A 107,646-nucleotide genomic window follows, 5' to 3' on the forward strand; every position below is an offset into this window, starting at 1 on the left:
TATGCGGGCGCGGGTCTCGGGCAACGTGTCGGTGATGCGGACCGCGTGCCCGTGGAGCGCCAGCACCAGGGCGATGCCGTGCCCCATCAGGCCTCCGCCGACGATTGCGATCTCGGTCATGGGGGGCCTTCTCTGCGGGATGTCGGTTCGAAGGACGGAGCGCTGCTCACATGATCGATGGCGCTGAAGGCTTGGCGGTCCAGGCCTGCCACGCGCCCTCCCTCCCCCGCAAAGGGGGGAGGGAGACGCGTTTGCGACGGCGCGTTCAGGGGCTTGGGCGCATGAGCTTCCATGCGGCCCTCACACCGTCGCGATCGGCGTCGTCGGTGAGCCGACCGCCCCGGGCAGGCGCAGGGGCGGCGCCGTCAGCAGGAAGCGGCTCCGGCCCCGCGCGCGCAGCCAGTCGGCGAGCGGCGTCAGGTGCCACAGCTCGCCGAGATTGACCCCGAGCTTGAACAGGCAATGCTCGTGCAGCGGCAGCGTCGCGCAGCAGGCGGGGCCGGGCCCGGCCGGATAGGCCTCGACGGCGTAGTTGTCGGCAATCAGCGCGCAGAGGCCGGTGCGGGTGATCCAGTCGAGGAGCCGCGGGTCCCGCCCGTCGAGCCCGGCGCAGAGGTTGTGGACCAGCTTCGGATCGGGCGCGCCGCCCATGGCGATCAGCCGCTCGGCGAAGCCCGTGTGCAGGCAGACCATGTCGCCCGGCTCCACCACGACGCCGTCGGCCTCCAGGATCCGCGCGAGCTGCTCGTAGCCGACCTTCACCTTCGCGTCGCCGAGATGGGCGCGCAGATCGATCATCATGGCGCGGCCCTGCATGCCGGTCTCGGCCAGCCGCTCGATCCCGAGATGCTTCGCCCGGGAGGGCTGATCGGCGGCCGCGGCGGTCTCCGGCCCGACGATGTCCCGGCCGCCGCGGAAGCCGTTGTAGAAGGTCGGGCCCGTGCCCGTGCCGTCCGCGTCGAACAGCGACCCGACATGGGCGAGCGAATCCCACTGCGTCGAGTATTGCAGATGGATCAGCGCCCGGTCGTCGCAGATCACGTCGGTGGCGCCGTCGACCTCCTCGCAGACCGGGAAGTTCATGTTCGGCCGGCCGTTGGCCCGCCGGGTCGGGGTGATCTGCGGCGGGTGGCGGCGCGGGTTCAGGACGTTGCCGCCGGGCAGATCGAGCGGCAGGCTGAGGCAGAAGGTGAGGCCCTCGCGCACCTCGGCGACGCCCTGGAGCACCTTCTCGGGCGTCAGCAAATTCAGGCGGCCGCGCTCGTCGTCGGGGCCGAAATCGCCCCAGGTCGAGCCCTCCGGCCGCCGCGTCCAGCGCAGGCTCATGGGGTGGGCACCCGGCCTGGCCGGGCGCCGCGGCCCGGACTGGTTCCGGGCCCGAAAGCGCGTGCGTTCCTCACCTGTCGTGCGCCCTTCTTCGAGGCCATCGAGCCCGCTTCAGCGAGTCCCGACGCGAGCCTATGCTGAGGCCGCCGGACCCGAAAGCCCGCGGCCCGAACGACTCGCCGGAAACGTCACCCGCCCCGCGCCGCCCGCCCCTTGTGATCCGTCGAGCCCCGGCTACAGTCGGTCCCAAGCCCGCGAATAAAAAATTCGGGCGTTCAATTTGAGGAAACGCCGATGACCGAGACCGCGCGTGCCGTCGTCCGGCCCGCTCAGATCCGGCGCGTGCTGCCTGCTTTGCTGGCGGCGGGCTCGATGCTCGCAGGGCCGGCGCGGGCCGCCGAGTCGATCAAGATCGGCGTGATCGCCGAGGCGCAGTCGGTGGCCGGGGCCTCGATCCCGCAGGCGGTGCAGCTCGCCGCCGACGAGATCAACGCCAAGGGTGGGATCGACGGCCGACAGATCCAGGTCGTCACCTACGATGACAAGTCCTCCGCCTCCGACGCGGTGCGCGCGTTCCAGCGGGCCGTGTCCGAGGACAAGGTCAATCTCGTCATCGCCAGCTACATCTCGGAGGTCGTGCTGGCCCTGATGCCCTGGGCGGCCCGGCTCAAGACGCCGATGATCACGCCCGGCGCGGCCTCGAACGAGATCAGCGTGAACGTCCACAAGGACTACGCGCGCAACAAGTACACCTTCCACGGCTACCTGACCTCGCACGCCTTGGCGCAGGCGGTCTGTGATTCCGCCAAGGATGTGCTGGTCGATAAGCTCAAGGCCAAGACCGCCGCGATCATGAGCGAGGACGCGGCCTGGACCCGCCCGCTCGACGCCGCCTACGAGGAATGCCTGCCGAGATCCGGGTTGAAGGTGGTGGAGCATGTTCGCTTCTCGCCGGACACGGGCGACTTCACGCCGATCTACAACAAGATCGAGGCGGCCAAGCCCGACCTGATCGTCACCGGCATCGCCCATGTCGGCGTGCAGCCGACCGTGCAGTGGCAGAACCAGCAGGTGCCGATCGCCATGACGGGGATCAGCGGCCAGGCGACCTCCTCGACCTTCTGGGCCAACACCAACGGCGGCACGCAGGGCGTGCTGTTCGACAGCGTGGCGCTGCCGGGCGTGGCGCTCACCGAGAAGACGATTCCCTTCTCGGAGGCCTTCACCAAGCGCTTCGGCGGGGCGCCGTCCTACGCGGGCTTCATGGCGTATGACGCCGTCCACTACACCGCCGAGGCGATCAAGCGGGCGGGCTCCACGGAGGCCGACAAGCTCGTCGAGGCCCTGGAGCAGACCGACTATGTCGGCACGGTCGGGCACCTGAAGTTCTACGGCAAGGACGAGCCGTTCACCCACTCGATCCAGTACGGCCCGGGCCTGATGACCAGCGTGCTCGGCCAGTGGCAGAACGGCAAGCAGGTGTCGATCTGGCCGGCGGCGACGGCCAACGGGACCCTGGTCCTGCCGCCCGCCGTCAAGCCGGCGGTCCAGTAAGTCGGGCGGGGAGAGCGCTGTGATCGGCCTCCAGATCCTCGTCGACGGCTTCGCGATCTCGGCCCTCTACGCGCTCGGCGCGATGGGCTTCACCCTGATCTTCGGGGTCTCGGGCGTCCTCAACCTGACCCACGGCGCCCTGATGGTGATGGCCGCGGTGGCGGCCTGGGCGGCCTCGGCTCTGTTCGGGCTCGGCTCCTACGCGGGGGCGGCGATCGGCGTGCTGTGCGGGCTGGCCGGTGCCCTCGTCACCTACTTCGCGGTCGTGGCGCCGATCGAGCGGAGCAAGGCGATCCCGCGGGAAGAAAAAGAGATCTTCGTGCTGACCGGCACGCTGCTCTGGGGGATCATGATCCAGGAGCTGGTCGCCTACTTCTTCACCGACAATCCGAAGACCGTGCTGCCGCTCATCGAGGGCGTGGTCGAGATCGCGGGCGTCCGTACGCCGAAGAACGAGCTGTTCACCGCGCTGATCTGCTGGGTGGTGATCGGCCTGCTCTGGCTGTTCGTGAACCGGGCGCGGGCCGGCAAGGTCCTGCTCGCCGCCTCCATGAACCCGCGGGGCGTCACCCTGCTCGGCCACGACATGGGCAAGATCTACGTGGCGGTCTGGGCGATCTACGGTCTGCTCGCCGGCATCGCCGGAGTGTTGCTCGGAATGTTTCTGGGGGTGTCCTCGTATTCGGTCGGGCCGCTCACCGCGAGCGCCTTCTCGATCGTGGTGCTGGGGGGGCTGGGGAGCGTCACCGGCTCGCTGATCGCCGCCTACGTGGTCGGGTATCTTGAGACCGCCACCGCCTACCTGATCTCGCCCGCCTACCGGGTGATCCCGGCGCTGCTGTTGCTGGTGGCCGTGATGTACCTGCGCCCGCAGGGTCTGCTGGGGCGGCGGTGATGGTTTGTCTGGGATTTTCCGATCGAAGCAAGCCGATCCCGCGCGATCTCCACGGCATCCCCTCCCCCCTCTGCGGGGGAGGGTGGCCCCCGCGTCAGCGGGGGTCGGGAAAGGGGAACCCGGCTTCAGGAAACGGCGCGCCCTTCACGCGACACGGAGCTTTATTCTGCGCCGTCGCTCCCCTCTTGCGGGACTACGTCCCGGCCCGACCCCCTTCGGGGGCCACCCTCCCCCGCAGAGGGGGGAGGGATCAGCGCGGAGCCCTTGTATCCCGATGAAGCTCCTCACCACCCCCGGCTTCTGGATCGCGATCCTCGCCGTCGCGCTCGCCGCCACCCTCCCCTGGTATGTCTCCGGCTACATCCTCGGCCTCCTGACCATCGCCTATTATTTCGGCGTGTTCTCCATGGCCTGGGACCTGCTCTTCGGTTTCGCCGGCGAGGTGAATTTCGGCCCGACCTTCCTGATCGGGCTCGGGGCCTACGGGGCCGGCATCCTCAACAACCGCTACGAACTGCCGATCCCCTACTGCCTCGCGGTCGGGACGGTGCTCGCCGTGGTCGGCGGCCTCGCCCTGGCGCTGCCGGCGCTGAAGGTGCGCGGGCCGTATTTCGGATTGATCACCCTGGTGGCGGTGCTGCTCCTGCAGAACATGATCGTGGTGTTCTCCGATCTCACCGGCGGCGAGATCGGCCTGACCGTGCCCGACGTCATCTCGATCGACGCCGACACCAATTACTGGCTGGCGCTCGGCTTCATGGCGGTCTCGGGGCTCATCCTCACCGTCATCGCGCGCTCGCCCGTGGGCCTGATCCTCCAGGCCGCCGGTCAGGACCCGGTGGTGACCGGGGCGCTCGGCTTCAACGTCGCCAAGCACAAGCTCGCGGCCTTCGCGGTCAGCGCCGCCTTCTCGGGCCTCGCGGGCGGGCTGGTGGTCTTCTACATGGGCACCGCCTCGGTCGGCACGCTGATCAACACGTCGGTCGGCGTGCAGGTGATCATCGCGGCGGTGCTCGGCGGCCGGCGCACCATCGTGGGCGCGGCTGTGGGCGCCGTGTTCCTGATCGCGGCCGGCGAGCTGCTGCGCCCGCTCGGTGGCCTCTCGACCTTCGTGGTCTCGGCGGTGGCGCTGCTGGTGATCCTGTTCGTACCCTCGGGGCTGCTCGGCCTCGGATCGCTCCGGAGAGCTCGATGACCGTCGCCGTCGCGCCCCCGCTGGCCGTGTCCCCCGTCCTGGCCGAGCCCTGCCTCAGCGTGCGCGGCCTGACCAAGCGCTACGGCGGCCTCGTCGCCGTCAAGAATATCGACCTCGACCTGCGGCCCGGCGAGATCCTGGGCCTGATCGGCCCGAACGGCTCGGGCAAGTCCACCGTGATGAAGCTGATCATGGGGCTGGAGCGCCCGAGCGCCGGCTCGATCCGCCTCGACGGCGCCGAGATCGGCGGGATGCCGGCCCACCGGGTGGCGCGTTCCGGGATCGGCCTCGTGTTCCAGCATGCCCGGCCGCTCCAGCGGCAGACCGTGCTGGAGAATATCAGCCTCGCGCTCCTGCCCGACAGCCTGATCCGGCTGGCGGCCGACCCCCATGTGGCGCGCCGTGCCAAGGAGATTGCCGAGCGCGTCGGCCTTGGCGCGGTCATCGACCGGCGGCCCGGGACCCTGCCCTTCGCGGATCTGCGCCGGCTGGAGCTCGCCAAGGCCATCGCCCGCGACCCCCGGGTGGTGCTGGTCGACGAGCCCTTCGCCGGGCTGACCGGCGGCGAGGTCGCGGCCTTCTCCGAGCTGATCCGGGGCTTTCGCGACGAGGGCAAGGCCGTGCTCCTCGTCGACCACAACGTGAAGAGCGTCGCGGCCCTCGTGGACCGGGTGTTCGCCATGTATCTCGGCGAGCGCATCGCCGAGGGCTCGGCCGAATCCGTGATGGCCGACCCGACCGTGCGCCGGGTCTATCTGGGCGGCAGCATTGAGACGGCGGCCCGGCCGGAAGCGGCGTTCAAGCCGGATTCACTGCTGACCGTCGAGGGCGTCGACGTGCTCTACGGCAAGGCGCAGGCCCTGCGCTCCGCCTCGATCCACGTCCACGAGGGCGAATTCGTCTCGGTGGTCGGCCTGAACGGGGCCGGCAAGACCACGCTGTTCAACGCCATCTCGGGCCTCGTGCCGCATGGGGGCACGATCCGGTTCGGCGGCCAGGACCTCGCCCGGATGAAGCCCGCTGCCATCGCACGCGCCGGCATCGTCCAGGTGCCGGAGACCCGCGAACTGTTCGGCGACCTCAGCGTGCGCGAGAACCTCGATCTCGGCGGCCAGCATTTCCCGAAGGCCGAGAGCGCCAAGCAGCGCGACTGGCTCTACGAGCTGTTCCCGATCCTCAAGGCCCGCGAGGGCCAGACCGCCCGCACGCTCTCGGGCGGCGAGCAGCAGATGCTGACCATCGCCCGGGCGCTGATGATGCGCCCGCGCCTGCTGATCCTCGACGAGCCGACGCTGGGTCTCGCCCCGGTGATCCTGGAATTGCTCTCGAAGGCGCTGGAGAAGCTGCGTCAGACCACGCCGATCACGGTGCTGCTCGGCGAGCAGAACGTCACCTTCGCGCTTCCGCATGCCGACCGGGTCTACGTGCTGGAGCAGGCCCGGATCGTCTGGGAGGGCCCGCCGCAGCGTTTCGCCAGCGAGATGGGGGCGAAGTATCTGTGAGGGGAGCCAGTCACACGCGCGGCTCTCCCTCCCCCGCAGAGGGGGAGGGAGATGCGCGGATCCCGGTGCGCGAATGAATCAGAGAACTCCTAGGGAGCGGACACCGTGGATTTCACCCTCTCCCAGTCCCAGACACACTGGCTGACCCGCGTCCGCGCCTTCATCGCCGATGTGATCCTGCCGGCCGCCGCCGCGGTGGCGGCGGAGCGTTCCGAGAGCCGCGAACCCTCCCCGACGATGGAGCGGTTGAAGGACAAGGCGCGGGCCGAGGGCCTGTGGAACCTGTTCCTCCCGCCCGCCCCCGAGCACGACACCGACGCGTATCGCGGCGCCGGCCTGACCAACCTAGACTATGCCCTGTGCGCCGAGGCAATGGGCCGGGTCGGGATCGCCTCGGAGGTGTTCAACTGCGCGGCGCCCGACACCGGCAACATGGAGGTGCTGCACCGTTACGGCAGCCCCGCCCAGAAGGACCGGTGGCTGAAGCCCCTGATGGCGGGGGAGATCCGCTCGGCCTTCCTGATGACCGAGCCGGAGGTCGCCTCCTCGGACGCCACCAACATCGCGACGTCGATCCGCCGCGATGGCGACCAGTACGTCGTCGACGGCCGCAAATGGTGGTCCACCGGCGTCGGCGATCCGCGCTGCAAGATCGCGATCCTGATGGGCAAGACCGACCCGGAGGCGCCCCGCCACCGCCAGCAATCGCAGATCCTGGTGCCCATGGACACGCCGGGCGTGCGCGTCGCGCGCCTGCTGCCGGTCTTCGGCTACGAGGACGCCCCCAAGGGCCATGGCGAGGTGGTGCTGGAGAACGTCCGGGTGCCGGCCGAGAACCTGATCCTCGGCGAGGGGCGCGGTTTCGAGATCGCGCAAGGGCGCCTGGGTCCGGGCCGCATCCACCATTGCATGCGCACCATCGGGGCGGCCGAGGTGGCGCTGGAGGCCATGGCCCACCGGCTGGTCTCGCGGGTCGCCTTCGGCAAGCGGATCTCTGAGCAATCGGTCTGGGAGCAGCGGGTCGCCGAGGCGCGGATCGACATCGAGATGACCCGCCTCCTCTGCCTGAAGGCCGCCGACATGATGGACAAGGTCGGCGCCAAGGGCGCCAAGCTCGAGATCGCCATGATCAAGGTCGCGGCGCCCCGGGTGGCGCTGAAGGTGATCGACGACGCGATCCAGGCCCATGGCGGGGCCGGCGTCTCGGAGGATTTCGGGCTCGCCAAGATGTACGCCCACATCCGCACCCTGCGGCTCGCCGACGGGCCCGACGAGGTCCACAACCGCTCGATCGCCCGGCTGGAATTCGGGCGCTACACCAATGCCCGGCCAGAAGCCCCGGAGGCGGAGCGGGCATGAGCGAGGCCGATGTCTTCTCCGGCGTGAAGCCGATCGAGCCGCGCCACCGGATCGACGAGGCGAAGCTCGCCGCCTGGATGGACGTGCATGTCCGCGGCTTTGCCGGCCCGCTCACCGTGCGGCAGTTCCGCGGCGGCCAGTCGAACCCGACCTACCGGCTCGACACGCCCGCCCAGGCCTATGTGCTGCGCCGAAAACCCTTCGGCCCGCTTCTGCCCTCCGCGCACGCCGTGGAGCGCGAGTTCCGTGTGATCGGCGCCCTCTACGGCGAGGGCTTTCCGGTGCCGCGCCCCTTCGCGCTGTGCGAGGACCCGGAGATCATCGGCGCGGCCTTCTACGTGATGGAGGCGGTCGACGGCGCCGTACACTGGGACGGTGCCCTGCCGGGCCTCGATCCCCACGCCCGCCACCGGCACTACGCCGGCATGATCGCCACGCTGGCGCGCCTCCACGCCATCGACCCGGAGGCAGCCGGGCTGTCCGATTACGGCCGGCCCGGCAACTACTTCGCCCGGCAGGTCGACCGCTGGACCCGCCAGTACCGCGCCGCCGAGGACGGGCGGCTGGAGGATGTCGAGCGACTGATCGCGTGGCTGCCCAAGACGGTGCCCGAGCAGCAGGGCGCCTGCGTGGTCCACGGCGATTACCGCCTCGACAACCTGATCTTTTCCCGGGACGGCGGCGTCAGCGCGGTGCTCGACTGGGAATTGTCGACGCTCGGCGATCCGCTGGCCGATTTCAGCTACCTGCTGATGCAGTGGGAGCTGCCGGCCGACGGGCGCAGCGGCCTCGGCGGCCTCGACCTGCCGGCTCTGGGCATCCCCACCCGGGACGAGGCGGCGGCGCTCTACTGCCGGGCGGCGGATCGGACAAACCTGCCCGATCTCGACTGGTACTTCGCCTACAACCTGTTCCGGCTGGTCGGCATCCTGCAGGGCGTGGCGGCCCGCGCCAAGGCCGGCAACGCCGCCAGCGAACACGCCTCCGCGATGGCGGCGCGGGTGCCGAAGCTCGCTGCCGCGGCCTGGGGCTTCGCCGAGCGGGCGGGGGCGTGAGCATGTCCCTGTTCGACCTGACCGGCAAGGTCGCCCTCATCACCGGCTCGTCCCGGGGCATCGGGCGGGCCATCGCCCTGCGGATGGCCGAGCATGGCGCCCGGGTGGTGATCTCGTCGCGCAAGCGCGAGGCTTGTGACGCGGTGGTCGCCGAGATCGAGGCCGCCCACGGCGCTGGCCGGGCGGTGGCGATCCCCGCCAGCATCTCGGTGAAGGCCGAGCTGGAACATCTCGTCGCCGAGACCGAGAAGCGGCTGGGTCCGGTGGACGTGCTGGTCGGCAACGCCGCCAGCAATCCCTATTACGGACCGCTCGCCGACATCACCGACGCGCAGTTCCGAAAGATCCTCGAGAACAACGTCCTGTCGAACCACTGGCTGATCCAGATGGTCGCCCCCGGCATGGTAGCGCGGCGGGACGGGGCGATCATCCTCGTCTCCTCGATCGGGGCGCTGAAGGGCTCGCCGGTGATCGGCGGCTACAACGTCTCGAAGGCCGCCGATCTCCAGCTCGCCCGCAACTACGCGGTGGAATACGGCCCCGCCAATGTCCGGGTGAACTGCCTGTGCCCGGGGCTGATCCGCACCGATTTCGCCCGGGCCCTGTGGGAGGATCCCGCCATGCTGGCCGCCACCACCGACGCCGCGCCCCTGCGCCGGATCGGCGAGCCGGACGAGATCGCCGGTGCGGCCGTATTCCTGGCTTCTGCGGCCGGCCGGTTCGTTACCGGCCAGGCGCTCGTGATCGACGGCGGCGTGACCATCGCGCGATGAGCCCCGATCCCCGCATCCCCGCCGGTTGGCCGGCCCTGCCGTTTCACGATGCCGAGGCGCGGCTCACCGCCCCGGGGGCGCCCTTCGCGATCGCCACGGTGCCGATCCGGGGCGTGCCGACCCGGATCTGGGAGAAGGCTCCGCCGACGCTGGGCGACCTGTTCCGGATCGCCCGGGGGCACGGTGACAAGACCTTCCTGGTCTACCGCGACGAGCGCGTGACCTTCACGGGCTTCGCCCGCGCCTCCACTGCCCTGGCGCAGGCGCTGGTGGCGTGCGGCGTGCGCAAGGGCGACCGGGTCGCCATCGCGATGCGCAACCTGCCCGAATGGCCGGTCGCCTATTTCGGTGCGCTGCTCGCGGGGGCGATCGCGACGCCGCTCAACGCGTGGTGGACCGGGCCCGAACTCGCCTACGGGCTGCAGCATTCCGGGGCGCGGGTGCTGATCGCCGACGGCGAGCGCTTCGCCCGGTTGGCGCCGCACCTGGCAGAGTGCCCAGCCTTAGAGCGGGTCTTCACAACCCGGATGGAGCCCGATCCTCGGGGGACGCCGCTCGCCGACATCCTCAGCCCGGTGGCGGACTGGGGCGCCATCCCCGATCTTCACCTGCCGGACGTCGCCCTCGGCCCGGAGGACGACGCGACCCTGTTCTACACTTCGGGCACCACGGGCAAGCCGAAAGGAGCCGTCGGCACCCACCGGGCGGCCGCCACGACCGTGATGGCCTATCCCTACTCGGCCTCGCGCAGCGCCCTCCGCCGGGGCGAGAGCCCGCCGAAGCCCGACCCAGCCGCGCCGCAGCGGGTGGCGCTGCTGGTCATCCCGCTGTTCCACGTCACCGGCTGCCACGCGAGCCTCGGGGCGGCGCTCTATGGCGGCCACCGGCTGGTGATGATGCATCGCTGGGACGCGCACGCGGCCCTCGACCTGATCGAGCAGGAGGGCTGCACCAGCGCGGGCGGCGTGCCGACCATCGCGTGGCAGCTCGCCACCACGGCCCGGGAGGCCGGGCGGACGCTGCCGAGCCTCGATGCCATCACGTATGGCGGCGCGCCCGCCGCCGGCGATCTCGTGCGGGTTCTGGGCGATGTCCTGCCGAAGGTTGTCCCCGGGACCGGCTGGGGCATGACCGAGACTTCCGCGACCTTCACCCACCACCAGGCCGAGGATTATTGGGCGCATCCCGATTCCTGCGGGCCGCCGCTCCCGGTCTGCGAGGTGCGGATCCGCGATCCCCTGGGGCAGGACCTTCCGCCGGGCCGCGTCGGCGAACTCTGCGTGAAGGGGCCGAACATCGTCCGCGGCTACTGGAACGACCCGGAGGCCACCAGCGAAGTCCTGTCCGAGGGCTGGCTGCGCACCGGCGATCTCGCCCGGGTGGACGACGAGGGCTTCCTGACCATCGTCGACCGGATCAAGGACATGCTGATCCGCGGCGGCGAGAACATCTATTGCTGCGAGGTCGAGAACGTCCTCTACGAACATCCGGATGTAATCGACGCGGTCGTGCTGCCCGTGCCGCATCCGACACTGGGCGAGGAGCCCGGCGCCATCGTGGCGCTGGAACAGGGCGCCGAGACCAGCCCGGAGGCGATCCGCGCCTTCGCGGCGGAACGGCTGGCGGCCTTCAAGGTGCCGGTGCGGATCGTGATCTGGGACGGGCTCCTGCCCCGCAACCCCGCGGGGAAGATTTTACGCGCCGCGCTGCGGACGGTGTTCGCGTCGTCGCCCGGTCAGAACGGCTCGCCGTCGTCCGGCCGGTAGACGCGCAGCGTCCGGCCATCGGGGAACTGAACCGTCCGCCGACGCACCACGAGGTAGCCGGCGGCCGCGGCGCTGTGCAGGCTGTCGAGGCGCTCGTCGGCATAGCCGGGGCCGTAGCCCGGGCCATAGCCATAGGGCCGGTAGCGGGCATAGCCCTCCTGCGGCGGCACCAGGGCGACGGCCCGTGGGCCGACGATCACCCGGGGCGGTGCCGCGGCGACGCGTGCCCTGCGGACCGAGGCCGCGAGACGCTCGGGCGCCGCGCGCCGCGCCGCAATCCGGGCCGGCGCGCTTCGCGTGGCTGTGGTCCGGGCCGGCACATGGCGCGCGGCCGTCTTGCGCTTCGCGGGCGCGGGCCGGGCCTCTGCGGCGACGGCGGCGGGTGTCGATGCTGTCGGCGCCGCGGCCGGAGCGGGCGCCGCCGCCTTCCGGTCCGAGGCCGGCGCGTCGGCGGCGGGCTTGTGGGTCGGTGGGTCGGTCCAGGTCGTGCCCGCGGCGGGCTCGGCGGTGGCGGCGCCGACGCCGATCAGCAGGATGAGGGCGGCAAGGCTCGTGCGTGCACCCTGCGGCATGGTGCGCTCCTGGATTCGCGGCGCATCGGGCGGGCCCGCGGCGGTCAAACACTAGTCCGAACTGCGCAGAAAGGGAATTCCGGCGTACCGATTCTACGGGGACCGACGCGACCAGATCGACACCTCTGACGCACCGATCCCGCAGCGCGGAACCCGGGGCGTCCCGCGTGGTTGCCCCGCCATGTCCACCCCCGCCGATGCGTCATCCGGATCCCCGCCCGGCCTGAGGGTGAGTGTCGATCTCAACCTGTGCCAGGCCTATGCCCAGTGCTGCTATGCGGCGCCGCAGCATTTCCGCATCGAGGGGCACGAGGCCCTGTTCTACGATCCGGCGCCCGCCGCGCAGCATCGGGACGATATCGAGCGGGCCCGCGTCGCCTGCCCGGTCCAGGCGATCCGCGTCGAGGATTCGGGGCGGGGCGCCTGATGGCGGCTTCCGAGCGTGCGGTCGTGGTCGGCGCCGGCCTCGCGGGCCTGCGCGGCGCCGAGGCCCTGCGGGAGGCGGGGTTTTCCGGGTCTCTGACGATCGTCGGCGGCGAACCTCACCTCCCCTACGACCGTCCGCCCCTGTCCAAGCACGTCCTGGCCGGCGCGATCCCCGCGCATGCCACCACGCTGCCGCACGGCCTCGAGGCCGATGTGCACTGGCAGCTCGGCACCCCGGCCGCCGGCCTCGACCGGCGGGCCGGCACGGTGAGGCTGGCTGACGGACGCACCCTTCCCTACAACCGCCTGCTGATCGCCACCGGGACCCGCGCCCGCCCCTGGCCGAACCCGCATGAGGGGCGCCTGTCCGGCGTCTTCACCCTGCGTGGGCGGGACGACGCCGCCGCCCTGCGGCAGGCACTGGAGGCCGGCCCCCGGCGCGTCCTGGTGATCGGCGGCGGCTTCATCGGCTGCGAGGTCGCGAGCCTGTGCCGGAGCCTCGGCCTGCCCGTGACCCTGGTGGAGCCGGGGCCGACCCTGCTGGCCCGGGTCCTCGGCAGCAGGATCGGGGCGTTCATCGGGGCGATCCACGAGGGACGCGGGGTCGATCTGCGCTGCGGCAGCGAGGTCGAGTGGCTGGAGGGCGAAGGCGGCCGGCTGGTCCGCGCACATTGCACCGACGGCAGCCGCATCGAGGCCGACGTCGCGGTCATCGCGCTGGGTGCCGTGCGCAACACCGAATGGCTCGACGGGGCCGGCCTGTCGGCGGATCCGGGCGGGGTCGATTGCGATGGCGCCGGCTACGTCCTCGATGCGGAGGGCCACGCCGACCCGCGGATCGCGGCGGCCGGCGATGTGGCGCGCTTCCCGCACCCGCTCTACGACGGACGCCGTGTCGCCCTGGAGCACTGGAGCCACGCCGTGGCGCAGGCCGTCCATGCCGGACGCCTGCTCGCTGGCGCGCCCCCCGACGCGGCCTACGGCGCCCTGCCGACCTTCTGGTCGACGCAAGGCAATCTCGTGGTGAAATCCGCCGGCCTGACCGAGGGCGCCGACGCGGTGGCGATCACGCAGGGCAATCCGGCGTCGGGCCGCTTCATCGCCCTCTACGGCCGGGCCGGGCGTTGTATCGCGGCCGTCTCGGTGGATTCCGCCCGGTGGCTGCCCGCCCATGCCGAGCTGGTCGCCACCGGTGCGCCCTTCCCGCCGGAGGGGGCCGCGACCGACCGGCCGAAGGGTGTCGAGCTCTTCGAGCCGGGCTTTTCCTGAGGTCACCCCCATGCCCGATTCCAGCCTCCTCGATCAGGTCAAGGACTTCGCCAACCGGCCGAATCCCTATCCGATCTACGCCAAGCTGCGGCAGAACCCGGTCTCGCGCCAGGATGACGGCACCGAGGCGGGCACCTGGGTGGCGTCGACCCACGGCACGATCGCGCGCCTGCTGCAGGACCCGCGGATCAGTTCCGAGACTCTCCCCCCGGCCGACCGGCCGCGCACCGGCAACCCGCTCACCGACCTGATCGTGAAGCCGCTCAAGGATTGGATGATGGACCGGCACCGGGTCTTCATCTTCCGCGATCCGCCGGACCACGACGCCCTGCGCTCGGCCGTGATGCACCAGTTCAGCCAGGAGCGCGTGCAGGCGATGCGCGCCCGCTCCGACAAGCTGGTGGCCGATCTGCTCGACGAGAAGCGCGACGCCCGGGAGATCGACGCGGTCGACGACCTCGCCTACCCGCTGCCCGTGACGGTGATCTGCGAGTTGTTCGGCGTGCCCCGGGAGGACGAGCCGAAATTCCACGGCTGGGCGACGCAGCTCGCCACCGCGCTGGAGCCCGACAGCCTGTTCGATCCCGAGATCCGCGCCAAGAACAGCCGGACCTTCGACGCGATCGGCGGCTACATGGGCGACCTGATCAAGGAGAAGCGTAGGCATCCGCAGGACGACATGCTTTCGGGGCTCGCCAACCACGCCACCCCGGCGGGGGTGAAGATGGGCGATTACGACCTGATCGCCACCTCGATCCTGATGCTGGTGGCCGGCCACGAGACCACCGTGAACCTGATCACCAACGGCCTGCTGACCCTGCTGCGCCATCCCGACGAGCTGGAGCGGCTGCGCCAGGACCCGATGCGGGCCCCGCGGCTGATCGAGGAATTGCTGCGGTACGAGCCGCCGGTGCAGTTCCGGACCCGCCGGACGCTCGCGGCGATCGACATCGCGGGGGTGACGATCCCCGAGGGCGCCGATCTCGTGCTGCTGCTCGCCGCCGGCAACCGGGACGAATCCGTGTTCCCGGACCCGGACCGGTTCGATCCGGACCGGACTGGCACCCGCCATCTCGGCTTCGGTGGCAGCCTGCATTACTGCGTCGGCGCACCGCTCGCCCGGTTCGAGGCCGAGGCGGCACTCACCGCCCTCGCCCGCCGGCTGAAGGCGCCGCGCCTGATCGCGGATCCACCGCCTTACCGGCAGGGCGCCGCCTTGCGCGGTCCGGAGAACCTGCGGGTGGCGATCGACGGGATCGCGTGAGGGTCGCGCAGCCGGATCGGGCTCAGGCTTGGCTCAGACCGTGATCTCCACCGGCGTCCCGTCCGGCATGGCGACGATGGCCTCGTAGAAGCCGTCGCCGGTCCGGCGGGGCGGCGACACGAGGCATCCCCCCGCCGCACAGCGCTCGGCCAACGCGTCCACCGCTGCGATGCAGCCCAGCGAGACGGCCACGTGCCCCCAGCCGACGCGCTCCGGTGCCGCCGCGTCCTCGACCCAGGGGCCGGTCATCAGCTCGATATGGGCGCCCGGTCCGGGCAGCGTCACGAACCGCGACACGAAGCCCGCGCGGCGCCGGCTGTGGTACTCCGCGCCGACCTCCGCCCCGAAATAGTCCCGCCAGAACGCGGCGGCCGCGTCGAGGTCCCGCGTCCACAAGGCCACATGGGCGAAGCGCATCGATCGATCTCTCAGGGGACGGGGCCTATCCGCCCCGTCCAGGGCCAGGCTGATTCGAAGCGTCTCCGGTCCGACTCGCGCTGTCCACCACTCCTGGGTTGAGGCCCCTCAGGCGGCCCTGACGGCGGCCAGGAAGGTCGAGACCTCCCGGCCGAGGCTCTCCGAGTAGCGCGCCAGTTCCTGGGCGGCGCTCAGCACCTGCCCGGAGGCCGCTCCGGTCTCGCCCGCGGCCTGGTGCACCTCGGCGATGTCTTCGCTCACCGCCTGAGTGCCCTGCGCGGCCTGCGAGACGTTCCGGACGATTTCGCTGGTCGCCGCGCCCTGCTCCTCCATGGCGGCGGCCACGCTCAGCGCGACCATGCGCATCTCGTCGATCGTGGCGCCGATCGCCCGCATGGAGTCGACCGCGTGCCGGGTCTCGCCCTGGATCGCGGCGATCTGGCTGGCGATCGTCTCGGTCGCCCTGGCGGTCTGGCTGGCCAGCGCCTTCACCTCGCCCGCCACCACGGCAAAACCCTTGCCGGCCTCGCCGGCCCGGGCCGCCTCGATGGTCGCGTTGAGGGCGAGCAGGTTGGTCTGGCCGGCGATTCCCGCGATCAGACCCATCACGGTGCTGATCTGTTCGGTCCCCTGAGCCAGGACCTGCATGAGTTCGTTCGTCCGGGCAACGTCGGTGCTGGCCCGGTCGGCCATCAATGAGGACTGGGCGACCCGGGCCGCGATCTCCTGGATCGAGGCCGACATCTCCTCGCTGGCGGCCGCCACGGTCTGGACGTTGCTCGAGGTCTGCTCCGAGGCCGCGCTCACGCGCACCGACTGCTCGGTGGTGTGGGCGGCGGTGCGGGTCATCTCCCGGGCGGTGGCCTCCATCTCCACCGCGGCCGAGCCCAGGCCCTGCGTGAGCGCGCTCACCTGCGCGTCGAACCGGGCGGTGACCGCGTCCAGCACCTGCGCGCGGCGCATCTTGGCCTCGTTCTCCGCCACCGCGGCGGCGTCGGCCGCGCGCTTGGCGATCAGCGCGTCCTTGAACACCTGTACGGCGCGGGCCATCGCGCCCACCTCGTCGCCGCGCTGCTGGTCCGCGACCGGGGCGGCGAGATCGCCCTCCGCAAGGCCGCGCATGGCGGCGGTCAGGCGCAGGATCGGGCGCGACAGGCCGTTGCCGATGAGCAGGAGCACCACCACCACCGGCAGGGCGAGGCCGGCGGACCAGAGCGCGATCGTGGTCGCGCGGGCGCGCACGTCCGCGTAGACGTCGTCGCGGTAGAGGCCGGTGGCGACGATCCAGCCCCAGGGCTTGAACATCTGCACGCTCGCGACCTTCTCGACCGGCTCGGCCCCGCCGGGCCGCGGCTTCATGTAATTCACGATGCCCGACCCGTCGCGCGTGGCGGTCTCGATCATCTCGGCGAAGTAGCGCTTGCCGCCGGGGATGTCGGTCTGATCGAGCACCGGCTTGCCGACGTTCTTGGCGTTGAAGGCGTTGGCGATCAGTTTTCCGTCGGAGGAGAGGACGAAGAAGTAATCCTCCTTGCCGAAGCGCAGGGCGCTGATCGCCGTCAGCGCGGCCTGCTGGGCCGCCTCGGTGGGCATCTGGCCCGACTTCGCCAGCGCCTCGTAATGGACGACGAGGCTCTGGGCCACCTCGGAGAGACGGCGCGTCATCAGCTCACGGTCCTCGAGCGCCGAGGACCGGATGTCGAGGAAGCTCAGGGCGCTGAGCGCGCCCATGGCCACGACGACCAAGGCCATCACCGCCGCGAGCTTGTGGCGCAGCTTGAGGTTCGCGAGGCGCTGCCAGGGCGCGATGCGGCCGGCGGAATGCGGGTCTGTCTGCGTGGAGATCATCCGGGCACCGAAACGAGGACGGCGATGGCCGTCGAAACGCCCGCATCGTATCGGACCAGGGCTGCCGATGCGCTGAGCCAGGCCAGGTTCGGTTAATCGGGTTAGTAAATAGCAAACATTCGTGCTGGATCGATGCGGCTCTGGAGGGTGAAGCGCCGCGACGATCGATCGATCAGGTTGCGCTCCACGTACTCCGGGTCATCCAGGTTCCTAATCCAAATCAAATACGCGACGTGTAGGCATCGTGTGCTTGTCGTCCGCCCGCGCTGCGTGCCATGTCCTGTGTCATTCAGTACGGTGTTCAGTCCTCCACCCGGTAATCGATCGGCTTGAAGCTGCCGTTGTTCGATTGCAGGGCCGAGCAGGCGGTCAGCCCGATGATCAGGTCGGTCTCGGCCACGAACACGATTCGGTCTCCGGACCGGCTGAGCGGCGGCGCCACGGTCAGCGCTCCGGTCGCGCCGTCGATCGGCACGTTCATGAAGCAGTTGAACGCCACCGGGATTGCGTCCGGCGCGATGCCGTAGGGCGCGAGCGCCGCCGCGAGGTTGCCGAAGCAGCCGCGATGCGGGTCGGTGTCGCCGTAAATGATCCGGAAGGTGTCGGCCGAGCACGGGGTCAACAGGAAGTCGTGCCGTCCCACCGTGTCCTCGACGATGCGCAGGAGCACGTTCGAGCGGTTCGAGTAGAGCGGGTCGCCGGTGGTGAGATAGATCCGGCTGGCATAGTCGAGGGTCCGCCCGGACGAGATCACCTCCCCCGTGTCGTGGCGGTTATAGGCCACGAGGTCGGCCACCTGCTCGCCGCTCGGATCGATCACCGAGAGGCGCTGGCCCCGGTCCAGGGTGAAGGCGACGCCCGAGCGCGGCGCGATCCGCTGCACCGCCGCCTGATCCATGCTGGCTCCGCTCACGCCGTGATCTCCCGCCCGTTCATCTTCGCGCCAAGCGCCCGGCTTACGCCCCGGTTCCCGGCAGGGACCGGTCCGGGGGCAGGGCCAGCGGATGCCAAGCCGTGTCGGGCTGTGCCGCATCGGGCTTCTGCTCCGGACGGGCCTGGAGCGGGCAGCGCCAGTCGGGCCCGACCACGCGGCCGCTGTACTGCCGGGCCTCCGAGGTCTCGCCGTGGCGCGCCAGCATCGGGTTCAGGCTTCCAGCCAGGGCTTCGTCGCGCTCCAGGATCGAGGCGCGCAACTTCTCATAGCGGCCCTCCGCGCGCAGGCGCTCGAACTGCGCGTGCAGGTTGAAGACCAGCACCGGCGACGAGAAGCGTCGCGCCGGGCGGCTCGCATTCGGGTGGAGACCGACCACGAAGAACGCCTCGCCGCCGAAGCTCAGGGAGAAATGCGGGTTGTCGGGATCATCCGCGACGCGGGCGTCGTGTGGCTGGCCGAGCCACGCATCCTTGTCGGTGAGCGATTGCGCCCGGGCCCAGAGGTTCCGCTCGAACTCCTCCTCGGAGAGTTCGCCGGGCCCCTCGAACACCACGGCGAAGCTCTGGAACAGGTCCGGGTTCAGCCGGTAGCGCGCCACGAAGGCGAGCAAGGCGGGATAGATCCGCATGTCGTCCCAGCCGGAGGCGATGTCCCGGGCCACCACGATCGTCATCCGGCCGCGCGACAGCGCCGACTTGGCGCCGACGCAGGGAAAGGACGGGTTGCGGATGAAATCGCGAAAGGCCTCGGCACGGGGGTGCTCTCGGTCGTCGCGGGGAAATTGCATGCGGTCCGTGCCCGTGTTGTGCGCACGCCCGCCTCACGCGGAGGCAGCTTCAGTGCGGGACTCGGGCAACTCGGTCGTTCAGGTCGTGTTCCAACCTGCGACAGGTCGTCCACAGATTAGGATGAATCGGACGACGTTGCCGCAAGCATTAATCGCGGTCGGGAAAGTTTTTCGCCGGATCGGCAAAATCGAACATACCTATGTTAAGCCAATGGACAACATATGTTGTTCCGTGCGGTGCTTCGGTGTGGTGCGCAGCCGGTCCGTCCCACTGGCGCGCCGTGTCGGAATGCGAGCCTTCAGCCGCGGCCTGAAATCCGCATCGCGCGGCGCTCCGCCGCCGCATCCCCAAACGCCGTGAACAGCGCCCGGTTGATCGGGTTGATGGCGGGGTCGTGCTCGGCGTGCCATTGCACCCCGAGGGCGAAGCCCGCCGCGTCGCGGATCCGGATCGCCTCGATCGTCTCGTCTTCGGCCACGCCCTCGATCACCACCCGTGCGCCGGGCTCGAGGATGCCCTGCCCGTGCAGGGAGTTCACCCGGATCGTCTCGCGCTCCAACAACCGCGCGAAGGCGCCGCCGGGCGTCAGACTGACCTCGTGGCGGTCGGCGAAGACCACCTCCAGATCCGGGTGGATCTCGCCATTCTCCAGGCGCGGCATCCGGTGGTTGAGGCGGCCGGGGATGTTGCGGATCTCGGGATGCAGGCTGCCGCCGAAGGCGACGTTCATCTCCTGGAAGCCGCGGCAGATGCCGAACACCGGCACGCCGCGGGCCACGCAGGCCTCGATCAGCGGCAGCGCCACGGCATCGCGGGCCTCGTCGTAGGGCTCGTGCGCCGCGCAGGGCTCGGCCCCGAACCGGGTCGGGTGGACGTTGGCCCGGCCGCCCGTGAGCAGGATGCCGTCCACCGTGTCGAGGAGATCGCCGAGATCGGTCATCGCCGGGGCGGCGGCGAACATCAGCGGCAGGGCGCCCGCCACATCGGCCAGCGCGCGCATGTTGTTCTCGCCGACGATCTGCGCCGGGAACCGGTTGTCGATCAGACGCGCATTGCCGATGACGCCGATTACGGGTCTCGCCATCGTTCCGGCTGCTCCTCACTTCGTATCCAGCGGGCTATGGGCCGCGGCAGGCTCTACGGCTCAGGCAAGGCCGGCGCCAGTCCCGCGTTGCTGCCCGGAGTACTCCTTCGGGGCCCGTTATGCGTGTGCCTCAGAGCGTGCGATCAATCCGGCCCTGTGCGGCGACGAAGAGCGGCCGGATGGCAGACCGGATGCGGTTCATGAACCCGGGACCGAATGCACCGCGCGGCGCTTGATTGGGATCGACGTGAAACGATCGCTCCGCCTCGTCGTAATTGTACTCGCTGACCGTGATCCACCCACGCTTCAGCGTGGAGAGGCCGGCCCGGCGCAGTTCGAGCATCGGGATTTCGAGTGCGGTCTGCTCCGGGTTCGGCGGCGTCCCCGAGATGGCGAGGAGAACCAAGTGCGTGAGGTCCTGAGCCGGATCGGACACGGCAATGGCGAGGCAGACGGGACGGTCCTTCTCGGCATTGTCCCGGCCGGCCGCGTGCTGCCAGCGCCATAGGTACGGGTAGGTGATGACCGACCCCGAGGGAAAGGGGCAGACCACCCTCAGTCCTGCGGGTGCTCGGCCGATTGGCGATCCAGCTCGGCGACGATCAGAGCCGAGAGATCGGGCGGGGTTTCGCCGGCGGCATAGGCCCGACGCGGATCGCCCTGTGTCGTGAGGCGTCGATACGTGTCGGCCGACAGCACGACCAGGGACGGCCGGCCATGCTTGGTCAGGGTCAGGGGCGCTTGACGGGCCTCGTCATGGTAGCGCCCGAAGTGGCGGATGAACTCGGCAGTGGTGACGGAGCGGTCGGCCATGGTCTGAGCGTCCTGATTGATCTGAATTATACAGAAAATCGGCCGCGAGGTCATCCGCCGGGCTGCAACGCTCACGGAGGTTCAGAGGGCGCCTGCGCCCAAATCACAGGACTCCGAGCGTCCGCGCCTCCGCACAAAACACCTCCGCCACCTTCTCCGGCGCCTCCTCGTGGGCGAGGTGGCCGAGGCCGCGGATCAGCGCCACCCGGGCGTCGGGCAGGCGGTCGCGTACCCCGAAGGCGGTGTCGGGCCGGATCGCCCGGTCGTCGCCGCCGACGATCAGCAGGGTGCGGGTCTTCAGGTCCGGCAGGGCCCGGTGCAGGCTCTCGAGGTCCCAGTTCGCCATCATGCCCAGCGCCCCGCGGACATGGCCGGACCGGGCGAACAGCCGCCGGTAGAGCTCGACCCCCTGCGGATCGAGGCGCGAGCCGGTCCCCTCGATCAGCCGCTTGGCCGCCGAGCGGTCCGCCGTCCAGGCGAAGATCTTCGGGGTGAACGGATTGAGGAACAGCAGCCGCGCCATGCTGGGAAACAGCAGGCTCGCCGCCCCCGGCAGCGGCGCCAGGGCGCCGTTGAAGGCCGCGAGCAGCCGGGGCGCGATGGCGCCGTCGAGGCACATCCGCGCCAGCACGGCCGCACCCGCGGAATGGCCGGCCGCGATCACCGGCGGCCGGCCGAGCGCCGCTACCAGCCCCGCCACCGCCCGCGCCATCCCGGGCAGCGACAGGTCGGCATCAGGCAGCGGGTCCGTGAAGCCATGGCCCGGCAGGTCCGGGGCGATCACGTAGAAATCCTCGGCGAGCAGGGGCGCCAGACCGCGCCAGGAATGGGTGGCCGCCCCGGTCCCGTGCAGCAGCAGCAGGGTGGGCGCCTCGGGCCGGCCGAATTCCTGGACGTGCCAGCGCAGGCCCGCCGCCTCGACGAAGCGGCTGGCCGTCCGGTGCGGCCAGTCCCGGCCCTCGACCTCCCAGTCGGGACGATGCGCATCGAAGGGATTCAGCACGCTCACGTCTCCCGCACCGCATCAAACCACGCCGCGCTCTGACAGCGGCGTGCGCTATCGTGCAGCCGCGGAAGTATTTCGTAAACCATTGAAATTGCATGCAGTCGCCGCATGCCACCGCTGACCGGAACGCGTTTGTTGCGCTGCGGTAGAGCGCGCATAGTCTGGTCACACAAGAACAAAAGACATCCCCCAACTGCGGAGCAGGCCATGATCCTCTTCACCTCCTCGACCCAGAACATCGCGGCCCCGGCCTCCGGCGGCTGGAACCTCCGCGCCATCGTGCGCGACATGCTGAACGCGTGGCTCGCCCACCACCAGCGCGTGGCCGATATCGGCGGCGCCGGTCACCTCTGAGATCACCGGCTGCGGCGCTCAGAGCGCCGCCCGCACCGCCGCGCTGAGCTGTCCGGCTTCGATGCGCGGCAATTTCAGATAGCGGGCGCCCATCGCGTCCGCGACCGCCCGGCTCTCCTCGCCCCGGCTTCCGGTGTCGACCACGAGGGCCGGCAGATTGGCCGCCCGCAGGGCCCGGGCCGCCTGCAGTGCCTCCGCGCCGGCCCGGGCACGGCCGCCCTCCCCCGAGCGCGCGACATTGGCCCGCCCGTCGGTGAGCAGCACGATCGCCGGGCGGCTCCCGCTCCGGCGCACGCCCAGAGCCACCGCGACCGCCGCGTCGATGCCCGCGGCCAGCGGCGTTCCGCCCCCGCCGGGCAGCCCCGAGAGGCCGCGCTTGGCCCGGGTCAGCGAGCGGGTCGGCGGCAGGACCAGCTCTGCGCCGGTCCCGCGGAACGCCACCAGCGCCACCCGGTCGCGCCGCACATAGGCCTCCGTCAGCAGCAGTTCGACCGCGCCCTTGGCCTCGGCCAAGCGCTCCAGGGCGGCCGAGCCCGAGGCATCGACGCAGAACACCGTGGTGGTCTCGGTCCGCTGCCGCAGGATCCGGATCCGCAGGTCGTCGCGCCGGACCACGATGCGGCGCGTCTCCCCCCGCGCCTCGCCCTCGGCCCGGCGGACGGCCTGCCAGGGCGCCGCCGCCCGGAGGGTGCCGAGCAGATCGAGGCGCCCCCGCCGCGGATCGCCCCGCCGGCTGCCGACCGGCCTGCCGGTCCGGGACGCGGCCGCCTGACCGACCCGGCCCGCCTTCGCGGCGGCGAGCGGGTGTCGACCGGCCAGCAACTGATCGAGCAGGTTCGGCGGGATGGCGGCCCGCACCGCCTCCAGCACGACGTCGTCCGGCGTGTCCGCAGCGGCGGGTTCGACCGCATCGTCCGGCGGGGGCTCCGCGCGCGGCTCCTCCGGTGGCGCTTCGCTCTCCGGGGCCGGCAGGCGCGTGGCGCGGGGCGCCAGGACGAGGCGCGCGGCCGTGACGATGTCTTGCTGGCCGATCGGCCTGTCTCCCGCGAGCCTGCGCGCCACGCGCGCCGCCAGGATCGGGCCGCGCAGCGACGCGACGCCGAAGGCCTCGGCCAGCGCGCACAGGTCGCCGACCGGATCGAGGGCCTCGGGGCCGGGCTCCGGATTCGGGGTATCGGTCTGTAGGGCCGCAAGCCCGATCCCGCTCAGGTCGATCCGGAAGGCGAGGCGGTCGGCCAGGGGCTCGGCGACGGTTTCGTCGCCCTCGCCCTCGTCGAGCAGGATCAGGCCGAACCGGGCGGGCCGGTCCGAGGCCGTCCCGGTGTCGAGGGCGGCCGCGAGGCGCGACGCCGTGCCGGGCGGCAGGCGCTCGGCCATCGGCACCACGACGATCCCGCCATCGGCCTCCGCCAGCAGACCGGCCCGCGCGACCGGGCGGCCCGCCGCCAGGGTCGCGGCGAGGTCGAGCCCGCCGAGCAGGGCATCGTCGCCGATGCCGGGCGGCAGGCGGCGCCAGGGTGTTCCGGCGGGGAGCGCGGCGCGCACGGCATCGAGCCAGCCCTCGCGGACCGGGCCGGGGACCGCGCGCAGGATCGCGCCGCCGAAGGCGGCCGGGTTTGCGGCGAGCAGACGGGCGGCGCAGTGGGCATCGGCCCAAGGATCGGGCGCTGTCCCTCCCCCCTCTGCGGGGAAGGGAGAGGCAGCGCACCCATCACGAAAACACCTCCGCCAGCGCCCGCTCCACCCGGGCGGTAGACCCGGATTCATCGAGCGGGTTGCGCCGCAGCCGGTGGCGCAGGGCGGCTGGGGCGATGCGGCGGAGGTGATCGTCCGTGACCGTCTCGGCACCGTCGAGGGCGGCCAGCGCACGGGCGGTGCGCATCAGGGTCAGCTCGCCGCGCAATCCATCCGTCCCCAGCGCGAGGCAGAGCCGCGCCGTGCGCTCCAGGGCGGCATCCGGCACGGTCACGGACGGCAGGCGCTCCCGCGCCAGCAGAATTTTTTTCTGAATTTTCCGCTCTTCGCCTGCATGGGCCGTGCAGAACCCCGCCGGGTCGCGCTCGTAGGCGTCGCGGGCGCGCACCACCGAAACGCGGGTCGGGATGTCCTTCGGGGTCACGACCTCGCAGGCCAGCCCGAACCGGTCGAGGAGCTGCGGGCGCAACTCGCCCTCCTCCGGGTTGCCGGACCCGACCAGCACGAACCGCGCCGGGTGACGCAGGGACAGGCCCTCGCGCTCGACGGTGTTGATGCCGGAGGCCGCCACGTCGAGCAGAAGATCCACGAGGTGATCCTCAAGGAGGTTCACCTCGTCAATATACAAAAAACCGCGGTTGGCCCGGGCGAGCAGCCCCGGCTCGAACGCCTTCACGCCGGCGCCGAGCGCCCGCTCCAGATCGAGGGTGCCGACCACCCGGTCCTCGGTGGCGCCGAGCGGCAGGTCCACGACGGGGACCGGTTTTTTTTCTGATTTCTTTCGTGCGCCCGGGCTGCCCGCGCAGTGGGGGCAGGACTCCGCCGGGCTGTCGGGGTCGCAGTTATAGGGGCAGCCGACCACCGCCCGCATCGGCGGCAGCAGGGCGGCGAGCGCCCGGATCGCCGTGGACTTGCCGGTGCCGCGGTCGCCGAAGACCAGCACGCCACCGATGGACGGATCGACCGCCGCAATCAGCAGCGCTTGGCGCATCTCGTCCTGGCCGACGATGGCCGAGAAGGGGAAGGTGGGCACGGGGGGACTCGATGCTGCGGGGGACATCCAACCCACCCCCCTCATCCTGGGGTGCTGCAGCGCAGCGGAGGCCTCGAAGGAGACCTCCAGCGATCGCGCGGCCGGCTGGAGGGCTCCTTCGAGGCCCGCTGGCGCGGGCACCTCAGGATGAGGGCGCGGGTGGGAGAAGGAAACCCCTACTCCGCCGCCTTCTGGCGCAGCCCGATCCGCCCCCAGATCGTGGAGAGCGCCTCGACCAGCCGGGCGATGTCGGCATCCGTGTGCAGCGGCGACGGGGTGATCCGCAGGCGCTCGGTGCCGCGGGCGACCGTCGGGTAGTTGATCGGCTGCACGTAGATGCCGAACTCGTCGAGCAGGGTGTCGGAGATCCCCTTGCACAGCACGGGATCGCAGACCATCACCGGCACGATGTGGCTGTCGTTGGGCATGGTCGGGATGTCGGCGGCTTCCAGGGCCTGCCGGACCTTCGCGACACGCTCCTGATGCCGGGCGCGCTCGTCGCCGCTCGTCTTCAGGTGGCGGATCGATGCCGCCGCGCCCGCCGCCACCGCGGGGGGCAGCGAGGTGGTGAAGATGAAGCCCGAGGCGAAGCTGCGCACGAAGTCGCAGAGCTTCTCGGACGCCGTGATGTAGCCGCCATGGACCGCGAACGCCTTGCCGAGCGTGCCCTCGATCACGTCGAGCCGGTGGGCGACCCCGTCCCGCTCCGAGATGCCGCCGCCGCGGGCGCCGTAGAGGCCGACCGCGTGGACCTCGTCCAGATAGGTGAGCGCCCCGTGGGCCTCGGCCACGTCGCAGATCTCCGCGATGGGGGCGATATCGCCGTCCATCGAGTAGACCGACTCGAAGGCCACCAGCTTCGGCCGGGCCGGATCGACCAGGGCGAGCTTGCGGTTCAGATCCTCGGCGTCGTTGTGGCGGAAGATGTGGCGCTCGGCGCGGGAGAACCGGATGCCCTCGATCATCGAGGCGTGGTTCTCGGAATCGGAGAAGACCGCGCAGTTCGGCAGGCGCGACGCCAGGGTGCCCAGAGCCGCCCAGTTCGACACGTAGCCGGAGGTGAACAGCAGGGCCGCCTCCTTGCCGTGGAGATCGGCGAGTTCCTGCTCGAGGAGCACGTGGTAGTGGTTGGTGCCCGAGATGTTGCGGGTGCCGCCGGCGCCGGCGCCGCAGCGGTCGATCGCCTCGTGCATCGCCCCGGTGACGGAGGGGTGCTGGCCCATCCCGAGATAATCGTTGGAGCACCAGACCGTCACGGGCCGGGTGCCGCCGGTGTGGTGATGGGTGGCGTGCGGGAAGTTGCCGGCGTGGCGCTCGAGATCGGTGAAGACCCGGTAGCGGCCCTCGCGGTGGAGACCGGCGATCTCAGCCCCGAAGAACGTGTCGTAGTCCATGTCGCCTCTCCCCGAATTCCCGCTGCGGGTTGATCCCGCCTGTGGCACCGGATTTCGCACCAGACCAGTTCCAGATTGGTGGACGTGCGACGCCCGGCCGTGATCTCCGAGGGCGTCATTCCCTAGGTCGGAACGACGCTCCCTGTTCTTTGTCTCCGCATCATCCTGTTCCGAAAGCCGGAGGCCACCTTTCGGGACGATGCGCGGTGCTACACCCGGTCCCGCGGACGGACCGTCTCCTCCGACGCCCGCGTCGGCAGGCTCCAGCGCCACAGCTCCGCCGAGGGCAGCGGCAGCATCAGGAACCAGTGTTCCAGGGTGGCGAGCGCGGTGAGCGTCGCCAGCACGGTGAAGCCGATGAGTTCATGCTCCAGAAGGTCGGCGCCGAGTGCCGCGCGGCCGAGGAGCGCCGCCGCGATGGTCCCGAGGCTCACCGAGACCGGGAACAGCAGGTTCATCGGCTTTCGCGACAGGTAGCAGGCGAGGTAGCCGAGATGCTCCGGCAGGAACTCGGCGTGGAGGTTGCGCACGCCGAGGAACAGGTTGAGCCGCGCCGAGAGGTTCATCACCACGAGCGTGCCGTAGGTCCACAGGGCGAAGCGGTTGGGGCTGCCCCAGACCAGAGCCAGGATCGCGAGACCGCCGATCACGATGGCGAATTCGTGCCAGAGGCTGGTGGCGAGCGCTGCCAGGAACCGGTCGAACCCCCGCACGCCCGGCGCGCAGGCGACCGGCCGCGGGCCCGACAGGAAGCCCATATAGTAACTCATCTCCTGCCAGCCCCAGATCGCCAGGGCTGCCGTGAAGGCCGTGTAGGCGCCCGTCGCGCTCGTATCCGCGGCGCTGGAGCGGATCGCCACCAGGGCTGCCGCGAGCAGCAGGGTCGCCCCGGCCATGCTCCACGGATGCGTCCGCCGCGGGGCGTGATCGAGTAGCAGGATCAGCCCGGTGGAGAACCACCAGAGCAGAACCGCGTAGAGCACCGGGGCGGCGTAGGTCCCCATCCTACCAGACCGGCTGGAGGCGGATATCGGCCGGCAGGGCGTTGGCCTTGACGGGCAGGAGATACAGCCGGACGAAGGTCGCGGCCGCGCGCAGCACCTGCACGCCGTGCTGCACCTTGCCGAAGAGCCCGCCCCGGGCCTTCGCGTCGGCGATCGCCCGGGAGCAGGCGAGCAGCCGGTCGAGACCCGCCTTGAACTTCGGATTGTCGAGGTCGAGTTCCAGCGGGAAGGTCTGGCGGGAGATCTCCGAGGTGATCCGGAAGACCTTGAAGTCGTAGTCGCTCGGATCGACGCCCAGAGCCTTGTGGAAGGCCGGCCGGTGATGGTCGCGCACATACATCGTGGCGAACACGGCGAGCAGGAAGAACCGGATCCAGTAGCGGTTGATGCCGCTGGTCAGCTTCGGATTCGCCCGCATCAGGAGCGCGAAGGCCTCGCCGTGGCGGAACTCGTCGTTGCACCACAGCTCGAACCACTTGAAGATCGGGTGGATGCGCCGCTCCGGATGCCGCTCCAGCTCGCGGAAGATCGTGATGTAGCGGGCGTAGCCGATCTTCTCCGATAGATAAGTCGCGTAGAAGATGAACTTCGGCCGGAAGAACGTGTATTTCTTGGACTTGGTGAGGAAGCCCAGATCCACGCCGATGCCGAAATCCTTGAGCGTGTCGTTGATGAAGCCGGCGTGGCGGGCCTCGTCCCGGCTCATGAAGCCGAACAGCTCCTTGATGTCCTTGTTCTTGGCGCGCTTGCGCATCTCGGCGTAGAGCACGCAGCCCGAGAACTCGGCGGTGATCGACGACACCAAGAAGTCCAAGAACTCCTTCCGCAGTTCGGGCTCCATCTGCGACAGGTCGCAGTCGAACTCCTCGTTGCGAGTGAAGTGGCGCTTGTTCGGGTCGGCGCGCAATTCGGCGATGAGCACGTCCCAGTCACGCCGCACCGGCTCGACGTTCGTGCGGTCGAGCTCGACGAAATCGGTCGTATAGAACCGGGGCGACAGGAAGGTCGTCTCCTGGGCCGCCTTGGTCGATTCGTTGACCGGCGACTTCGGGATCGGCTGGCCGGTGGGGGGCGCGACGGGAGCGTTCACAGCTTCCTCCTTTCGGAGAAGCTGACCTCGTAGAGTTCGGTCAGCTCGAGATGGGCGATGAGCTTGGTCCAGACCCGCTCCAGCGGGCCGGCCCGGGTGATGGTGGCGGTGCGGCGCACGCTGAGGCGCTCGCCGTAGGGCACCGCGGTCGGCGCATCATGGACTTGGACCTCGTCGCCGGGCTCGATCTCGAAGCCGGCATCGAGAGTCACATGCGCGTGCAGGCTCTCGGGGGTCTGCTCGATCTCGACCGTGCAGGGCACGGTGACGGTGCGGCTGCCGAACAGGCCCATCACCGGGTCTCCGTGGCGGGCGAGCCCGGCGCGCCCGGCGCGGGCATCAGCCGGGCGAAGGCCCCGGCATTGGTCGGCCCGAAGGCTTCGAGCGGCACCCGGCGGCCGGTGGCCTCGTCGGCGAGCGCCAAACGGCCGTCGTCGAAGCGGGTCAGGCTGAAGGGCTTTTCCGGCCCGAGACCGTCGCGCTGCCGGGCCTGGGCGAGGCCCCGCAACGTCCCGCGCAGGAAGCCGTCCTCGCCGGGGCGGATCCAGGCGAGGATCTTCTGGTCGGCGACGTTGCGCAGGGCGATCGAGCCGTCGACCTGATCCTCGGCGTGGAATTCGACCTGCGCCACCGGCTTGGCGGGCGGCAGGGCGACGAGGCCGACCCCCTCGCTGCGACCGATCAGGACCGCCAGCATGGTGAAGCCCATCAGCGCCCCGGCGCCGATCATCAGCAGCGCCGGCGCCGGTCCCGCGGCAACCCGAACCGGTGATCGGCCGGCGTTCTCCGCCCGCTCGCCCATCGTCCCCTCCCTACTCGGCCGCGACGAGGCGGCCGGCATTTTCGTTCGCCTGACCCATACGGGCCACCCGCACCGGCGGCGCGGCGCCGTCGGCATGGGCCGCCAGCGCCTGCGCCAGCAGGGCCGCCGCCCCATCGGCATCCGGCACGGAGCGCAGCATGGGCTCAGTCCGCGACAGATGCCAGGGCCGGGCGTGCGGCCAGAGCTGAAGGTAGGCGATCCGCAGGCCCGGCCGCAACCGCAGCGGGACGTCTCCGGTGCCATCCGTGAAGGCGCGCAACGCCGCAGTGTCGATCTGGGCGAACGGCAGGTTGTGGGTCACCTGCAGGGCGATGCCGGCCTGCAGCACGACCCGGCGATTGGTGATCGTGTAGAGCGTCGTCCGGTGGGTCAGCCACGCGAGCAGCCAGAGCAGGGCCATCCCGCCCGCGCCGATCACCAGGGTCGGCAGCACCACCTTCAGCGCCCCCGTGGCTGAGCCCGCCGCCAGGCCGAAGGCCAGGCCGGAGAGTCCGAACCACGCGATCACCAAGCGGGCGTGGAACACCCGCACCAGCAGACCCGTGGTGGTGGGCGCGCCCTGCCACAGGATCCGCTCACCCGCCGGCAGCGGGCCGGGCAGTCCCCGCAGGGTGCCCTCGGGAATGAAGTCGCCGCTCATATCAGGGGCTCCGCCCGGGCCGGCGTGGCGTAGAGCGTGCCGGCGCCGAAGTAGGACATGACCCGCTCCTCCTCCAGGAAGGTGACGCTGTCGGGGTCGCGGGTCTCGGGGATGTCGGCGAACTGGCTGGCGAGCAGCGCCTCGATCTTCACCGTCTTGGTGAAGCCGCCGGCCCGGCAGAACGTCACCGGCATCAGGCGGCGGCCGCCCGTGGGCAGCTCGACCTCGTAGTAGCGCAGCAGCGACTCGCCGCGGTCGACCCAGACGTCGCAGACGACGCCCGCCACCGCGTTGTCGGTGCCGAACACGGTCATGCCGATCGGGTTCGGGCCGTCCTCGTGGACGACGAAGTTGGTCGCCACCCGCAGGGGCACGATCCGGATCTCGTTGTCCCAGGTCCGGTCGTGAACGTCGTGCCGGAGCACCCAGGAGCCGGGGCCGACGCCGGCCTGGAGCGAGGACTCGGTCCGCTCGTAGGGTGCGCCCGGCCAGGGCTCGACCTTGCGGGCCGGGATGCCGGTCTCGATGTCGCCGCTGCCATGCACCGCCTGGGGGGCGTAGGTGGTCTCGCCGCCGGGCAGGTGGAACGCCTTGGAGCGGGGGATCAGGAACGGATCGACCGACTTGCGGCGCCCGACCGCCTCGTTCTCCAGGGGGTAGCCCTCGCGCCGGTCCTCCCGGCGCAGCCAGAACACCAGGCCGGCGAAGAAGAGGAAGAACGCGTAGAGCACGACCTGGGCGACGTCGACGTAACCTGTAAGTGCGCCGGTTGGCATGGCTGACCTCCCCCGTGTCTCAGGCTGTCCGGCCGGCGAGAGTGCCGGTCATCCGATCGCGTGTCTGCGCACGCGCGTCCTCACGCACCAGCGGCCCGAGCGCGAGGAGCGCGGCGAACAGCAGGGCGATCTCGATGTGGTAGACGATGAGGTAGCCGATGGCGGGCTCGTTCATGCCCTCGCCGAGCACCCCCGACTGGGCGATGGCGCCGCCGACATCGCGCACGAGGCCGCTGGCCGCGATCGACAGGCCCGCCGCGGTCGCCTGCACGGCGCCCCAGGCGCCGAGCGCCAGTCCGGTATCCTCGGGGCCGGCCCGGTTCATCGAGGCGGTGAGCGTGCCGTGGGCGAACAGGCCGCCGCCGAGGCCGATCAGGCTGACGCCCGCGGCGAACAGATCGGCCGAGGCCAAGGGCGCCGCGAACACCACCGCCGAGAAGGCCAGGATGCCGATCCCGACGCCCACTGCCGACACCCGGAACGGGTCGCCGCCCCGGCCGAGCCAGCGGGCCGCGATCAGCAGGCCGAGGCCGCCGCCTGCGGCCAGCAGCGCGGTCAGCGCCGTGGTCGCCCCCACGGAGAGGTGCAGGATCTGGCCGCCATAGGGTTCCAGCAGGATGTCCTGCATGGAGAAGCCCGCCGTGCCGAGGCCGATCGCCACGAGGCGGCGCCGGGCGGTGCCCTCCCCCGCATAGGCCCGCCAGGAGGCGCGGAAGTCGCGCTGCGGCGCGTCCCGGTTCCGGGTGGTGTCGCGGGGCTCCTGCTTCCACAGCGCGAAGCCGTTGAGGATGATGGTGACGAGCGCCGCGCCCTGGATCACCTGGATCAGGCGCACCGCGGAGAAATGCGCCAGGAACAGCCCGAACAGCACCGCGCTCGCCATCATGCCGAACAGGAGCGCGGCGCAGAGCAGCGCCACGACCTTCGGGCGGGCATGCGCGGGGGCGAGGTCGGTGGCGAGCGCGAGGCCCACCGTCTGGGTGGTGTGGAGGCCGGCGCCGACCAGCAGGAAGGCGAGCGCCGCCGCGAGGTCGCCGACCCAGAGCGGTCCGGTCGTGTCGCCCGACAGGATCAGAAGGGCGAAGGGCATGATCGCCAGCCCGCCGAACTGCAGCAGCGTGCCGAACCAGATATAGGGGACCCGCCGCCAGCCCAGGACCGAGCGGTGCGTGTCCGACCGGAAGCCGACCAGCGCCCGCAACGGGGCGAAGACCAGCGGCAGCGCCAGCATCATGGCGACGATCCAGGCCGGGACGCCGAGCTCGACGATCATCACCCGGTTCAGGGTGCCGATCAGCAGCACCGCCGCCATGCCGACCGTGACCTGGAACAGGGCTAGGCGCAGCAGCCGGCCCAGCGGCAGCTCGACCGTGGCGGCATCCGCGAACGGCAGGATCGCCGGGCCGAGGCGCATCAGGGCCGCGGTGAGTTTTTGCGAGGCGCTGCTCATGGGCGCACCCCGGGCGCCGCGTGGCTCCCTCCCCCCTGTGCGGGGGTCGGGAGCGTACGCGTCAGCGCGATCGCGTTCGACAGGTAGAAGCCGCTGTTGATCCGGTGCGACCGCGCCCAGGCGAAGCCGTCGAGGGCGCGTTCCGAAGAAATCCGCCGCCGCAGCCCACGCTCGGTCACCGGCACGATGGCCGGCGAGCGGTCGCCCCGCGGAAAGAACTGTCCGGCCGCGTGCATCACGGTCAGCAGCGCCGTACGCGGCGCCACGGTGAACAGGATCGAGCCGTCCGTGCGCGCGCCCAAAGCCGCCAGCGCCCGGGCGATGTCGGCGGCGCGGTAATGGATCAGCGAATCCATCGCCACCACGTGGTCGAACCGGCCGAGACCGGGATCGAGCATGTCGCCGACGCGGAACTCGATGCGCCCCGCGCCGGACATTTCCGGCAGGCGCTCCTGAGCCAGCCCGATCAGCGTGGGCGAGACGTCGATGGCCACCACCTCGGCGCCGCGCCGTGCCGCCTCGACGCTCAGCGCCCCGGTGCCGCAGCCGGCATCGAGCAGGCGCAGGCCGGTCATGTCGGCGGGCAGCCAGGCGAGCAGTGTCGCCCGCATGGCGTCGCGCCCGGCCCGCACCGTGGCGCGAATCCGGCTCACCGGGGCGTCCGAGGTCAGGCGCGACCACGCATCGACCGCGGTGCGGTCGAAATAGGTGGTCAGTTCACCCCGGCGGGCATCGTAGCTGGCGCTGGCCATCAGTCGAACCCCAAACTCAATCGAAACCGAGGAACTCGAACAGGTCGCGGTCCTTCATGGGGATCGCCTCGCAGGGTTCGCCCCCGGCCCAGAGGATCTCGGCGAGCCGCATGTACTCGGCGGTCACCGCGTCGAGTTCCGGGGAGGATTCCATCTCGAACAGGGTCGACTTCTTCAGCCGCGAGCGGCGGACGATATCGAGGTCGGGGAAGTGGGCGAGCCGCTTCAGGCCGACCGCGTCGTTGAACCGGTCGATCTCGTCGGTCTTGGCCGAGCGGTTGGCGATGACACCGCCGAGCCGCACCGGATAGTTCTTCGCCTTGGCGTGGATCGCCGCCACGATCCGGTTCATCGCGAAGATCGAGTCGAAGTCGTTGGCGGTGACGATCAGCGCCCGGTCGGCGTGCTGGAGCGGCGAGGCGAAGCCGCCGCAGACCACGTCGCCCAGCACGTCGAACACCACGACGTCGGTGTCTTCCAGGAGGTGGTGCTCCTTCAGGAGCTTCACGGTCTGGCCGACCACGTAGCCGCCGCAGCCGGTGCCGGCGGGCGGGCCGCCGGCCTCGACGCACATCACGCCGTTATAGCCCTCGACCACGAAATCCTCGACGCGCAGCTCCTCCGAGTGGAAGTTCACCGCCTCGAGCGCGTCGATCACCGTGGGGGCGAGGCGCTTGGTCAGCGTGAAGGTCGAGTCGTGCTTCGGATCGCAGCCGATCTGCAGCACCCGCTTGCCGAGCTTCGAGAACGCCACCGACAGGTTCGACGAGGTGGTCGACTTGCCGATCCCGCCCTTGCCGTAGACCGCGAACACCTTGGCGGTGTCGATCTTCAGGTCCGGATCGAGTTCGACCTGAACGCTCCCCTCTTCTTTCCGGGCGATGACGGGATTGCGGATCGCGATGTTCATGCGGCCACTCCTGTGGTGACGCCTTCCAGACGGTCTTCCAGTTCCTCCTCGGCCCGGTCGAGGGCGTCGCGCATCTCTGCATCGGGGGTCCAGAAGCCGCGGCGGTGCGCCTCGATCAGCCTTTGGGCGACCTTGGCGGAGGCGGTGGGGTTCAAGGCGGCCATGCGCTCGCGCATGTCCTTGTCGAGGACGTAGGTCTCGGTGATCCGCTGGTAGATCCAGGGCTGGACCGCGTTGGCGGTGGCCGACCAGCCGACCGTGTTGGTGAGGTGCGTCTCGATCTGGCGGACGCCCTCGTAGCCGTGGCCGAGCAGGCTTTCGTACCATTTCGGGTTGAGCATCCGGGTGCGCGTCTCAAGCGCCACCTGCTCCTCCAGGGAGCGGACGCGCCCCTCCCCGCGGGTCTGGTCGCTGATGTAGATCGGCACCGACTCGCCCTTGGCCCGGGCCACCGCCCGGCCCATGCCGCCGAGCCCGTCGAAGTAATGGTCGACGGAGGTGACGCCGACCTCGACCGAGTCGAGGTTCTGGTAGGCCATGTCGACGGAGGCGAGCACCGCCTGCATCAGGGCGCGCTGCGGCGCCGGGCGGCCGTTGCGGCCATACGCGAAGCTCTTGCGGCGCGAGAAGGTCTCGCAGAGTTCCGCGTCGTCGTCCCAATTGCCCGAATCGACCAGGTGGTTGACGTTGGCCCCGTAGGCGCCCTCGGCGTTGGAGAAGACGCGGAGCGCCGCGGTCTCCAGATCGCAGCCGTGCTCGGCCTGGATCGCCAGGGCGTGCTTGCGGACGTAGTTTTTCTCGAGGGGCTCGTCGGCAGTGGCGGCCAGGAAGGACGCTTCCGCCAGGAGCTTGGTCTGAAGCGGTAGCAGGTCCCGGAAGATGCCCGAGAGGGTGACCACCGCGTCGATGCGGGGGCGGCCGAGGGTTTCCAGCGGGATCAGCTCCGCGCCGCTCAAGCGGCCGTAGCCGTCGAAGCGGGGCTTCGCGCCGATCAGCGCCAGCGCCTGAGCGATCGGGCCGCCCTCGCTCTTGAGGTTGTCGGTGCCCCACAGGACCAGGGCGACGCTCTCCGGGCAGGGTTTTCCGTCCGCCGCGAAGCGTTCGAGGATGCGGGCCACCTGCCGGGCGCCGTCGGCCACCGCGAAGGCGGAGGGCAGGCGGTAGGGGTCGAACCCGTGGATGTTGCGGCCGGTCGGCAAGATCGCGGGGTTGCGCAGCAGGTCGCCGCCCGCCACCGGCGACACGAAGCGTCCGTCCAGCGCCCGCAGCAGGGCCGGAACCTCGTGGTCGCGGGCCAGCAGCCGGTCGGTCTCAGCGAGGCTCGCGAACGCGGCCCGGGTCTCGGCATCCGCCGGCAGCCCGGAGGCCGCGATGACCGCCTCGATCCCTGCGCCGGAGACCAGCGCGGCGATCCCGGCCCGCTCCGGCACCAGGCCGTGCGAGGCCTCCGCCAAAGCAAGCAGCATGTCGATCCGCTCTTCCGCCGGCATGCCGTCGCCGACCACGTGCAGCCCGTGCGGGATCAGGGTCTGTTCCAGCTCCTGCACGGCCGACCAGAGGTCGCCGACCCGGGCGCCGAGGTCGCCGGTCCAGGCCGGCGTGGCGGCCACGAGATCGAGGGCCGCGCCCTGCTCCTGGATCAGGCCGGCCAGGGTGCCGCGCTCGGCCATCGCGGCGATGTCGAGGCCGCGCCAGCGCTCGATCGAGCTCTTGAGGTCGATCAACCCACGATAGAGCCCGGCCGCCGCGAGGCTCGGGGTCAGGTAGGACACCAGCGTCGCGGCCGAGCGGCGCTTGGCCAGCGTCCCCTCGGAGGGGTTGTTGGCGGCGTAGAGATAGACGTTGGGCAGGGCCCCGATCAGCCGCTCCGGCCAGCAGGCCTCGGACAGGCCGGTCTGCTTGCCGGGCATGAATTCGAGCGCCCCGTGCGTGCCGAAATGCAGCACCGCGTCGGCGGCAAAATCCTCGCGCAGGTAGCGGTAGAAGGCCGAGAACGCGTGGGTCGGCGCGAAGCCGCGCTCGAACAGGAGCCGCATCGGGTCGCCCTCGTAGCCGAAGGCGGGCTGGACCCCGACGAAGACGTTGCCGAACTGGGCGCCGAGCACGAACAGGTCGGCGCCGTTGGTCTGGTGGCGGCCGGGCGCCGGGCCCCACTGGGCCTCGATCTCGGCGAGGTAGGTCTCGCGGCGCAGGTGGTCCTCGGCCGGGATGCGGGCGTGGACGTTGGCCTGGGTGCCATAGCGCTTGGCATTGCCCTCCAGGATCGCCGTGCGCAGGGCATCGACGCTCTCGGGCACCTCCACGGCGTAGCCGTCGGCCGCCAGACCCTTCAGGGTGTTGAGCAGCGAGGCGTAGACCGACAGGAACGCGGCCGTGCCGGTGGCGCCGGCATTGGGCGGGAAGTTGAACAGCACCACGGCGAGCTTGCGCGCGGCCTTCGGGGTCCGGCGCAGCGACACCATGTGCGCGACCCGCTCGGCGAGGCGCGCGGCCCGCTCCGGGTGAACCCGCATGTCCCGGGCGTTGTCGCTGCCCGAGGCCGAGGAGCGGCCGCCGAACACCATCGGGGCGGTGGCGCCGTCGAGTTCGGGGATCGCGACCATCATGGTCGCCTCGACCGGCGACAGGCCGCGGTCGCCCGATTCCCACTGCTCCAGGGTCTGGAATTCCAGCGCCTGGGCGGCGAGGTAGGGCACGTCGAGCTGGGTCAGCATCGCCTCGGCGGCGGCGGCGTCGTTGTAGGCGGGGCCGCCGATCAGCGAGAAGCCGGTGAGCGAAACCAGCGCGTCGATGCCGGTACGCCCGTCCTTCATGAAGAAGGAATCCACGGCCGGGCGGTTGTCGAGGCCGCTGGCGAAGGCCGGCACCACGTCGAGGCCCTGGGCCTCCAGCGCCGCGATGACGCCGTCGTAATGGGCGGTGTTGCCGGCCAGCACGTAGCTGCGCATCACCAGCAGTCCGACGCGGCCCCTTGTGCCGGCTTGGCGCGGGAGGCGCGCCAGGTCGGCGCCGATCCGGCCCGGCAGGCGCGGATGGTAGAGGCCGGTCTCGGGATAATCGAGGGGCGCCGGCGCCGCCGGGCCCTCGCGCCACGCCGCCCGCTCGCCCGCCGCGTAGCGATGGACCAGGAAGCGCACCAGGGCGGAGACGTTCTCGTCCGAGCCGGCGAGCCAGTATTGCAGGGTCAGGAAATAGGCGCGCACGTCCTGGGCCGAGCCCGGGATGAAGCGCAGGATCTTCGGCAGCTTGCGCACCAGGGCCATCTGCCGGCCGGCATTGCCCTGCTGGCCCGGCTTGCCGCGCAGCTTCTTCAGGAAGTCGAGGGCGCTGCGCTTGTTGCCGCTCATGTCGAAGCGGCCGAGCTTCGTGGTCTTCACGACGTCGCCGGCCGAGAGGCAGCCGACCATCGCGTCGCAGGCGTCGCGCCGCGCCGCCAGTGCCGGTAGGATCGCCCGGACATGCTCGTCCATGAACAGCATGGCCGAGAGCACGATGTCGGCGCTGGCGATATCGGCCCGGCAATCGTCGAGGGCGGCGGGGTTGTTGTCCCACTCGGCCGCCGCGTGGAAGCCCAGGACCAGCCCCGGCATCTCGGTGCGGAGCCGCAGACGCGCCCGCTCGACCGCGCTCGCAAGGTGATTGTCGAGGGTGACGATCACGACGCGGATCGGCGGCCGGCGCTGAGACGCGCCTGCCTTGGCCGGGCCGGCACCGGGGCCGGCGGAGTGCGCTCTAGCGGCCATAATGCGCCTTGGCGTCGTAGAGGGTTTCAAGGGTGATGAGCGGCAATTGCCGCTCACGGGCGAATCGCTCCGTGTTGGTGCGCGCCTTGCCGCGCACGAAGAACGGGATCTTTTTCAGCTCTTTCTCGGCCTCGGGCGCCCAGGGGGCGACCGCCACCGAGACCGGATGGTCGAGATGGATCGGCGCCGGTGCAGCTTCAGGCGCAGGCGCAGGCGCAGGCGCGGCCTGGGGGGGCGGCGCGGCGACCGGCGTGCCGCCGAGATGCGAGGGGCCGACGCCGTCGTGGAATTCCGGATCCTCCCGGAACATGCCCAGCAGGTGCTCTTCCAGGCCCATCATCAGCGGGTGGACCAGGGTGTCGAACAGGACGTTGGCGCCCTCGAACCCCATCTGCGGGGCGTAGCGGGCCGGGAAGTCCTGGACGTGGATCGGCGCGGAGATCACCGCGCAGGGGATGCCGAGCCGCTTGGCGACGTGGCGCTCCATCTGCGTGCCGAGCACCAGTTCGGGCGCGGCCGCGCGGATCGCCGCTTCGACATCGAGGTAATCGTCGGTGATCAGCGCCTCGAGACCGAGTTCGGCCGCCTCGGCGCGGACCTCCCGGGCGAATTCGCGGCTGTAGGTGCCGAGCCCGACGACCTTGAAGCCGAGTTCCCGGGCGGCGATCCGGGCGAGGCCGATCGCGTGCGTGGCGTCCCCGAACACGAAGACGCGCTTACCGGTCAGGTAGGTCGAATCGACCGAGCGGCTGTACCAGGGCAGGCGCGAGCCGGGGCCATCCAGAACCGGCGCCGGATCGAGGCCGGCCAGCGCCGCCACCTCCTCGACGAACCGGCGCGTGCCGCCGACGCCGATCGGCACGACTTGCGTGAACGGCTGCCCAAAGCTCTTCTTCAGGTACTCCGCGGCGGAGCGCGCGGTCTCGGGATAGAGCACGACGTTGAAGTCGGCGTCCTTGAGCCGGCCGAGATCGGCGGGCGCGGCGCCGAGCGGCGCGACCACATTCACGTCGATCCCGAGCGAATCGAGCAGTCGGCGGATCTCGATCAGGTCGTCCCGGTGGCGGAACCCGAGCGCCGTGGGTCCCAGGATGTTGCAGAGCGGGCGCCGCCCAGGCTCGCGCGCGGCGCCCGCACCGGGAGCTCCGGCGAGCGCCCGGACCAGCCGATAGAACGTCTCCGACGCGCCCCAGTTTTCCTTCTTCTGGTAGGCCGGCAGCTCCAGGGGAATCACCGGGATCGGCAGGTTCAGCGCCTTGGCGAGCCCGCCCGGATCGTCCTGGATCAGCTCGGCGGTGCAGGAGGCGCCGACGATCATCGCCTGCGGCTGGAACCGCGCATAGGCGGCGGCCACCGAGGTCTTGAACAGCTCGGCGGTGTCGCGGCCGAGATCCTGTGCCCGGAAGGTCGTGTAGGTGACGGGCGGGCGGGCATCGCGCCGCTCGATCATGGTGAACAGCAGGTCGGCGTAGGTGTCGCCCTGCGGCGCGTGCAGCACGTAGTGCAGGCCGGTCATCGCCGTGGCGATGCGCATCGCACCGATATGGGGCGGGCCTTCGTAGGTCCAGAGGGTCAGCTGCATGGCGCTACACCTCCAGCAGGGCGCGGCGCCGGAGCGGGCGCGCGAACAATTCGGCGAGGTCGCCGGCCTGCTCGTAGCCCTGCACGGGCGTGAACAGCAGCTCGATCGACCACTTGGTCGACAGCCCCTCGGCCTCCAGCGGGTTGGCGAGGCCGAGACCACAGACCGTGAGGTCCGGCCGGGCCGCGCGGCAGCGGTCCATCTGGTCGTCGAGGCTCTGGCCTTCCGTCACCCGTGTGCCGGCGGGGAGCCACTCGATCTCGGCGGCCAGATGCCCCCGGTGCAGGTAGGGGGTCCCGACCTCCACGAGTTCCGCGCCGAGTTCCCGGGCCAGAAAGCGGGCGAGCGGCACTTCAAGCTGCGAATCGGGGAAGAAGAACACCCGCTTGCCGCCGAGTTCTCCGCGCAGCGGCGCCAGCGCGGTCTCGGCCCGGGCGCGGCCCGGCGCGGTCGCGGCCTCGAAGGTGTCGTCGGAGATTCCGAACGCCTCGGCGGCGGCCCGGAGCCACCCGGTGGTGCCCTCGGCGCCGAGCGGGAACGGCGCGGGAAGCCGGCGGGCGCCGCGCTCCTCGAGGGCGCGGGCGGTGTCGGCCAGGAACGGCTGGGCCAGCAGATAGCGGGTACCACGGCCGACCGCCGGCATCGCGCCGGCCCGGCGGGCGGGCAGGAACCGGACATCGGCGATGCCCATCGCGGCGAAGATCCGAAGGAACTGGTCCTCGACCACGTCGGCCAGGGCGCCGACCACGAGGAGCGACGGCGCGGCCGTGTCGCTCTCGCGAGGCAGATCCGGCACGAGGGCGGCGAGGCAGGCATCCTCACCCTGCGTAAACGTCGTCTCGATGCCGGAACCGGAATAGTTCAGCACCCGCACGGGGTTCAGGCGTCCCGACAGGCGCTGGGCGGCCCGGGACAGGTCGAGCTTGATCACCTCGGACGGGCAGGAGCCCACGAGGAACAGCAGCTTGATGTCCGGCCGGCGCTCGATCAGCCGGGTCACGACCCGGTCGAGTTCCTCGTTGGCGTCGGCGATGCCGGCGAGGTCGCGCTCGTCGATGATCGCGGTGGCGAATCGCGGCTCGGCGAAGATCATCACCCCGGCGGCCGACTGGATCAGGTGCGCGCAGGTGCGCGACCCGACCACGAGGAAGAACGCGTCCTGGATCTTCCGGTGCAGCCAGACGATGCCGGTGAGCCCGCAGAACACCGCGCGCTGGCCGTGCTCCTGATGCAGGTCGATGCCGCCGCAGGCGGTCGGGGGCGGGACCGGCGCGTTCACGACAGCGCCTCCGAGAGGTGCTGCGGCTGGCGGCCGGGATTGCCCTGCAGCCGGGCGGCCCGCAGCTTCAGCACGAACTGGCCGGCATTGATCACGTAGGTGGCGTAGGCGGCGAGCGCCAGAATCAGCAGCGCTTGCCCCCCGAGGGCGCCCGTGGCGAGCGCGGCGAGGTAGGCCGTGTGGAGCGCCAGCACCAGCATGCTGACCACGTCCTCCCAGAAGAAGGCCGGCGCGAACAGGAAGCGGCCGAACACGGCCTTCTCCCAGATCGAGCCGGTGATCATGATCGCGTAGAGCGCCAGGGTCTTCACCACGACCGAGATCTCGGCGGCCGCGATGGTCTCGCCGGTCGCCAGCGCGCGCAGCACCAGCACGAGGCTCGCCAGGAAGATCACGAATTGGAGGGGTGCCAGCACGCCCTGCACCAGGGTCCAGGGGGATGCGTCGCGCCGGTGCCGCTCGGCAGGCGTGTAGAGCGGTCGTGCCGGTCGGGCCTCGGGACCCATGCATCCGCTCCCCTGATCTCGGCGGTGCCTAGGGCTCCGTCGTTGTCAGAGGCTAGGGCGGGGCCCCCCAAAGTGTCAAGTGCGCTTGACGTTCGCCGAGCATGACATAGGCCGGCGACGTTTTTCTTGGTCTTAGATCATTGCCAAGTTCGTCAAGATGCGTATCGTTTGGACGCACGGCGACGCGCCGGTGACTTGGCCTATCGAGTTCCGCGCTAGACAAAGACGAAGAATAGACGGGCGAGTAACCCCGCACCCGAAGACGCGAGCGGAGCTGCCGGTTCCTCGAGCCGGGGCCGTTTCAGGGAGGGTGCCGATGGGACACTGGAGGCATTTCGGCGAGCGTTTGGAACTGGGACCGATCGCGGCCGGCTGCGGCACGGTCAGCGACGCTTCGCCGGTCTTCCGCGATAAGCCCCGCGTGCGGCCTGATTCGCCACGGTCGCGGCCGGATGCCCTCACCCGGGTGATCGAGGGCGAGATCCTCCCCCGGCTGATGCTGGCCCACCGGCCGAGCGCCGGCCGCCGCCCGCCGGCCGACCGGGCGGTGACGCCGCAGGAAATCGCCGCCTTCAGTGCCCTCCTCCTTGGTCCCGGCCCGGTGGATCTCGATGCCGAGATCGCGGTCCTGCGGGATGGCGGCCTGCCGCTGGCGCGTCTGCTCCTCGATCTGCTCGCCCCGGCGGCCCGGCATCTCGGCGCCCTGTGGGAGGAGGATGCCTGCGATTTCCTGGCCGTGACCGAGGGCCTCGGGCGGCTGCAGGCGATCAGCCGGCACCTCTGCCTGGAACTCGAGATCGAATCGGCTCCGATCGGCGGCCGCAGCGTGCTGCTCCTGCCCTGCCCCGGCGAGACTCACCGATTCGGTCTGTCGATCGTCGCGAGCTTCTTCCGGGAGGCCGGCTGGTACGTGACCACGGCGGTGCCGGCGCCCGGCCTCGATCCCCTCGCCCTTCTGGCGACCGACTGGTTCGAGGTGGTCGGCCTGTCGCTCTCCTCCGACGTGCTCCTGCCCGTCCTGGCGGCCACGGTGGCCGAGGTGCGGCGCGCCTCGCGGAACCCGGGGGTGCGCGTGCTGGTCGGGGGCCCCTATTTCACGCGCCACGGCGGTGAGGCCGGCCTCGTGGGGGCCGACGCCTGCGCGCTCGATGGGTGTTCGGCGCCTGCCGCCGCGGAAGCTTTGCTGGACAGGCAGGCATTGGCCTGTTGAAAGGGTTTTCATCCACTCCATCACATAACGGTGAACGTGACGCTTCAGCCGCACCTCATCTCCTCGGGATCACCCGCGGTGCTGGACCAGGTCGCCGGCCACCTCGACGGCGAGGCGGTCGGGCGCATCGTCGCGGCATCCTCCGATGTCTCGCTCGTGATCGACGCCGAGGGCGTGATTCGCGACGCGTCGATCGGGACTGATCTCGAGGCAGAGAATATCCCTGGCTGGCTGGGCCGGCGCTGGGTCGACACCGTGACGGTCGAGAGCCGGCCCAAGGTCGACGCCCTGCTGCGCGACGCCCGGCCCGACGGCATCACCCGCTGGCGCCAGATCAATCACCCCTCCCCCAGCGGCATCGACCTGCCGATCCGCTACGCCTCGATCCGCCCGGCCGAGGGCGGCCCGATCCTGGTGCTCGGGCGCGACATGCGGGCGGTGGCCGGCCTCCAGCGCCGCCTGATGGAGACCCAGCAGGCGCTGGAGCGGGATTACGAGCGTCTGCGCGCGGTCGAGACCCGCTACCGGCTCCTGTTCCAGATCTCCGGTGAGCCGGTGCTGGTGGTCGATGCCGGGACAAGGCGGGTCGCCGAGGCGAACCCGTCCGCCGCGCGGCTGCTCGGTCGCCCGGCCAAGCGCGTCGCCGGCCAGGACGTGGTCGAACTGTTCGATGCCAGCAGCACGAGGGCCCTGGAGGCGCAGTTCGCCGCCCTGCGGGCGACCGGGCAGGCCGGGGAGATCCGGGCCGCCCTGCCGCACGGGCGCGGCGAGGTCTCGGTCTCGGTCTCGCTGTTCCGGGGTGAGGGCGGTGCCAGTGCCCTGATGCGGCTCGTGGCCGATCCGGCAGCCGCCGAGGCCGGCTCCGGTCAGGAGGTGCCGACCCAGGCGGTGATCGAGGCGATGCCCGAGGGCTTCGTGGTCACCGACCCGAGCCGGCGGATTCTGACCGCCAATGCCGCCTTCCTGGAACTGACCCAGCTCGCCACCGAGGGGCAGGTTCGCGGACGCACCGTGGATCATTGGCTCGGCCGCGACGAGACCGAGGCGCAGGCCCTGTTCGCGACCCTGGGCGATCACGGCGTGGTGCGGCGCTTCGCGACGGTCATCCGCGGCGCCTATGGCGGCCTGGAGGATGTGGAGGTCGCGGCCGTTTCGGTGGCGGGCGCCCGCCCCTGCCTGGGCTTCGCGATCCGCCCGGCCCCGCGCCGGATCCCCGAAGGGCGATTCGGCGGTGGGCGGGAGGTGCCGCGCTCGGTGGAGCAGATGGCCGAGCTGGTCGGCCGGGTCTCGATGAAGACGCTGGTGCGCGAGACCACGGACCTGATCGAGAAGCTCTGCATCGAGGCGGCCCTGCGCATCACCCGGGACAACCGGGCTTCGGCCGCGGAGATGCTGGGCCTCAGCCGGCAGGGCCTCTACGCCAAGATGCGCCGCTACGGCGTCGGGGATCTCGACGGGCCTGTCGAGGCGGACTGATCTGGGCCGACACGTTTTCGCGATGACGCGGCACTACGCCGGATCGGGCCGGAACACGGTTCGGAGCGTCCGCGGCCGTGCTCCGAGGCTGAGTCATTGCTGCCTAAGCGGGGATGAACCGCGTTCCCGGGGCGGATTGCGTGCCTCGGGTGCACACGCGCCGGTCCAATGTCGCAGCGTGTATTATCACCCTACGGATGTATTCACCCGACAAACGCCCCGCACATTTCGCCGTCAAATGTAAATCTGGCTTGACACTTTGGCGCGCCCCGGTAGCCTCCCGTCATGAGCGCTACGCCCGCCCCGAGCGCAGTCATCGAGCTGCTGAAGCCGCTGACGTGGTTCGCACCGATGTGGGCGTTCGCCTGCGGGGTGATCTCGTCCGGCCAGCCGGCCAGCGGCCAATGGCCGGTGATCGCCGCCGGGGTGCTGCTCGCCGGGCCTTTGGTCTGCGCGACCAGCCAGGCCACGAACGACTGGTTCGACCGCCATGTCGATGCGATCAACGAACCGAACCGGCCGATTCCCTCCGGTCGGATCCCGGGCCGCTGGGGGCTCTACCTCGCAGTGGCCTGGACCGGGCTGTCGCTGGTGGTGGCCGCCGCGCTCGGGCCCTGGATCCTCGGGGCCGCTCTGTTCGGGCTGGTGCTCGCTTGGATCTACTCGGCGCCGCCCGTCCGGCTCAAGCGCAACGGCTGGTGGGGCAACGCCGCGGTGGCGCTCTGCTATGAGGGGCTGCCCTGGTTCACCGGCGCCGCCGTGATGGCCGCCGCCCTGCCGGACCGGCGGGTTCTGCTGGTGGCACTCCTCTACGCAGCCGGCGCCCACGGCATCATGACGCTCAACGATTTCAAGTCGGTCGAGGGCGACCGGCGCATGGGCCTGCTGTCGCTGCCGGTGCAGATGGGCACCGAGCGGGCCGCCCGCTTCGCCTGCCTGGTCATGGCCCTGCCGCAGGTCGCCGTCATCGCGCTGCTCGTCGGCTGGGAGCGGTACTGGCATGCCGGCCTCGTGGCGGCGCTGCTCGCCGGCCAGCTCGCCCTGATGGTCCGGTTCCTCGACAATCCCCGGGAGCGGGCGATCTGGTACAACGGCACAGGTACCACCCTCTACGTCCTCGGCATGCTGGTCGCCGCCTTCGCGCTGCGCCCGCTGGTGGGAGGGGCGTGATGGGCACTTCGGATCGGATCGCGCCTGAGGCGACCCTCGGCTGGCCCCAGATCGTCCGCCTCGGCCTCGTCCAGACCGCGCTCGGCAGTGTCGTCGTGCTGATGACCGCCACGCTCAACCGGGTGATGGTGGTGGAACTGGCCCTGCCCGCCTTCGTGCCCGGTCTGCTGGTCGCCCTGCACTACGCCGTGCAGGTACTGCGCCCGCGCTGGGGCTACGGTTCCGACCGCAGCGGCCGGCGCACCCCCTGGATCGTGGGCGGCATGGCCGCCCTCTGCCTCGGCGGGTTCGGGGCCGCCTGCGGAACCGCGCTGGCGGCCGACCACCTCGCCTTGGGGCTGGCGCTCGCCGCCCTCTCGTTCCTGTGCGTCGGGATGGGGGTCGGCGCCGCCGGAACCTCGCTCCTCGTCCTGCTGTCGGGGGGGGTCGCGCCGGCCCGGCGGGGGGCGGCCGCCACCATCGTCTGGGTGATGATGATCGTCGGCTTCGCCCTCACGGCGCCGCTGGCCGGCCATTTCCTCGATCCGTTCTCCGGCCTGCGGCTTGTCGCCGTGTCGGGCGCGGTCTCGCTCATCGCCTTCTGCGTCGCCGCCCTGGCGGTCGCCGGTGTCGAGCGCCGCCTGCCGCTTCGTGCGCCGGATCCCGCGGAGGCGCGCCGGCCGTTCTTCGCCGTGCTCGCCCAGGTGCTGGCCGATCCGGTGGCCCGGACCTTCACGATCTTCGTCTTCGTCTCGATGCTGGCCTACAGCGCCCAGGAGTTGATCTTGGAGCCCTATGCCGGGCTCGTCTTCGCCATGAGCCCCGGCGCCACCACCAAGCTCGCCGGACTCCAGCATGGCGGCGTGCTCGCCGGGATGCTGCTGGTGGCGGGGGTGACGCTCGCTGCGCGTGGCACCCCCCTCGCCTCCTTGAGGCTCTGGATCGCGCTGGGTTGCGCCGGCTCGGCCGCCGCCCTGTTCGCCCTGGCGAGCGGCGCGGCTTCGGGGGCGGATTTCCCCCTGCGCGAGACGGTGTTCGCCCTCGGCGTCGGCAACGGCGCCTACGCGGTCGCCGCGATCGGCTCGATGATGGCGCTGGCCGGCCGCGGCGACGCGCGGGAGCGCGGCACCCGGATGGGCGTCTGGGGCGCCGCGCAGGGCGTCGCTTTCGGGGCCGGCGGTTTTCTCGGTGCGGTCTCGGTCGATGCGGTGCGGCTCGTCACGGCCGAGCCGGTCCAGGCCTACGCGGCGGTGTTCGCCGCGGAAGGATTGCTGTTCCTCGTCGCTGTCGTCCTGGCGGTGCGGCTCGAATCCACTCCGGCACCGGGCGCGGTTTCGCTCGATCCTGCCTTCAGCGCGCGGTGAGGCCATGGCACAGTTGGATGATGGCGGCCATCTTTCCCCTCCCCCCTTTGCGGGGGAGGGTACCCTGCGCAGCAGGGGGGGAGAGGGGCAGCGCGACGCTGCGGGTTTCAACTCGCGGAGTGACTTTTCCGGCACCGGCGCTCCCCTCTCCCGACCCGGCCTGACGGCCGGCCCACCCTCCCCCGCAGAGGGGGGAGGGAGAAGCGGCGGTGGTGACGCGGCCTACGACGTCGTCGTGGTCGGCGGCGGCCCGGCCGGAGCCACGGCGGCGACCGATCTCGCCCGGGCCGGCCATACGGTGCTGCTCCTCGACAAGCCCGGACGGATCAAGCCCTGCGGCGGCGCGATCCCGCCCCGGCTGATCCGCGACTTCGCGATCCCCGATTCGCTGCTCGTCGCGAAGATCCGCGCCGCCCGCATGGTGGCGCCGAGCGGCAAGGCCGTCGACATGCCGGTCGGCGAGGGCTTCGTCGGCATGGTCGACCGCGAGCAGTTCGATCCCTGGCTGCGCGCCCGCGCGGAACAGGCCGGCGCCGCGTTGCGCGAGGCCGCCTACGAGAAGATCACCCGGTCGGACGATGGGTCGACCCGCGTTCATTTCAGCACCGGCGCCGGCGAGTCCCTCGCCCGCCACACCGTCCGGGCGCGGCTCGTCATCGGGGCAGACGGGGCCTGCTCGCCGGTCGGTCGGGCCGAGGTTCCGGGCCACGCCAAGATGCGGCAGGTCTTCGCCTATCACGAGATCCTCCGGGTGCCGGAGGCCGGCGCCCCCGGGGCCGCTTCCGTCGATGCCGCCCGCTGCGACGTCTACTATCAGGGCCGCCACTCGCCCGACTTCTACAGCTGGATCTTTCCGCACGGGGACAGGCTGAGCATCGGCACCGGCAGCGCCAAGAAGGGTTTTTCCCTGCGCTCCTCGATCCGGGCCCTGCGCGTGGCAACCAACCTCGATGGCGCCGAGACGATCCGCCGGGAGGGCGCGCCCCTGCCGCTCAAGCCCCTGAAGCGTTGGGACAACGGCCGTGACGTGCTGCTGGCGGGCGATGCCGCCGGCGTGGTCGCGCCCGCCTCCGGCGAGGGGATCTACTACGCCATGCTGGGCGGCCGGCTTTCGGCCGATGCCGCCGCTGCCTTCCTCAAGACCGGCGACGCCAAGGCCCTCGCGGGCGCGCGCAAGGCTTTCATGAAGCTGCACGGGCGCGTGTTCTGGATCCTCGGGATGATGCAGTGGGTCTGGTACCGCAGCGACGGCCTGCGCGAGCGCTTCGTCTCGATCTGCCGGGACAAGGATGTCCAGCAGCTCACCTGGGACAGCTACATGAACAAGGAGCTGGTCCGGGCCAAGCCCGCCGCCCATGCGCGGATCTTCTTCAAGGACCTCGCGCATCTGTTCCGCTGGGTCTCGCCATGACGGTTTTGGGACTCGACGCCGGCTGGGGGCCGGCTGCCGTCGCGGCCGTCGCCGCAATACTGGTGGCGCTCGCCGGCGGCCTCGCGACCCGGACGGATGCGTGGTACCGGCGCCTGCGGGTCCCGGCCTGGAAGCCGCCGGACTGGGCCTTCGGGCCGGTCTGGACCGTGATCTTCCTGCTCACCACCATCGCCGCCGTGATGGTCTGGAACGCCGATCCCGACCCGGTCGCCCGGGGCGTGTTGCTCGCCGCCTACGCGGTGAACGGGCTGCTCAACATCGCCTGGAGCGTGCTGTTCTTCCGGTTCCGCCGGCCGGACTGGGCGCTCGCCGAGGTCGCGGCCCTGTGGCTGTCCATCGCCGTTCTGGTTCTGGTCACCGGCCGGATCTCGGTCGCGGCTGGGCTCATGAACCTGCCGTATCTCGCCTGGGTCAGCGTCGCCGCCTGCCTGAACCTGCGGATCGTGCGCCTCAACGCACCCTTCGGCCACGCTGCGTAATGGAGGTGTTGCTGGCCTCTTGGTTCGCGTCTGGCCGGATCATCGACGGCATCCTGCTGCTCGTCGGGGCCGAGGCGCTCCTCCTCGTGTGGCTCAGCCGCCGGGGTGGGCCGCCGCTGCCGTCGTTGCTGGCCAATCTCGCCTCCGGGGCCGCCCTGATGCTGGCCCTGCGGTCGGCCCTGGTGGGAGCCGGCTGGATCGTGGTCGCCGGGTGGATGCTCGCCGGGCTTTTGGCTCACCTCGCCGATCTCGGCCTGCGCTTCCGGGCGCCCACGGCACAACGCCGCAGTCCGGGTCACACGCCGGCCTAGGCCGGAACAACGCAGCAAACGGCCGCGTTCACGCGCGTCACCTGCTTGTAAGAACTCTAAAGTCCGCCCGGGAGAGGATGCCATGAAGCGCACGAATGCCCTCTCCCCCGGCTGGGCTTCCGCCCCGATCCTGGCGGGCCTGATTCTCGCGACGCCCGCTCTGGCGCAGGACGGGTCGTCCGACCCGGTCGAGCGCGGCAAGTACCTCGTCACCATGGGCGATTGCGCCGCCTGCCACACGGCGCCTGGCGGCAAGTATCTCGCCGGCAATTACGCGCTGAACATGCCCTTCGGCGTGCTCATGACGCCGAACCTGACCCCCGACAAGGATACCGGGCTCGGCAACTGGAGCTACGACGACTTCGAGAAGGCCTTCCGGCACGGCTACAGCAAGAATGTCGGCTACCTCTACCCGGCCTTCCCGTTCGGCTGGTTCACCAAGGTCACCGACGACGACACCAAGGCGATCTGGGCCTATCTGCAATCGGTCCCGGCGGTGAACGAGAAGCGCCAGGACAGCCAGATCCCGTTCCCGTTCAACGTCCGCACCGCTCTGGTGACGTGGCGGACGGCCTTCTTCACCGAGGAGCGCTTCAAGCCCGATCCGAATGCCAGCGCCGAGGTCAACCGCGGCGGCTATCTCGTCGAGGGGCTCGGCCACTGCGCGATGTGCCACAACGAGAACAAGCTCGTCGGCAATTCGAGCTTTGCGGGCCGGTTCGGCGGCGGCGTGATCGACGGCTGGTACGCTCCCAACATCACGCCGGACGGCCACCAGGGCATCGGCGCCTGGACCGACGAGCAGGTGGTGACCTACCTCAAGACCGGTACCGCCCCGGGCGACCGGCCGGGCGTCGCCGCCGGCCCGATGCGCCAGACCATCATGGAATCCCTCTCCAAGGTGAAGGAGGAGGATCTGAAGGCCATGGTGGCTTATCTGCGCACCGTGCCCGCCAAGCAGACCTACAAGCCCAAGGACCTCGCGGCGTTCGACACGGCCGGGGCGCCGGGCGCTTCGACCTATCTGACCTACTGCTCCTCCTGCCACCAGCCCGACGGCAAGGGCCTTCAGGGCGCGGTGCCGGCGCTGGCCGGCAACACCTCGGTGATGTCGGACGGCCCCGAGACGGTGCTGCGGGTGATCTATGGCGGCCTCGCCGCCCAGAGCGGCCTCGCCCCGATGGTGGCGATCGGCCAGCAGATGACCGATGTCGAAGTGCGGAACGTCACCGACTACATCCGCAATTCCTGGGGCAACAAGGCCCCGGTCGTGACCGGCGAGAAGGCCTCCGAGGCGCGCGCCGCCACCCGGACCATGCTGTCCGGCACGGCGCCCTGCGCGGAGATCGAGCAGGATCAGCTGAAGTCCGCCTTCGACCAGATCGGTGTGCAGAACACCCTCAAGGGCCTGAAGCAGCAGGACTTCGTGCCGACGCTGGTCCGACTGGTGCCACAGATCAAGGGTGCGGCGGCGGGGGCCAACGACGATGACGTGGTCAACGCCCTGACGACGGCGTTCTGCAAGGTCGGGCGCGACGATCCGCAGTACGCCAACCCGAGCTGGCCGGCGGTGATCGGCACCTTCGCCAACGTCGCCTACAGCCAGGTGAAGAACCCGGAGAAGCAGGCTGTGAACGTGCCGGCCGCCACCACGCCGCCGACCAGCAAGCCGTGAGGCCGAATTCGGCGCCGGTCAGGTCTGTGTGACCTGGCCGATGCTGGCCACGGGCCTAACCGCGACCGGCAGGCTCTGCGTCATGACCAGGGCGAGTCGGACCGCGTCCCGGACGGCTTCGTGCTTCAGCATCGAGACCGGTGGGGCGCTGGGGCCGTCGGCGTTCATCAGGCTCGGCAACCCGCTCTCGCACATCCATCCCAGAAGGTTTTCGATCCGAGCCTCGACGGTCAGGTCCGCATCGACCTCGGCGTCGAGGAGACCACGGCGCTCGAGCTCGCCGTTGACCTATCCGCGAGCCGCAGGAAATGCTGGCCGATATCCTCCAGGGTCGTCGCCAACTGGAACGGGAGATACGGCGAGCCACAGAGCTCATCGACCATGCCGCTGTAGATCGGAAGTGCCGCCTCTCGATAGGTGCGAAGGAACAGCACGGTATGCGCGGGAGATGAGGGCATCGGTTCTGCCTTTTGCGTGCGGGGAATCGGTTATTAGGAGACCAGACCAGTTCTTTCAGCCGGCGTGTCGTTCAGGGTGGCCTGTGGAACGCCAGCCGCGAGCCGGGCCAAGCCGCGAAGGCCGCATCGGCCGCCTCCAGGGTGCGGGCTGTGATCCGGGCGTAGACCGGCACGAGGAGGGCACCGGCGTACAGCGTCGGCAAAGCCAGCGTTTCGACGTCCCAGCCGGTGTCGAGCAGCCGTCCGACGAGTGCGGGGTGGGTCTGGACGAGAAGGCCTTCGAGATCGAGCGCCTCGGCGACGCGGGCGACGGCGCCCATGAAGGCGTTCGAGAAGGCGTTCGCTGCGCCGTGCTCCCGCTTCCGGGGCAGGACCGATTGGCGCGTCCACTCGTAGATCCGGTGCCCCGTTGGGGCTTTCGCGCCCTGCATGAGCTCGGGATAGAGGTGGGACAGCAGGTGGGGCCGCGTCGTCGGCAGGAGGCGCGCATACGATACGATATGGCCTTCGTCCCTGCCGACGACGTGGATACTACCGGGACCGTCGAACTGATCGCGTTCCCGATTGTCCGGCCTGCGGCACGCCTCCCATCCCAGTGTCTCGACGAAATATGAATGACGAAATCTATAAATATGATCCAATGCTGAAGGATAGTTCCGTTCGATATCCCCATGAACCATCGAGAACATCGTTTTTCTCCGTGTAGACACACGAATAATTTGCCTGGCAACTCGTTGCTCGGATATGGGAAACATTACCGACCCCAACGCTACGTGAATTTAAGCGATTATTTTCCTTCTTATGGCCTCGACGACACAATGTGTGCGGCCGACCGCGTGTAATTTGGTGCAGGCGTTGGCGAGGTGATGTTCGACAGTTCTTCTTGATATGGATAGAATAACAGAGACGTCCCAGGCTGTTTTTCCGGCAGCCGACCATTTCAGGCATTCCACTTCGCGGGCCGTCAGGTCACCCCGCGTCCGCGCATCCGGCTCGACCTGCGCGTGGCGATGCATGATCGCCTTCGCCGTGGAGACAGCGTAGATCGCGATCATGTGCAGGGCGGCCTGCTCGTCCGTCGAGAGTTCGAGACGCGCGCCGCCGAAGCTGATGCAGGCCTCGCTGCCGTCGTGCTGATGGAAGGGGACGCAGAAGCCCTCGCGCAGCCCGAACACGCGTGCTTCGTCCATGACGACGCGGCCCTCGGTCTGGCCGGTGGCCGCCTCATGCCAGAAGAGGGATCGATAACGCCCTTCAGGTGCCTCAGAACGGGATCGACGTGGATGAAGCCTCGGGCTTGGTAACGCTGCTCCCACTCGCGAGGCCAACCTGAGAGCACAGTGCAATCAGGAAGGATTTGCCTCTGTGATCGTGGTAGAAACCCAACTACGAATGCGTCGTATCCGAATGTCGTTTTATGAAAACTGAGCTCTTTTTGGATATCACCCAAGTATTGTGATTGGCGTATCTTGTCGAGAATGTCGAACGTGGTTTGACGAAGGCTCGTCATTGGCGCATGATTTCATAGTTTGAATCGCAAGTATGTCTGATTTGATACATATCGGGCGGATTGATGGCATTCATAGAAATGTAGGGGAGATATTTCCAAAAAAAATCAAATTCTTTAGACGGAGAATCGATATGTCTACGGATCGATTGACCTTAAGTTTACTTCAGAAGATCGCGGCGGCGAACGGGACTGATATCGATGCTTTCCTCGGGCCCCGTCGAAGGCCGGATTGGGACGGCACTGCGCAGCGCCGCGGCATCTATGAGCGCGTCGCGATGCTGCTTCGCGTCGTCCGGGCCTATCGGGCTCTTCCGGGCTTCGAGAGTCGCCGTCGCGCCCTCTGGATGATGGAGGCGATGGCAGCGCGTGCGAAGGGTATGCATGGCGAAAGCCCGTAATTGCGGGCAGCGGCCACTGCCCTTCACCGCGGAGGGCGCTCCGTCCAGCGGCTGCAGCGGCCCCGGGAGCAGAAAGCGCTTTCCCCGAAGTGTTCCTGGAACGGACACGATCGCGCTTCGTTTGAGCGTGACTCCCTCAGGACCCCAACCCGGAGTGCCCGTGTCCAGTCTGATTCGCATCCTGCTCGCCATCTTCATCCCGCCGGTTGCGGTCCTCGTCACCAACGGCTTCGGGCTGCAATTCCTGCTGAATATCGTGCTCTGGATCCTCGGCTGGCTTCCGGGCACCATCCACGCCCTGTGGTTGATGAATCGCGACCGGCCGCTGCTCTGAAACGACAAGGGCCGAGGCAGCGGTGCTTAGGCTGGCGGCGTACGGCGCAGAGCGCTTGGCCTCGTCGATCTGAGGCGAATCGCGATCGAACTGTTCGTAGACGTAACACCGTCGCGGCGGACATCGCGGATGTCCGGCCCGGGAGCACCTGATGCCGACCGAACGCGTCACGATCCGAATGCGCGACGGCGATTGCCGATCGCACATCGTCACGCCGGACGGCGTAGGCCCGTGGCCGGCGGTGATCCTCTACATGGATGCCGGCGGCATCCGCCCGGCGATGCGCGACATGGCCGAGCAACTCGCCGCGGCCGGCAGCGTCGTCCTGCTGCCGGATCTCTTCTACCGCTACGGTCCGTACGGCCCGTTCGTGCCCAAGGAGGTGTTCAAGGGCGACTTCCGCGCCATCCTCGGCCCGTTGATGGCAACGACCGGGAACGACAAGGCCGCAGCGGATACGGAGGCCTTCCTCGCCTACCTCGACACGCGCAGCGACATCACGGGCCGCGGGATCGGTGCGGTCGGCTTCTGCATGGGAGGCGGCATGGCGCTGGCTTCGGCCGGAACCTACCCCGACCGGTTCGCGGCCGTCGCGAGCTTTCACGGCGGCAATCTCGCGACCGACGCCCCGACAAGCCCTCACCTGTTCGCGCCGAAGCTGAAGGCGGAGATCTACATCGGCGCGGCGGAGAACGACGGCAGCTACCCGCCCGCGATGGCCGAGCGCCTGGAAAAGGCGCTGACGCAGGCCGGCGTTCGGTTCACCGCCGAGACGTATCCCGCAGCGCATGGCTGGATGATGCCGGACTTCCCGGTCTACGACCCCGCCGCGGCCGAGCGAGGCTGGGGCGCGCTGCGCGAGCTGTTCCGCCGGACCCTGCGCGCCGGCCCGTGACGGTGAGTTCCGGTGAGGCCGGATTCGCCTCGCCGCAGGTCGTCCTCCGTGGCGCTTCGATCAGGGCTTGGCCTTGTCGGCCTCGCCCTTCCTGAGAACCGGCTTGGCCTCGACCTTACCCGCTACCTTGGCTTCAACCTTGGCGGTCTTGACCGCGTGCGCCTTGGCGATCGGCTTCGGGGCAACCTTCTCGGCGGCGTGAGCGAGCTTGACCGGCTCAGGCATCAAAGTGGCGTCGACCGCCGGGGTCGGCGGAGTGACCGCGACCGGGTCGTCCTTGGCGAACAGCTTGCCGAATACCTTCTGGTAGCTGCTCGGATCGCCGTCCGCGTCCGCCACGGTGATCCGGGCGGGCTTCTCGGGGAGCGCCGCGGTCGTCTCGACCTTGGCTTCGGGATCGGCGCGGTTTGCCATGAGTGTCGTGGCGGCGGGCCTCTGCAGCGGCTCCTTGCCGGGGGGGCGCCCCGCCTTGGCGGCCTTGAGGGGGACCGCCGGCTCGGCGCCGGCCAGCATCACCGGCTGGCCCTTCGGGCTGACCTCGATCTCCTGCGGCCCGGCCGCCAGGGTCTCGGGCCGGCTCACGTCGCCGAGATTGTGCCGCCCGTATTCCTTGGCGTCGTACGGCAACACGGTCTCGGTGCCGCCGAGGCTCGCGAAGGCGCTGGTATTGGCCGGCGGCCGGAAGACCGGGTTCTGTCCGCCATCCTGGTAGACGACCCGCACCGCCGGCGTGCCCTTGGCGACCAGTTCGGCCACCGCGCGCGCGTCGCGCTCGCTCTTGTCCGCCACCTGCGGATCGACCTTCGGCTTGCACGAACCGGCAGCTGCGTCGGCGCCGCCGAACACGTATTTGGTCCCGCACTGACCGATCTTCGGCTCCTCGCGCAGGGCCTCGAAATAATCCGAGCCCTCCTTGAGGTTCTGCCAGAACCCGATGTTCGGGTCGTTGCGGAACTTGGCCATGTTCTCGGCGGTCATCCGGAACGGGTAGGACTGGAACTGGAAGCTGCGCTGACCGCCGATGAACGCCTCGCGGGCGATGGCGTAGATCTCCGCGATGGTGGCGTCGGTCATGGCGAAGCAGCCCGCCGACGAGCAGGTGCCGTGCACCATCAGATACTTGCCGGTCCGGTTGTTGGCCCGGTCGACGGCATTCGGGAAGCCGGTATCGAACGAGAGATAGTACGAGGAATTCGGGTTCATCAGGCCCGGGGTGATCGTATAGAACCCCTCCGGCGCCTGCCGGTCGCCCTCACGGGTCTTGGGGCCGAGCTGGCCGGACCAGCGGCAGATCGGGTAGATCTTCAGGAGGGCGTAGCGGCCGTCGCTGCCCTTCTTCCAGACCTCCATCTCCGCTTCCTTCTTGAAGGTGCGGATCAGGACAGGGTCGGATTGCTGCATCCCCTTGGACTGCATCAGCGCGACGGTCTGTGGGGCGATCGGCGCGATGCTGCGCGCACTCGGGCCATTGATGCCGGACCCGTCCTGGCAGGCAGCGAGGGAAAGGGCCAGCAGGGAAGCGGCCGCCAACATCCGCGCAGTCGCGAGACGCGCCGTCATGGGGAACCTCAATCGTCCTACGTGCGCCCGCGGACCTTTTCGGCAACCGTCGAGCGCCACTCCCCAACCCAATAGGCTCGTTAAGCTTGCGCCTTTCTTACCGCAAGGACGCTGGCGCAACACTGCACCGCTCTCTGGCAGGGCATCAGACCGATCCGCGGATCGCCGCGGCTCCGGCGGACCGTGGCCGGCTGCCGCGGCGGAGCCACGGGATCAGGAGCCGGGGCATCGCCGCCAGGGCGGCCCCGGCGAGCGGCAAGGCCGGGAGTCCGAACCTGGCATCGATCACGCCGCTCCCCACGGCCGCCCCGATGGCGTTGCCGAGGTTGAAGGCGCCGATATTCATGGCCGAGGCGAGATTCGGAGCCGCGCCGGCCTTCTCCATCACCCGCATCTGGAGCGGCGGGACGATGGCGAAGCTCGCCACGCCCCACAGCACCATCAGGATTGCAACCGACGCTGGGCTGCGCATCAGCCCGGCGAACAGCACGAGGATGGCGATATGGGCCGCCAGCGCGGCCAGGATCGTCCCGTCGATGGAGCGGTCGGCGAGGCGCCCGCCGAGCCAGTTGCCCGCAGCGAGGCCGATCCCGTTGAGGACCAGCATCGCTGTCACGAGGGATGTCGTGGCCCCGGTCTCTGTATGCAGGATCGGCACGATGTAGGTGAACAGCGTGAACATCGCGCTGAAGCCGATCGTGGTGAGGGCGAGGGCGGCGAGCACCGGCCCGCGGCCGAGCACGCGCAGCTCGGCCCGCAGGTCGGCGCCGGGCTCCGCCCTCAGCTCCGGCAGTGCGAGGCGCAGCGCCAGCATGGACGCGGCGCCGACGCCCGCGATGCCCCAGAATGCCAAGCGCCAGCCGAATTCCACCCCGATCCAGGCGGCAAGGGGCACGCCGCCGATCAGCGCGACGGTGAGCCCCGAGAACATGGCGGCCACCGCGGCGGCCCGACGCTCGGGCGGCACGATCCCGGCGGCCACGACGGCTCCGACCCCGAAGAACGCGCCGTGATTCAGGGACGTCACCAGCCGGGCGACGACCACCATGGCATGGCTGTCGGCGAGCGCCGCCATCAGGTTGCCGAGGGTGAAGATCGCCATCAGCCCGACCAGCAGACGCCGCCGGGGCATGCGGGCGGTGGCGAGCGTCACCAGCGGCGCGCCGACCTGGAGCCCGAGCGCGTAGGCGCTGACCACGAGGCCCATGGCGGGGATCGAGACGCCGAGATCCCCGGCCATGAGGGGCAGCATCCCCATCGGGGTGAACTCGGTGACGCCGATGCCGAAGGCGCCGATGGCGAGCGCCAGAAGGGGTGGGTTGAGCGCCACGAATCCGGTCTCCGGTTGTTCCGGAGATGCAGGTGGCCGATTCGGCTTCGGGGCAGTAGCCCGCTGTGCGGATCAGGATCTGTGCGCGCACGGCACGAATGTCGTCGGTGGGGGATTTCAAGGACTGCGAAAACGCAGACCGAGCCGACTTGGGCTGCGCACCATGAGGTCTATCCGAGAGATCGCGGCCGCGAAGAGGATCCTGAGACGAGAGCCTTGACGGAGGGCTTCGCGCGAGACCAGATGTTGCACTCACTGCAACGCACTGTCCGATGATCCTCAGCTTCCACGACAGGTACACGGAGGCGGTTTTCGCAGGACGCTGTCCGAAGGGTTTCCCCGCCGATCTGTTCAGGCGGCACGGAGCAAGCTGATCCTGCTCGATGCCGCGGCGTCCTTGGACGATCTCAAGCGGCCGCCGGGAAACAAGCTTCACGCCTTGAGCCAGGATCGGGCCGGGCAGCACGCCATCGCTGTCAACAAGCAGTTCCGGATCTGCTTCATCTGGACAGAAGGCGGGCCGACGCGCGTGGAAGTCACGGATTATCACTGAGGAGACCCCTCGGATGTCAAATACCATCGAGGCCATCGCGGATCTCCACTGGGCCTTCGATGCCGCGGACGCCTTCGACAGTGTCCCGCCGGTTCATCCCGGGGACATCCTGCGCGTCGAGTTCATGGAGCCGTTCGACCTCTCGGCCGGCGCGGTCGCGCGCGCCATTGGCCTGCCGCGCTCGCGGATCAAGCGGATCGTGAAGCGGGAAATCGGGATCAGTACCGATACGGCGCTGCGGTTGGCGCGGCTGTTCCGGACTTCGCATCAGTTTTGGCTCAACCTGCAGAGCCAGTTCGAGAGTGCGACGCTCCTGCCCCGGATCGGCGATGAACTCGCACGTATCACGCCCATGCCGGAGGCCGCCTGATCGATCCGGGCCGGAAGCCCTCCGGGATTGCCGCGCATGCCACACGACAAGGTCGACCGCGCCGGGGAGATGGCGGTGTTCCTGGCGGTGGTGGAGGCCGGCAGCCTGTCCAAGGCAGCGCGCCGGCTCGGGCTGACGCCCTCGGCGGTCAGCCGGATCATCGTCCGGATCGAGGGACGGCTCGGCGTTCAGCTCCTCGTGCGGACCACCCGGAATCTGCGCCTTACCGCCGAGAGCGAGACTTACGGGCGGGCCGCGCGCCGCATCCTGGCAGATCTCGACGAGACTGAAGCTACGCTCGCCGACCGCGGCTGCCCGCGCGGACGGGTCCGGGTCAGCGCCGCCACCGCGCATGGGCGCCTCGTGATCGTGCCGCTGCTGGCGGACTTCGTCGCGCGCATCCCGGTATCACGGTCGAGATCGACCTCAGCGACCAACTCGCCGACGTTCTGGGCGGCCGGGCCGACGTGGCGATCCGGTTCGGGCCGTTGGCCGACACTCCGCTCATCGCCCGTCGGCTCGGCGAGACCGGCCGGACCGTGGTGGCATCGCCCGACTACCTCGCCCGGGCCGGAACGCCGTGCCGGCCGGCGATCTGGCGCGGCACAACGGCCTGGATTTCAGCTTCCGCCGGGCCGAGCCGGGCTGGCCATTCCGGGAGGACGGGCGGGATTTCGTCCAGCCGGTGACCGGTACGGTCGCGGCCAACAACGGCGAGACCCTGGTGCAGCTCGCTCTGCGGGGCGTCGGCATCACGCGAGTCGGCAACTTCCACATCGCGGACGACCTCGCCACCGGCCGGTTGGTCGCACAGCTGGAGCCGTTCAATCCGCGGGACCGTGAGGCGATCCACGCGGTGTTCGTGGGCGGCCCCGCCATGCCGGCCCGCGTGCGGGTGCTGGTGGATTTCCTGGTCGAGCGGATGCGCGGGGGCAGCGCAGGGCCGTGACGGGTTTGCGGCCCCCTTCAGGGATAGCTGTTGTCTCGGACGCGAAGGGGTGGCGGCCGGACCGCATTCAGAGCGGGCGCTTGTAGCCCAGATGCGACGGCTCGAAGCCGAGCCGTTCATAGAACCGGTGCGCGTCCACCCGCCTCTTATCCGTCGTCAACTGGACCAGCGTGCAGTCGCGGGCGCGACACGTGTCGATCGCCCAGGCCAACAGGGCTTCGCCGAGCCGTTCGCCGCGTCGTTCGCGGGCGATGCGGCCGCCCTCGATCAGTCCCCGCTTCGATCCGTTGCGGGAGAGGCCCGCGATGAACGTGAGTTGCAGGGTTCCGACGATGTGCCCGTCGATCTCCGCGATGCATAGCAGCTGATGCGGGTCGGCATCGATCTCGGCGAACGCATCGCGGTAGCGGTGCGATGCCGTCTCCCACGGCGCCTCGCGGGCCGATCCGAGTTCGTCGTCGGCCAGCAATGCGACGATCGCGGGGAGGTCCGACAGGACGGCCCGGCGGAATTTCAGGTCGGAACGGATCATCGTCCATCGGCCTCCGTATCGTCGGCGCGATCATCGCCCCGTCGCGCCTCACATGGATGGCCGCCGCAGTCGCTCAGCCGAACAGCGCCGGCTGACGTCCCGCCTCCGCGCGGATGATCTCCACGAGCGCCGCATCGTCCGCGGGGTCGGCCAGGCGCAGGCCGACCGGCTCCGAGGGGGTCTGCACGGTGAGCCAGCGGAGCGTCGGCCGCAGGTCCACGGCCTCGACGATCTCCATCCGCGGATGCCCGGTCTCGAGCTGCAGGAAGGTCAGGTGGTTGCGGCTCGCCCGCTGACCCAGGAGGTCGTCGATCGCCTCGACCACGGCCCGGGGCGTGTGCAGGTGGCTCATCATCCAGAGCCGGTTATCCGTGCCCGGCGTGTCCAGCGCCGTCCGGACCCGGCGCACGCCCTCGGCGAGGAAGGCGTAGTCCGCCGCGTTCGCCGCCGGGTCGTGGTGGTTGAACACGCATTCAAGCCCGTGCCGCTCCCGGTAGAGCCGGTGGCGCCCGCGCCAGATGTCGGGGCCGCGCCGCTCCGCCTCCGGAATGCTCTCCAGCTGGTCCCGGTCGAGGAGGGCGGAGAAATCGTCCGTGAGGCAGTCCCGGACCATGCCGGGCATCGAGAAGATCCAGTCGAGCGGGCCCGACCACTGGCGCAGGTCCAGGGTCTTGAGCACGTGCGCCATCTGGCAGTTGCAGCCCAGCGAGATGTGGTTGTGCGGGCCCGGCTCCCGCGCGTCGCGCCGGCCGAGCAGCCGCCCGATCGCACCGAACAGGCCCCCCGTCGCCCCGGGTTCGCTCACAGGGTTCGGCCGATCGCCAGGAACTTTTCCGCGCGCCGGTCGCGGATCTCGTCGGGTGCGAGGCCGTCGAACTGGGCGAGCGATTCGGCGATTGCGTCGCCCGCCACGCGGATCGCCCCCTCCCGGTCGCGATGCGCCCCGCCGGTGGCCTCCGGGATGATGCCGTCGATGACGCCGAGCCGCAGCAGGTCCTGGGCGGTGATCTTCATCGCGGTGGCGGCGTCCGAGGCGCGGCCCTGGTCGCGCCACAGGATCGAGGCGGCGCCCTCGGGCGAGATCACCCCGTAGATCGCGTGTTCCAGCATCAACACCCGGTTGGCGGTGGCGAGCGCGATCGCGCCACCCGAGCCGCCCTCCCCGATCACCACGGCGACGTTGGGCACGCCCAGCGCGAGGCAGGCTTCGGTGGAGCGGGCGATGGCCTCGGCCTGCCCGCGCTCCTCCGCCTCGATGCCCGGATAGGCGCCGGCGGTGTCGACGAAGGCGATCACCGGCAGGCCGAACCGATCGGCGGTCTCCATCAGGCGGACCGCCTTGCGGTAGCCCTCGGGCCGGGCCATGCCGAAGTTGTGCCGGAGCCGCGCCTCCGTGGTGGCGCCCTTCTCCTGACCGAGGACCAGGACGGGGCGGCCGCGGAACCGGCCGAAACCGCCGAGAATCGCCTCGTCCTCGCCGAAGCTGCGGTCGCCGGCGAGCGGGGTGAACTCGCTGATGAGCCCGCCGCAATAATCGACGAAATGCGGGCGCTGCGGGTGGCGGGCCACCTGGGTCTTCTGCCAGGGCGTCAGAGTCGCGTAGATCTCGGCGAGCGCCTGGCCGGCCTTGGCCTCCAGCCGGCCGACTTCCTCGGCGATCGAGACCGCGCCGTCGCGCGCGCTCACGGCGCGCAGTTCCTCGAGCTTGGCCTCCAGCTCGGCCACGGGCTTCTCGAAGTCGAGGTAGGTGCGCGTCACCGCCATCGTGTCACAGGTCTTCCCGGGATCCGCCGCAGCGAGGCGGCGGGCGCGAGGTGTTGGCGATGGCGGGGGTGGTGTCAACCGGCCTGTGGCCCGAGCCTGGTCCGACTCAGCCGTGCGACAGGTCCTCGCGGGCGATCCGGTAGCAATGCTCCAGATAGCCGCGCTGGTGTGCGCCCATCAGGTCGGTGACCACGGACCACAGCCAGCCGGGGGCGTCGGGGCCCGGGCCGGGGGCGCGCACCGTATCGATCCAGGTCCGGCGGGTGGCCTCGTCCATCTGCCGGCCGTGCGACCGGCCGAGGATCGCGGCGAGGTGCCCGGCGACGCGGACCGCTTCCTGCCGGGAGAACTGCTCGGCGTCGATCTTGAGATCCTGCGGCATCAGCTCACGGACCGTGACGGGTTTGCCCAGGACATGGCCCGACACCATCCGGTCGCCGAGCTGCGGCGACAGCGCCCGGGCGCCCGCCACCACGCGCGCCGCGTGGTCGGCCGGCATGACGGCATCGCGGGCGGCCGGGGCGAGGTAAGGGACCGCCTCCTTCACGTCGAGGAGCGCGCGGTGCGGGTGCGCGCCGCCGCGAATTTCCACGAGGCCGGCATAGCGCAGGCGGCCGAGCGAGCTGCAGCCCTTGATCCAGTAGGCGGCGTCGAGCAGCCGGATCTCGGCCTCCGTCGCGCCGCCGCCGAGCGCCAGGACGAGCCGGTGCACCGCCGGATCGTGGATGAGCGCCGTGAGGGAATCCCGCTCGTCGGGCTCGAGGTCGAAGAACCGGCGCCCCCGCGGCAGGCGGTCGGTCCTGCCCTTCAGGCGTTCGCGGGACAGGTGGCGCCAGCGCCGGCCGAGCGCCCGGCGCTTCGTGGTGGCGACGATCTCGGATTCGGCGAGGTCGCGCTCGGCGCCCTCGGGGTCGGCGGTCCCCTCGGCGTAGCCGATGGCCATGGCGTCCATCATCCGGGCGGTGACGATGCCGGGGAGCGTCGCGTTCAGCGCCGCGGTGACCAGGGAGAGCGCCAGCCGCACGAGGTCGAAGGCCGGGTTCGCCACCACGGTCTGATCGAGGTCACGGATCGCGATGCCGATCCGCCCGTCGGCATCGGCCACCGCGCCGAGATTGCCGAGATGCGCGTCGCCGCAGATCCAGATCGGCGGCCCCTCGGGCAGGGTGCCGGCCGGCATCCGGGCGATCAGGTCGTAGAAGCGCGCCGTGGTGCCGCGGACATAGGCATGTGGCGAGGAGGCGATCTTGCACAGGCGGCGCTGCTCCAGCACGCTTGCGTCACGGCCGGGCCGCGCCGGCACCTGCATGTCCATCCGGTCGTCCGCTCCGCTACAGGCCGGCCGGGCGCGGGGCCCGGCACCGGGATCCGATGATACGGCCATCCTAGGGTTTTCATCCCTAAGCGGGGGTAAGCGTTTTGACGCGGCGGGTATTTTCCACCGCGCCGATCCTTGGGGCACGGTGGTTGGCACCTGCCGCCCGACGTGCGTCCCTCCGATCCCGATCCCGTGACCCACGGTACACGACAAGCGTCGGCCGACAGGGTCGGCGAGCGCGACGGGGCCCCTCGCTCGCACGGGAGCGGGGACCCACGCCTCGTTCGGGGACAATGGCGGCCCTGTCGCGGACCGGGCGCGGTACAATCCTGCGCAGCCCTGAGCGCGTGCTCGGAAACGCTGTCTTGTGCCGAACCGGTATCCGTGTCGGCGGAGGGCGCTCAGGCCGCCTGGAGCTCCACCCGGTTCCGCCCTGCCGCCTTGGCCCGGTAGAGGGCGAGATCGGCCCGCCGGAGCATGTCACCGGGATCGGCGTCGTCCGCATGCCGCACGGCGACGCCGATCGAGACCGTCACGCCGATGGAGCGGGTCGCCCGCTGCACCGGGAACGGTACGGCCTCGACCCGCTCGCGGATGCGCTCCGCGATCGCCTGCGCCTCGGCGAGGCCGGATTCCGGCAGGATCACAACCACTTCCTCGCCGCCGTAGCGCGCCACGATGTCGACCGGCCGCGTGTGCTGGCGGACCCGGTCGGCGAAGCCGCGCAGCACCTCGTCCCCGGCCTCGTGGCCGTAGCCGTCGTTGATCCGCTTGAAGTGGTCGATGTCGAGGATGAGGGCGGCCAGCGCCGCCCGCCGGGGGCCCGGCTCCGAAAACACCGCGCCGAGATGGTTGTCGAGGTAGCGCCGGTTGTGCAGCCCGGTCAGCGCATCGGTCACGGCCATCTGCAGCGACGCCTGCATCGCGCCCCGGAGCGCGTCGGTGAAGCGCCTGCGTTTCACCTGGGTGCGGGCGCGGGCCATCAGCTCGTTGCGGTCGACCGGGCGCATAAGAAAATCGTGCACGCCGAAATCGAGGCCGCGCACCACCCGGGCGCGATCGTGCTCCTCCGCCAGCATGATCAGCGGCATGGCGCGGGTCCGGTCCAGCGACCGGAGCTGGCTGCACAGGCGCAGGCCGTCGAATCCGTCGAGGTCGAGGCTGACCAACGCGAGGTCGAACCCCCCTTCGGCGGCCAGCACCAGCGCCGCCTGCGGATCGGGCTCGATCGTCACCGTATGGTGCTGGCGCAGGGCGCCGGCGAGGCGCTCGGCCGAGCCGGGCCGATCCTCGATCAGCAGGATCCGGGCATCGAGTCCGGTCTCGGCGGCGGCGAGCGCCAGGGGATCGCCGATCCCGAATTCAGCGGATGCCAGCGCCCGCTGGCGCAGCTCGTCGGTCACCGCCTTGAGGCGGACGAGGCTGCGCACCCGGGTGAACAGGGCGGTGTCGTCCACGGGCTTCGTCAGGAAATCGTCGGCGCCCGCGTCGAGGCCGCGCAGGCGGTCCGAGGGCTGATCGAGGGCCGTGACCATCACCACCGGGATATGGGCGGTGACCGGATTGCTCTTGAGGTGACGGCAAACCTCGAACCCGTCCATGCCGGGCATCATCACGTCGAGCAGGACGAGGTCGCACAGGCCCTTCTCGCAGATCGCGATGGCGTCCGGGCCGTTCATGGCGACGATTGTGTCGAAATATTCCAGGCCGAGCTTCGTCTCCAGAAGCTTCACGTTCGGGAACAGGTCGTCGACGATCAGGACGCGGGCCGACATGGTTCCTCGCTGACGCGTGGCAGGGCGGCCCGGGACGGGCGGGTCGGGAGACGGCCGCGCATCGAGACAGACGGTTGAGGTTGCCCCCCGCTCGGTCGGGGGGCAACCTCAACGGTGCGCCCCGTCCGGGGTCACCGCGGCTCAAGATACGCGCGAACCGTTGCCAAAAACTTCGCGACCGAGATGGGCTTGGACAGGTACGCCTCGCATCCGCCCTCGCGGATCCGCTCCTCGTCGCCCTTCATGGCGAAGGCCGTGATGGCGATGACCGGGATGGACTTGAGATCGTCGTCCTCCTTGAGCCACTTGGTGACTTCGAGGCCCGAGACCTCCGGGAGCTGGATGTCCATCAGGATCAGGTCGGGGTGATGGGCGCGCGCCAGCTCGATCGCCTCGATGCCGTGGGCGGTCTTGAGCGTCGCGTAGCCGTTCGCCTCCAGGAGGTCGTTGAACAGCTTCATGTTCAACTCGTTGTCCTCGACGATCAGCACCGTCTTCTTCATGATCCGTTGTCCCGGTGCTCGCCGATCATGATTAGCGGGCGGTGAAGCCCCTCCATCACCTTTGTAGCGTTCACATGTTGATGAATGGCAAACCTCTTCAAGGGGATGAAGCTGCCGAGCAGCTCGCCCTCGACGTTCTGCTGTGGATCACGGGGGAGGAGGACCGCCTCCTGCCGTTCCTGGCGGCGACGGGACTCGGCCTCGATACGCTGCGCGAAAGCGTCCGGGAGCCGACCTTTCTGGTGGGCGTCCTCGACCACGTGATGGGCGACGAGAACGTGCTCCTCGCCTGTGCACAGGCGCTCGAGGTGAAGCCCGAACGCATCGCCGCGGCGTGGCAGCGGCTGTCGCCAAGGCCGGATGACGAGTGGGCGTGAGGCGGACGTCGCGCTCCTCGCCCTTGCGGGGAGGAGTTTGGGGATCGCAGATCTGGCGTGGGGGTGGCGCTTGTTTCTCGAACCTTTGGCGTCCGGCAGTGAAGCGTGAATCCGGTCGCCCGCAGAGGGGGGAGGGAGAGCCGCGCGTCTGCCTTTGATCGTTCCTCAGGGCGTGCAGCCCTTCCCCGCGTCCTTGTCGCCCTTCCCTGCGGCGGCGTCGATGTCGAGGGTGGTCATGTCGCCCAGGATGGCGAAGTCGCCGTAATCGAGCTTGAGCGCGCCGCTCACGCCGTTCTCGTAGAGGTCGAAGCCGAGGGTGTAGATCGGCGTGCGCTCGCCGGCGCCCTCCGTGTAGTAGCTCAGGCGCACCGGCCAGTGCGGCATGCTGGCGATCGCCCCCTGGCGCAGGGGTTTGTCCCGGGTGGAGCCCGAGGCCGGCGCCGGACCCGTCCCCGTGTGGCCGATCACCGCGAAGGTGTCGTAGATTTTCTTCCCGTCGTCGGACCCGTCGAAGACCTTGACCGACAGGGTCGACTGGCCCGCCCGCGCGGCCTCGATCAGGCGGCGCATGTGCTCGCTCGGGAACAGGACCGGCCCCTCGACGGTGAAGGGCTTGGCGCCGCCCTTCAGCTTCACCGTGACGGCGTTGCCTTGGTCGGTGGCGGTCCCGTCCACCGGGGCGGCGGGCTGATTGTTGGTCAGCGTCGTCGTCTTGAACCGGAACTCCCGACCTTGCCCGCCCTCGAAGGTGGTGCTGCGCATGTCGGACAGGCGTGCGCCGGTCTCGCCAGAGGACAGTTCCGTCACCTGCCGGGTCAGCATCGTGTAGCCGCGGCAGGAATCCCCCCGGAAGTCGATGACGATGCGCCCGCGGGCACTCTCCACCGAGCGGCTGTTGCCGCCTTCGTCGAGCGTGAGGTCGTAGACGGCCCGGTGATTGGCGAGCACGATCCCGGGAGCCGGGACCGGAGACTGCGGCGAAGCCTGAGCCGGCGCCCCGGGCTCGGGGGCAGGCGGCTCGGAGACGACGGGGGCCGCCTGCGCGCTCCAGACGGAGACGAGAAGGCCGGCCGTCAGCAGGCGATGGAGGCGCAGGCGCATGGGTGACCTCGGTTCAGAGCCTGTCGCAAAACGCCCGGGCACCGGGCGTTCTCCCTCTGATCGCGACAGCGCAGCGGGAGTTTCGTGAGAGGCTCTCAGTCCGCGGCAGATAGCAGGCTCCGCGAATCGGGCAATCCCAGGGCTACCGGTAGCCCTCGGCCTGGAGGGTGAACAATTCGGCGTAGCGGCCGCCCCGGGCCATTAGGACGGCGTGGCTCCCCTCCTCCAGCACCCGGCCGCCCTCCAGCACCAGGATGCGGTCGGCCATGCGCACGGTGGAGAAGCGGTGCGAGATCAGCACGGCGGCGCGCCCCGCCGAGAGCTCCCGAAACCGCGCGAAGACGTCGTGCTCCGCCTGGGCATCGAGGGCGGCGGTCGGCTCGTCGAGGATCAGGATCTCGGCCGCGCGCATGTACGCCCGGGACAGGGCGATCTTCTGCCACTCGCCCCCCGAGAGGTCGAGGCCGCCCGCGAAGCGCTTGCCGAGCGGCTGGGCGTAGCGCTCCGGCAGGCGCTCGATCACCGGGGCGGCGAGACCCCGAGCCGCCGCGTCCGCGATGCGATCGGCGTCGGCGGCGGCCTCGATGCGGCCGACCGCGACGTTCTCGCCGGCGGTGAGATCGAAGCGGACGAAGTCCTGGAAGATCGCCCCGATCCGCGCCCGCAGCTCGTCGAGGTCGTAGGCGGGCAGCGGGACCCCGTCGAGGAGCACGCGGCCCTCGTGCGGGTCGTACAGCCGGGTCATCAGCTTGACGATGGTGGTCTTGCCGGCACCGTTGCCGCCGACCAGCGCCACCGTCTCGCCGGCCCGCACCGCGAAGGACAGGCCGCGCAGCGCCCAGGTCTGCGTGCCGGGATAGCGGTAGCCGACATTCTCGAAGACCAGCCCGTCCCGGATCGGGCTCGGCACCGGAGCCGGATCGGCAGACGTGCGGATCTGCGGCCGGATCTCGAAAAAGGCGTAGAAATCATCGAGATACTGGGCTTGGCTCGTGATCTGGGTGAAGCCGAGGAGCATCTCCTTGATGCCGCTGTGCAGGCGCTGGAAGGCACCCGCCAGGAAGGCGAGGTCGCCCACCGAGAACGATCCCGCCACGGTCCGCCAGACGATCACCGCGTAGGCGACGTAATAGGCGAGCGTCCCCAGGCTCGCGAAGGCGAAGCCCCAGCGGGCACGGGCCTTGGCGAGGCTCCGGTTCTCGGCGAGCAGCCGCCCGGCCACCTCTGCGTAGAGGTCCGTGACGTAGCGGGAGAGGCCGAACAGCTTGACCTCCTTGGCGGTCTCGACGCTGGCGCCCACGTAGCGCAGGTAATCGAGGCGGCGCCGTTCCGGGCTGCGGAACCACGCGAGGCGGTAGCCGGCCTTGGTGAAGTGCCACTCGTTGAGTACGGCCGGCACCAGGGCGGCGGCGATCAGGACCATCAGCCACGGCGTGAAGGCCGCCACGCCCACCGCCAGGGAGGCCAGGGTCACCACCGACTGGAACTGCCAGAGCACCGTTCCGATCAGGCCGGTGCGGCCGCTGACCTGCCGGCGCGCCCGCTCCAGCCGGTCCTGCTGGGCGCTGTCCTCGAACTGCGCGAGGTCGAGCGCCGCGGCATGGGCCATCAGCCGCAGGGAGGCCGCGTTGGCGTAGAGGTCGCCGATCAGGGTCTCGGTCAGGTTGGTGAGGCGGCCGGTCAGGTCCGAGGCCAGGGCGAGCCCGAACTCGGCCGCCACCAGACCGGCAAGCCGCGCCCGTGCCGGATCGGCGAGCCAATCGGCGATTCCGCCAATCGGCGCCGGCCGGGCGTGCTCGGCCACGATCCCGTCGAGGATCAGCTTGGCAATGTACAGGGACAGGACCGGCAGGCAGGCCGCCACGAGACGCAGGGCAAGGCTTGCGGCCAGCATCCGCGGGCTCGCTGCGGCGATCTCCCGGACCAGGGTCGGCAGATGGCGCAGGGCGCCGAGACGCGAGCCCGGGTTGGCCGCCCGATCCGTCATCGGGGTGTAATCCAGCGCGGAAGAGCGCCGGCTGGTTGGCCGATACGCGACAAAAGCATAAACTGTAGCATTATAGTGGCTTAGACCTCGTCGAGTGATGCGTGCTCAGCGGACCTGCGATCCTCAGAATTTCACTTCTCCTCATCATCGCCGGCCTGCTCGCCGCGGTGGTGCAGTTCCTGTTGCCGAGCCCGGGGCCCGCGCCGGTATCGCCGCCCGCGCGCGCACCCGCTCAAGTGGTCGAGTCACCGACGATCGTCCAGCCGGCACCGCCGACGCCCGCCCCGGTCCCGGCGGCCGGGCCTGATCGGCGGCCGGGCGCTCCCGCGCAGACCGCGACCCCGCCCCAGGCCGCCGTGGCGCCCGCTGCCCCCGGCCAGATGCCGTCCGACGCCCTCGCCTTCCCGTCCGATCCGGTCGCGCCAGCTCAGCCGCAGGGGCAGGAGGCGGCCGGGCAGGCCGAGGTCGAGAAGGCCGAGGACAGCGCCGGCCCCCGGGCCCTGGCGGTGGTCGATCTGAACACCGCGTCGATCGCCGATCTCAACCGTCTCCGGGGCGGCGGTGCCATCGGCCGGGCGATCGTCACCAAGCGCCCGTACGCGTCGGTGGATCAGCTGCTGTCGAAGCGGGTGCTCAGCCGGGGGGTGTACGAGCGGATCAAGGATCAGGTCACGGTGCGGTAGGCGGCCGAGGATCCACCGTATCAAAGCTTCGGCGCTCCGCCACACCGCCTTGCAGCGACCATGGACTGACCATGGGCATATCCCGGATGTTTCAGGGGTATATGCGTGCCGCTCTACGTCAAGGACCCGCAGGTCGATGCCCTGGCGACGCAACTCATGACGTTGCTGGGCACGAGCAAGACGGACGCTGTCCGCCGCGCACTCCAGAACGAGATCGTGCGCCAAACCAGCCAACGGGATCTGGTTGGGTGGACGTCGGATTTCGTCCGTGCGCTCCATCAACGAGCCGGACCAAATCCGAAGCCAGTCGACAGGGCGTTCATCGACAGCCTCTACGCGCGCGGATGAGGCCGCTCCCAATGTTCGTGGACGCCTCGGCCCTCACAGCCATTCTGATCGACGAGCCTGAGGCCCACAGTCTTGTGGCCCGTCTGCAGCAGGCACGCCGCCGTATGACCTCACCCCCTGGCCGTGTGGGAGACCGCTGTGGCAGTGGCGCGCCACCTCGACCTCACGGTCCCGGATGCCCGCGACGCCGTGCGCGCCAATCTCGACCACGCCGGCATTCGGATCCTGGCCGTTCCGTCTGAAGCGGCCGACGGGGCCCTCGACGCCTACGATCGTTTCGGCAAGGGCCGACATCCCGCGGGCCTCACCTTTTCGGCGACTGTTTCGCCTACGCGTGTGCCCGGGCCTACCAAGTCCCTCTGCTCTACAAGAGCAACGATTTCCCCCTCACCGATATCGAGGCTGGGTGAGGCCTGGGCTTCGATCGCGCAAACGAGCAGGCCGTGGGCTGAGAACCCTCAGAGCGTCGTCCCAAAAATCTCCGCGACCTGCGGGATGTCCTTGTCGCCGCGGCCCGACATGTTGAGCACCATCAGGTGATCGGCCGGGCGCTGCGGGGCGATGTCCAGCACCTTGGACAGGGCGTGGGCCGGCTCCAGGGCCGGGATGATCCCCTCCAGCATCGAGCAAAGCTTGAACGCCTCCAGGGTCTCGGAATCGGTGGCCGAGAGGTATTTCACCCGGCCCATCTCGTGGAGCCACGCGTGCTCGGGGCCGATGCCCGGATAGTCGAGGCCCGCCGAGATCGAGTGCGCGTCGGCGATCTGGCCGTCGCCATCCATCAGCAGGTAGGTGCGGTTGCCGTGCAGCACGCCCGGCTTGCCGCCGGTGAGCGAGGCCGCGTGCAGGCCCGACTGGACGCCATGGCCCGCCGCCTCGACGCCGAAGATCTCGACCTCGCGGTCGTCGAGGAACGGGTGGAACAGGCCCATCGCGTTCGAGCCGCCGCCGATGCAGGCGATCAGGGAATCCGGGAGCCGGCCCTCCTGGGCGATCATCTGCTCGCGGGTCTCCCGGCCGATCACCGACTGGAAGTCGCGCACCATCGCGGGGTACGGGTGCGGGCCCGCCACCGTGCCGATGCAGTAGAACGTGTCGGCGACGTTGGTGACCCAGTCGCGCAGGGCCTCGTTCATCGCGTCCTTGAGGGTCTTGGTTCCGGATTCGACCGGGATCACCTCGGCGCCGAGCATCTTCATGCGGAAGACGTTGGGCGCCTGCCGGGCGACATCGACCGCGCCCATGTAGACGATGCACTTGAGGCCGAAGCGCGCGCAGAGCGTCGCGGTGGCGACGCCGTGCTGGCCGGCGCCAGTCTCGGCGATGATCCGCGGCTTGCCCATCCGGCGGGCCAGCAGGATCTGGCCCAGCACGTTGTTCACCTTGTGCGAGCCGGTATGGTTCAGCTCCTCGCGCTTGAAATAGACCTTGGCGCCCTGCCCCGCCGGCGCCTTGGCGCGCAGATGCTCGGTGAGGCGCTCGGCGTAGTAGAGCGGGCTCGGCCGGCCGATGTAATGGGTGCCGTAGCTCGCCATGTCGGCCGCGAAGGCGGGATCCTGCTTGGCCGCCTCGTAGGCCGCCTCCAGCTCGAGGATCAGCGGCATCAGCGTCTCGGCGACGAAGCGGCCGCCGAAGATGCCGAAGCGGCCGCGCTCGTCGGGGCCGGTGCGGAAGGAGTTGGGCTCGGGGGCGATGGTCACGGGACGGATCCTGCGCGCGAGGGTCGATCTGTTGCCGGGTGCCTAGACCCATGTCGCCGCCGCCGCAATGCGGCCTGCTGTGCGCGACGGTTGCGGACCCGGATCGGTTGTCACAGGATGGCGTCGATGCCCTTCCGGCTGGCCAGGGCCAGCAGCTTCAGTGACGGGCCGCCGGGTTTCTTCTCGCCCCGCTCCCATTTGCTGACCAGAGACGGGGTCACGTTGAGGGCCCGTGCGAAGATCGCTTGGCTCATCTGAGCGGTCTCGCGGATGGCGCGGATCGCCGCCGGCTCCAGGGGCGCGACGGGCGTCAGGCACGACAGGTCGAAGCGGCGCAGGGTCGCTTTGTCGATCGCTCCGCCCGCATGCAGGTCCTGAGCGATCAGATGGGCCGACCGGAGCGCATCACTACGGTAGGTTTTCTTCGTGCTCTCCATCGTCGATCCGCCTCCAACTTTGCGCCGCCGCGACACGCATTAAGGCCTCATCGCTGAGGCTGATCAGGGTCGCCGCGAGGTCGCGGTAGACCTGCGTTTCCGCCTTGGTCAGGTTCGCTTTGGTGTTCTTGGCAAACAGATGCAGGAAGATCGCAGTCTCCCCGCGTCTGTACGCGATGATGCTTCGGAAGCCGCCGGAGTGCCCCTGCCCGTCGCGGGGGATGCGCTGCTTGATCAGCGCCAGGCCGAGTTGCGCATCGATCAGGTCTCGTTCGGGGCGGCTGATAGCCTCAATCAGGTTACCGTCAGTCACATTCAGCTTCGCAGCGCGTTTCGCGAAGTCGCGCGGCAGGAAGATGCGCATGCCGATTCCTCACGGAACCGATCCTGATCAAGAATGCGCGCGTACTCTGCTCCTGGCGGCTTGCCCCTGGATCGGCGATCCCGGGATGGGGGCATCTGGCTTGGCCGCTGCCACCCTGTCGGCGCAAAGTATGGTCCCTAGTGCTAGGATGCAAGCGCCGCAGCCGGACGTGGCTGTCAGTGTGCTCGGAAGGCCGCGTTCGCGGCCGCCAGACCGTTTCCCGCACTATGCAAGGCACCAGCGCATGATGAGCCGGCTCGGGTAACCGCATGGTGCGCGCCGGCGAACCCGTGCATGTGCCGCATCCGGCAGGAGGTCAGCATGGCTCTTCGCGACTCGCTTCGTCCCCTCCTCGGGGCAGTCCTCGGGCTCGGCCTCGCGGGAGCGCTCCTGCTGCCGCGCCTGCCGGCCCTGGCCGAGGAGGCGCCCCGGCGGCTGCCGGAGTCCGCGATCCAGGCCACTGAGGCACCGGGCTCACACGTCGCAGTGTTCGCAGGCGGCTGCTTCTGGGGCGTGCAGGGGCTGTTCCAGCATGTCCGCGGCGTGACGCGCGCGGTCTCGGGCTATGCCGGCGGCATCCGCGCCGACGCCGATTACCGGACGGTGAGCGGTGGTGGGACCGGCCATGCCGAGGCGGTGGCGGTCACTTACGATCCCGCGGTGATCCGCTACGACGAACTGCTGCGGATCTTCTTCTCGGTGGCGCTCGACCCGACGCAGGTGGACCGCCAGGGTCCCGATAGCGGGCGGCAGTACCGGTCGGCCGTGTTCCCGCAGGATGCCGGGCAGGCCCGAATCGCCAAGGCCTACATCGCTCAGCTCGATGCGGCGAAGTCCTATGCGCGCCCGGTGGCCACCCGGATCGAGCCCGGGGCGGCGTTCTATCCGGCGGAGGGCTACCACCAGGACTTCATGGCCCTGCACCCCGGGCACCCGTACATCGCCGCCAACGACGCGCCGAAGCTGGAGGCGTTGCGGGTCCTGTTCCCGGAGCGGACGGCGACGGAGCCGGTACTGGTCAACCGTCCGCCGGCGTGAGCGACGGCGCGTCCTATTCGTCCGGCGGCCGCGGCCGTCCGAAATCCGGCGCCGCAGTCTCCTGGCCCTGGGCCACGATGCTGCGCCGGATCGCCCGGGTGCGGGTGAACATCGCGTGCAGCGCCTCGCCGTCGCCCCAGCGCACCGCCTTGGCGAGCGCCGAGAGGTCCTCGTTGAACCGCCCGAGCATCTCCAGAACCGCCTCGCGGTTGTTGAGGAAGATGTCGCGCCACATGGTCGGGTCCGAGGCGGCGATGCGGGTGAAGTCGCGGAACCCGCTCGCCGAGAACTTGATCACCTCGGATTGCGTCGCCTCCTCCAGCTCCGCCGCGGTGCCCACGATGTTGTAGGCGATCAGGTGCGGCAGATGGCTGGTGATGGCCAGCACATGGTCGTGGTGCTCGGCGCTCATCGTCTCGACATTGGCACCCATCCCGGCCCACAGGGCGTGGACAGCCTCGATCGCCGCCGGGTCGGTGCCCTCGGGCGGGGTCAGGATGCACCAGCGGCCCTGGAACAGGGTGGCGAAGCCCGCATCCGGCCCCGAGAACTCGGTTCCGGCGATCGGGTGGCCGGGGACCAGGGCGACGCCGTGGGGCAGATGCGGCTGGATCGCCGCCACCACGGCGCCCTTCACCGAGCCGACATCCGACACGATCGCGCCGGGCTTGAGATGTGGCGCCAGCTCGGCCGCCGCCGCGCCGATGGCGCCGACCGGTACGCACAGGATCACGAGATCGGTCTCGGCCGCGCCCTCCGCCGGGTCGCCGGTGACGACATCGGCGATGCCGAGTTCTTGGACCCGTGCGCGCACGGCCGGATCGCGGTCCAAAGCCACGATCGTGCGGGCGAGACCGTAGCGCCGCGCCGCCCGGGCGATCGAGGAGCCGATCAGGCCCAGGCCGACGATGGCGAGGCGGCCGACGACCGGGGGCTCGGCCGTGGAGGTCTCAGGCATGCGCGCCCCGCACGAAGTCGCCGAGCGCCGCCAGGAAGGCCGTGTTCGCCTCCGCGCTCGCCACCGTCACCCGCAGGGCGTTCGGCAGCCCGTAGGCGGTGACGCGCCGGGTGATCAGCCCACGTTCGATCAGGAACGCGTCCGCATCCGCGGCCGAGCGGCCCGGTTCGTCGGGGAAGTGGATCAGCACGAAATTCGCCACGCTCGGCGTGACCGTGAGGCCGAGCGCCCGGGCGCCCTCCGTGAGCTTGGGCAGCCACTCGGCGTTGTGGGCGGCGGCAGAGGCCATATGCGCCTCGTCCGCGATGGCGGCCGAGCCGGCGGCGATGGCCAGCCCCGAGAGGTTGAACGGACCCCGGATCCGGTTGACCGCGTCCACGACATGGGCCGGCGCCACCATCCAGCCGATCCGCACCGCGGCCAGCCCGTGGATCTTCGAGAAGGTCCGGGTCATCACGACGTTCTCGGATTCCAGCGCGAGTTCGAGCCCGGCCGAGTAGTCATTCGCCCGCACGTACTCGGCATAGGCGCCGTCGATCACCAGCAGCACCTGCGGCGGCAGGCTGGCGTGCAGGCGGCGGATCTCATCGAACGGCAGGTAGGTGCCGGTCGGGTTGCTGGGATTCGTGACGTAGACGATCCGGGTCCGCTCCGTGACCCGGGCCAGGATCGCGTCGACATCGGTGGTGAAGTCGCGCTCGGGCGCCACCACGGGCTCGGCGCCCGAGGCCAGGATGGCGATCCGGTAGACCAGGAATCCGTGCTCCGAGTAGATCCCCTCGGTCCCCGGCCCGCCATACGCGTAGGCCAGAAGCGAGAGCAATTCATCCGATCCCGAGCCGCAGACGATCCGCTCGGGATCGAGTCCGTAGCGCCTGGCGATCGCGGAGCGCAGGGCCGTGGCGCGCCCGTCCGGATAGGTCTCCAGCTTGGCGGTCGCCGCGTGGAGCGCGGCCAGCGCCGCGGGGCTTGGGCCGAGCGGCGTCTCGTTGGACGAGAGCTTGTAGACCGTGCCGCCGCCGGGCCGCCCGCTCTTGCCGGGCACGTAGGTGTCGATCGCCAGGACTCCGGGGCGCGGTTCCGGGCGAGCGGATTGGGGGGCGGACATTGCGGTGCGACTCGGGATGCGCGGTGCGGATGGCGGTTCGCGCCCGTCTACAACATTTCCTTTGCCGGTGAACCCAGGCCGTTTCTCGGTCGCGATCGCAGGACGTCGATGGGAAACGCCCAGGCCTGGGCTCCATCCCCGTACGACCGCGCCGCCCTACCTGTCTCGATCTCAACCCGATCGCGAAGGACGGAAGCCATGCCCCTCACACGCTACCTGGACGGCGGCGCCCACATCCTGCCCGCCGACGGCACCCTGATTCGCTTCGCCATGACCGACGGCGCGCGGGTGATCGGCATCGATGTGCCGATCCCGGTGCTGCGTCAGCAGTTCGGCGCGGGTGCCGATGGGGCGCCCCTCGACCTGTTCGCCCGCAATCAGGCGGCAATCGAGGCGGCCGCCAGCCGCGCCTACGACCGGACCGACACGCCCAACGACCTGCTGGATATGGGGCCGGAGGATTTCGACACGGGGCCAGCGCAAGCCAAGCTCTGACGGCGATAGTCGCTCCGCGCCCGCCGCGGCAAAACCGGCGACGCGCAAATGCCGCGGGGCACGCGCCACGTTTCGGCCTGTTGAACCCGGAGACAGGGCGCAACGGGCGTGCCGCGCCCGGCATATGCGTGGATGGATCGAGAATGCCCGGTGACCTGATCCCCTGCAGCCTGTTCCTGATCGGGATCCTCACCTCGGTCGCTGCGGATTTCCGCCTCCGGCGCGTGGACGCGGCGCCCTGGGCCAACGGCTGTATCACCGTGGCCGGCGCAGCCCTGGTCTTCGCCGCCTGCGCGGCGGCGATCCGCTGAGGAACCCTCGGCCATCGGATCGACTTCACCCGTGGGTTCGACGGCTGGGTGAGGGCCGGCGGCGGGATGAGGTCTTCATGGTTTCGCTACAGGCTCTGGCCGGTTGTGCCCTCGTGCTGGCCGGGATCCTGATCGAGAGCGCGGCGAGCCGGCACTGGTGGGCCGGGGTCGGCGCCGACCGTCTCGACGCCAGGGCCGCCCTCGCGGTCGCGCTGCCGGCCCTGGGGCTCGCGCTGATGGCGGCGCCGATCGCCTGAGCCGGAGGCAGCGCCCGCGGGCCCGCACGTGCTCGACCACACTGCGACGCTTGGCTTCCCGATCGAGACCTTCGTCATCAGAGGACGGAGGGGAAGATGAACCAGTTTTTCGACATCGTCCGGGACGGCGGGTCTGCATGGTCGAGCCCGCCTGGATGAGGGCCCGGCAGACCCTGACATCGGCCACGGCCGACCGGTCGGTCGAGGGCCGTTGGACGGCGGGTGTCTCCGACTGGCGCGGCGGTCGGTAAGGCCGCACCGGCGGGGCGCGTTGACGCTGGCCGCCCCGCGCATTACCTCCGGAGCCTCGCTGGCCGCATCGGGCGAGGGCGGCGCGTCAGGCGAAACCGTGCTCTCCCGGTCCGGACCCGCTCAGAGACACGGTCGTCAAGACCCGCCATGGACACCCAACCGGACACAGCCCTGCGGCCGGACCCGATCGACGAGCCGACCCAGCGCGCCTCCGAGCGCTCGCAGGCGCTCGACCCGAAGAGCCCGGTCGCGTGCTTCGGTACGGACCGGCCACTCCTCACCGATGCGGGGGTCGAACTCGCGCCGTTCCAGATCGCCTACCAGACCGCCGGCACGCTCAACGCCGCGCGCTCGAACGCGGTGCTGATCTGCCACGCGCTCACGGGCGATCAGTATTTCGCCCACACCCATCCGGTGACCGGCAAGGGCGGCTGGTGGGAGACGCTGGTCGGCCCCGGCAAGCCGATCGACACGGATCGCTACTTCGTGGTCTGCTCGAACGTCATCGGCTCCTGCATGGGCTCCACCGGCCCGGCTTCGATCGACCCGGCGACGGGCCGTCCCTACGGGCTGAACTTCCCGCTGGTGACGATCCGCGACATGGTCCGCGCGCAACAGATGTTGCTGGAGCATCTCGGCGTGCAGGACCTTTTCCTGTGCATCGGCGGCTCGATGGGTGGGATGCAGGTGCTGCAATGGGCGGCCCTCTATCCCGATCGCGTCTTCGCCGCGATGCCGATCGCCACCGGCCCCCGCCATTCGGCGCAGAACATCGCGTTCCACGAGGTCGGCCGGCAGGCGATCATGGCCGACCCGGCCTGGGCCGACGGGCGCTATCTCGAAGCCGGCACCCGGCCCGCCAAGGGGCTCGGCGTCGCCCGGATGGGCGCGCACATCACCTATCTCTCCGAGCCGGCCCTGCACCGGAAGTTCGGCCGCCGCTTCCAGGGCGGCTCGGCGCCGACCTTCTCGTTCAACGCCGATTTCCAGATCGAGAGCTACCTGCGCCACCAGGGCCTGAGCTTCGTCGAGCGGTTCGACGCCAATGCCTATCTCTACCTCACCCGGGCGATGGATTATTTCGACCTCGCCGAAGACCATGGCGGCGTGCTGGCCAACGCGTTCCGGGGCACGAAGACCCGCTTCTGCGTGATCTCCTTCACCTCGGACTGGCTGTTCCCGACCCGGGAATCCCGTGCGATCGTCCATGCGCTCAACGCCGCGGCGGCGCCGGTCGCCTTCGTGGAGGTCGAGAGCGACAAGGGCCACGATGCCTTCCTGCTCGACGAGCCGGCGATGTTCTCGGCCGCCCGCGGCTTCATCGACGCCGCCGCCCGGGCGCGCGGCCTGTGACCGGGTCCGGCAGGATGATGTTCGGCAAGCTGCCGCTGGGCAAGGCTCGTCACGGCGCCCCCTGGGAGAGCGCGGATGCCCTCCCCCACGCGGCCGAGAACAACGGCGCGCGGGTCGATCACCTCGTGGTGCTCGGCCTCGTCCCGGCGGGCGCCCGGGTCCTCGACATCGGCTGCGGCGACGGCTCGTTGCTGGCGCTCCTGCGCGACCGCCGGGGCATCGACGGGCGCGGGATCGAGCTGACCCGGGAGGGGGTGAATGCCTGCCTCGCCCGAGGCCTCTCGGTGATCCAGGGCGACGCCGACACCGACCTCGCCAACTATCCCGACGGCGCCTTCGACGTGGTGGTCCTGTCCCAGACCATCCAGGCGACCCGCAACCCGCGGGTGGTGCTGGAGCACCTGCTGCGGATCGGGCGGCAGGTGATCATCTCGTTCCCGAATTTCGGGCATTGGCGGGTCCGGTCGGAACTCGCCCTGCGCGGGCGCATGCCGGTCACCGAGATCATGCCCGATGCGTGGTGGGAGACCCCCAACATCCACCATTGCACGATCCGCGATTTCGTCGGGCTCTGCCGGCTGATCGGCGCCCGGATCGAGCACGCAACCGCGCTCAACGCCCGCGGCCGGCCGATGCGGTTCTCGATGCCCTGGTGGGTGTGGAACCTGTTCGGCGCGCAAGGCGTGTTCCTGCTCCGCCGCGACGTCGCCGAGGGCGGGCGCTAGGGCGCGGCTCGGGGAAGCGGCCGGCCTACCCGCCCGGCCAGCGCAGCGCGGCCCGCAGCCCCCCGAACTCCGAGCGCCCGAAATCGAGCTGCGCCCCTGCGGCCTCGGCCACGTCTCGGGCGATGGCGATGCCGAAGCCGGTCCCTGGCCGGGTCTCGTCCCAGCGCTGACCACGGCCGATCCCCGCAATCGCCGCCGCGCTCATGCCGGGGCCGTCATCGTCCACGGCGAGGCTCGGGCCCCCGGGTCCGGTCTCCCCGGTGATCCGCACGCGGCGATGGGCCCATTTCCGCCCGTTGTCGAGGAGGTTGCCCAGCACCTCCATCAGCTCCCCCTCCTCCCCCGGATAGGCGAGCGCCTCCGGAACCGACACCGCCCAGTCGAGGGAATCCCCCTCCGGCAGCCGGCGCATCGTCGCGACGAGCCGCTCCGCCACCGGGGCCACCCGGCAGGAGCGCCGCCGCAGGTCGCCGGAGGCGGCGATCCGCGCCCGGGCGAGCGCCCGTTCGACCTGCCCGCCCATCGCCCGCGCCTGCTCGGCGATCTCGGCCGAGAGGGCCGGATCCGCGGGGCCGGTCCGGCGCGCCAGGGCGTCGAGCACGGCAAGCGGCGTCTTGAGGCCGTGGGCCATGTCGGCGGCCGCGTCCCGGGCGCGGATCAGAGCCTGCTCCTGCGCGTCGAGCAGCCGGTTGAGGTCGGCGACCAGCGGCCGGACCTCGTCGGGGAAATGCTCCGGCAGCCGTGTCCGCGTCCCGGCATGGACCGCCAGGAGATCCGATTGCAGCAGCCGGAACGGTGTCAGCGCCCGGCGCACGAACAGCGCCATCGCCAGCGTCAGCACGATGAACAGGGCGACGAGCGCCGGGACGAGCAGGCGCAGGAAGGTCGTCCGGCTCGCCGCGAGGTTGCGCCGATCCTCCGCCACGATCACCCGCAGATCGGTCTCGGCGCCGCTCGGCCCGATCGTGAGGGGCTGGATCACCGCGATGAGCCGGCCGCCGTCCGGCCCGGTCGCGTCGACGGTTCCGGCCGCGTCCGCCTTGCCCAATTCCAGGCTCTTGTCCCAGAGCGAGCGCGACCGCAGGACGTATGATCCCGCCTCCACCTGCCAGTACAGGCCGCCATAGGGCGTGGCGAAGCGTGGGTCCGGGGGCTCCCGAGAGAGCGTCGGACTGCCGTCCGGGGCAAGGGTGACCCGGCCGGCGATCAGCTTGGCGGTCCGGTCGAGGCCGTCGGCGGTGCGCGCGTCGAGCACCCGATCGAGAATCACGGTCAGCTCGATCCCGGCGAGCAGGAGCGCCAGGGCGATCAAGGCCGCCGCCGCGAGGCCGAGCCGGAGGCGGAGCGAATCCCGGCTCACGGGCCGTCCGCGGCCGGGACACTGTAGCCCTGGCCGCGCCGCGTCTCGATCACCCCCGGCCCGAGCTTGCGGCGCAGGCGGGTGAGCAGCGCCTCCAGGGCATTCGCCTCGCGCTCGGTGCCGACCCCGTGGAGGTGGTCGAGCAACTCGCCGGCCGGCACCACCTGCCCCGGCCGGTGCAGCAGGAACGCCAGGAGCCGGTATTCCAGGGCGGTCAACTCGGTCGGGCGGCCATCGACGCTGACCGCCCGGGTCCGGGTGTCGAGTTCCACGGCGCCCGCGCGCAGGATCGGCGAGGCATGGCCGGCGGTGCGCCGGAGGATCGCCCTGAGTCGCGCCACCAGTTCTTCCATGCGGAACGGCTTGACGAGATAGTCGTCGGCCCCGGCATCGATGCCCTCGACGCGCTCGCGCCAGCCGTCCCGGGCGGTGAGGATCAGCACTGGCAGCGCGACGTCGGCGGCGCGCAGCCGCCGCAGCACCCCGAGCCCATCCAGGCGCGGCAGGCCGAGATCGAGCACCATGGCGTCGTAGGCCTCGGTCTCGCCGCGGAACCACGCGGCCTCCCCGTCCGCCACCACGTCGGCGACGTAGCCGGCCCGCTCCAGGCCCTGGCGGATATCGGCGGCGATGCGGGGCTCGTCCTCGACGATCAGGACGCGCACGGATGACCCTGTTCCTCAATCATCGTCGTCGTCGTCCAGGATCTTGGCCGAGCCGGCATCGACCTTGACGGTCCGGCGCTTCCCGTCGGCGCCGAGGATGCGCAGCTTGTAGCGCCAACGCCCGTCGTCGCGCTTCAGATCGACCGACACGACATCGCCAGGCACCGCTTCGCGGGCGGCGTGCAGGATCTCGTCGAGGGGGCGGATCTCGCCCTTCTCCAGGGCCTGGCGGGCGCGGTCGGCGTCCTCGGACGCGGATGCGGGTGCGCCGGCGAGGACGGCGAACACGCAGAGCAAGGCGGCGCGGCGGGCATTCATGCGGGTACGCGGTAGCGCGCTTTGCCTGACGGGAGGCTGACAGGCGCCGTCAGGATGGCGGGGCTGGGCTTCGGCACAAGGGGGCCATACCCCGTCCGGAGACCTGAAACCATGTCGCTGATCCTCGGTGCCCTCCTCGCCTGCGCGGCCGGTGTTGCCGGCACCCTCCTCTGCCCGGACGACAAGGCCGGCCGGTCGCGCCTGCCGCTGCTGGCGGTGCTCCTGGCCGGCGGCCTCGCAGGGCATACACCTGCCCGGGCCGGCGAGGTCCTTCAGGGCCCCGCCCAGGTGATCGACGGCGGCACCCTCCGTGTCGGCGCGCGTCAGGTCAGCCTGGCCGGCATCGTCGCGCCGGATGCCGACCAGTCCTGCTCGGACGCGCAGGACCGGACCTATGCCTGCGGCCGGGACGCCGCCCGGGCGCTCACCGACCGTATCGGCGAGGCGGTGGTCGCCTGCGAGCCGCGGGGCGGTGGGGAGACGCTCGTGGCGCTGTGCCGGATCGGCGATGAGGATCTCGGCTCCTGGATGGTGGCCCACGGTCTCGCCGTGCCCGAGCGCGACGCCGCGCCCGCCTATGCGGCGGCCGCCGACCGGGCCTGGGGGCGGCGCCTCGGCCTGTGGTCGGGGGTGTTCCAGGACCCGACCGAGCGTCGCCGCCGGCACGCCGCAGCGGGGCTGCACATCGCCGGCTAAGGTCATCGAGGCTCGCAGATCCGGGACGATCGGGGTTTCGAAAGGGCGAGCCCTTTCGCGGGTGCAGGGCGGAGCCTTGCAGGGTTCGGGCGGAGCCCGACCTCGGGGCCTGCCCCGACGCCCCGCCAAAGGGCATGGCCCTTTGGGATCCATGACTTCAGAGCGCCCGCGCGAGGAACGCTCCCGGGTGCGGCCCGGCAAGCCCGTCTCACCCAGGAACCGCGGAGGTCCCGCGGCACCACCCGCTGATCCGGTCGGTTACTGCGAGCGCCGGCTGAACGAGACCGCGTAGGCCTGCACCCGGGCGTCGATCAGCGGATCGTCCGAGACCTCGATTCCATCAGTGAGGTTGTTCGGCATGAACAACAGCGCCTTCTCGGCCTCGGCGCTGTTCGGCACCGCCTGCGAGACCGTCAGTGTGCCGAGATCGACCGTCTTGCGGTCGTCCGGCCAGGGCTTGGAGGCGTCGTTGGTCGGGTCGCCGGCGTCAGCCAGCTGGGCCAGGACACGGAACTTCGCCGGCTCCTTGGCGATCCGGGGCCCGATCTCCGCCATCAAAAAATTCGGATCGCGCTTGGCCGCCTCCTCCGGCGGCAGGATCTCCTCGCCCTGCACCGGCTCGATGCGGAAGCGGAACGGCTGGCGCTTGCCGTCCTTGTCCACGAAGATGAAGGCGTTGACGCCGTTATAGGTCTGCCGGGCGAAGCTCGATGGCGTCTTGGCGGTTTTGCCTGCCGTAGCGGCGGCCGGGTGGGTCGCGGCGAAACGCTCCAGCGCGGTCGGATGAGCCGCCTTCGGCCCGCTCTCGGCGACCGCTCTCAGGAGGTCGCGGAAGTCTTCTCCGGTGGCGACCGGGAAGTACTTCAAGGAGTTGGTGACGACGTCCATGTCCGAGCCGTCGCTGAGCTTGAACTTGAGCGACAGGCCGTGCGGATTGGCGTCGGCTGCGCCGTCCGGGATGGTCGGCACGCCGGTGGAGTCGGAGAAGCGGAACGTCACCGGCACCGTCGGCCCCTGGAACAGGGACGCCTTGCTGATTGTCGCGGCCTGCGCCGACGGGGTGAAGCTGCCCTCGGCGACCACGCCCTTGGCGTGGTTGGCCCGCGCGCCCGGATGCTTGCCGAACAGCGTGTTCATCGCATCGACCGTTTGCTCGGCCGTGGAGGCGTCCTGAGCCAGGGCCGGTGCAGCGGTCGCGAGCGCGGTGCTCAGCAGGAGGGCGAAACCCAATCTCGAATGCAGCATGAGGATCCTCTCGGCAGCGATGGCCAGCCCGGGCCCGGTCAATAGGGACCGGACCATCTTCTAGGGAGCCACGCGCTGGAGGCACAACCAAAAGCTATGCCGCTGCGGCGTGCGGCTTACGTCCTGGCGGCACTCATCCGTTCGCAGAGGCGTCGACGCTACCGCGCCCCGCGATGCAGGTCGCCGTCGATCAGGAGCGCGCTGCGGCTGTCGAGCCGGGAGCGGTAAACCTGCAGGTTCTCCATCACCCGCTGCACGTAATTGCGGGTCTCGGTGAAGGGGATGCGCTCCACCCAGTCGATCACGTCGACGCCCGGCTTGCGCGGGTCGCCATAGGCGTCGATCCACTTCTTCACGTTGCCGCCGCCCGCATTGTAGGACGCGAAGGCCAGCACGTAGGAGCCGCGCCAATCCTCCATCAGCTCGCCGAGATGGGCCTGACCCAGCTTGGCGCAATAGGCGGGGTCGCTGGTCAGGCGATCGACGTCGAACGATGCGGCGACCCGGCGGGCGGTGCGCTGGGCGGTGGCCGGCATCATCTGCATCAGGCCCCGGGCGCCGACGCCCGATTGGGCCCGGGGATCGAACTGGCTCTCCTGCCGGGCGATCGCGTAGACCATGGCCCGCTCCACCTGCGGCACCGCCGTGTAGGTCTCGTAGGCCGGGATCCCGATCGTCGGGTAGGCGTGGGCGTCGAGCGGCAGGCCGCGTTGGACCGCGAGCTTGCCGATCGCCACCAGGGCGCGCGGATCCTTCATGTCGGTGGCGAGGTCGCCGAGCGCCTGGATCTCGCGCGGGTCGGAGAGTTCCCGCGCGGCGTCGATGTAGAGCGGGAGGGCGAGATCCTTGATGCCGGCCTCGCCCAGCATCCGGAGGGCCCGGATGTAGAGCCGCCCCTCGAAGGCCTGCCGCTCAGGCCCTTCGAGATCCGCGGGCGCCCGCAGGGGCAGGCTGGTCTGGCCCAGCTGCGCCCGCGCGACCTGCCCGTAATAGGCGATCGGCTGTAGGGCGGCACGCTCGTAGTCGCGCCTCGCCTCGTCCGACCGGCCGAGCGCCTCGGCCGTGCGCCCCTGCCAGTAGGCGGCCCGCGCCACCGAGATCGGGCTTTCCGCGATGGTGGCCATCCGGGCGAAGTGCTGTGCGGCGGCGGCTGGATCGCTGGTGAAGCGCAGCGCGATCCAGCCGGCGTGGAACTCGGCCTCAATCCGCTTCTCCGGCGAGCGTGCCGCTGAGGCGCTCGCGACCCTGTAGGCCATCTTCGCGTCGCCGAGGTCGAGGAGCTTGCGCGCCACGATCCGGCGCTCGACCCACCACTCGTCGCCGTCGACCAGCACGTCCGGGTTGGTCGGGGCTGCGGCCAGCACGGCGGCGGCCTCCTCGGGCTTGTCGGCCCGGCGGAGATACTGCGCCCGGGAGAAGATGTAGGAGGCATCCCCGCGCAGCGACGGCGGCACCGCGGCGAGCGCCGATGCGGCCCCGGACGACTTGTCCTCCACGGCCCGCCGGGCGCGCACGAGGCTGGCATAGCCGCCGCCCGCGTAACCGGCCGCTCGGCCGGCGCTCTCCCAATCGTCCTTCAGGAGCGCCCGCTCCATCCGGAAGCGGTGATCGACCCGGGTGAGCGCTTCCGGGAAGGCATCGAGCACCTTGGCCTCGAGGCTGCGCCCGAAACTCTCGGCGCGCCAGAGGTCGCGGACCATCTCGGCCGCATCCGCCTCGTAGCCGTCGGCGCGGAGCGCCAGCGCCAGGGCGAACTTGCCCGGCGCGCTTGCCGGCTTCGCCGTGGCGAAGAAGGCGCGGACCGTCGTGGGGGGTTTCCGCTCGGAGAGCAGCGCCTCCTCGGCCCGCCGGCGCAGCAGGGGGCCGGCCGGCCAATCCGGATTGGCCCGGGCGAACGCGATCGTGCGGTTGAACCCGATGCCCGCGCCCGCGCGGATCGCCACCCATTCGAGCAGCGCCTTCGCGGCCGGATCGGTGAAGCCGTCGCGCATCCGGTCTCCGTCGGCGACCCGGCCCTTGCGGTAGAGGTCGATGGCGCCGCGCAGCAGCGTCGGATCGGTGTCGCCGGAGATTTTTGGACGCGCGGGGTCGGGCACTTCGGGGACCGGGGCCGCCGGGGCGACGGCCGCGTCGGGCATCGGGAAGGCCACCGGGGCGTCCGGGTCGGCCGACGCGTAGGCCGAGGCTGCGGCCGGCAGCGGCCGGGCGGGTTCCTCGCCCTTCTCGTCGCCGGAGGCGTGGATCGGATCGAGCTTCAGGGCGTCGGCCGCGACGGGGTCGGCGGCCTTCCCGGCTTCCGCACCGCGAATCTGCGCAGCCGAGAGGGCAGCGTCGCTGGCGGGGGGCGTCGGCTGCGTCGCGGGGGCGTCCGGGACCGCCAGCGCCACGCCGACGGTGGCGATGAGCGCGGCCACAGCCAGGGACGTGCGCTTCGGGGCCAGAGTCGCGGCGGCGGATCGGATCACGATGTCCCCCTGCTGATCACCGGGGCGGGAAAGAATGAGGATCGAACGGCGACCATAAAGATCGCGTTAACCGTCGCGACGATCTGTTTGCGCGCCGTGGCCCGACCGCCTATGTCTGCCCGTCCGCGCCCGTACGGTGCGGACCACGCCCGGCGCCGAGACCGCCGAGAAGATCCCCGTTGGGACCCTTTGGGACGCCTGAGATGACCGAGATGACCGGGAGCCGCCTGCGGGGCTCGCTCACCGCGCTGGTGACGCCCTTCCGCGACGGGGCCTTCGACGAGGCCGCCTTCCGCAAATTCGTGCGCTGGCAGATCGAGCAGGGCAGCCACGGTCTCGTGCCCACCGGCACCACCGGCGAGAGCCCGACCCTGACCCATGCCGAGCACGACCGGGTGGTCGAATCCTGCATCGACGAAGCGGGCGGGCGCGTGCCCGTGGTTGCGGGCGCAGGCTCCAACTCCACCGCGGAAGCCGTCGCGCGGGCACGGCACGCCGAGCGCGCCGGGGCCGACGCCGTCCTGGTGGTGACGCCGTACTACAACAAGCCGACGCAAGAGGGCCTCTATGCCCACTTCAAGGCCGTCAACGACGCGGTCGGTATTCCGATCATCATCTACAACATCCCGCCGCGCTCCGTCGTCGACATGAGCGTCGAGACGATGGCCCGGCTCTTCGAGCTGAAGAACATCGCCGGCGTGAAGGACGCGACCGCAAAGATCGACCGCGTCAGCCAGCAGCGTCAGGCCATGGGGCCGAACTTCCTCCAGCTTTCAGGCGAAGATGCGACGGCGCTCGGCTACAACGCCCAGGGCGGCCACGGCTGCATCTCGGTGGTGGCGAATGTCGCCCCCCGGCTCTGCGCCGACCTGCAGGAGGCGACGCTTTCGGGCGATTACGCCAAGGCGCTGACCATCCAGGACCGGCTGTTCCCGCTGCAGACCGGCCTGTTCGCCGAGGCCAACCCGGCGCCGGCGAAGTACGCGCTGGCCCGGCTCGGCCACATGACCGAGGAGCTGCGCCTGCCCCTGGTGCCGGTTACGGAGCCCACGAAGCGCATCGTGGACGCCGCCCTGCGGCATGCCGGCCTGCTCGAAGGCTGATCCGCAAGGCTTAAGAGAGTCACACAACAATGGCCCCGAAACCGGAGCCCGGCCGGCGCATCGTCGCCGACAACCGTGCCGCGCGTTACCATTATACGATCGAGGACACCCTCGAGGCCGGCATCGCCCTGACCGGCACCGAGGTGAAATCCTTGCGCGGCGGCAAGGCCACGATCGGCGAATCCTATGCCGGCCCCTCCGGCAACGACCTGATGCTGTTCAACGCCTATATCCCGGAATACCTGGAGGCGAACCGCTTCAACCACGAACCCAAGCGCCCGCGTCGCCTGCTGCTGCATCGCCGCCAGATCAACAAGCTGATCGGCGCGACCCAGCGCCAGGGCTACACAGTGGTGCCGCTGAAGATCTACTTCAACGACCAGGGGCGGGCGAAGGTCGAGCTGGGGCTCGGCAAGGGCAAGCAGGCGCACGACAAGCGCGAGGCTGCCAAGGAGCGGGATTGGCAGCGCGACCGGGCGCGGCTGCTGCGGGATCGGGGGTAGCGAACGGACAGTTCTTCTGCCCACCCCGAGATCAGGATAGGCTTACGGTCTCCGAGCGGAGCGACCCATGCCATCCAACCACAATGCCCTGCCCGCCGACCTCCCCGTCCCCGAGGATGACGGCGGGGCCGATCACCTGCGCGGGATGCAGCTGCCCGACGTGGCACTGACCGCCACGGATGGGCGCACGATCTCCCTGGCCAAGCTCTCCGGCCGCACCATCGCCTACGCCTATCCCCGAACCGGCGAGCCGGGACGGCCGGGCCTGACGCCCGATTGGGACGCGATCCCCGGTGCCCGGGGCTGCACGCCACAGGCCTGCGACTTTCGCGATCACCATGATGAACTGAAAGCCCGCGGCGTCGCCCAGATCTACGGCCTGTCGACCCAGACCAGCGCCTACCAGCGGGAGGCCGCTGAGCGGCTGCGCCTGCCGTTCTCGATGCTCTCCGATCCGCACCGCGCCTTCGCGATGGCGGCGCGTCTGCCGGTCTTCGAGGTCGGCGGTCAGGTGCTGCTGCGCCGTCTCACCCTGGTGATCGACGACGGCGTGGTCACGCACCTGTTCTACCCGGTCTTCCCGCCGGACCAGAGCGCCCGGCAGGTTCTCGATTGGCTCGGCGGAACAGGCGCCTGAAGCGCTATTCCTCCTCGGAATCCGGCTGGCGGATGCCGTAGCGGTTCTCCAGGCTCGGGCTCGGACGTCCCTCGCCGCGGTAGCGGCTCGACGAGTCGCCCGCGGTCCGCGCCGGCCGCTCGCTCGGCTCGCGTCCGATCCGCCCCGCGAGGCTCGCCAGATCGACGAACTCGTCGGCCTGCCGCCGCAACTCGTCGGAGATCATCGACGGCTGGGTCTGGATCGTGGAGATCACCGTCACCTTGACGCCGCGCCGTTGCATCGCCTCGACCAGCGAGCGGAAATCGCCGTCACCGGAGAACAGGATCATGTGATCGATATGGGCGCTGAGCTCGAGGGCGTCGATCGCCAGCTCGATGTCCATATTGCCCTTGTACTTCCGCCGCCCCATGGAATCCGTGAATTCCTTCACCGGCTTGGTCACGACGCGGTAGCCGTTATAGTCCAGCCAGTCGATCAGGGGTCGAATGGAGGAATATTCTTGATCCTCGATCATCGCAGTATAATAGAATGCGCGAAGAAGATTTTCTCGTGACTGAAATTCCTTTAGCAGTTTTTTATAGTCAATGTCGAAGCCGAGGGCCTTGGTGGTCGCATAGAGATTGGCACCGTCGATAAAGACTGCGCTGCGTTGATTTGCTGTCATGAACAGTTCAGTTCCTGAAACATTTGGGTGACGGGAAATCATATTTAGAAACGGTCATGCTCCGACCGCGACCTTGGGCCGGGGATGTATTGGCGCGATCGACCGTCGCTATGCTCTGCAATCCGGGGCGAAAAGCGCGGTCGTTATCCGGTAACCGTCGCCCAGGCAATTCGACCATTCGTCTCAAATGCGTCCGTGTCAAGCTTAACGGCGGCCTTGTTGCGGTAAACATCGGCGATAATGGGCAGTACAGTCGCGGCGATCCATCTTTGTCAGATGGCCGACCGTTTTCGCAAGACTTACTGACGTTGAGAACGCCAACTTGAGATGTGCAACCCAGCGGGTGGGCCTAACCGTTCACCCGCTCCACGCTGTTCACGGCGCGCTTGCCGCGCAGTTCTGCGATGATTGCATTCAGGTGCTGGAGATCCCAGACCGACAGATCGATGGTGATGTCGGTAAAGTCCTGGGTGCGCCGCTTCATTGAAATGTTATCGATGTTTCCGTCATGATCGGCGATCACCTGAGCGATCTGCGCGAACACCCCCGGCTCGTTGATCGACTTGAGCGCCAGCCGGGCGGGGAAGCGCTCACCGCCGAGCGCCTCGGTGTCCCAACGGACGTCGAGCCAGCGCTCCGGCTCGTTGTCGAAAGCGGCGAGCGCCGCGGACTGAATCGGATAGACGGTGACGCCGACCTCGGGGGTCAGGATGCCGACGATCCGGTCCCCCGGGACGGCGCCGCCATTCGGCGCGAACGTCACCGGCAGATCGCCGGCAAGGCCGCGGATCGGGATCGCGTCGCTGCGCCCCTCGGCCTCGCCGTCCTTGCCGTCGGCGCCCGGGAAGGTCAGCCGCATCGTCTGATCGGCGGAGCGCACGAGGCGGCCGGCACCGCCGGTCGGCCCCGGTGCGGCGGCCGGACGGCGCTCGTCGCGGTGGTCCGGATAGACGGCCCGGACCACGTCGCCCGAGAACATCTCGCCGCGCCCGACGGCGGCGAACACGTCCTCGGTGGTGGCGCGGGCGAGGCGTGGCAGGGCGCCGCGCAGCTTGTCCTCCGAGAAGGTCTTGGCGGCGCGCTCGAAGGCCCGATCCAGGATCTGACGGCCGAGACCGGCATATTGCCGGCGCACCGCAGCCCGGGTCGCCCGCCGGATCGCCGCCCGGGCCTTGCCGGTCACCACCAGGGATTCCCAGGCGGCCGGGGGCGAGGCGCCGTCCGAGCGCATGATCTCGACCTCGTCGCCGTTGGCGAGTTCGTGCAGCAACGGCGCCATCCGGCCGTTGATCTTGGCCCCGACCGCGGTGTTGCCGACATCGGTGTGGACCGCGTACGCGAAATCGATCGGCGTCGCGCCCCGCGGAAGGGCGATCAGACGGCCCTTGGGGGTGAAGCAGAACACTTGGTCCTGGAACAGCTCCAGCTTGGTGTGCTCCAGGAACTCCTCCGGGCTGTCGCCCTCGGCGAGCAGCTCGATGGTCCGGCGCAGCCACTGGTAGGCGCCGCTCTCGGCCGCCAGCTTCGGGTGGACGCTGCCTTCACCCTCGCGGCGCACCGTTTCCTTCCCGAATTCCTGGCCGAGTTCCTTGTAATGGGCATGCGCGGCGATGCCGTACTCGGCGATGTCGTCCATGGCGCGGGTGCGGATCTGCAACTCGACGCGCTGGCTCTTCGGCCCGATCACCGTGGTGTGGATCGAACGGTAATCGTTCTGCTTCGGGGTCGAGATGTAGTCCTTGTACCGCCCCGGGACCATCGGCCAACTGGTGTGGACGATGCCGAGCGCCGCGTAGCACGCCTGCACCGTATCGACGACGACCCGGAAGCCGAAGATGTCGGAGAGCTGCTCGAAGGCGACCGACTTGCGCTCCATCTTCGACCAGATCGAGAACGGCCGCTTCTGCCGGCCGTTGACCTCTGCGGTGATGCCCTGTGCGCCGAGCTTCTCGGTCAGCACCTGCGCGATGGTCTCGACCACGCTCTCGGATTTGGCGGTGAGCCGGGCGAGCCGCTGCGTGATGGTGGCGTAGACCTCCGGCTCGATGTTGCGGAAGGCCAGATCCTCCAACTCCTCGCGCAGCTCCTGCATGCCCATGCGGCCGGCGAGCGGCGCGTAGATGTCCAGCGTCTCCTGCGCGATGCGATGGCGCTTGTCCTCCCGCATGTGCTGGAGGGTGCGCATGTTGTGGAGGCGGTCGGCGAGCTTGACCAGCAGAACCCGCACGTCCGCGGCGACCGCCAGCAGCAGCTTGCGGAAGTTCTCGCCCTGGGCGGCCTGCTTGGAGACGAGATCGAGCCGCTTGAGCTTGGTCAGGCCGTCGACCAGCGCGCCGATCTCCGGCCCGAACAGGCGGCGGATCTCTTCGAGCGTCGCCTCGGTGTCCTCCACGGTGTCGTGCAGGACCGCGGCCACGATGGTGGCGTCGTCGAGGTGGAGATCCGTGAGGATCGCGGCGACTTCGAGCGGGTGGGCGAAGAACGGGTCGCCCGAGGCGCGCTTCTGCGTGCCGTGCGCCTGCATGGCGTACACGTAGGCGCGGTTCAGCAGCGCTTCGTCGGCGGTCGGGTTGTAGCGCTTGACCCGCTCGACGAGCTCGTACTGGCGCATCATCCGCCGGGACGGGGCGGGCTCCTGGGAGGTACGCGGGGTCGGGATCACGCGCGATTGTTCCGCAACCGCCGTCTCGGCGCCAGCCCCCTGTGGCGGGGACGTGCCGTTCGTCGCCGGGGCGGCCTCGGAACGAGAGAACCCGGCGTCTCCGCCGGGCTCGGTCGTGGTCAGGTCGTGCACGTCCAGGCCCACGTCTCCCGGCTCACTCGCCCTCGTCGTCGGTCTCGACCGGCGGGGCGAGGTTCTCGAGGCCGCGCAGCAGATCTTCCTCGCTCATGCGGTCGAATTGGGGAGCCGCATCGTCGCTGGAGGATTGCGGCGCCACCGCGGCGGCGGCCGGCGAGCTCGACAGCAGCGGCACGGTCTCGGCCTCCGGCTCGTCCACCTCGACGTATTTCTGCATCGAGTGGATCAGCTGCTCCTTGAGATCATCGGCCGTGATGGTCTCGTCGCCGATCTCGCGCAGGGCCACGACGGGGTTCTTGTCGCGGTCGCGGTCGATGGTCAGCGGGGCGCCGGCGGCCAGGAGGCGGGCGCGGTGGCTCGCCAGCAGAACGAGCTCGAACCGGTTCTCGACCTTCTCGATGCAATCTTCGACGGTGACGCGCGCCATGCGGGGCGGCTCCTTGGGCTTGAGCGACGGGTGATGTCGGGTATGGGCGCACCGTACACCGGATGCCGTTCTGCAACAAGCACAGCGGCTTGCGCAGGGCGCACGCCCGCCCGCGGGGCCACGGCATGGTGCGGCGCATTGTTGACACCTGCGGCAACGGGTGCGAGTCCGCCCGCCATTCCAGAGGTTCAGCCGACACGGGCGGCGCTCGCGCGCCGCGGAGCGATCAAGACCGATATGCGCGCACTCATCTTCCCCGGCCAGGGCAGCCAAGCGGTCGGCATGGCGCGGGACCTCGCGGCGGCCTTCCCGCAGGCGAAGGCCGTGCTCGACGAGGTCGATGCCGCCTTGGGCCAGAACCTGTCGCGCCTGATGTTCGAGGGTCCGGTCGAGGAATTGACCCTCACGACCAACGCCCAGCCGGCCCTGATGGCGGCGAGCCTCGCGGTGCTGCGGGTGCTGGAGGCCGAGCGCGGCCTGGACCTGACCCGCGACGTCGCGTGCGTGGCCGGCCATTCGCTGGGCGAATACGCGGCTCTGGCGGCCGCCGGCAGCCTGACGATCGCCGATGCCGCGAAACTCCTGCGGCTGCGCGGCGCGGCCATGCAGGAGGCGGTGGCGCCCGGTGTCGGAGCGATGGCGGCTTTGATCGGAACCGATCTCGAAGCAACTCGCGCTCTGGCCGAAGCGGCCGCCCGGGAAGCCGGCGGTGGCGCGGTCTGCGACGTGGCCAACGACAATGGCGGCGGACAGGTGGTTCTGTCGGGTGATCGGGCGGCGGTGGAGCGGGCCATCGGCCTCGCCGCCGGCCGCGGGATCAAGCGCGCCGTGCTGCTCAACGTCTCGGCCCCGTTCCATTGCCGGCTGATGGCCCCCGCCGCCGAGGCCATGGCCAGGGCGCTCGCCGCCGTGACGCTGAACGCCCCGCGGGTCACCCTCTATGCCAACGTGACGGCCGCGCCGGTCGCCGAGCCGGAGGCGATCCGCAAGGCCCTGGTGCAGCAGGTCACTGGCACGGTGCGCTGGCGCGAGAGCATCGCCGCCATGGCGGAAGCGGGCGTCGACGAATTCTATGAGCTGGGCGCCGGCAAGGTGCTCACCGGCCTCGTCAAGCGCATCGCCCCGCAAGCCACGGCCACCGCGATCGGCACGCCCACAGACGTCGCGGCCTTCGCGCTGTAACGGGTTTCCAAAGGGCCGAGCCCTTTGGCGGGGTGTCGGGGCGGAGCCCCGATATCGGGCTTTGCCCGGACCCAGCAGGGCTTGGCCCTGCACTTGGCCCTGCACCCGCAAAAGGCCACGGCCTTTCGAAACCGGACACCTATAGAGGAGCCCTGCATGTTCGATCTCACCGGCCGCAAGGCCCTCGTCACGGGGGCCACCGGCGGCCTCGGGCAGGCGATCGCCCGGTCGCTGCACGCGCAGGGCGCGCATGTCGCGCTCTCGGGCACCCGGCAGGCGGCCCTGGAGGCGCTGGCGGCCGAACTCGGCGAGCGCGCGAGCCCGGTGGTCGCCGACCTCGCCGACAAGGAGTCGGTCGAGGGCCTCGTCCCGGCCGCCGAGGCCGCGATCGGCCCCCTCGACATCCTCGTGAACAATGCCGGCATCACCCGGGACAACCTGTTCATGCGGATGAAGGACGAGGAGTGGGAGCAGGTGCTCGCCGTCAACCTCACCGCCGCCTTCCGCCTGTCGCGGGCGGCCGTGAAGGGCATGATGCGCCGCCGCTTCGGACGGATCGTCAATATCGGCTCGGTGGTGGGCTCGACCGGCAATCCCGGCCAGGGCAACTACGCCGCCGCCAAGGCCGGGCTCGTGGGCCTGACCAAGGCGCTCGCCGCCGAGGTCGCCTCGCGCGGGATCACGGTCAACTGCATCGCCCCCGGCTTCATCACCTCGCCGATGACCGATGCGCTGAACGAGAAGCAGCGCGAGGGCATCCTGACCCGGGTGCCGGCCGGGCGACTCGGCGAGGGCGCCGAGGTGGCGGCGGCCTGCCTCTACCTCGCCTCCGCGGAAGCCGGCTACGTCACCGGCCACACGCTGCACGTGAACGGCGGTATGGCGATGTACTAAGACCTTTATACTGGTCCTGGTCGCCTCCAAACCAAGGCGAATCAAGTGCTCCGGCACGCAAACGCCACACCGGTGAAGGGTTTCTGAACGGGCCCTCGCCAGGGCGGGAGCCCTGTGCTACCAACCCCCCGCAGCCGCGCAGGGGGTTGACGGTTCAGCGGGTTTTCAGTCCAAGGGCCTCCCGGTGGGGGCATCTCGGTGCACCTTGCCGGTTCACCGTCAGAAGCACGCGCAATCGGACACTGGCCGCTCAACAAGCCCGCAGGGGCGCGACGCGGCCAAGCACCACCCCGAGAAGACTGACAGACCTAAAAGGACGAGGACGGAAGACCGATGAGCGATATCGCTGAGCGCGTGAAGAAGATCGTGGTCGAGCATCTGGGCGTCGAGCCCGAGAAGGTGGTCGAGAGCGCCAACTTCATCGACGACCTCGGTGCCGACAGCCTCGACACGGTCGAGCTGGTGATGGCCTTCGAGGAAGAGTTCAACGTCGAGATCCCGGACGATGCGGCCGAGACCATCCAGACGGTCGGCGACGCCGTGAAGTTCCTGGAGAAGAACTCCGCCGCCTAAGAGCGGCTCACGAAACTCCCGGGCACCGGGAGTTCTCCCTCTGATCGCGACAGCGCAGCGGGCATTTCGTGAGAGACTCTCGGGCGCCGGGATTTTTCGGTTCACGCGGCGCGGGTGAGGCGAAACAGCCCCCGCGCCGTCATGCGTTTCAAGGCGCGCAGGCGTGATGCGTCCCATCGGGACCGAATCCGCCTCCGGCAGTTATAGACGATGCGCTCCGGCGGCGGCCCGGATGCGCCTCAAGACGGGACGAGTGCGATGCGGCGGGTGGTGGTCACGGGTCTGGGGATGGTCACGCCGCTGGGCAGCGGGGTGGCGCACACCTGGAGCCGGCTGATCGCGGGCGACAGCGGCGCCGGCCCGATCCGCGGCTTCGAATCCGCCGACCTGCCCTGCCGGATCGCCGCGCAGGTTCCGTTCGGCGACGGCACCGACGGCACCTTCAACCCCGACGCGGTGATGGAGCCCAAGGAGCAGCGCAAGGTCGATCCGTTCATCGTCTTCGCGATGGCGGCGGCCGACGAGGCGCTGAAGGATGCCGGCTGGGCGCCCAAGAGTCATGAGGACCAGTGCGCCACCGGCGTGCTGATCGGCTCCGGCATCGGCGGCATCGGCGGCATCTACGACGCCTCCGTGACCCTGCACGAGAAGGGCCCGCGCCGGATCTCGCCGTTCTTCATCCCGGGCCGGATCATCAACCTCGCCTCCGGCCAGGTCTCGATCGCCCACGGCCTCAAGGGCCCGAACAACGCCGTGGTGACGGCATGCTCCACGGGCGCCCACGCCATCGGCGACGCGAGCCGCCTGATCGGGCTGGGCGATGCCGACGTGATGGTGGCGGGCGGCGCCGAATCGCCGGTGAACCGCCTCTCGATCGCGGGCTTCTCCGCCTGCCGGGCCCTGACCACGGGCTTCAACGACACCCCGGAGAAGGCCTCCCGCCCCTACGACCGCGACCGCGACGGCTTCCTCATGGGCGAGGGCGCCGGCATCGTGGTGCTGGAGGAGTACGAGCACGCCAAGGCCCGCGGCGCGCGGATCTACGCCGAGGTCGTGGGCTACGGCCTCTCGGGCGACGCCTACCACATCACCTCCCCGTCCCCGGACGGAGACGGCGCCTTCCGCTGCATGAGCGCGGCGGTGAAGCGGGCCGGCATCTCCCCCGCCGAGATCGGCTACATCAACGCCCACGGCACCTCGACGCCCATGGGCGACGAGCTGGAGCTGAAGGCCGTGGAGCGCCTCCTGGGCGATGCCGCCGCGAACGCCACCATGTCGTCCACCAAGAGCTCGGTTGGCCACCTGCTGGGCGCCGCCGGCTCGGTTGAGGCGATCTTTTCGATCCTCGTCCTGCGCGACGGCGTGATCCCGCCGACGCTCAACCTCGACAACCCCTCGGTCCAGACCAAGATCGACCTGGTGCCGTTCGAGGCGAAGCGGAAGCAGGTGGATGTCGTGCTGTCGAATTCTTTCGGATTCGGTGGGACCAATGCGTCGCTGGTGATGCGGCGGGTCGCCTGAAAAAGCTTCCTGCAGAAGTCTAAAACTTAAAGGGCTCGATACAGCACCGGACTATTGTCTTCATGATCCTTCATGGATGGTGGGAGAGGCCCGTGCACATTAGCTCTGTCCTTATCTATGCCTGCTTGCAGAGGCCCTCAGATCGCGTCACTACATGGGCGAGGTTTTTGAGAGAAGACGTGGGGCGCGTGGGATAGCGTTCTCCCACGCGCCTTCTCAACCTGGGGGCCTGTGAAGCAGCCACGAAAGTGTACTTTGGAACGCCCTGCTATATCTCAGTTTTACATAATATAAAGTGACATGTTGTTTGAATAGCAGGATGAGGTGATTCTTCGTTGAAGATAAGGGCAGTATTTGTCTGTTCTTTACCATCCCCGCCGCTCCGCCTCCCCCGGCACCCGCCCCTGCGGCGTGAGCGTGTGCACCACCTCCGGCAGCGCCTGGGCGAGCTGCGACAGCAGCGTTTCGCGGTCCAGCCCGGTCTGGCTCTGGAGGGTGTCCACCGTGTCGGAGCCGAGCGCCCGGGCGAGCTGGTCCGGGGCCACCGGGCGGTTGGTGCCGTGGCCGATCCAGGACTCCATCACGTCGCCGAGGCCCCCCTGGCGGAACCGATCCACCAGCCCGTCCAGACCGCCGGTACCTCGTGACCGCAGTCGCACTCATCAAAAGGTTCGGTGTTCCAGGGCCACGCCCGCTTGCAAAGCCGAGACCGGCACGTATCCTCGCGCCATGGTGCTGGCCCGCGCATATCAGTTCCGCCAGGACGACCCGCGATCGGACCTTCGGGATCTGGATCGCGTCGCGCTGACGGCTGCCGTGGTCAGCGACGACGGGGACTCGCTGCCACCCGGGACGGAGGGCACCATCGTCAGCGTCTACCGCGACGGAGAGGCCTACGTCGTGGAGTTTCCCACGCCGCTCGGTGCCCTGGCCACGGTTCGGCCCAACGATCTGAAGCTCATCGAACGCGCGCCGATGTGACGACGGACGTCGCCGCCGTCGTCTGGACCGTCGAACGGCCCAAGATCGTCGGCTATCTGCTCAATGCCGCGCACACGGACGGCGCCTCCAAGGCGAAGTATCTTCTCGCGCTCGGCTATAAGGTCGAGACACCGGAGCAACTGGCCGACGATCTGGTGAGCCACGCCTTCGCCCATTGGCCGGGGCGCCGGGTGCTGCCCGCAATCGGGCGAGCGCGGTTGATCTTCGAAGGCCCTGTGCAGGCACCGGACGGCCGCTACGCGTCGCTGCGCAGCGTCTGGGAGGAGACCGCGCCCGGGCAGATGCGCTTTCTCACCGCCTATCCGTGGAAGCCCTGAGGGCTACCACCCCCGCCGCTCCGCCTCGCCCGGCACCCGCCCCTGCGGCGTGAGCGTGTGCACCACCTCCGGCAGCGCCTGGGCGAGCTGCGACAGCAGCGTTTCGCGGTCCAGCCCGGTCTGGCTCTGGAGGGTGTCCACCGTGTCGGAGCCGAGCGCCCGGGCGAGCTGGTCCGGGGCCACCGGGCGGTTGGTGCCGTGGCCGATCCAGGACTCCATCACGTCGCCGAGGCCCCCCTGGCGGAACCGGTCCACCAGCCCGTCGAGGCCGCCGAGATCCCCCTGCCCCGCCGGCGCGGCGCGGCTCGGGGCCGGGGCGCCGCCGGGGCCGTCGAGCATGCCGGACAAATCCGAGAAATCGCCGGGTGGCAGGGACGGGTCGGCGCTGCGCTCCGGGCCGCTGTCGCGGCGGCCGCCATACTGGTCCCAGCCGCCGATATCGCCGCTGTCGTCGGGCCGGCGTCCGCCGGCATCGGCGGGGTGCTGGCCGGGATCGCGCCCGTAGGGTCCGGCGCCGCCGGAGCGATCGGCCTCGGGGCCGGGCTCACCCTGGCGCCCGCCCCCAAAGATGTCGCCGAAGCCGCCGTTCGCGCCCTTGGCGAGCAACAGCATCAGCAGAGCCTTCACCAGGGGCGACATCCCGCCGGCGCCGCCCTTCTGGCCGCCGAATACCTGTCCGAGCACGCCGCCGATCGCCGATTCGAGCAGTCCCATGCGCCCCTCCCCCGGAGCCCGCTGCGGGCCCGGGGGAACAACCGCTCAGGAGCAGGGTCGGTTGCCTGGCGCGGGCCGCATCGGAGGGGTTCGAAGTCTGTCGGGCAACGCCGCCGCTCGGACTCGCGCGGCTCGTCGGCCGCCTCGATGGCCGACGATGGGCACATATCGATGTCTGCGAGGCGGGACGGGCCCCCTCTCCCGTGCGGGAGAGAATTGGGGTGCGGGAGGAGAACGGTCAGGATCGGGCGCAACATCGATGCGTGTGCCGATCGCGCATCGTTCGGACGGACCTGATCCCTCACCCTGTCCCTCTCCCGCTCGGGAGAGGGGACCCGCGCCTTAGCCCGCGGTCGCGTCGCCGCCCGCCGCATGTGAACACGCAAACCTCAATGGCGGAGGTGCGGAGAAGGGCGGACGTCCTCTCGTTAGCGGGTCGGGCTGGTCAGGGACGCCTGCGCGGTGCCGTGGGCGGTGGTGGCGTCGGCGGGCTCGGACAGCGGCATCGTCGCGGCGGCGAGCGCCAGGGCGGTCAGGAACAGGCCGGTGGCGGCGGCGCCCGCCCGGGGGCGCGGCAGACGGAGGGCGGCGCGGCGCGGACGGCGATCGGTCATCGACATGGTGGCCTCGTCGAAAGGGTGGGCCCCGGGCCCGTATGACCATGCAACGCCGGTCGGGGGCGGACCGGTTCCCGAGGCTTTCAGCGCCGAGCGACGAGGCGGCGTCCGAGCGCCCCGAGGGCGCATCCGGCGCAGTAGGGCGGCAGGATCAGGGCGGCGCCCTCCAGCCAAAGCCCCGGCAGACCGGGCACGAGGGCGGCCAGCGCCGCCGCCGCCAGGAGGCCCGCGGCCACGAACAGGCCGAGCGGCACGGCGGTGCGGTCCGGCCAGCCCGCGAGCGCCCCGACCACGAGGCCGAGCCCCCCCGCCCCGGCGAGTCCGGGCCAGAATCCGGCAAGCAGCAACATCACGGCCGGTGGGCCTCCCAATGGGCGCGGCACGCGTCGGGGCGCGTCCCGGCCGGCGGGCGCGCGGCGGAGCGACGGGGCCTCACGGCAGCAGCGCGAAGGTAACGGGGCCGGCGGGCGTATCCGCCCCGGCGCTCACCTGATCCGGCCGGGCGCCGGCCTGAAGCAGATACTCGACCACGGCCTGGGCGCGCAGCCGGGGCAGGTCCTGCGGCGGCTCGTCGGCGGTCGCCTCGGGTTTTTTGGGACTCGGCTTGGAACTCGGCTTGGGACTTGGCTTGCCGCTTTTGGCGGCCTCCTTGATCGCGTCCTTGCCGGATCCCTTGGCATCGGGCTTGGCCTGCGCCCCGGCATCGTGCGCTTTGGCGTCGTGCTTGGCCTCCGGCTTCGGATCCGCCTTCGCGTCCGCCTTGCCGGGGACCTCCGCCTTGGCCGCGCTGGCGACGCGGGTCGGCTCGGCTTCGGGCGGCGCGGCCGGAGGGGCGCCCTCCCCCGGGCCCGCGGCCGGTGTCGGCACGGCCTTCGCCGGATCGGCGGGGCCCGAGACGGTCAGGCGCACGCTGGGACAGGCCTTGGCCAGGGCCGCCAGGGCGTCGAGGGTCGGATAGAAGGTCGGGCCCGGCGCGGCGCTGCCCGCCGGGAAGCGCAGATCCGCCCCGGTGGCGGCGGCGGCGAAATCGGCGCGGCAGGTCGCCGGGTCGCGCCGCTCCGCCGGCTGCCGGGCCGAGACCGTGGCCTTCCCGGTCCAGCCCGGGGGCAGCGCCTCGGCGAGCCGGTCGGGCGCGCGGGCCGCGACCTCGCGGTAGAGGCTCTCGCCGGTCAGGGTCAGCGTCCGGTCCGAGACGCTGGCCTCCCCGGCGGCGAGGCTCACCACCAGCGGCGCCGCGGCGGCCAGCGCCGCCCCGAGATTCGGTGGCGCGCCGTCGGCGAGGCGCGTGCGGTCGAGGATCGGCTCGCGGAACAGGCGCGGCCGCAGGACATCGAGCACCCGATCCCGGGTGGCGGCATCCGGGACATGCCCGGTGAGCGTCACCGCCTCCGGCGTCCGGCGGATCGCCACCCGGTACGGCGAGAGCGGCCGCGCCGTCAGGGTGACCCGCCCGGCCGAGACGCCGGCGGGGCGGGCATCGCGCATCAGCGCCTCGGCGTCGGGGATCGCCTGCGCGTCCATGGCGTCGCCGCTGACCGAGATCGCGCCGTCCGTGAAGGTGACGCGGCCGGTCTGGATCAGCGCGGCGAGCCGGAACATGAAGCCGATCAGGGTTTTCGAATCGATCGCCGGGTCGAGCCCCCGGGCGGTCACCAGCCGATCGTCCACGGCCGCGCCGGGGGTCTCCTGAGCCACCTCCTGAGCGGCGCGCCGGGCGGCCTCGCGATCGGCCGTGGAGGGGATGAAGCCGTCGAGCGCGATTCCGCCGGTGGCCTTCTCGACCGTGAAGCGATACTGCGCCACCCGCGGCGGCAGGATCTCGACGCGGCCGATGCTGAACCCCGCCGGCGGATCCGACAGGGCGGCCCGCAGCGCCTCGTAGGCCGGCACGTCGAGGGCTTCGCCCGAGAGGCTGAGCACGGTGTCGCTGAGCGCGGCCCGTCCGCCCGCCGCCAACCCGGAGAGCCGCGCCGCCAGGAAGGCCGCCGCGCTCGGAAAATCCGGCGGCGCCCCCCGGGCGGCCCGGGCGGTATCGTCGAGGCTGGTGCCGGGGCCGAGCATCCCGGTGACCCGCGCCTCCAGCGCCCGCCGCCCGACCTCCACCGGGCGGCTGCCCTCCAGGGCGACCCGGTCCGGGCCCAGGCGGATCGCCGCCCACTGGAACGGCGCGGCGGTCTCGACCAGGCCGACGCCCGAGACGATGCGCCGGGGCCCGTCCAGGACGGCGAGGCGGAACAGGGTGGCGGCGCGGGCGCCCGCGTCCGGCGCCTCGCCGGCCGCCACGAGGTCGCGGCCCTCGACGGCGAGCCGCAGCCAGGGCTCGCCCGTGTCGGTGGCCGTATTGGCCGCCACGGCTGCCCCCTCGGCTTCGAGCCGCTCGGCGATGCGCGGGCCGGCATAGAGCGTCGCGCTCGCCCAGATCAGCGCGAGCGCCGGCAGGCCGGCGAGCCAGCCGATGCGGCGCAAGCCTCGGGCGAAAGGATGGGGCACGGGCACGCAGGGGAGTTGATCGGATCCTGGGCCGAAACGACACCGCCTTTCCGGCAGCATGAAGGCTGCGCCGCGGCAGCAGGTCGCCGGAACGGCCCGGGCCGGGTCCGGTTGGCTCTGGCATCCGCTGCGCGGAGCCCACCCTGGAGACTGCCTTGCGCGTCCTGCTCGCCGCTGCTCTGCTGAGTTCGATCGCCGCCCCGGCTTCGGCGCAGAGCCTGTCGGCCACCGCGACGGCGCCTGCCGCGGCCTCCCTGGAGCCGGTCACCGCCATCTCCAATCCGGGGCAGCTCAGCCTCGGCGGTGGGTCCACGACCGGACCGTTCCCGACCCTCTCGGCCCAGACCGGCGGTCTGCTGAACGCCGGTCAGCTCAGCTTCGGCGGTGGCGGGGGCGGCGGTGGCTCGATCGGGGCGCCCGGCAGCGCGGCCGGGGCCATCGGAACATTGAGCGGTTTCGGCACCACGCTGGGCTCGACATCGAACGCGGCCCTCGGCTCGCTCTCGGGAAGCGCCCTCTCGACGACCTTCGGGACGGCCAGCCTGGGGAGCAACGCGGCGTTCACGACGAATGCGACCGGCCTGACAACAGGTCTGACGACGGGCTTCAACACCGGCACGGGCGTGGGGCGGACGTCCGGTCTGGGGACATCCGCGTTCGGCACGTCGACCTTCGGTACATCCGCCACCGGGACCGGCAGCCCATCACGCACCACGACGAGCCTGGGCACCGACGCCACGACCGCATCGAACTTCGCTTCGGCTGGAACCGCCAACGCCGCCGACGCGGCCACCCTCGGCACCACGACCTCCGGGCTCGCGGCCTTCACGACCGGAGGCGGGACGGGGGCCGTCACGGGTCTCGTCCCAGGTGCGGTCTCGACCGGGACAGCGGGGGGAGCGGCTTCGGGCGGCGCCGGGATCGCGGCCGCGCCATCCGTGGTGGCGGCTCGGGATCTCGACCGCGTTCAAACGGCGCCGGCCGGCGGAGGGGCGTCCGGCGGTGCCGGTATCGGCGGTGCGGCTGCCGCGCCCGGCCGGCTCAACGATCCCTGCGGGGGCGCCCTCGCGGCGGCCTGCCTCGGCGGTGACGGCGCATTCTGAGCGGCGTGTTCCGGAACCGCAATTCCAGCGCCGCCGTTCTGTCCGCACCGGCGTCTCGGCCGGGACAGGAGACGGAGATGAGCGTCATTCTGAGCCGCGCTACGTGGGCGGCCGTTCTCGTTCTGGGTCTGTCGAGCGCAGCGCTCGCGCGCGAGGCGGGCTCTCAGCCGCGTGGGGCCGGGAAGGCTCCGATCCATCAGGGGCTGGGTTTCAACCAGCCGACGTTCCGAGCCGATATGCGCACGGTCAAGGACCAGCCCTACACCTGGCCGGTGAGCAACCGGTACCGGCCGGTCTCGCAGCCGTATTACGGCCGGGCCTTTTGAGGATATCCCGAACGGCACCGGCGCGAATGCGCCGGTCGCTGCCGTCCCTCACGGTGACCGCGCTGCGTGTGCGGTGCCGACGTGTCGTCGTACGCCTGTCCCTTGGCCTCCTGCCCCTCGCCTCCTTGTCCATCGCCGTGTTGGCGCCCGCCCAGGCGGGCGAGTTCGCCCAAGGGCTCCCGGCGCCAGGCATGGCCCTGACGCTGCCCGAGCCCGGCATGGCGAACAGCACGGTCGCGGAGCCGTCCGTGACCCCGGCCCCGCCCCAGATCGACCCTGACGCGGGCAGGCGCCGGCCCCGGATGCTCGGAACCGGGTTTCCGTCCATCGGCGGGCAGCTTCCGAACCAGCGCACCGGCGCCCGGCACGAGCACGTCGTGCGCGACATCTGCATCGGCTGTTGAGCTGCCGATGCCGCGCGGCGGCCGGTAATCCTACTGCAGCGCGCGCGACTGGCTGTTGGCGCGGATCCAGCCCGGCGAAAGGATGTCGCCCGCCTCTGTGATGATCCAGGGCTGCGCATCCTCTGCCTCGATCGCCTGCACGGCGACGGCCAGCGCTTCGCGCAGGGTCGCGAACGGACGGCCCCTCGCCGATCGGCCGGGGGCACGTTTCGGCCAGACGGTCAGCTCTGCGCGCTTGTCGAGATCGGCGGGCGTCATACCATCGCTCCGGCTTCTTCGCAGTTCGACCCCTGGGTAGCGCCTTGATGTGACGGGGCTCTGGCGGAGGTGTTGCTGATTCGTATCGTCCCGATCACAGCACCGCGAACGCCAATGCCGGGGCAGTCGACGCCACGCGCGGCCTCAGGCGAGAAATTATATCTTCTCTCGTCTCAACATAAATTTGAGCCTGCAGGGGAGGAAGTTTATTTCATTTGCGCTGAATGCATGGCGATCCGGACGATCGATTGAACGCCACACCTCATGCGGCGCCGTCATCCTTGCACGACAATGCCAACGTAGCTGTATGTTGCAATGCACGATGAACATGCCGCAGCGCACAAAAGTGTGGTTCTATGCGGCGTCGGTCGCTCTTCGCGATCCGACCTGCGATCGAAACGGAGACGCACCATGCGCACGATCTTCATCCTCGCGTCGGCGGCGCTCATCTCGGCCGCCACCTTCGCCGGCTCGGCTTCGGCCGAGGAAAACCTTCATCTGACCCCGCCGCTCTATCGCGATCAGGCTGTGGTCGCTCAACAGGGCCGCCGTCTCGCGCATCTGACGACCACGCCGCAGCTGGTGCCCGCGACGGGTGATCTTTGGATCGCTTCGACGACCAGACGGACCCTGGTCCAAGCGTCCGCCGAGGCGAGCCGCTGAGCTGAGCATCGAATCCGGGGGCGATCAACCCGATCGCCCCCAAATTCGAAGGCGCCGCAGTCGGGCATGTCCGACCCGGGACTCAGACGATGTGCAACGCCCGGGCGGCCTCCGCTGCCGGGACGCCGCGCAGGATGAGTCGGCGGGTCCGTTCGCGCTGGTCCGATCCGGCGTTCAGAACGGATGTCAGCGTCCGGTACCCTTCGAGACACAGATCCAGCCAAGCATAGTGAACCGCCGTCGTCAGGCGTACAGCCAGTTCGGCTTGCCGGATGCTCAGACGCAGACTTTCATCGGCCAGCCGGCCAATCTCCCGCTCGATCATCTCCGTCCCTGCCCAGATGTGGCCAGCGGCGTATCGAGCCGCCGGTTCAAGCCCTTGATGCGCTCACACTGCAGTCGCTCCGAAACCTGTTCCGTCGTCTGTCGGGTCATGTCTCCGCCGTACTGAAGCATCGCGTGGATGCACGCGGCGCTCTGGTGGAACGCATCCGGGACGAGGTCGCCGGTTCCGTTGCGCCATGAACCGTGTCGTTGGTGCGACGCACCACTTCAATGAAGCTTGCGAACGCCTTAGGCGGCTTTGCCAAACGACGCTCGGCGAAGTCGCGCCTGTGCGGCGGGAGCTCGAAGCGGGGACCGTCGGCCATGCTCGGGCTCCTCAGGTCCGCCCGGCCGCAGCCGTCGTAAGCCGGGTGTGTCGGATAACCATCGTCGGGCGTGCCCGCTCAAGATCCCAGGCTCAGATCTCAGTCTCACGCCGGAACACGGCGTCCGCGCCGGTACCCTTCTGAGACAGGCCGACATCCGGTTCCGCATCGGTTATCGGCAGCGGCTTGTTCGAGATGTCCTGCTCGAGATCCATGCGTCCGTCCGTGTCCGATTCGATCGGGTCGGGGGCGCGTTCCGGGATCGGAATGTCGCGGGCGTTCGTCATCGGGTGCCTCTCCCCGGATAACGCGATGGCAGCCTCTCGGGTCCATGCCATCTCGCCTCGCGACAGGATCGAGACTGCGGCGCTATATGAGCGCAAACGAGCGAGGAGAATGGTGTGTTCACCGTCAAGGGGATCGACCCGTCCGGGCGTATCATGACGTTCGCCTGCGGGACCGACGAGCAGGCCATGGAGAAGACCTGGGAGCTGACCCGACGGGGTTTTCGCGAGATCACGGTCGCCGACCCGAAGGGCAAGGAGATGTCGGCGGCCGCTTTCGAGCGATCCCTGAACATCGATTGGGACTAGAGCCGTGCCCGATCGCGTTGCAATCGTGCGCGGCTCTAAGCCTCTGTCTTGACGCGCTCTCTTGCGCCGAACCGGCGTCCACTTCGGCGGAGAGCGCTCTCAGAGGTCTCGATGCGCGCTGCCGCGACGGGGCCGCCTGTGCGGCGCGCCTCAGTGCAACTCATAGCAGTTCGTGACGACGCGGGGGTTGCGCGTCACATCGTACAGGATCGAGCACTGGACGAGATAGGCCCTGTCCCGCTTGCGAAACAGGATCAGGGATGAGCGATTGTCGAAGGTCCCCGTGTAGCCGGCAATCTCCCAACCTTCCCCGTTGAGCCGCTCGATGCTGAGAGGCTGATCGGCGGCGGAGCCTGGCGCCATCCAGCCGAGCCAGGCGGCGATGCTCAGGGCGTGTCGCATCCAGGTCCGTCGCCTGGAATTGCAGCGGGGGCTTCTCGATCGTCCCGCGACGGCGCCGTTCGCAATCCCGGTCAGCTCCGGCGGGGCGCCCGTCACAGGCCTGGGACCGCGTCGATATCGGGCGCTGGTTCCCCGCGCGGGGGCTCCGGATCGTCGGCCGGGGCCGGCGGAAGCCGCGGGGGCGGCATGTCGCCGGTGTTCGGTGGCATCGGCAAACCCTGCGGCAGGTCCGGCATTTCCTCCGCGTCGGGCGCTCTCGGATCCGACATGATGCATTCCCTCCCTTTCGCCGCGATCCCGCCGGCGGCAGCCGAGGGAGAACGATCCATCGGCGCGAAGGTGCCGCCTGGCTCCGCGGGCGGCCGAGGGGCGCCGCGTCAGACCGGCTCCAGCGCGTACCGCGAATCCGGCGTGGTCGGACGAGCCGGCGCAGAGATTTCGGTCGCCGCGCCGATCTCCTCCAGCCGGCGCCAGACCGCTTGGCAGACGAGGATCTCGTTGCTTGCATTGATGCTCAGCACGAAGCGATCCGGAACGATCTCCGCCTCCGGGAGGGCGATGCGGATACCGCCGACCGACCGATCGTAGACGATGCAGGGCAGGCTGCTGTGCTCGTCGACCGAGATGCTGCCGGTCTCGTTCAGGATCGTACGCGGAGCACTGCGCCGTTCGAACATCGCTGCCTCATAGAAGGTCATACAGCAAGGATCGTCGATGCGCCTTCAGGTCGGGTTCCGTTAAAAGATCAAATTGTCGGTTTCTGCAGTTCCAATCGTCGACTCACTGGTTTGTGAGACGGACGTATCGGGTCCAGCGATATTGACGGCGGATAGACCGAGAGTCGGATCGCGCACGATCGCCGAAGAACACATCCGGTCCGTCGAGACGGCGGACCCCGAAGCGGCTTTCGCCCCCGTGGCTTCCGGCTCTCGACAAAATCTTGCGATCGACCAGAGGCCCAGGCGTCGCTTCGATGCCCGCTTCGGCGAAGGCCGCTCTACTCGGTGATCACCTCGACGAGGGTCGTCAGGAAGCCGAGGGCGACAGCGCCAATCCCGCCCATGAACGCGACGTCCCAGCCGGCGAACTCCTTCGATCGAGGCGCGCGGAGGAAGGCGAACAGCGTCACGGCGGCGCCGCACACGACGAGGGCGAGGGCGAGATAAATCGGGCGCGACATGCGGTTTCCTCCTCCGCCGGTCCCTCGGCCCTTCAGGGCTCTTGTTCGGATGAGCGAGACCAGCGTGATCCGTTTCTATTCATCCGCCGACAAATGATGGCAGACGGGCGCGCGGTGAACAAGGATATAATGAGTTCTGCATTGCAGAACGTCACGCTGGCAAATGCGAGATCTGATTTTCCGGCAGATCGCAAAGTCTAGCGGGTGAAGGGCTGTCCTGCGGGACCTGCCCCACGGCCCCGTATCGCCGAACAGCCGCCACATGCGGCAGGGGGCGCATCAGTGCGCCCCACGCAATTTTCGATGACGAAGAATCCTCCCCTCGCACGCGATGGCGCGGCGGGTGTTTTGTCAGCAGTGTTCAGTCGAGGAAAACCCGAACGCCGTCGGTATTGAGGATGTCGCGCTGATCGGCGCACCAGCGGTCGGCGCCGACCGTGGTGATCTCATCCGCAGCGCGTTGGCCTTCGGCCGCGATGGCGGTTTCGGCCCGACGGCGGCCCAGGGCCGCCTCGAGGGCACGGCGGGCCGTCCGCGACAGACCATCCGAGATCGCGTCATCCACAGTATAGAGCGCCCGGCAATGCAGTACGATGCCGGCCTGGGCACCCACGATCCGCACCAACCCGTCGATCGTCTCGGTGCGCTTGGACAAAGCCGTGTCCGGCGCGTCCTCGGCCAGCGCGAACCCGCCGGGCAGCGGTGCGGCGGCGAGCAGAACCGCGAGCAGGGTGCGTCTCATCGTCGGCCAATCCCTGGCGGTACGGAGGGGCCGCGGCATGCCCGGCCGAGGCTGTCTGCACGGATCGGCGTGGAGCGATTCGGCCGCGCAATTCTGGACCGGGCGATTACTTCCGCGCGGCCATCAGATCATGGGCGAGCACCGTCAGCTTGCCGATCAAGCTGCTGATATCGCCGCTCTTGCACGACCATTGGGTTCCGATCGCTTCACCATCGGCCGAGACGGAGACGATCGCCAAAGAGCGCATCCGGCCTTCGCGGGCGAGCGCCAGATGATCCTGCAGCACGGCGATGATCGACGCGGTGTCCTCGTCAGCCACGGCCGGGGCGATATGCGCCGGGAAGGGCACGACCGAACTCTGCTTCGTCTGCTCTCGCTTCATCTCGCCCATCCCTTGGTTGTCGTCTCGGGATCCGACGTGCGCAGACGCTATGTGCAGAGTAAGGCAGCTTGTCCGTGTCGGACAATGTCCTGGACATGTGTGGCGCCACAGCAACGATGGCGCGGGTCACCGGCATCGCCCCGGGATCAGCCTTGTTGGCGGCCGAACGCCCGGGACCCCGTCGCCGAGCCGCGGCAAGGGCTCGTGCAGGGGTCCCTGGGACGCGATCCGATCTCAGGCCGCCTTGCGACCCTTGCGCTCGCGCTCGGCCATGGCGCCGGGCTGGCCGAGGCCGATCGCCTTGGCGAGGGCGGAGCGCTGCTCGGCGTAAGCCGGGGCGACCATCGGGTAATCGGCCGGCAGGCCGTAGCGGTCGCGGTAGGCCCGCGGGTCCAGCCCGTGGCTGGTGAGGTGGCGCTTGAGCGTCTTGTAGGTCTTGCCGTCGATGAAGCTGACGATCCCGTCGGGACGAACCGACTTGCGGATCTGGGCCGCGCTGGGCCGGTCGATATCGGGCTGGGCCGCCGTGCCGGTCTCCGCCGTCAGGGTGCCCGAGACGAGGCCCGCGATGGCCCCATGAACCCGGGCGATCAGCGCCGGCAGCTCCGCGGCCGGAACGGGATTGTTCGACACGTAGGCGGCGACGATGTCACCGGCCAGCTCGATGAAGTTGGGGGTGGGCCCGGTGGTTTCTTCTGTCACTTCAGCATTCCTAGTGTGCCCCTCACAAGTGATTTGCTACTTCCCCCCGCTGAATGCAAGTTACAAAATCGTTTGTGGACCGGCATCCGGTGCATGATTGGCATGCCCGGCACGGCCGGCAGCCGGGTATTTCCGGCAATCGTCCAAGAGATCTTAGCCGCGGCGGCCGGGCGATGCCGTCGACTGCCGGACTGTTAATCCCAGGCTGCGAAACGATCCAGCAATGCACCTAGAGTTCAGGAATATCCGTGGCCGCGCGCTTCAGGTATTCGGTCGACGGGGCTGCGACGGTGCGAGGCCGCCGTGGTGACGGCGCGGCCGCGACGTGGCATTGCGCGACCATGCTCCTG

At 70.2% G+C, this 107,646-nt stretch carries 117 protein-coding genes and 5 pseudogenes (2 of these 122 running past the window's edge); 53 read left to right on the plus strand and 69 right to left on the minus strand.

Features of this window, described 5'->3' with window-relative positions:
* Positions 1–120, minus strand: the beginning of a protein-coding gene (locus tag OXS27_RS01085) for a 3-hydroxyacyl-CoA dehydrogenase NAD-binding domain-containing protein (protein WP_243925944.1). It extends 831 nt beyond the left edge of the window; only the first 120 of its 951 coding nucleotides appear in the window; the start codon lies at positions 118–120; its stop codon lies beyond the left edge, outside the window.
* A 180-nt stretch (positions 121–300) separates the two neighbouring features.
* Positions 301–1,326: a cyclase family protein gene (locus tag OXS27_RS01090; protein ID WP_267353657.1), complete on the minus strand. Its 1,026-nt coding sequence runs from the start codon at positions 1,324–1,326 to the stop codon at positions 301–303.
* Positions 1,327–1,620: 294 nt separating this feature from the next.
* On the opposite strand from OXS27_RS01090, the gene OXS27_RS01095 reads away from it, so the two are divergent.
* The 8 genes from OXS27_RS01095 (at position 1,621) to OXS27_RS01130 (ending at position 11,425) form a co-directional block, all read left to right on the plus strand.
* Positions 1,621–2,880 carry an ABC transporter substrate-binding protein gene (locus tag OXS27_RS01095; RefSeq protein WP_267353659.1) on the plus strand — a complete coding sequence of 420 codons (1,260 nt, stop codon included), beginning with the start codon at positions 1,621–1,623 and terminating at the stop codon, positions 2,878–2,880.
* A gap of 19 nt (positions 2,881–2,899) precedes the next feature.
* Complete coding sequence (locus OXS27_RS01100) at positions 2,900–3,775, plus strand: branched-chain amino acid ABC transporter permease (protein ID WP_243925937.1); 876 nt, start codon at positions 2,900–2,902, stop codon at positions 3,773–3,775.
* A gap of 274 nt (positions 3,776–4,049) precedes the next feature.
* Entirely contained in the window at positions 4,050–4,970 is a 921-nt protein-coding gene (locus OXS27_RS01105) for a branched-chain amino acid ABC transporter permease (protein WP_243925935.1), read from the plus strand.
* The gene (locus OXS27_RS01110) at positions 4,967–6,472 is read left to right on the plus strand and encodes an ATP-binding cassette domain-containing protein (RefSeq protein ID WP_243925934.1); all 1,506 of its coding nucleotides are present in this window, start codon (positions 4,967–4,969) and stop codon (positions 6,470–6,472) included. Before OXS27_RS01105 ends, OXS27_RS01110 begins: the two co-directional genes overlap by 4 nt.
* Before the next feature lie 105 nt (positions 6,473–6,577).
* Positions 6,578–7,831, plus strand: a complete 1,254-nt coding sequence (locus OXS27_RS01115; protein ID WP_267353662.1) for an acyl-CoA dehydrogenase family protein — start codon at positions 6,578–6,580, stop codon at positions 7,829–7,831.
* Complete coding sequence (locus tag OXS27_RS01120; RefSeq protein ID WP_267353664.1) at positions 7,828–8,886, plus strand: phosphotransferase family protein; 1,059 nt, start codon at positions 7,828–7,830, stop codon at positions 8,884–8,886. The genes OXS27_RS01115 and OXS27_RS01120 overlap by 4 nt, the downstream gene beginning before the upstream one ends.
* A gap of 2 nt (positions 8,887–8,888) precedes the next feature.
* On the plus strand, positions 8,889–9,659 hold the full coding sequence (locus OXS27_RS01125) for an SDR family oxidoreductase (RefSeq protein ID WP_267354268.1): 771 nt from the start codon (positions 8,889–8,891) through the stop codon (positions 9,657–9,659).
* A complete protein-coding gene (locus OXS27_RS01130; protein ID WP_267353666.1) occupies positions 9,656–11,425 on the plus strand; it encodes a class I adenylate-forming enzyme family protein in 1,770 nt (589 codons plus the stop codon). The genes OXS27_RS01125 and OXS27_RS01130 overlap by 4 nt, the downstream gene beginning before the upstream one ends.
* Here the strand turns inward: OXS27_RS01130 and OXS27_RS01135 are convergent.
* Positions 11,395–11,997 (minus strand): hypothetical protein, encoded by a 603-nt coding sequence (locus OXS27_RS01135; RefSeq protein ID WP_243925927.1) that lies wholly within the window; start codon positions 11,995–11,997, stop codon positions 11,395–11,397. The two genes, OXS27_RS01130 and OXS27_RS01135, sit on opposite strands and share 31 nt — an antisense overlap.
* A 181-nt stretch (positions 11,998–12,178) precedes the next feature.
* On the opposite strand from OXS27_RS01135, the gene OXS27_RS01140 reads away from it, so the two are divergent.
* From OXS27_RS01140 to OXS27_RS01150, 3 genes are read left to right on the plus strand one after another with little or no spacing between them, the layout of a single operon-like run.
* Entirely contained in the window at positions 12,179–12,424 is a 246-nt protein-coding gene (locus tag OXS27_RS01140; protein ID WP_243925925.1) for a ferredoxin, read from the plus strand.
* A complete protein-coding gene (locus OXS27_RS01145; RefSeq protein WP_267353669.1) occupies positions 12,424–13,692 on the plus strand; it encodes an FAD-dependent oxidoreductase in 1,269 nt (422 codons plus the stop codon). Before OXS27_RS01140 ends, OXS27_RS01145 begins: the two co-directional genes overlap by 1 nt.
* A gap of 10 nt (positions 13,693–13,702) precedes the next feature.
* A complete protein-coding gene (locus OXS27_RS01150; RefSeq protein WP_243925921.1) occupies positions 13,703–14,956 on the plus strand; it encodes a cytochrome P450 in 1,254 nt (417 codons plus the stop codon).
* Between the two features lie 33 nt (positions 14,957–14,989).
* On the opposite strand, the gene OXS27_RS01155 is transcribed toward OXS27_RS01150, so the two are convergent.
* The 8 genes from OXS27_RS01155 to bchO all read right to left on the minus strand — a co-directional run bounded on the left by OXS27_RS01155 (position 14,990) and on the right by bchO (position 21,843).
* Positions 14,990–15,373: a VOC family protein gene (locus tag OXS27_RS01155; RefSeq protein WP_267353672.1), complete on the minus strand. Its 384-nt coding sequence runs from the start codon at positions 15,371–15,373 to the stop codon at positions 14,990–14,992.
* 108 nt (positions 15,374–15,481) lie between these two features.
* The gene (locus tag OXS27_RS01160; protein WP_267353674.1) at positions 15,482–17,221 is read right to left on the minus strand and encodes a cache domain-containing protein; all 1,740 of its coding nucleotides are present in this window, start codon (positions 17,219–17,221) and stop codon (positions 15,482–15,484) included.
* Positions 17,222–17,522: 301 nt separating this feature from the next.
* Complete coding sequence (locus OXS27_RS01165; protein WP_267354269.1) at positions 17,523–18,119, minus strand: urea carboxylase-associated family protein; 597 nt, start codon at positions 18,117–18,119, stop codon at positions 17,523–17,525.
* Positions 18,120–18,177: 58 nt separating this feature from the next.
* On the minus strand, positions 18,178–18,942 hold the full coding sequence (gntA, locus tag OXS27_RS01170; RefSeq protein WP_267353675.1) for a guanitoxin biosynthesis heme-dependent pre-guanitoxin N-hydroxylase GntA: 765 nt from the start codon (positions 18,940–18,942) through the stop codon (positions 18,178–18,180).
* 299 nt (positions 18,943–19,241) lie between these two features.
* Complete coding sequence (locus tag OXS27_RS01175) at positions 19,242–20,027, minus strand: gamma-glutamyl-gamma-aminobutyrate hydrolase family protein (RefSeq protein WP_267353677.1); 786 nt, start codon at positions 20,025–20,027, stop codon at positions 19,242–19,244.
* A 130-nt stretch (positions 20,028–20,157) separates the two neighbouring features.
* A complete protein-coding gene (locus tag OXS27_RS01180) occupies positions 20,158–20,580 on the minus strand; it encodes a hypothetical protein (RefSeq protein ID WP_267353679.1) in 423 nt (140 codons plus the stop codon).
* Positions 20,581–20,582: 2 nt separating this feature from the next.
* Positions 20,583–20,840: a type II toxin-antitoxin system prevent-host-death family antitoxin gene (locus OXS27_RS01185; protein ID WP_267353681.1), complete on the minus strand. Its 258-nt coding sequence runs from the start codon at positions 20,838–20,840 to the stop codon at positions 20,583–20,585.
* Between the two features lie 103 nt (positions 20,841–20,943).
* Entirely contained in the window at positions 20,944–21,843 is a 900-nt protein-coding gene (gene bchO, locus OXS27_RS01190; RefSeq protein WP_267353683.1) for an alpha/beta fold hydrolase BchO, read from the minus strand.
* Between the two features lie 210 nt (positions 21,844–22,053).
* Between bchO and OXS27_RS01195 the strand changes: the two genes are divergently transcribed.
* Positions 22,054–22,200: a hypothetical protein gene (locus OXS27_RS01195; RefSeq protein WP_202130569.1), complete on the plus strand. Its 147-nt coding sequence runs from the start codon at positions 22,054–22,056 to the stop codon at positions 22,198–22,200.
* 18 nt (positions 22,201–22,218) lie between these two features.
* On the opposite strand, the gene OXS27_RS01200 is transcribed toward OXS27_RS01195, so the two are convergent.
* The 16 genes from OXS27_RS01200 to bchF form a co-directional block, all read right to left on the minus strand.
* Positions 22,219–24,027, minus strand: a complete 1,809-nt coding sequence (locus OXS27_RS01200) for a magnesium chelatase subunit D (protein WP_267354270.1) — start codon at positions 24,025–24,027, stop codon at positions 22,219–22,221.
* Positions 23,912–24,928 carry a magnesium chelatase ATPase subunit I gene (gene bchI / locus OXS27_RS01205; protein ID WP_267353686.1) on the minus strand — a complete coding sequence of 339 codons (1,017 nt, stop codon included), beginning with the start codon at positions 24,926–24,928 and terminating at the stop codon, positions 23,912–23,914. Before bchI ends, OXS27_RS01200 begins: the two co-directional genes overlap by 116 nt.
* Before the next feature lie 176 nt (positions 24,929–25,104).
* The gene (gene hemA / locus OXS27_RS01210) at positions 25,105–26,322 is read right to left on the minus strand and encodes a 5-aminolevulinate synthase (protein ID WP_267353688.1); all 1,218 of its coding nucleotides are present in this window, start codon (positions 26,320–26,322) and stop codon (positions 25,105–25,107) included.
* Between the two features lie 209 nt (positions 26,323–26,531).
* Positions 26,532–27,326 (minus strand): putative photosynthetic complex assembly protein PuhE, encoded by a 795-nt coding sequence (puhE, locus tag OXS27_RS01215; RefSeq protein ID WP_243925902.1) that lies wholly within the window; start codon positions 27,324–27,326, stop codon positions 26,532–26,534.
* 1 nt (position 27,327) lies between these two features.
* Entirely contained in the window at positions 27,328–28,416 is a 1,089-nt protein-coding gene (gene acsF, locus OXS27_RS01220; RefSeq protein WP_243925901.1) for a magnesium-protoporphyrin IX monomethyl ester (oxidative) cyclase, read from the minus strand.
* Positions 28,413–28,709, minus strand: coding sequence for a hypothetical protein (locus tag OXS27_RS01225; protein ID WP_243925899.1), 297 nt, complete (start codon positions 28,707–28,709; stop codon positions 28,413–28,415). Before OXS27_RS01225 ends, acsF begins: the two co-directional genes overlap by 4 nt.
* Entirely contained in the window at positions 28,709–29,218 is a 510-nt protein-coding gene (gene puhC, locus OXS27_RS01230) for a photosynthetic complex assembly protein PuhC (protein WP_243925897.1), read from the minus strand. Before puhC ends, OXS27_RS01225 begins: the two co-directional genes overlap by 1 nt.
* A gap of 10 nt (positions 29,219–29,228) precedes the next feature.
* Positions 29,229–29,879, minus strand: a complete 651-nt coding sequence (puhB, locus tag OXS27_RS01235; protein WP_267353693.1) for a photosynthetic complex putative assembly protein PuhB — start codon at positions 29,877–29,879, stop codon at positions 29,229–29,231.
* Positions 29,876–30,655 carry a photosynthetic reaction center subunit H gene (gene puhA / locus OXS27_RS01240; protein ID WP_267353695.1) on the minus strand — a complete coding sequence of 260 codons (780 nt, stop codon included), beginning with the start codon at positions 30,653–30,655 and terminating at the stop codon, positions 29,876–29,878. Before puhA ends, puhB begins: the two co-directional genes overlap by 4 nt.
* Before the next feature lie 19 nt (positions 30,656–30,674).
* Positions 30,675–32,105: a BCD family MFS transporter gene (locus OXS27_RS01245; protein ID WP_243925892.1), complete on the minus strand. Its 1,431-nt coding sequence runs from the start codon at positions 32,103–32,105 to the stop codon at positions 30,675–30,677.
* Positions 32,102–32,857 carry a magnesium protoporphyrin IX methyltransferase gene (gene bchM, locus OXS27_RS01250; RefSeq protein ID WP_267353697.1) on the minus strand — a complete coding sequence of 252 codons (756 nt, stop codon included), beginning with the start codon at positions 32,855–32,857 and terminating at the stop codon, positions 32,102–32,104. Before bchM ends, OXS27_RS01245 begins: the two co-directional genes overlap by 4 nt.
* Before the next feature lie 16 nt (positions 32,858–32,873).
* On the minus strand, positions 32,874–33,767 hold the full coding sequence (gene bchL / locus OXS27_RS01255) for a ferredoxin:protochlorophyllide reductase (ATP-dependent) iron-sulfur ATP-binding protein (RefSeq protein WP_243925888.1): 894 nt from the start codon (positions 33,765–33,767) through the stop codon (positions 32,874–32,876).
* Entirely contained in the window at positions 33,764–37,510 is a 3,747-nt protein-coding gene (locus OXS27_RS01260; RefSeq protein ID WP_267353700.1) for a magnesium chelatase subunit H, read from the minus strand. The genes bchL and OXS27_RS01260 overlap by 4 nt, the downstream gene beginning before the upstream one ends.
* Positions 37,500–39,092, minus strand: coding sequence for a ferredoxin:protochlorophyllide reductase (ATP-dependent) subunit B (bchB, locus tag OXS27_RS01265; RefSeq protein WP_267353702.1), 1,593 nt, complete (start codon positions 39,090–39,092; stop codon positions 37,500–37,502). Before bchB ends, OXS27_RS01260 begins: the two co-directional genes overlap by 11 nt.
* A gap of 4 nt (positions 39,093–39,096) precedes the next feature.
* A complete protein-coding gene (locus tag OXS27_RS01270) occupies positions 39,097–40,371 on the minus strand; it encodes a ferredoxin:protochlorophyllide reductase (ATP-dependent) subunit N (protein WP_267353704.1) in 1,275 nt (424 codons plus the stop codon).
* A complete protein-coding gene (bchF, locus tag OXS27_RS01275; RefSeq protein ID WP_267353706.1) occupies positions 40,368–40,877 on the minus strand; it encodes a 2-vinyl bacteriochlorophyllide hydratase in 510 nt (169 codons plus the stop codon). The genes OXS27_RS01270 and bchF overlap by 4 nt, the downstream gene beginning before the upstream one ends.
* A gap of 316 nt (positions 40,878–41,193) precedes the next feature.
* On the opposite strand from bchF, the gene OXS27_RS01280 reads away from it, so the two are divergent.
* The 8 genes from OXS27_RS01280 to OXS27_RS01315 all read left to right on the plus strand — a co-directional run bounded on the left by OXS27_RS01280 (position 41,194) and on the right by OXS27_RS01315 (position 49,973).
* On the plus strand, positions 41,194–42,087 hold the full coding sequence (locus tag OXS27_RS01280; RefSeq protein ID WP_267353708.1) for a cobalamin B12-binding domain-containing protein: 894 nt from the start codon (positions 41,194–41,196) through the stop codon (positions 42,085–42,087).
* A gap of 78 nt (positions 42,088–42,165) precedes the next feature.
* Complete coding sequence (ppsR, locus tag OXS27_RS01285; RefSeq protein WP_267353710.1) at positions 42,166–43,563, plus strand: transcriptional regulator PpsR; 1,398 nt, start codon at positions 42,166–42,168, stop codon at positions 43,561–43,563.
* Positions 43,564–43,848: 285 nt separating this feature from the next.
* Entirely contained in the window at positions 43,849–44,733 is an 885-nt protein-coding gene (chlG, locus tag OXS27_RS01290) for a chlorophyll synthase ChlG (RefSeq protein ID WP_243925876.1), read from the plus strand.
* Positions 44,733–46,076: a BCD family MFS transporter gene (locus OXS27_RS01295; protein ID WP_267353711.1), complete on the plus strand. Its 1,344-nt coding sequence runs from the start codon at positions 44,733–44,735 to the stop codon at positions 46,074–46,076. The genes chlG and OXS27_RS01295 overlap by 1 nt, the downstream gene beginning before the upstream one ends.
* 4 nt (positions 46,077–46,080) lie before the next feature.
* Positions 46,081–47,487: a geranylgeranyl diphosphate reductase gene (locus OXS27_RS01300; protein ID WP_267353713.1), complete on the plus strand. Its 1,407-nt coding sequence runs from the start codon at positions 46,081–46,083 to the stop codon at positions 47,485–47,487.
* Entirely contained in the window at positions 47,484–47,987 is a 504-nt protein-coding gene (locus OXS27_RS01305) for a TspO/MBR family protein (protein WP_267353715.1), read from the plus strand. Before OXS27_RS01300 ends, OXS27_RS01305 begins: the two co-directional genes overlap by 4 nt.
* Before the next feature lie 8 nt (positions 47,988–47,995).
* Positions 47,996–48,298: a hypothetical protein gene (locus OXS27_RS01310; RefSeq protein ID WP_267353717.1), complete on the plus strand. Its 303-nt coding sequence runs from the start codon at positions 47,996–47,998 to the stop codon at positions 48,296–48,298.
* Between the two features lie 82 nt (positions 48,299–48,380).
* A complete protein-coding gene (locus tag OXS27_RS01315) occupies positions 48,381–49,973 on the plus strand; it encodes a c-type cytochrome (RefSeq protein WP_243925867.1) in 1,593 nt (530 codons plus the stop codon).
* Between the two features lie 18 nt (positions 49,974–49,991).
* Here the strand turns inward: OXS27_RS01315 and OXS27_RS01320 are convergent, their stop codons facing one another.
* The 4 genes from OXS27_RS01320 to OXS27_RS01335 form a co-directional block, all read right to left on the minus strand.
* Entirely contained in the window at positions 49,992–50,141 is a 150-nt protein-coding gene (locus OXS27_RS01320; RefSeq protein WP_267353719.1) for a hypothetical protein, read from the minus strand.
* 62 nt (positions 50,142–50,203) lie between these two features.
* A complete protein-coding gene (locus OXS27_RS01325; RefSeq protein WP_267353721.1) occupies positions 50,204–50,431 on the minus strand; it encodes a hypothetical protein in 228 nt (75 codons plus the stop codon).
* 71 nt (positions 50,432–50,502) lie between these two features.
* Complete coding sequence (locus tag OXS27_RS01330; protein WP_346733079.1) at positions 50,503–51,186, minus strand: acyl-homoserine-lactone synthase; 684 nt, start codon at positions 51,184–51,186, stop codon at positions 50,503–50,505.
* Between the two features lie 24 nt (positions 51,187–51,210).
* On the minus strand, positions 51,211–51,621 hold the full coding sequence (locus OXS27_RS01335; protein WP_267353723.1) for a LuxR C-terminal-related transcriptional regulator: 411 nt from the start codon (positions 51,619–51,621) through the stop codon (positions 51,211–51,213).
* 352 nt (positions 51,622–51,973) lie between these two features.
* Between OXS27_RS01335 and OXS27_RS01340 the strand changes: the two genes are divergently transcribed.
* The 3 genes from OXS27_RS01340 (at position 51,974) to OXS27_RS01350 (ending at position 53,568) form a co-directional block, all read left to right on the plus strand.
* On the plus strand, positions 51,974–52,339 hold the full coding sequence (locus OXS27_RS01340) for a hypothetical protein (protein WP_267353725.1): 366 nt from the start codon (positions 51,974–51,976) through the stop codon (positions 52,337–52,339).
* 160 nt (positions 52,340–52,499) lie between these two features.
* Positions 52,500–52,673 (plus strand): YqaE/Pmp3 family membrane protein, encoded by a 174-nt coding sequence (locus tag OXS27_RS01345; RefSeq protein WP_243925859.1) that lies wholly within the window; start codon positions 52,500–52,502, stop codon positions 52,671–52,673.
* Between the two features lie 151 nt (positions 52,674–52,824).
* Complete coding sequence (locus OXS27_RS01350; RefSeq protein ID WP_267353728.1) at positions 52,825–53,568, plus strand: dienelactone hydrolase family protein; 744 nt, start codon at positions 52,825–52,827, stop codon at positions 53,566–53,568.
* A gap of 60 nt (positions 53,569–53,628) precedes the next feature.
* Here the strand turns inward: OXS27_RS01350 and OXS27_RS01355 are convergent, their stop codons facing one another.
* Both OXS27_RS01355 and OXS27_RS01360 read right to left on the minus strand, forming a co-directional pair.
* Positions 53,629–55,128 carry a L,D-transpeptidase family protein gene (locus OXS27_RS01355; protein ID WP_267353729.1) on the minus strand — a complete coding sequence of 500 codons (1,500 nt, stop codon included), beginning with the start codon at positions 55,126–55,128 and terminating at the stop codon, positions 53,629–53,631.
* Between the two features lie 145 nt (positions 55,129–55,273).
* A complete protein-coding gene (locus OXS27_RS01360) occupies positions 55,274–56,458 on the minus strand; it encodes an MFS transporter (RefSeq protein WP_267353731.1) in 1,185 nt (394 codons plus the stop codon).
* Positions 56,459–56,730: 272 nt separating this feature from the next.
* Between OXS27_RS01360 and OXS27_RS01365 the strand changes: the two are divergent.
* The 4 genes and pseudogenes from OXS27_RS01365 (at position 56,731) to OXS27_RS32630 (ending at position 58,330) form a co-directional block, all read left to right on the plus strand.
* Positions 56,731–57,011 (plus strand): annotated as a pseudogene (locus OXS27_RS01365) (type II toxin-antitoxin system RelE/ParE family toxin).
* Positions 57,012–57,024: 13 nt separating this feature from the next.
* Entirely contained in the window at positions 57,025–57,381 is a 357-nt protein-coding gene (locus OXS27_RS01370) for a HigA family addiction module antitoxin (RefSeq protein ID WP_267353733.1), read from the plus strand.
* Between the two features lie 69 nt (positions 57,382–57,450).
* Positions 57,451–57,555, plus strand: a pseudogene (locus OXS27_RS32625) (LysR family transcriptional regulator); the annotation flags it as partial.
* Between the two features lie 245 nt (positions 57,556–57,800).
* Positions 57,801–58,330, plus strand: a pseudogene (locus tag OXS27_RS32630) (LysR substrate-binding domain-containing protein).
* Positions 58,331–58,397: 67 nt separating this feature from the next.
* Here the strand turns inward: OXS27_RS32630 and OXS27_RS01380 are convergent.
* The 6 genes from OXS27_RS01380 to OXS27_RS01405 all read right to left on the minus strand — a co-directional run bounded on the left by OXS27_RS01380 (position 58,398) and on the right by OXS27_RS01405 (position 64,222).
* Positions 58,398–58,862 (minus strand): GNAT family N-acetyltransferase, encoded by a 465-nt coding sequence (locus OXS27_RS01380; RefSeq protein WP_267353735.1) that lies wholly within the window; start codon positions 58,860–58,862, stop codon positions 58,398–58,400.
* 73 nt (positions 58,863–58,935) lie between these two features.
* A complete protein-coding gene (locus tag OXS27_RS01385) occupies positions 58,936–59,667 on the minus strand; it encodes a DUF1796 family putative cysteine peptidase (RefSeq protein ID WP_267353737.1) in 732 nt (243 codons plus the stop codon).
* Positions 59,664–60,626, minus strand: a complete 963-nt coding sequence (locus OXS27_RS01390) for an acetyl-CoA carboxylase carboxyltransferase subunit alpha (RefSeq protein WP_267353739.1) — start codon at positions 60,624–60,626, stop codon at positions 59,664–59,666. The genes OXS27_RS01385 and OXS27_RS01390 overlap by 4 nt, the downstream gene beginning before the upstream one ends.
* Positions 60,627–60,732: 106 nt before the next feature.
* Positions 60,733–61,941: a DUF2252 family protein gene (locus OXS27_RS01395; RefSeq protein ID WP_267354272.1), complete on the minus strand. Its 1,209-nt coding sequence runs from the start codon at positions 61,939–61,941 to the stop codon at positions 60,733–60,735.
* A 404-nt stretch (positions 61,942–62,345) separates the two neighbouring features.
* Entirely contained in the window at positions 62,346–63,719 is a 1,374-nt protein-coding gene (locus OXS27_RS01400) for a PleD family two-component system response regulator (RefSeq protein WP_243925845.1), read from the minus strand.
* Positions 63,720–63,850: 131 nt separating this feature from the next.
* On the minus strand, positions 63,851–64,222 hold the full coding sequence (locus OXS27_RS01405) for a response regulator (protein ID WP_007560977.1): 372 nt from the start codon (positions 64,220–64,222) through the stop codon (positions 63,851–63,853).
* An 80-nt stretch (positions 64,223–64,302) separates the two neighbouring features.
* On the opposite strand from OXS27_RS01405, the gene OXS27_RS01410 reads away from it, so the two are divergent.
* Positions 64,303–64,599: a DUF3572 domain-containing protein gene (locus tag OXS27_RS01410; RefSeq protein ID WP_267353759.1), complete on the plus strand. Its 297-nt coding sequence runs from the start codon at positions 64,303–64,305 to the stop codon at positions 64,597–64,599.
* A gap of 165 nt (positions 64,600–64,764) precedes the next feature.
* Here OXS27_RS01410 and OXS27_RS01415 read toward each other — a convergent pair whose 3' ends face one another.
* Both OXS27_RS01415 and OXS27_RS01420 read right to left on the minus strand, forming a co-directional pair.
* The gene (locus OXS27_RS01415; protein ID WP_267353761.1) at positions 64,765–65,700 is read right to left on the minus strand and encodes a cell envelope integrity EipB family protein; all 936 of its coding nucleotides are present in this window, start codon (positions 65,698–65,700) and stop codon (positions 64,765–64,767) included.
* A gap of 142 nt (positions 65,701–65,842) precedes the next feature.
* Complete coding sequence (locus tag OXS27_RS01420) at positions 65,843–67,687, minus strand: ABC transporter ATP-binding protein (RefSeq protein ID WP_267353763.1); 1,845 nt, start codon at positions 67,685–67,687, stop codon at positions 65,843–65,845.
* A 101-nt stretch (positions 67,688–67,788) separates the two neighbouring features.
* Here OXS27_RS01420 and OXS27_RS01425 point away from each other — a divergent pair, with 101 nt between their 5' ends.
* The 3 genes and pseudogenes from OXS27_RS01425 (at position 67,789) to OXS27_RS01435 (ending at position 69,128) form a co-directional block, all read left to right on the plus strand.
* Positions 67,789–68,370, plus strand: a complete 582-nt coding sequence (locus tag OXS27_RS01425; protein WP_243925838.1) for a helix-hairpin-helix domain-containing protein — start codon at positions 67,789–67,791, stop codon at positions 68,368–68,370.
* Between the two features lie 105 nt (positions 68,371–68,475).
* Positions 68,476–68,718, plus strand: a complete 243-nt coding sequence (locus OXS27_RS01430; RefSeq protein WP_267353765.1) for a type II toxin-antitoxin system VapB family antitoxin — start codon at positions 68,476–68,478, stop codon at positions 68,716–68,718.
* Positions 68,719–68,729: 11 nt separating this feature from the next.
* A pseudogene (locus tag OXS27_RS01435) lies at positions 68,730–69,128 on the plus strand (type II toxin-antitoxin system VapC family toxin).
* A 48-nt stretch (positions 69,129–69,176) separates the two neighbouring features.
* Here the strand turns inward: OXS27_RS01435 and trpB are convergent.
* The 3 genes from trpB to OXS27_RS01450 form a co-directional block, all read right to left on the minus strand.
* Positions 69,177–70,418 carry a tryptophan synthase subunit beta gene (trpB, locus tag OXS27_RS01440; RefSeq protein WP_243925834.1) on the minus strand — a complete coding sequence of 414 codons (1,242 nt, stop codon included), beginning with the start codon at positions 70,416–70,418 and terminating at the stop codon, positions 69,177–69,179.
* Positions 70,419–70,528: 110 nt separating this feature from the next.
* On the minus strand, positions 70,529–70,855 hold the full coding sequence (locus tag OXS27_RS01445) for a helix-turn-helix domain-containing protein (RefSeq protein WP_243925832.1): 327 nt from the start codon (positions 70,853–70,855) through the stop codon (positions 70,529–70,531).
* Positions 70,827–71,219, minus strand: coding sequence for a type II toxin-antitoxin system RelE/ParE family toxin (locus OXS27_RS01450; protein ID WP_267353767.1), 393 nt, complete (start codon positions 71,217–71,219; stop codon positions 70,827–70,829). The genes OXS27_RS01445 and OXS27_RS01450 overlap by 29 nt, the downstream gene beginning before the upstream one ends.
* Before the next feature lie 321 nt (positions 71,220–71,540).
* Between OXS27_RS01450 and msrA the strand changes: the two genes are divergently transcribed.
* Positions 71,541–72,257: a peptide-methionine (S)-S-oxide reductase MsrA gene (msrA, locus tag OXS27_RS01455; protein WP_267353769.1), complete on the plus strand. Its 717-nt coding sequence runs from the start codon at positions 71,541–71,543 to the stop codon at positions 72,255–72,257.
* Between the two features lie 13 nt (positions 72,258–72,270).
* On the opposite strand, the gene OXS27_RS01460 is transcribed toward msrA, so the two are convergent.
* Positions 72,271–73,215: a prephenate/arogenate dehydrogenase family protein gene (locus tag OXS27_RS01460; RefSeq protein ID WP_267353771.1), complete on the minus strand. Its 945-nt coding sequence runs from the start codon at positions 73,213–73,215 to the stop codon at positions 72,271–72,273.
* The gene (locus OXS27_RS01465) at positions 73,208–74,323 is read right to left on the minus strand and encodes a histidinol-phosphate transaminase (protein WP_267353773.1); all 1,116 of its coding nucleotides are present in this window, start codon (positions 74,321–74,323) and stop codon (positions 73,208–73,210) included. The genes OXS27_RS01460 and OXS27_RS01465 overlap by 8 nt, the downstream gene beginning before the upstream one ends.
* Before the next feature lie 198 nt (positions 74,324–74,521).
* On the opposite strand from OXS27_RS01465, the gene OXS27_RS01470 reads away from it, so the two are divergent.
* The 5 genes from OXS27_RS01470 (at position 74,522) to metW (ending at position 77,716) form a co-directional block, all read left to right on the plus strand.
* Entirely contained in the window at positions 74,522–74,818 is a 297-nt protein-coding gene (locus OXS27_RS01470) for a hypothetical protein (RefSeq protein ID WP_243925822.1), read from the plus strand.
* A 143-nt stretch (positions 74,819–74,961) separates the two neighbouring features.
* Positions 74,962–75,129, plus strand: a complete 168-nt coding sequence (locus OXS27_RS01475; protein WP_243925820.1) for a hypothetical protein — start codon at positions 74,962–74,964, stop codon at positions 75,127–75,129.
* 77 nt (positions 75,130–75,206) lie between these two features.
* Entirely contained in the window at positions 75,207–75,386 is a 180-nt protein-coding gene (locus OXS27_RS01480) for a hypothetical protein (RefSeq protein WP_243925818.1), read from the plus strand.
* 399 nt (positions 75,387–75,785) lie between these two features.
* Positions 75,786–76,991, plus strand: coding sequence for a homoserine O-acetyltransferase (locus tag OXS27_RS01485; RefSeq protein WP_243925816.1), 1,206 nt, complete (start codon positions 75,786–75,788; stop codon positions 76,989–76,991).
* A gap of 14 nt (positions 76,992–77,005) precedes the next feature.
* Positions 77,006–77,716: a methionine biosynthesis protein MetW gene (gene metW / locus OXS27_RS01490; RefSeq protein ID WP_243925814.1), complete on the plus strand. Its 711-nt coding sequence runs from the start codon at positions 77,006–77,008 to the stop codon at positions 77,714–77,716.
* 25 nt (positions 77,717–77,741) lie between these two features.
* Here metW and OXS27_RS01495 read toward each other — a convergent pair whose 3' ends face one another.
* The 3 genes from OXS27_RS01495 to OXS27_RS01505 are packed head-to-tail and all read right to left on the minus strand — an operon-like array spanning position 77,742 to position 80,059.
* Positions 77,742–79,076, minus strand: a complete 1,335-nt coding sequence (locus tag OXS27_RS01495; RefSeq protein WP_267353778.1) for a sensor histidine kinase — start codon at positions 79,074–79,076, stop codon at positions 77,742–77,744.
* Entirely contained in the window at positions 79,073–79,741 is a 669-nt protein-coding gene (locus tag OXS27_RS01500; RefSeq protein WP_243925811.1) for a response regulator transcription factor, read from the minus strand. The genes OXS27_RS01495 and OXS27_RS01500 overlap by 4 nt, the downstream gene beginning before the upstream one ends.
* Positions 79,742–79,756: 15 nt before the next feature.
* Positions 79,757–80,059, minus strand: a complete 303-nt coding sequence (locus OXS27_RS01505; protein ID WP_267353781.1) for a PepSY domain-containing protein — start codon at positions 80,057–80,059, stop codon at positions 79,757–79,759.
* A gap of 111 nt (positions 80,060–80,170) precedes the next feature.
* On the opposite strand from OXS27_RS01505, the gene OXS27_RS01510 reads away from it, so the two are divergent.
* Entirely contained in the window at positions 80,171–80,755 is a 585-nt protein-coding gene (locus tag OXS27_RS01510; RefSeq protein ID WP_267353783.1) for a thermonuclease family protein, read from the plus strand.
* Between the two features lie 258 nt (positions 80,756–81,013).
* Here OXS27_RS01510 and OXS27_RS01515 read toward each other — a convergent pair whose 3' ends face one another.
* Together OXS27_RS01515 and OXS27_RS01520 are read right to left on the minus strand one after the other, a co-directional pair.
* Positions 81,014–82,000: a catalase family peroxidase gene (locus OXS27_RS01515; RefSeq protein ID WP_267353784.1), complete on the minus strand. Its 987-nt coding sequence runs from the start codon at positions 81,998–82,000 to the stop codon at positions 81,014–81,016.
* Between the two features lie 158 nt (positions 82,001–82,158).
* Positions 82,159–84,465, minus strand: coding sequence for a lytic transglycosylase domain-containing protein (locus tag OXS27_RS01520; RefSeq protein ID WP_267353786.1), 2,307 nt, complete (start codon positions 84,463–84,465; stop codon positions 82,159–82,161).
* Between the two features lie 203 nt (positions 84,466–84,668).
* Here OXS27_RS01520 and dapA point away from each other — a divergent pair, with 203 nt between their 5' ends.
* The 3 genes from dapA (at position 84,669) to OXS27_RS01535 (ending at position 86,708) form a co-directional block, all read left to right on the plus strand.
* Positions 84,669–85,568, plus strand: coding sequence for a 4-hydroxy-tetrahydrodipicolinate synthase (dapA, locus tag OXS27_RS01525; protein ID WP_243925801.1), 900 nt, complete (start codon positions 84,669–84,671; stop codon positions 85,566–85,568).
* Between the two features lie 29 nt (positions 85,569–85,597).
* Positions 85,598–86,071 (plus strand): SsrA-binding protein SmpB, encoded by a 474-nt coding sequence (smpB, locus tag OXS27_RS01530; RefSeq protein WP_243925799.1) that lies wholly within the window; start codon positions 85,598–85,600, stop codon positions 86,069–86,071.
* Positions 86,072–86,138: 67 nt separating this feature from the next.
* Positions 86,139–86,708, plus strand: a complete 570-nt coding sequence (locus OXS27_RS01535; RefSeq protein ID WP_267353790.1) for a peroxiredoxin — start codon at positions 86,139–86,141, stop codon at positions 86,706–86,708.
* A gap of 4 nt (positions 86,709–86,712) precedes the next feature.
* On the opposite strand, the gene OXS27_RS01540 is transcribed toward OXS27_RS01535, so the two are convergent.
* The 3 genes from OXS27_RS01540 to rpoZ all read right to left on the minus strand — a co-directional run bounded on the left by OXS27_RS01540 (position 86,713) and on the right by rpoZ (position 90,581).
* On the minus strand, positions 86,713–87,354 hold the full coding sequence (locus OXS27_RS01540) for an NYN domain-containing protein (protein ID WP_243926006.1): 642 nt from the start codon (positions 87,352–87,354) through the stop codon (positions 86,713–86,715).
* A 349-nt stretch (positions 87,355–87,703) separates the two neighbouring features.
* Positions 87,704–89,968 (minus strand): bifunctional (p)ppGpp synthetase/guanosine-3',5'-bis(diphosphate) 3'-pyrophosphohydrolase, encoded by a 2,265-nt coding sequence (locus OXS27_RS01545; protein ID WP_243926004.1) that lies wholly within the window; start codon positions 89,966–89,968, stop codon positions 87,704–87,706.
* A gap of 202 nt (positions 89,969–90,170) precedes the next feature.
* Positions 90,171–90,581, minus strand: coding sequence for a DNA-directed RNA polymerase subunit omega (gene rpoZ / locus OXS27_RS01550; protein WP_243925795.1), 411 nt, complete (start codon positions 90,579–90,581; stop codon positions 90,171–90,173).
* A gap of 237 nt (positions 90,582–90,818) precedes the next feature.
* Between rpoZ and fabD the strand changes: the two genes are divergently transcribed.
* From fabD to fabF, 4 genes are all read left to right on the plus strand, one after another.
* Entirely contained in the window at positions 90,819–91,763 is a 945-nt protein-coding gene (fabD, locus tag OXS27_RS01555; protein WP_267353793.1) for an ACP S-malonyltransferase, read from the plus strand.
* Positions 91,764–91,919: 156 nt separating this feature from the next.
* Positions 91,920–92,657, plus strand: a complete 738-nt coding sequence (fabG, locus tag OXS27_RS01560; RefSeq protein ID WP_243925792.1) for a 3-oxoacyl-[acyl-carrier-protein] reductase — start codon at positions 91,920–91,922, stop codon at positions 92,655–92,657.
* A gap of 333 nt (positions 92,658–92,990) precedes the next feature.
* Positions 92,991–93,230 (plus strand): acyl carrier protein, encoded by a 240-nt coding sequence (locus OXS27_RS01565; RefSeq protein ID WP_007559070.1) that lies wholly within the window; start codon positions 92,991–92,993, stop codon positions 93,228–93,230.
* Between the two features lie 258 nt (positions 93,231–93,488).
* Complete coding sequence (gene fabF / locus OXS27_RS01570; protein WP_243925790.1) at positions 93,489–94,751, plus strand: beta-ketoacyl-ACP synthase II; 1,263 nt, start codon at positions 93,489–93,491, stop codon at positions 94,749–94,751.
* A gap of 365 nt (positions 94,752–95,116) precedes the next feature.
* On the opposite strand, the pseudogene OXS27_RS01575 reads toward fabF, so the two are convergent.
* Positions 95,117–95,386 (minus strand): annotated as a pseudogene (locus tag OXS27_RS01575) (YidB family protein); the annotation flags it as partial.
* Positions 95,387–95,480: 94 nt separating this feature from the next.
* Between OXS27_RS01575 and OXS27_RS01580 the strand changes: the two are divergent.
* Positions 95,481–95,732, plus strand: coding sequence for a DUF4926 domain-containing protein (locus OXS27_RS01580; RefSeq protein ID WP_267353813.1), 252 nt, complete (start codon positions 95,481–95,483; stop codon positions 95,730–95,732).
* Positions 95,729–96,070 (plus strand): DUF6883 domain-containing protein, encoded by a 342-nt coding sequence (locus tag OXS27_RS01585; RefSeq protein WP_267353814.1) that lies wholly within the window; start codon positions 95,729–95,731, stop codon positions 96,068–96,070. The genes OXS27_RS01580 and OXS27_RS01585 overlap by 4 nt, the downstream gene beginning before the upstream one ends.
* Positions 96,071–96,073: 3 nt before the next feature.
* On the opposite strand, the gene OXS27_RS01590 is transcribed toward OXS27_RS01585, so the two are convergent.
* From OXS27_RS01590 to OXS27_RS01605, 4 genes are all read right to left on the minus strand, one after another.
* Entirely contained in the window at positions 96,074–96,784 is a 711-nt protein-coding gene (locus tag OXS27_RS01590) for a YidB family protein (RefSeq protein ID WP_267353815.1), read from the minus strand.
* A 428-nt stretch (positions 96,785–97,212) separates the two neighbouring features.
* Positions 97,213–97,404 (minus strand): hypothetical protein, encoded by a 192-nt coding sequence (locus OXS27_RS01595; protein WP_243925782.1) that lies wholly within the window; start codon positions 97,402–97,404, stop codon positions 97,213–97,215.
* An 80-nt stretch (positions 97,405–97,484) separates the two neighbouring features.
* Positions 97,485–97,754, minus strand: coding sequence for a hypothetical protein (locus OXS27_RS01600; RefSeq protein WP_267353816.1), 270 nt, complete (start codon positions 97,752–97,754; stop codon positions 97,485–97,487).
* Between the two features lie 79 nt (positions 97,755–97,833).
* Positions 97,834–99,897 (minus strand): hypothetical protein, encoded by a 2,064-nt coding sequence (locus OXS27_RS01605; RefSeq protein WP_267353817.1) that lies wholly within the window; start codon positions 99,895–99,897, stop codon positions 97,834–97,836.
* A 149-nt stretch (positions 99,898–100,046) separates the two neighbouring features.
* Between OXS27_RS01605 and OXS27_RS01610 the strand changes: the two genes are divergently transcribed.
* The 3 genes from OXS27_RS01610 (at position 100,047) to OXS27_RS01620 (ending at position 101,724) form a co-directional block, all read left to right on the plus strand.
* Positions 100,047–100,994 (plus strand): hypothetical protein, encoded by a 948-nt coding sequence (locus OXS27_RS01610; protein WP_267353818.1) that lies wholly within the window; start codon positions 100,047–100,049, stop codon positions 100,992–100,994.
* Between the two features lie 77 nt (positions 100,995–101,071).
* Positions 101,072–101,320: a hypothetical protein gene (locus OXS27_RS01615; protein WP_267353819.1), complete on the plus strand. Its 249-nt coding sequence runs from the start codon at positions 101,072–101,074 to the stop codon at positions 101,318–101,320.
* A gap of 26 nt (positions 101,321–101,346) precedes the next feature.
* On the plus strand, positions 101,347–101,724 hold the full coding sequence (locus tag OXS27_RS01620) for a hypothetical protein (RefSeq protein WP_267353820.1): 378 nt from the start codon (positions 101,347–101,349) through the stop codon (positions 101,722–101,724).
* Between the two features lie 30 nt (positions 101,725–101,754).
* Here the strand turns inward: OXS27_RS01620 and OXS27_RS01625 are convergent, their stop codons facing one another.
* Positions 101,755–101,982, minus strand: coding sequence for a hypothetical protein (locus OXS27_RS01625; RefSeq protein ID WP_243925770.1), 228 nt, complete (start codon positions 101,980–101,982; stop codon positions 101,755–101,757).
* Positions 101,983–102,393: 411 nt separating this feature from the next.
* Between OXS27_RS01625 and OXS27_RS01630 the strand changes: the two genes are divergently transcribed.
* Positions 102,394–102,645: a hypothetical protein gene (locus OXS27_RS01630; protein WP_267353821.1), complete on the plus strand. Its 252-nt coding sequence runs from the start codon at positions 102,394–102,396 to the stop codon at positions 102,643–102,645.
* A gap of 82 nt (positions 102,646–102,727) precedes the next feature.
* Here the strand turns inward: OXS27_RS01630 and OXS27_RS01635 are convergent, their stop codons facing one another.
* Positions 102,728–102,970: a hypothetical protein gene (locus OXS27_RS01635; protein WP_267353822.1), complete on the minus strand. Its 243-nt coding sequence runs from the start codon at positions 102,968–102,970 to the stop codon at positions 102,728–102,730.
* 417 nt (positions 102,971–103,387) lie between these two features.
* Positions 103,388–103,582, minus strand: coding sequence for a hypothetical protein (locus tag OXS27_RS01640; protein ID WP_267353823.1), 195 nt, complete (start codon positions 103,580–103,582; stop codon positions 103,388–103,390).
* Positions 103,583–103,696: 114 nt separating this feature from the next.
* On the opposite strand from OXS27_RS01640, the gene OXS27_RS01645 reads away from it, so the two are divergent.
* Entirely contained in the window at positions 103,697–103,888 is a 192-nt protein-coding gene (locus OXS27_RS01645; RefSeq protein ID WP_243925762.1) for a hypothetical protein, read from the plus strand.
* A gap of 150 nt (positions 103,889–104,038) precedes the next feature.
* Here the strand turns inward: OXS27_RS01645 and OXS27_RS01650 are convergent, their stop codons facing one another.
* From OXS27_RS01650 to OXS27_RS01680, 7 genes are all read right to left on the minus strand, one after another.
* Complete coding sequence (locus tag OXS27_RS01650) at positions 104,039–104,290, minus strand: hypothetical protein (RefSeq protein ID WP_243925761.1); 252 nt, start codon at positions 104,288–104,290, stop codon at positions 104,039–104,041.
* Positions 104,291–104,382: 92 nt separating this feature from the next.
* On the minus strand, positions 104,383–104,559 hold the full coding sequence (locus tag OXS27_RS01655) for a hypothetical protein (protein WP_243925759.1): 177 nt from the start codon (positions 104,557–104,559) through the stop codon (positions 104,383–104,385).
* 108 nt (positions 104,560–104,667) lie between these two features.
* A complete protein-coding gene (locus OXS27_RS01660; protein ID WP_243925758.1) occupies positions 104,668–104,988 on the minus strand; it encodes a PilZ domain-containing protein in 321 nt (106 codons plus the stop codon).
* 299 nt (positions 104,989–105,287) lie between these two features.
* Positions 105,288–105,470 carry a hypothetical protein gene (locus OXS27_RS01665; RefSeq protein WP_243925756.1) on the minus strand — a complete coding sequence of 61 codons (183 nt, stop codon included), beginning with the start codon at positions 105,468–105,470 and terminating at the stop codon, positions 105,288–105,290.
* A 361-nt stretch (positions 105,471–105,831) separates the two neighbouring features.
* Positions 105,832–106,212 (minus strand): hypothetical protein, encoded by a 381-nt coding sequence (locus OXS27_RS01670; RefSeq protein WP_267353824.1) that lies wholly within the window; start codon positions 106,210–106,212, stop codon positions 105,832–105,834.
* 106 nt (positions 106,213–106,318) lie between these two features.
* The gene (locus OXS27_RS01675; protein ID WP_243926002.1) at positions 106,319–106,594 is read right to left on the minus strand and encodes a hypothetical protein; all 276 of its coding nucleotides are present in this window, start codon (positions 106,592–106,594) and stop codon (positions 106,319–106,321) included.
* A gap of 234 nt (positions 106,595–106,828) precedes the next feature.
* On the minus strand, positions 106,829–107,296 hold the full coding sequence (locus OXS27_RS01680) for a MucR family transcriptional regulator (protein WP_267353825.1): 468 nt from the start codon (positions 107,294–107,296) through the stop codon (positions 106,829–106,831).
* Between the two features lie 248 nt (positions 107,297–107,544).
* On the opposite strand from OXS27_RS01680, the gene OXS27_RS01685 reads away from it, so the two are divergent.
* Positions 107,545–107,646, plus strand: the start of a protein-coding gene (locus OXS27_RS01685) for a hypothetical protein (RefSeq protein WP_346733022.1). Its footprint extends 198 nt past the window's final position; only the first 102 of its 300 coding nucleotides appear in the window; its start codon is at positions 107,545–107,547; its stop codon lies beyond the right edge, outside the window.

It is taken from the genome of Methylobacterium sp. GC_Met_3 (genome assembly GCF_026540775.1).
Taxonomy (GTDB): domain Bacteria; phylum Pseudomonadota; class Alphaproteobacteria; order Rhizobiales; family Beijerinckiaceae; genus Methylobacterium.

Excerpts from the sequence above, each read along its gene's own strand:
- OXS27_RS01665 (WP_243925756.1), bottom strand. The coding sequence starts at position 105,470 with ATGTCGCGCCCGATTTATCTCGCCCTCGCCCTCGTCGTGTGCGGCGCC.
- OXS27_RS01545 (WP_243926004.1), bottom strand. The coding sequence starts at position 89,968 with ATGATGCGCCAGTACGAGCTCGTCGAGCGGGTCAAGCGCTACAACCCG.
- OXS27_RS01540 (WP_243926006.1), bottom strand. The coding sequence starts at position 87,354 with ATGACAGCAAATCAACGCAGCGCAGTCTTTATCGACGGTGCCAATCTC.
- OXS27_RS01295 (WP_267353711.1), top strand. The coding sequence starts at position 44,733 with ATGGGCACTTCGGATCGGATCGCGCCTGAGGCGACCCTCGGCTGGCCC.
- OXS27_RS01445 (WP_243925832.1), bottom strand. The coding sequence starts at position 70,855 with ATGGAGAGCACGAAGAAAACCTACCGTAGTGATGCGCTCCGGTCGGCC.
- smpB (WP_243925799.1), top strand. The coding sequence starts at position 85,598 with ATGGCCCCGAAACCGGAGCCCGGCCGGCGCATCGTCGCCGACAACCGT.
- OXS27_RS01110 (WP_243925934.1), top strand. The coding sequence starts at position 4,967 with ATGACCGTCGCCGTCGCGCCCCCGCTGGCCGTGTCCCCCGTCCTGGCC.
- OXS27_RS01420 (WP_267353763.1), bottom strand. The coding sequence starts at position 67,687 with ATGACGGATCGGGCGGCCAACCCGGGCTCGCGTCTCGGCGCCCTGCGC.
- puhA (WP_267353695.1), bottom strand. The coding sequence starts at position 30,655 with ATGCCAACCGGCGCACTTACAGGTTACGTCGACGTCGCCCAGGTCGTG.
- OXS27_RS01615 (WP_267353819.1), top strand. The coding sequence starts at position 101,072 with ATGAGCGTCATTCTGAGCCGCGCTACGTGGGCGGCCGTTCTCGTTCTG.
- OXS27_RS01095 (WP_267353659.1), top strand. The coding sequence starts at position 1,621 with ATGACCGAGACCGCGCGTGCCGTCGTCCGGCCCGCTCAGATCCGGCGC.
- OXS27_RS01350 (WP_267353728.1), top strand. The coding sequence starts at position 52,825 with ATGCCGACCGAACGCGTCACGATCCGAATGCGCGACGGCGATTGCCGA.
- bchB (WP_267353702.1), bottom strand. The coding sequence starts at position 39,092 with ATGCAGCTGACCCTCTGGACCTACGAAGGCCCGCCCCATATCGGTGCG.
- OXS27_RS01465 (WP_267353773.1), bottom strand. The coding sequence starts at position 74,323 with ATGTCCGCCCCCCAATCCGCTCGCCCGGAACCGCGCCCCGGAGTCCTG.
- chlG (WP_243925876.1), top strand. The coding sequence starts at position 43,849 with ATGAGCGCTACGCCCGCCCCGAGCGCAGTCATCGAGCTGCTGAAGCCG.
- OXS27_RS01155 (WP_267353672.1), bottom strand. The coding sequence starts at position 15,373 with ATGCGCTTCGCCCATGTGGCCTTGTGGACGCGGGACCTCGACGCGGCC.
- OXS27_RS01475 (WP_243925820.1), top strand. The coding sequence starts at position 74,962 with ATGCCCGGTGACCTGATCCCCTGCAGCCTGTTCCTGATCGGGATCCTC.
- puhB (WP_267353693.1), bottom strand. The coding sequence starts at position 29,879 with ATGAGCGGCGACTTCATTCCCGAGGGCACCCTGCGGGGACTGCCCGGC.
- OXS27_RS01125 (WP_267354268.1), top strand. The coding sequence starts at position 8,889 with ATGTCCCTGTTCGACCTGACCGGCAAGGTCGCCCTCATCACCGGCTCG.
- OXS27_RS01105 (WP_243925935.1), top strand. The coding sequence starts at position 4,050 with ATGAAGCTCCTCACCACCCCCGGCTTCTGGATCGCGATCCTCGCCGTC.
- msrA (WP_267353769.1), top strand. The coding sequence starts at position 71,541 with ATGGCTCTTCGCGACTCGCTTCGTCCCCTCCTCGGGGCAGTCCTCGGG.
- metW (WP_243925814.1), top strand. The coding sequence starts at position 77,006 with ATGATGTTCGGCAAGCTGCCGCTGGGCAAGGCTCGTCACGGCGCCCCC.
- OXS27_RS01145 (WP_267353669.1), top strand. The coding sequence starts at position 12,424 with ATGGCGGCTTCCGAGCGTGCGGTCGTGGTCGGCGCCGGCCTCGCGGGC.
- OXS27_RS01305 (WP_267353715.1), top strand. The coding sequence starts at position 47,484 with ATGACGGTTTTGGGACTCGACGCCGGCTGGGGGCCGGCTGCCGTCGCG.
- OXS27_RS01640 (WP_267353823.1), bottom strand. The coding sequence starts at position 103,582 with ATGACGAACGCCCGCGACATTCCGATCCCGGAACGCGCCCCCGACCCG.
- OXS27_RS01535 (WP_267353790.1), top strand. The coding sequence starts at position 86,139 with ATGCCATCCAACCACAATGCCCTGCCCGCCGACCTCCCCGTCCCCGAG.
- OXS27_RS01140 (WP_243925925.1), top strand. The coding sequence starts at position 12,179 with ATGTCCACCCCCGCCGATGCGTCATCCGGATCCCCGCCCGGCCTGAGG.
- OXS27_RS01195 (WP_202130569.1), top strand. The coding sequence starts at position 22,054 with ATGATCCTCTTCACCTCCTCGACCCAGAACATCGCGGCCCCGGCCTCC.
- OXS27_RS01670 (WP_267353824.1), bottom strand. The coding sequence starts at position 106,212 with ATGAGACGCACCCTGCTCGCGGTTCTGCTCGCCGCCGCACCGCTGCCC.
- OXS27_RS01460 (WP_267353771.1), bottom strand. The coding sequence starts at position 73,215 with ATGCCTGAGACCTCCACGGCCGAGCCCCCGGTCGTCGGCCGCCTCGCC.
- bchF (WP_267353706.1), bottom strand. The coding sequence starts at position 40,877 with ATGGGTCCCGAGGCCCGACCGGCACGACCGCTCTACACGCCTGCCGAG.
- OXS27_RS01280 (WP_267353708.1), top strand. The coding sequence starts at position 41,194 with ATGGGACACTGGAGGCATTTCGGCGAGCGTTTGGAACTGGGACCGATC.
- OXS27_RS01335 (WP_267353723.1), bottom strand. The coding sequence starts at position 51,621 with ATGGACGAAGCACGCGTGTTCGGGCTGCGCGAGGGCTTCTGCGTCCCC.
- OXS27_RS01620 (WP_267353820.1), top strand. The coding sequence starts at position 101,347 with ATGCGCCGGTCGCTGCCGTCCCTCACGGTGACCGCGCTGCGTGTGCGG.
- OXS27_RS01580 (WP_267353813.1), top strand. The coding sequence starts at position 95,481 with ATGGTGCTGGCCCGCGCATATCAGTTCCGCCAGGACGACCCGCGATCG.
- OXS27_RS01595 (WP_243925782.1), bottom strand. The coding sequence starts at position 97,404 with ATGTCGATGACCGATCGCCGTCCGCGCCGCGCCGCCCTCCGTCTGCCG.
- OXS27_RS01565 (WP_007559070.1), top strand. The coding sequence starts at position 92,991 with ATGAGCGATATCGCTGAGCGCGTGAAGAAGATCGTGGTCGAGCATCTG.
- dapA (WP_243925801.1), top strand. The coding sequence starts at position 84,669 with ATGACCGAGATGACCGGGAGCCGCCTGCGGGGCTCGCTCACCGCGCTG.
- hemA (WP_267353688.1), bottom strand. The coding sequence starts at position 26,322 with ATGGACTACGACACGTTCTTCGGGGCTGAGATCGCCGGTCTCCACCGC.
- OXS27_RS01175 (WP_267353677.1), bottom strand. The coding sequence starts at position 20,027 with ATGGCGAGACCCGTAATCGGCGTCATCGGCAATGCGCGTCTGATCGAC.
- OXS27_RS01355 (WP_267353729.1), bottom strand. The coding sequence starts at position 55,128 with ATGACGGCGCGTCTCGCGACTGCGCGGATGTTGGCGGCCGCTTCCCTG.
- OXS27_RS01260 (WP_267353700.1), bottom strand. The coding sequence starts at position 37,510 with ATGGCCGCTAGAGCGCACTCCGCCGGCCCCGGTGCCGGCCCGGCCAAG.
- OXS27_RS01480 (WP_243925818.1), top strand. The coding sequence starts at position 75,207 with ATGGTTTCGCTACAGGCTCTGGCCGGTTGTGCCCTCGTGCTGGCCGGG.
- fabD (WP_267353793.1), top strand. The coding sequence starts at position 90,819 with ATGCGCGCACTCATCTTCCCCGGCCAGGGCAGCCAAGCGGTCGGCATG.
- gntA (WP_267353675.1), bottom strand. The coding sequence starts at position 18,942 with ATGCAATTTCCCCGCGACGACCGAGAGCACCCCCGTGCCGAGGCCTTT.
- OXS27_RS01405 (WP_007560977.1), bottom strand. The coding sequence starts at position 64,222 with ATGAAGAAGACGGTGCTGATCGTCGAGGACAACGAGTTGAACATGAAG.
- OXS27_RS01315 (WP_243925867.1), top strand. The coding sequence starts at position 48,381 with ATGAAGCGCACGAATGCCCTCTCCCCCGGCTGGGCTTCCGCCCCGATC.
- OXS27_RS01245 (WP_243925892.1), bottom strand. The coding sequence starts at position 32,105 with ATGAGCAGCGCCTCGCAAAAACTCACCGCGGCCCTGATGCGCCTCGGC.
- OXS27_RS01370 (WP_267353733.1), top strand. The coding sequence starts at position 57,025 with ATGTCAAATACCATCGAGGCCATCGCGGATCTCCACTGGGCCTTCGAT.
- OXS27_RS01340 (WP_267353725.1), top strand. The coding sequence starts at position 51,974 with ATGTCTGATTTGATACATATCGGGCGGATTGATGGCATTCATAGAAAT.
- OXS27_RS01390 (WP_267353739.1), bottom strand. The coding sequence starts at position 60,626 with ATGGCGGTGACGCGCACCTACCTCGACTTCGAGAAGCCCGTGGCCGAG.
- OXS27_RS01470 (WP_243925822.1), top strand. The coding sequence starts at position 74,522 with ATGCCCCTCACACGCTACCTGGACGGCGGCGCCCACATCCTGCCCGCC.
- OXS27_RS01510 (WP_267353783.1), top strand. The coding sequence starts at position 80,171 with ATGTCGCTGATCCTCGGTGCCCTCCTCGCCTGCGCGGCCGGTGTTGCC.
- OXS27_RS01590 (WP_267353815.1), bottom strand. The coding sequence starts at position 96,784 with ATGGGACTGCTCGAATCGGCGATCGGCGGCGTGCTCGGACAGGTATTC.
- puhC (WP_243925897.1), bottom strand. The coding sequence starts at position 29,218 with ATGGGCGAGCGGGCGGAGAACGCCGGCCGATCACCGGTTCGGGTTGCC.
- OXS27_RS01160 (WP_267353674.1), bottom strand. The coding sequence starts at position 17,221 with ATGATCTCCACGCAGACAGACCCGCATTCCGCCGGCCGCATCGCGCCC.
- bchM (WP_267353697.1), bottom strand. The coding sequence starts at position 32,857 with ATGGCCAGCGCCAGCTACGATGCCCGCCGGGGTGAACTGACCACCTAT.
- OXS27_RS01450 (WP_267353767.1), bottom strand. The coding sequence starts at position 71,219 with ATGCGCATCTTCCTGCCGCGCGACTTCGCGAAACGCGCTGCGAAGCTG.
- rpoZ (WP_243925795.1), bottom strand. The coding sequence starts at position 90,581 with ATGGCGCGCGTCACCGTCGAAGATTGCATCGAGAAGGTCGAGAACCGG.
- OXS27_RS01635 (WP_267353822.1), bottom strand. The coding sequence starts at position 102,970 with ATGATCGAGCGGGAGATTGGCCGGCTGGCCGATGAAAGTCTGCGTCTG.
- OXS27_RS01485 (WP_243925816.1), top strand. The coding sequence starts at position 75,786 with ATGGACACCCAACCGGACACAGCCCTGCGGCCGGACCCGATCGACGAG.
- OXS27_RS01655 (WP_243925759.1), bottom strand. The coding sequence starts at position 104,559 with ATGTCGGATCCGAGAGCGCCCGACGCGGAGGAAATGCCGGACCTGCCG.
- fabF (WP_243925790.1), top strand. The coding sequence starts at position 93,489 with ATGCGGCGGGTGGTGGTCACGGGTCTGGGGATGGTCACGCCGCTGGGC.
- fabG (WP_243925792.1), top strand. The coding sequence starts at position 91,920 with ATGTTCGATCTCACCGGCCGCAAGGCCCTCGTCACGGGGGCCACCGGC.
- OXS27_RS01505 (WP_267353781.1), bottom strand. The coding sequence starts at position 80,059 with ATGAATGCCCGCCGCGCCGCCTTGCTCTGCGTGTTCGCCGTCCTCGCC.
- OXS27_RS01650 (WP_243925761.1), bottom strand. The coding sequence starts at position 104,290 with ATGCGACACGCCCTGAGCATCGCCGCCTGGCTCGGCTGGATGGCGCCA.
- OXS27_RS01185 (WP_267353681.1), bottom strand. The coding sequence starts at position 20,840 with ATGGCCGACCGCTCCGTCACCACTGCCGAGTTCATCCGCCACTTCGGG.
- OXS27_RS01120 (WP_267353664.1), top strand. The coding sequence starts at position 7,828 with ATGAGCGAGGCCGATGTCTTCTCCGGCGTGAAGCCGATCGAGCCGCGC.
- OXS27_RS01130 (WP_267353666.1), top strand. The coding sequence starts at position 9,656 with ATGAGCCCCGATCCCCGCATCCCCGCCGGTTGGCCGGCCCTGCCGTTT.
- OXS27_RS01675 (WP_243926002.1), bottom strand. The coding sequence starts at position 106,594 with ATGAAGCGAGAGCAGACGAAGCAGAGTTCGGTCGTGCCCTTCCCGGCG.
- puhE (WP_243925902.1), bottom strand. The coding sequence starts at position 27,326 with ATGGGGACCTACGCCGCCCCGGTGCTCTACGCGGTTCTGCTCTGGTGG.
- OXS27_RS01325 (WP_267353721.1), bottom strand. The coding sequence starts at position 50,431 with ATGCCCTCATCTCCCGCGCATACCGTGCTGTTCCTTCGCACCTATCGA.
- OXS27_RS01630 (WP_267353821.1), top strand. The coding sequence starts at position 102,394 with ATGCGCACGATCTTCATCCTCGCGTCGGCGGCGCTCATCTCGGCCGCC.
- bchL (WP_243925888.1), bottom strand. The coding sequence starts at position 33,767 with ATGAACATCGCGATCCGCAATCCCGTCATCGCCCGGAAAGAAGAGGGG.
- OXS27_RS01225 (WP_243925899.1), bottom strand. The coding sequence starts at position 28,709 with ATGGGCCTGTTCGGCAGCCGCACCGTCACCGTGCCCTGCACGGTCGAG.
- OXS27_RS01150 (WP_243925921.1), top strand. The coding sequence starts at position 13,703 with ATGCCCGATTCCAGCCTCCTCGATCAGGTCAAGGACTTCGCCAACCGG.
- OXS27_RS01320 (WP_267353719.1), bottom strand. The coding sequence starts at position 50,141 with ATGAACGCCGACGGCCCCAGCGCCCCACCGGTCTCGATGCTGAAGCAC.
- OXS27_RS01410 (WP_267353759.1), top strand. The coding sequence starts at position 64,303 with ATGAATGGCAAACCTCTTCAAGGGGATGAAGCTGCCGAGCAGCTCGCC.
- OXS27_RS01395 (WP_267354272.1), bottom strand. The coding sequence starts at position 61,941 with ATGGACATGCAGGTGCCGGCGCGGCCCGGCCGTGACGCAAGCGTGCTG.
- OXS27_RS01090 (WP_267353657.1), bottom strand. The coding sequence starts at position 1,326 with ATGAGCCTGCGCTGGACGCGGCGGCCGGAGGGCTCGACCTGGGGCGAT.
- OXS27_RS01660 (WP_243925758.1), bottom strand. The coding sequence starts at position 104,988 with ATGACCTTCTATGAGGCAGCGATGTTCGAACGGCGCAGTGCTCCGCGT.
- OXS27_RS01625 (WP_243925770.1), bottom strand. The coding sequence starts at position 101,982 with ATGACGCCCGCCGATCTCGACAAGCGCGCAGAGCTGACCGTCTGGCCG.
- OXS27_RS01415 (WP_267353761.1), bottom strand. The coding sequence starts at position 65,700 with ATGCGCCTGCGCCTCCATCGCCTGCTGACGGCCGGCCTTCTCGTCTCC.
- OXS27_RS01165 (WP_267354269.1), bottom strand. The coding sequence starts at position 18,119 with ATGGATCAGGCGGCGGTGCAGCGGATCGCGCCGCGCTCGGGCGTCGCC.
- OXS27_RS01515 (WP_267353784.1), bottom strand. The coding sequence starts at position 82,000 with ATGCTGCATTCGAGATTGGGTTTCGCCCTCCTGCTGAGCACCGCGCTC.
- OXS27_RS01330 (WP_346733079.1), bottom strand. The coding sequence starts at position 51,186 with ATGTTTCCCATATCCGAGCAACGAGTTGCCAGGCAAATTATTCGTGTG.
- OXS27_RS01380 (WP_267353735.1), bottom strand. The coding sequence starts at position 58,862 with ATGATCCGTTCCGACCTGAAATTCCGCCGGGCCGTCCTGTCGGACCTC.
- OXS27_RS01135 (WP_243925927.1), bottom strand. The coding sequence starts at position 11,997 with ATGCCGCAGGGTGCACGCACGAGCCTTGCCGCCCTCATCCTGCTGATC.
- OXS27_RS01300 (WP_267353713.1), top strand. The coding sequence starts at position 46,081 with ATGGCACAGTTGGATGATGGCGGCCATCTTTCCCCTCCCCCCTTTGCG.
- OXS27_RS01400 (WP_243925845.1), bottom strand. The coding sequence starts at position 63,719 with ATGTCGGCCCGCGTCCTGATCGTCGACGACCTGTTCCCGAACGTGAAG.